The sequence below is a fragment of the Bradyrhizobium arachidis genome, assembly GCF_015291705.1.
GTDB lineage: Bacteria > Pseudomonadota > Alphaproteobacteria > Rhizobiales > Xanthobacteraceae > Bradyrhizobium > Bradyrhizobium arachidis.
The window spans coordinates 3868318-3982896 of the sequence record NZ_CP030050.1 but is presented as its reverse complement, the minus strand read 5'-3'; the positions used below and the strand labels follow the sequence as shown (position 1 = coordinate 3982896).

The 114579-nt window shown below is 64.0% G+C and carries 101 protein-coding genes and 3 pseudogenes (2 of these 104 cut by a window edge); 46 read left to right on the top strand and 58 right to left on the bottom strand.

Annotation, left to right across the window (positions count from 1 at the left end; translation table 11 throughout):
- On the bottom strand, nt 1-935 hold the 5' portion of the coding sequence (locus WN72_RS18335; protein WP_092217414.1) for a TAXI family TRAP transporter solute-binding subunit. The gene continues 112 nt to the left of window position 1, outside the view; the window shows 935 of its 1047 coding nt (coding positions 1-935); the start codon lies at nt 933-935; the stop codon falls past the left edge of the window.
- 801 nt (nt 936-1736) lie between these two features.
- Nucleotides 1737-4424, bottom strand: coding sequence for an AMP-binding protein (locus WN72_RS18330; RefSeq protein ID WP_244553817.1), 2688 nt, complete (start codon nt 4422-4424; stop codon nt 1737-1739).
- 94 nt (nt 4425-4518) lie between these two features.
- On the opposite strand from WN72_RS18330, the gene WN72_RS18325 reads away from it, so the two are divergent.
- The 3 genes and pseudogenes from WN72_RS18325 (at nt 4519) to WN72_RS47850 (ending at nt 7152) form a co-directional block, all read left to right on the top strand.
- Complete coding sequence (locus tag WN72_RS18325) at nt 4519-4947, top strand: Rid family hydrolase (protein WP_347337486.1); 429 nt, start codon at nt 4519-4521, stop codon at nt 4945-4947.
- A gap of 262 nt (nt 4948-5209) precedes the next feature.
- Nucleotides 5210-5405 (top strand): annotated as a pseudogene (locus tag WN72_RS47855) (hypothetical protein); the annotation flags it as partial.
- Between the two features lie 1204 nt (nt 5406-6609).
- Nucleotides 6610-7152: a hypothetical protein gene (locus WN72_RS47850; protein ID WP_244553818.1), complete on the top strand. Its 543-nt coding sequence runs from the start codon at nt 6610-6612 to the stop codon at nt 7150-7152.
- Between the two features lie 723 nt (nt 7153-7875).
- Here WN72_RS47850 and WN72_RS18320 read toward each other — a convergent pair.
- Nucleotides 7876-8199: a hypothetical protein gene (locus WN72_RS18320; RefSeq protein ID WP_244553819.1), complete on the bottom strand. Its 324-nt coding sequence runs from the start codon at nt 8197-8199 to the stop codon at nt 7876-7878.
- The gene (locus tag WN72_RS18315) at nt 8196-9050 is read right to left on the bottom strand and encodes a helix-turn-helix domain-containing protein (protein WP_027559143.1); all 855 of its coding nucleotides are present in this window, start codon (nt 9048-9050) and stop codon (nt 8196-8198) included. The genes WN72_RS18320 and WN72_RS18315 overlap by 4 nt, the downstream gene beginning before the upstream one ends.
- A gap of 430 nt (nt 9051-9480) precedes the next feature.
- Here WN72_RS18315 and WN72_RS18310 point away from each other — a divergent pair, with 430 nt between their 5' ends.
- From WN72_RS18310 to WN72_RS18280, 7 genes are all read left to right on the top strand, one after another.
- The gene (locus WN72_RS18310; RefSeq protein ID WP_027559142.1) at nt 9481-11358 is read left to right on the top strand and encodes a PAS domain-containing sensor histidine kinase; all 1878 of its coding nucleotides are present in this window, start codon (nt 9481-9483) and stop codon (nt 11356-11358) included.
- Nucleotides 11355-12026, top strand: a complete 672-nt coding sequence (locus WN72_RS18305) for a response regulator transcription factor (RefSeq protein WP_027559141.1) — start codon at nt 11355-11357, stop codon at nt 12024-12026. Before WN72_RS18310 ends, WN72_RS18305 begins: the two co-directional genes overlap by 4 nt.
- A 105-nt stretch (nt 12027-12131) precedes the next feature.
- Complete coding sequence (locus WN72_RS18300) at nt 12132-12515, top strand: response regulator transcription factor (protein ID WP_027559140.1); 384 nt, start codon at nt 12132-12134, stop codon at nt 12513-12515.
- 167 nt (nt 12516-12682) lie between these two features.
- A complete protein-coding gene (locus WN72_RS18295) occupies nt 12683-14524 on the top strand; it encodes an FUSC family protein (RefSeq protein WP_092217416.1) in 1842 nt (613 codons plus the stop codon).
- Between the two features lie 11 nt (nt 14525-14535).
- On the top strand, nt 14536-14739 hold the full coding sequence (locus WN72_RS18290; protein ID WP_092217417.1) for a DUF1656 domain-containing protein: 204 nt from the start codon (nt 14536-14538) through the stop codon (nt 14737-14739).
- 12 nt (nt 14740-14751) lie between these two features.
- A complete protein-coding gene (locus WN72_RS18285; protein ID WP_092217418.1) occupies nt 14752-16047 on the top strand; it encodes an HlyD family secretion protein in 1296 nt (431 codons plus the stop codon).
- A 248-nt stretch (nt 16048-16295) separates the two neighbouring features.
- Complete coding sequence (locus tag WN72_RS18280) at nt 16296-17312, top strand: helix-turn-helix domain-containing protein (RefSeq protein WP_092217419.1); 1017 nt, start codon at nt 16296-16298, stop codon at nt 17310-17312.
- Nucleotides 17313-17532: 220 nt separating this feature from the next.
- Here WN72_RS18280 and WN72_RS18275 read toward each other — a convergent pair whose 3' ends face one another.
- From WN72_RS18275 to WN72_RS18230, 10 genes are all read right to left on the bottom strand, one after another.
- Nucleotides 17533-18471, bottom strand: coding sequence for an acyltransferase domain-containing protein (locus WN72_RS18275; protein ID WP_092217420.1), 939 nt, complete (start codon nt 18469-18471; stop codon nt 17533-17535).
- 9 nt (nt 18472-18480) lie between these two features.
- A complete protein-coding gene (locus tag WN72_RS18270; RefSeq protein WP_092217421.1) occupies nt 18481-19431 on the bottom strand; it encodes an AEC family transporter in 951 nt (316 codons plus the stop codon).
- Nucleotides 19428-20309: a triphosphoribosyl-dephospho-CoA synthase MdcB gene (gene mdcB / locus WN72_RS18265; protein ID WP_092217422.1), complete on the bottom strand. Its 882-nt coding sequence runs from the start codon at nt 20307-20309 to the stop codon at nt 19428-19430. Before mdcB ends, WN72_RS18270 begins: the two co-directional genes overlap by 4 nt.
- On the bottom strand, nt 20306-20986 hold the full coding sequence (gene mdcG / locus WN72_RS18260; protein ID WP_092217488.1) for a malonate decarboxylase holo-[acyl-carrier-protein] synthase: 681 nt from the start codon (nt 20984-20986) through the stop codon (nt 20306-20308). The genes mdcB and mdcG overlap by 4 nt, the downstream gene beginning before the upstream one ends.
- Complete coding sequence (gene mdcE, locus WN72_RS18255; protein WP_092217423.1) at nt 20961-21683, bottom strand: biotin-independent malonate decarboxylase subunit gamma; 723 nt, start codon at nt 21681-21683, stop codon at nt 20961-20963. Before mdcE ends, mdcG begins: the two co-directional genes overlap by 26 nt.
- A complete protein-coding gene (locus WN72_RS18250) occupies nt 21670-22608 on the bottom strand; it encodes a biotin-independent malonate decarboxylase subunit beta (protein ID WP_167380954.1) in 939 nt (312 codons plus the stop codon). The genes mdcE and WN72_RS18250 overlap by 14 nt, the downstream gene beginning before the upstream one ends.
- Nucleotides 22605-22922: a malonate decarboxylase acyl carrier protein gene (gene mdcC, locus WN72_RS18245; RefSeq protein WP_027559129.1), complete on the bottom strand. Its 318-nt coding sequence runs from the start codon at nt 22920-22922 to the stop codon at nt 22605-22607. Before mdcC ends, WN72_RS18250 begins: the two co-directional genes overlap by 4 nt.
- 9 nt (nt 22923-22931) lie before the next feature.
- Nucleotides 22932-24578, bottom strand: a complete 1647-nt coding sequence (gene mdcA / locus WN72_RS18240; RefSeq protein WP_092217424.1) for a malonate decarboxylase subunit alpha — start codon at nt 24576-24578, stop codon at nt 22932-22934.
- A complete protein-coding gene (locus WN72_RS46955) occupies nt 24575-24817 on the bottom strand; it encodes a hypothetical protein (protein ID WP_244553820.1) in 243 nt (80 codons plus the stop codon). The genes mdcA and WN72_RS46955 overlap by 4 nt, the downstream gene beginning before the upstream one ends.
- 98 nt (nt 24818-24915) lie before the next feature.
- On the bottom strand, nt 24916-25701 hold the full coding sequence (locus WN72_RS18230; RefSeq protein ID WP_027559126.1) for an alpha/beta hydrolase: 786 nt from the start codon (nt 25699-25701) through the stop codon (nt 24916-24918).
- 251 nt (nt 25702-25952) lie between these two features.
- Here WN72_RS18230 and WN72_RS18225 point away from each other — a divergent pair, with 251 nt between their 5' ends.
- The 6 genes from WN72_RS18225 to WN72_RS18200 all read left to right on the top strand — a co-directional run bounded on the left by WN72_RS18225 (nt 25953) and on the right by WN72_RS18200 (nt 33276).
- Nucleotides 25953-26312 (top strand): hypothetical protein, encoded by a 360-nt coding sequence (locus WN72_RS18225; RefSeq protein ID WP_167380955.1) that lies wholly within the window; start codon nt 25953-25955, stop codon nt 26310-26312.
- A 228-nt stretch (nt 26313-26540) separates the two neighbouring features.
- The gene (locus tag WN72_RS18220) at nt 26541-26951 is read left to right on the top strand and encodes a hypothetical protein (protein WP_156950869.1); all 411 of its coding nucleotides are present in this window, start codon (nt 26541-26543) and stop codon (nt 26949-26951) included.
- Between the two features lie 20 nt (nt 26952-26971).
- Complete coding sequence (locus WN72_RS18215) at nt 26972-28144, top strand: efflux RND transporter periplasmic adaptor subunit (RefSeq protein WP_092217425.1); 1173 nt, start codon at nt 26972-26974, stop codon at nt 28142-28144.
- Entirely contained in the window at nt 28141-31284 is a 3144-nt protein-coding gene (locus WN72_RS18210; RefSeq protein WP_092217426.1) for an efflux RND transporter permease subunit, read from the top strand. Before WN72_RS18215 ends, WN72_RS18210 begins: the two co-directional genes overlap by 4 nt.
- Entirely contained in the window at nt 31271-31687 is a 417-nt protein-coding gene (locus tag WN72_RS18205) for a thioesterase family protein (RefSeq protein WP_027559121.1), read from the top strand. Before WN72_RS18210 ends, WN72_RS18205 begins: the two co-directional genes overlap by 14 nt.
- Nucleotides 31688-31902: 215 nt before the next feature.
- Entirely contained in the window at nt 31903-33276 is a 1374-nt protein-coding gene (locus WN72_RS18200; RefSeq protein WP_244553821.1) for a sensor histidine kinase, read from the top strand.
- Nucleotides 33277-33293: 17 nt separating this feature from the next.
- On the opposite strand, the gene WN72_RS18195 is transcribed toward WN72_RS18200, so the two are convergent.
- Nucleotides 33294-35591, bottom strand: coding sequence for an FdhF/YdeP family oxidoreductase (locus WN72_RS18195; RefSeq protein ID WP_092217428.1), 2298 nt, complete (start codon nt 35589-35591; stop codon nt 33294-33296).
- A gap of 246 nt (nt 35592-35837) precedes the next feature.
- On the opposite strand from WN72_RS18195, the gene WN72_RS18190 reads away from it, so the two are divergent.
- A complete protein-coding gene (locus WN72_RS18190; protein ID WP_092217429.1) occupies nt 35838-37085 on the top strand; it encodes an oxalate decarboxylase family bicupin in 1248 nt (415 codons plus the stop codon).
- Nucleotides 37086-37170: 85 nt separating this feature from the next.
- Here the strand turns inward: WN72_RS18190 and cydB are convergent, their stop codons facing one another.
- The 11 genes from cydB to WN72_RS18135 all read right to left on the bottom strand — a co-directional run bounded on the left by cydB (nt 37171) and on the right by WN72_RS18135 (nt 47760).
- Nucleotides 37171-38157 (bottom strand): cytochrome d ubiquinol oxidase subunit II, encoded by a 987-nt coding sequence (cydB, locus tag WN72_RS18185; RefSeq protein WP_092217430.1) that lies wholly within the window; start codon nt 38155-38157, stop codon nt 37171-37173.
- Between the two features lie 2 nt (nt 38158-38159).
- Nucleotides 38160-39560, bottom strand: coding sequence for a cytochrome ubiquinol oxidase subunit I (locus WN72_RS18180; RefSeq protein WP_092217431.1), 1401 nt, complete (start codon nt 39558-39560; stop codon nt 38160-38162).
- A gap of 18 nt (nt 39561-39578) precedes the next feature.
- Nucleotides 39579-41117, bottom strand: coding sequence for a malate dehydrogenase (quinone) (mqo, locus tag WN72_RS18175; protein ID WP_092217432.1), 1539 nt, complete (start codon nt 41115-41117; stop codon nt 39579-39581).
- A 42-nt stretch (nt 41118-41159) separates the two neighbouring features.
- Nucleotides 41160-41564: a cupin domain-containing protein gene (locus tag WN72_RS18170; RefSeq protein WP_092217433.1), complete on the bottom strand. Its 405-nt coding sequence runs from the start codon at nt 41562-41564 to the stop codon at nt 41160-41162.
- A gap of 70 nt (nt 41565-41634) precedes the next feature.
- The gene (gene fumC, locus WN72_RS18165; protein WP_092217434.1) at nt 41635-43071 is read right to left on the bottom strand and encodes a class II fumarate hydratase; all 1437 of its coding nucleotides are present in this window, start codon (nt 43069-43071) and stop codon (nt 41635-41637) included.
- A gap of 166 nt (nt 43072-43237) precedes the next feature.
- The gene (locus WN72_RS18160) at nt 43238-43900 is read right to left on the bottom strand and encodes a YoaK family protein (protein WP_244553822.1); all 663 of its coding nucleotides are present in this window, start codon (nt 43898-43900) and stop codon (nt 43238-43240) included.
- 14 nt (nt 43901-43914) lie between these two features.
- Entirely contained in the window at nt 43915-44751 is an 837-nt protein-coding gene (fdhD, locus tag WN72_RS18155) for a formate dehydrogenase accessory sulfurtransferase FdhD (protein WP_027559111.1), read from the bottom strand.
- A gap of 3 nt (nt 44752-44754) precedes the next feature.
- Nucleotides 44755-45354: an HdeD family acid-resistance protein gene (locus WN72_RS18150; RefSeq protein ID WP_092217436.1), complete on the bottom strand. Its 600-nt coding sequence runs from the start codon at nt 45352-45354 to the stop codon at nt 44755-44757.
- A gap of 227 nt (nt 45355-45581) precedes the next feature.
- The gene (locus WN72_RS18145; protein WP_027559109.1) at nt 45582-46082 is read right to left on the bottom strand and encodes a Dps family protein; all 501 of its coding nucleotides are present in this window, start codon (nt 46080-46082) and stop codon (nt 45582-45584) included.
- A gap of 62 nt (nt 46083-46144) precedes the next feature.
- Complete coding sequence (locus WN72_RS18140; RefSeq protein ID WP_092217438.1) at nt 46145-46708, bottom strand: cytochrome b; 564 nt, start codon at nt 46706-46708, stop codon at nt 46145-46147.
- Nucleotides 46705-47760 carry a catalase family peroxidase gene (locus tag WN72_RS18135; RefSeq protein WP_092217490.1) on the bottom strand — a complete coding sequence of 352 codons (1056 nt, stop codon included), beginning with the start codon at nt 47758-47760 and terminating at the stop codon, nt 46705-46707. The genes WN72_RS18140 and WN72_RS18135 overlap by 4 nt, the downstream gene beginning before the upstream one ends.
- Nucleotides 47761-48110: 350 nt before the next feature.
- Between WN72_RS18135 and WN72_RS18130 the strand changes: the two genes are divergently transcribed.
- Both WN72_RS18130 and WN72_RS18125 read left to right on the top strand, forming a co-directional pair.
- Nucleotides 48111-48989 (top strand): SDR family oxidoreductase, encoded by an 879-nt coding sequence (locus WN72_RS18130; protein ID WP_092217439.1) that lies wholly within the window; start codon nt 48111-48113, stop codon nt 48987-48989.
- 249 nt (nt 48990-49238) lie between these two features.
- Nucleotides 49239-52112, top strand: coding sequence for an ATP-binding protein (locus WN72_RS18125; RefSeq protein ID WP_244553823.1), 2874 nt, complete (start codon nt 49239-49241; stop codon nt 52110-52112).
- 221 nt (nt 52113-52333) lie between these two features.
- Here WN72_RS18125 and WN72_RS18120 read toward each other — a convergent pair whose 3' ends face one another.
- Complete coding sequence (locus WN72_RS18120; RefSeq protein WP_143130665.1) at nt 52334-55213, bottom strand: ATP-binding protein; 2880 nt, start codon at nt 55211-55213, stop codon at nt 52334-52336.
- An 88-nt stretch (nt 55214-55301) separates the two neighbouring features.
- Nucleotides 55302-55583 carry a hypothetical protein gene (locus WN72_RS18115; RefSeq protein ID WP_027559103.1) on the bottom strand — a complete coding sequence of 94 codons (282 nt, stop codon included), beginning with the start codon at nt 55581-55583 and terminating at the stop codon, nt 55302-55304.
- A 57-nt stretch (nt 55584-55640) separates the two neighbouring features.
- Between WN72_RS18115 and WN72_RS46950 the strand changes: the two genes are divergently transcribed.
- The 4 genes and pseudogenes from WN72_RS46950 to WN72_RS18095 all read left to right on the top strand — a co-directional run bounded on the left by WN72_RS46950 (nt 55641) and on the right by WN72_RS18095 (nt 60470).
- A complete protein-coding gene (locus WN72_RS46950; RefSeq protein WP_244553824.1) occupies nt 55641-56078 on the top strand; it encodes a hypothetical protein in 438 nt (145 codons plus the stop codon).
- Between the two features lie 160 nt (nt 56079-56238).
- The gene (locus tag WN72_RS18105; protein ID WP_084334274.1) at nt 56239-56466 is read left to right on the top strand and encodes a hypothetical protein; all 228 of its coding nucleotides are present in this window, start codon (nt 56239-56241) and stop codon (nt 56464-56466) included.
- 409 nt (nt 56467-56875) lie between these two features.
- Nucleotides 56876-58216: pseudogene (locus tag WN72_RS47845) on the top strand (ATP-binding protein); the annotation flags it as partial.
- A 1603-nt stretch (nt 58217-59819) separates the two neighbouring features.
- Nucleotides 59820-60470, top strand: coding sequence for a hypothetical protein (locus WN72_RS18095; RefSeq protein ID WP_244553825.1), 651 nt, complete (start codon nt 59820-59822; stop codon nt 60468-60470).
- Between the two features lie 67 nt (nt 60471-60537).
- Here the strand turns inward: WN72_RS18095 and WN72_RS18090 are convergent, their stop codons facing one another.
- From WN72_RS18090 to WN72_RS18065, 6 genes are all read right to left on the bottom strand, one after another.
- The gene (locus WN72_RS18090) at nt 60538-61809 is read right to left on the bottom strand and encodes an efflux RND transporter periplasmic adaptor subunit (RefSeq protein WP_092217442.1); all 1272 of its coding nucleotides are present in this window, start codon (nt 61807-61809) and stop codon (nt 60538-60540) included.
- Nucleotides 61806-64988 (bottom strand): efflux RND transporter permease subunit, encoded by a 3183-nt coding sequence (locus WN72_RS18085; RefSeq protein WP_092217443.1) that lies wholly within the window; start codon nt 64986-64988, stop codon nt 61806-61808. Before WN72_RS18085 ends, WN72_RS18090 begins: the two co-directional genes overlap by 4 nt.
- Before the next feature lie 79 nt (nt 64989-65067).
- Nucleotides 65068-65991 (bottom strand): RNA polymerase sigma factor RpoH, encoded by a 924-nt coding sequence (gene rpoH, locus WN72_RS18080; protein WP_092217444.1) that lies wholly within the window; start codon nt 65989-65991, stop codon nt 65068-65070.
- Nucleotides 65981-67477 carry a sensor histidine kinase gene (locus tag WN72_RS18075; protein ID WP_244553826.1) on the bottom strand — a complete coding sequence of 499 codons (1497 nt, stop codon included), beginning with the start codon at nt 67475-67477 and terminating at the stop codon, nt 65981-65983. Before WN72_RS18075 ends, rpoH begins: the two co-directional genes overlap by 11 nt.
- A 9-nt stretch (nt 67478-67486) precedes the next feature.
- Entirely contained in the window at nt 67487-68167 is a 681-nt protein-coding gene (locus WN72_RS18070; protein WP_027559096.1) for a response regulator transcription factor, read from the bottom strand.
- A 77-nt stretch (nt 68168-68244) separates the two neighbouring features.
- On the bottom strand, nt 68245-68424 hold the full coding sequence (locus WN72_RS18065) for a hypothetical protein (protein ID WP_092217445.1): 180 nt from the start codon (nt 68422-68424) through the stop codon (nt 68245-68247).
- Nucleotides 68425-68658: 234 nt separating this feature from the next.
- Between WN72_RS18065 and WN72_RS18060 the strand changes: the two genes are divergently transcribed.
- Both WN72_RS18060 and WN72_RS18055 read left to right on the top strand, forming a co-directional pair.
- Nucleotides 68659-68904, top strand: a complete 246-nt coding sequence (locus WN72_RS18060) for a hypothetical protein (protein WP_027559094.1) — start codon at nt 68659-68661, stop codon at nt 68902-68904.
- A gap of 288 nt (nt 68905-69192) precedes the next feature.
- A complete protein-coding gene (locus tag WN72_RS18055; RefSeq protein WP_027559093.1) occupies nt 69193-69561 on the top strand; it encodes a hypothetical protein in 369 nt (122 codons plus the stop codon).
- Nucleotides 69562-69654: 93 nt separating this feature from the next.
- On the opposite strand, the gene WN72_RS18050 is transcribed toward WN72_RS18055, so the two are convergent.
- From WN72_RS18050 to WN72_RS18015, 8 genes are all read right to left on the bottom strand, one after another.
- Nucleotides 69655-70779, bottom strand: coding sequence for a mandelate racemase/muconate lactonizing enzyme family protein (locus WN72_RS18050; RefSeq protein ID WP_092217446.1), 1125 nt, complete (start codon nt 70777-70779; stop codon nt 69655-69657).
- A 39-nt stretch (nt 70780-70818) separates the two neighbouring features.
- Complete coding sequence (locus tag WN72_RS18045) at nt 70819-71856, bottom strand: tagatose 1,6-diphosphate aldolase (RefSeq protein ID WP_092217447.1); 1038 nt, start codon at nt 71854-71856, stop codon at nt 70819-70821.
- A complete protein-coding gene (locus WN72_RS18040; RefSeq protein ID WP_027559090.1) occupies nt 71853-72812 on the bottom strand; it encodes a sugar kinase in 960 nt (319 codons plus the stop codon). The genes WN72_RS18045 and WN72_RS18040 overlap by 4 nt, the downstream gene beginning before the upstream one ends.
- Nucleotides 72809-73882, bottom strand: coding sequence for an ABC transporter ATP-binding protein (locus WN72_RS18035; RefSeq protein ID WP_092217448.1), 1074 nt, complete (start codon nt 73880-73882; stop codon nt 72809-72811). Before WN72_RS18035 ends, WN72_RS18040 begins: the two co-directional genes overlap by 4 nt.
- Nucleotides 73883-73888: 6 nt before the next feature.
- Nucleotides 73889-74893 carry a zinc-dependent alcohol dehydrogenase family protein gene (locus WN72_RS18030; protein ID WP_092217449.1) on the bottom strand — a complete coding sequence of 335 codons (1005 nt, stop codon included), beginning with the start codon at nt 74891-74893 and terminating at the stop codon, nt 73889-73891.
- 7 nt (nt 74894-74900) lie between these two features.
- On the bottom strand, nt 74901-75728 hold the full coding sequence (locus WN72_RS18025) for a carbohydrate ABC transporter permease (protein ID WP_092217450.1): 828 nt from the start codon (nt 75726-75728) through the stop codon (nt 74901-74903).
- Nucleotides 75729-75732: 4 nt separating this feature from the next.
- Nucleotides 75733-76620 carry a carbohydrate ABC transporter permease gene (locus tag WN72_RS18020; RefSeq protein ID WP_092217451.1) on the bottom strand — a complete coding sequence of 296 codons (888 nt, stop codon included), beginning with the start codon at nt 76618-76620 and terminating at the stop codon, nt 75733-75735.
- Nucleotides 76621-76681: 61 nt separating this feature from the next.
- On the bottom strand, nt 76682-77980 hold the full coding sequence (locus tag WN72_RS18015) for an ABC transporter substrate-binding protein (RefSeq protein WP_167380957.1): 1299 nt from the start codon (nt 77978-77980) through the stop codon (nt 76682-76684).
- Nucleotides 77981-78170: 190 nt separating this feature from the next.
- On the opposite strand from WN72_RS18015, the gene WN72_RS18010 reads away from it, so the two are divergent.
- Complete coding sequence (locus WN72_RS18010) at nt 78171-79211, top strand: LacI family DNA-binding transcriptional regulator (RefSeq protein ID WP_167380958.1); 1041 nt, start codon at nt 78171-78173, stop codon at nt 79209-79211.
- A 10-nt stretch (nt 79212-79221) separates the two neighbouring features.
- A complete protein-coding gene (locus WN72_RS18005) occupies nt 79222-79956 on the top strand; it encodes an SDR family NAD(P)-dependent oxidoreductase (protein ID WP_092217454.1) in 735 nt (244 codons plus the stop codon).
- Nucleotide 79957: 1 nt separating this feature from the next.
- Here WN72_RS18005 and WN72_RS18000 read toward each other — a convergent pair whose 3' ends face one another.
- The 9 genes and pseudogenes from WN72_RS18000 to WN72_RS17960 form a co-directional block, all read right to left on the bottom strand.
- On the bottom strand, nt 79958-81403 hold the full coding sequence (locus WN72_RS18000; RefSeq protein ID WP_027559082.1) for a GntP family permease: 1446 nt from the start codon (nt 81401-81403) through the stop codon (nt 79958-79960).
- 46 nt (nt 81404-81449) lie between these two features.
- A complete protein-coding gene (yut, locus tag WN72_RS17995) occupies nt 81450-82466 on the bottom strand; it encodes an urea transporter (RefSeq protein ID WP_092217455.1) in 1017 nt (338 codons plus the stop codon).
- A gap of 47 nt (nt 82467-82513) precedes the next feature.
- Nucleotides 82514-83464: an urease accessory protein UreD gene (locus tag WN72_RS17990; protein ID WP_092217456.1), complete on the bottom strand. Its 951-nt coding sequence runs from the start codon at nt 83462-83464 to the stop codon at nt 82514-82516.
- Nucleotides 83461-84105 (bottom strand): urease accessory protein UreG, encoded by a 645-nt coding sequence (gene ureG / locus WN72_RS17985; protein ID WP_092217457.1) that lies wholly within the window; start codon nt 84103-84105, stop codon nt 83461-83463. The genes WN72_RS17990 and ureG overlap by 4 nt, the downstream gene beginning before the upstream one ends.
- A 19-nt stretch (nt 84106-84124) precedes the next feature.
- Entirely contained in the window at nt 84125-84844 is a 720-nt protein-coding gene (locus tag WN72_RS17980) for an urease accessory protein UreF (protein ID WP_092217458.1), read from the bottom strand.
- Nucleotides 84845-84944: 100 nt separating this feature from the next.
- A pseudogene (locus WN72_RS17975) lies at nt 84945-85520 on the bottom strand (urease accessory protein UreE); the annotation flags it as partial.
- Nucleotides 85521-85529: 9 nt separating this feature from the next.
- Nucleotides 85530-87251 (bottom strand): urease subunit alpha, encoded by a 1722-nt coding sequence (locus WN72_RS17970; RefSeq protein WP_027559078.1) that lies wholly within the window; start codon nt 87249-87251, stop codon nt 85530-85532.
- Between the two features lie 28 nt (nt 87252-87279).
- Nucleotides 87280-87729: an urease subunit beta gene (locus WN72_RS17965; protein ID WP_051378492.1), complete on the bottom strand. Its 450-nt coding sequence runs from the start codon at nt 87727-87729 to the stop codon at nt 87280-87282.
- Nucleotides 87730-87748: 19 nt separating this feature from the next.
- Nucleotides 87749-88051: an urease subunit gamma gene (locus WN72_RS17960; protein WP_027559076.1), complete on the bottom strand. Its 303-nt coding sequence runs from the start codon at nt 88049-88051 to the stop codon at nt 87749-87751.
- A 183-nt stretch (nt 88052-88234) separates the two neighbouring features.
- Between WN72_RS17960 and WN72_RS17955 the strand changes: the two genes are divergently transcribed.
- The gene (locus WN72_RS17955) at nt 88235-89326 is read left to right on the top strand and encodes a HoxN/HupN/NixA family nickel/cobalt transporter (protein ID WP_092217459.1); all 1092 of its coding nucleotides are present in this window, start codon (nt 88235-88237) and stop codon (nt 89324-89326) included.
- Between the two features lie 9 nt (nt 89327-89335).
- On the opposite strand, the gene WN72_RS17950 is transcribed toward WN72_RS17955, so the two are convergent.
- From WN72_RS17950 to WN72_RS17940, 3 genes are all read right to left on the bottom strand, one after another.
- A complete protein-coding gene (locus WN72_RS17950; RefSeq protein ID WP_092217460.1) occupies nt 89336-89971 on the bottom strand; it encodes a response regulator transcription factor in 636 nt (211 codons plus the stop codon).
- Nucleotides 89972-90121: 150 nt separating this feature from the next.
- Nucleotides 90122-90751, bottom strand: a complete 630-nt coding sequence (locus tag WN72_RS17945) for a response regulator (RefSeq protein WP_092217461.1) — start codon at nt 90749-90751, stop codon at nt 90122-90124.
- A gap of 66 nt (nt 90752-90817) precedes the next feature.
- Entirely contained in the window at nt 90818-92035 is a 1218-nt protein-coding gene (locus tag WN72_RS17940) for a sensor histidine kinase (RefSeq protein ID WP_244553828.1), read from the bottom strand.
- A gap of 438 nt (nt 92036-92473) precedes the next feature.
- Between WN72_RS17940 and WN72_RS17935 the strand changes: the two genes are divergently transcribed.
- On the top strand, nt 92474-92977 hold the full coding sequence (locus WN72_RS17935; RefSeq protein WP_027559071.1) for a DUF1269 domain-containing protein: 504 nt from the start codon (nt 92474-92476) through the stop codon (nt 92975-92977).
- A 20-nt stretch (nt 92978-92997) separates the two neighbouring features.
- Here the strand turns inward: WN72_RS17935 and WN72_RS17930 are convergent, their stop codons facing one another.
- Nucleotides 92998-93708, bottom strand: a complete 711-nt coding sequence (locus tag WN72_RS17930; RefSeq protein WP_092217462.1) for a Bax inhibitor-1/YccA family protein — start codon at nt 93706-93708, stop codon at nt 92998-93000.
- A 256-nt stretch (nt 93709-93964) separates the two neighbouring features.
- Here WN72_RS17930 and WN72_RS47840 point away from each other — a divergent pair, with 256 nt between their 5' ends.
- From WN72_RS47840 to WN72_RS17870, 12 genes are all read left to right on the top strand, one after another.
- Nucleotides 93965-94156, top strand: a complete 192-nt coding sequence (locus tag WN72_RS47840; protein WP_092217463.1) for a DUF6894 family protein — start codon at nt 93965-93967, stop codon at nt 94154-94156.
- A 189-nt stretch (nt 94157-94345) separates the two neighbouring features.
- Complete coding sequence (locus WN72_RS17920) at nt 94346-94582, top strand: hypothetical protein (RefSeq protein WP_027559068.1); 237 nt, start codon at nt 94346-94348, stop codon at nt 94580-94582.
- A gap of 69 nt (nt 94583-94651) precedes the next feature.
- Nucleotides 94652-95776 carry an AI-2E family transporter gene (locus WN72_RS17915; RefSeq protein WP_167380960.1) on the top strand — a complete coding sequence of 375 codons (1125 nt, stop codon included), beginning with the start codon at nt 94652-94654 and terminating at the stop codon, nt 95774-95776.
- Nucleotides 95773-96372, top strand: coding sequence for a hypothetical protein (locus WN72_RS17910; protein ID WP_092217465.1), 600 nt, complete (start codon nt 95773-95775; stop codon nt 96370-96372). The genes WN72_RS17915 and WN72_RS17910 overlap by 4 nt, the downstream gene beginning before the upstream one ends.
- Nucleotides 96373-96858, top strand: coding sequence for a DUF992 domain-containing protein (locus WN72_RS17905; protein ID WP_092217466.1), 486 nt, complete (start codon nt 96373-96375; stop codon nt 96856-96858).
- 81 nt (nt 96859-96939) lie between these two features.
- Nucleotides 96940-98010, top strand: coding sequence for an HlyD family secretion protein (locus WN72_RS17900; RefSeq protein ID WP_027559064.1), 1071 nt, complete (start codon nt 96940-96942; stop codon nt 98008-98010).
- Entirely contained in the window at nt 98007-100757 is a 2751-nt protein-coding gene (rbbA, locus tag WN72_RS17895; RefSeq protein WP_092217467.1) for a ribosome-associated ATPase/putative transporter RbbA, read from the top strand. Before WN72_RS17900 ends, rbbA begins: the two co-directional genes overlap by 4 nt.
- The gene (locus tag WN72_RS17890; RefSeq protein WP_092217468.1) at nt 100758-101870 is read left to right on the top strand and encodes an ABC transporter permease; all 1113 of its coding nucleotides are present in this window, start codon (nt 100758-100760) and stop codon (nt 101868-101870) included. It abuts the gene before it with no gap.
- Nucleotides 101871-102005: 135 nt separating this feature from the next.
- Nucleotides 102006-102563, top strand: a complete 558-nt coding sequence (locus WN72_RS17885) for an HdeD family acid-resistance protein (protein WP_167380961.1) — start codon at nt 102006-102008, stop codon at nt 102561-102563.
- 349 nt (nt 102564-102912) lie between these two features.
- Complete coding sequence (locus WN72_RS17880; RefSeq protein WP_244553829.1) at nt 102913-103170, top strand: hypothetical protein; 258 nt, start codon at nt 102913-102915, stop codon at nt 103168-103170.
- A 59-nt stretch (nt 103171-103229) separates the two neighbouring features.
- Nucleotides 103230-104468: an efflux RND transporter periplasmic adaptor subunit gene (locus WN72_RS17875; RefSeq protein ID WP_092217471.1), complete on the top strand. Its 1239-nt coding sequence runs from the start codon at nt 103230-103232 to the stop codon at nt 104466-104468.
- Nucleotides 104465-107653 carry an efflux RND transporter permease subunit gene (locus WN72_RS17870; protein WP_092217472.1) on the top strand — a complete coding sequence of 1063 codons (3189 nt, stop codon included), beginning with the start codon at nt 104465-104467 and terminating at the stop codon, nt 107651-107653. Before WN72_RS17875 ends, WN72_RS17870 begins: the two co-directional genes overlap by 4 nt.
- A 46-nt stretch (nt 107654-107699) precedes the next feature.
- Here WN72_RS17870 and WN72_RS17865 read toward each other — a convergent pair whose 3' ends face one another.
- From WN72_RS17865 to WN72_RS17855, 3 genes are read right to left on the bottom strand one after another with little or no spacing between them, the layout of a single operon-like run.
- Nucleotides 107700-108050, bottom strand: a complete 351-nt coding sequence (locus tag WN72_RS17865; RefSeq protein ID WP_027559058.1) for a phasin — start codon at nt 108048-108050, stop codon at nt 107700-107702.
- A gap of 28 nt (nt 108051-108078) precedes the next feature.
- A complete protein-coding gene (locus WN72_RS17860; protein ID WP_092217473.1) occupies nt 108079-108942 on the bottom strand; it encodes an alpha/beta fold hydrolase in 864 nt (287 codons plus the stop codon).
- 9 nt (nt 108943-108951) lie between these two features.
- Nucleotides 108952-111459 (bottom strand): alpha/beta hydrolase, encoded by a 2508-nt coding sequence (locus tag WN72_RS17855; protein ID WP_092217474.1) that lies wholly within the window; start codon nt 111457-111459, stop codon nt 108952-108954.
- 130 nt (nt 111460-111589) lie between these two features.
- Here WN72_RS17855 and WN72_RS17850 point away from each other — a divergent pair, with 130 nt between their 5' ends.
- The 5 genes from WN72_RS17850 to WN72_RS17830 all read left to right on the top strand — a co-directional run.
- Nucleotides 111590-112516 carry an alpha/beta fold hydrolase gene (locus WN72_RS17850; protein WP_092217475.1) on the top strand — a complete coding sequence of 309 codons (927 nt, stop codon included), beginning with the start codon at nt 111590-111592 and terminating at the stop codon, nt 112514-112516.
- The gene (locus WN72_RS17845) at nt 112513-113115 is read left to right on the top strand and encodes a hypothetical protein (protein WP_092217476.1); all 603 of its coding nucleotides are present in this window, start codon (nt 112513-112515) and stop codon (nt 113113-113115) included. Before WN72_RS17850 ends, WN72_RS17845 begins: the two co-directional genes overlap by 4 nt.
- Nucleotides 113116-113213: 98 nt before the next feature.
- A complete protein-coding gene (locus WN72_RS17840; protein ID WP_027559053.1) occupies nt 113214-113861 on the top strand; it encodes a CoA transferase subunit A in 648 nt (215 codons plus the stop codon).
- Between the two features lie 3 nt (nt 113862-113864).
- A complete protein-coding gene (locus WN72_RS17835) occupies nt 113865-114515 on the top strand; it encodes a 3-oxoacid CoA-transferase subunit B (RefSeq protein WP_092217477.1) in 651 nt (216 codons plus the stop codon).
- Nucleotides 114516-114526: 11 nt separating this feature from the next.
- On the top strand, nt 114527-114579 hold the 5' portion of the coding sequence (locus tag WN72_RS17830; protein WP_092217478.1) for a MaoC family dehydratase. The gene runs 406 nt beyond the window's last position; the window shows 53 of its 459 coding nt (coding positions 1-53); the start codon lies at nt 114527-114529; the stop codon falls past the right edge of the window.

Below are 114579 nucleotides of genomic sequence, written 5' to 3'. Positions count from 1 at the left end.
TCAAAGCCCGGTCCCTGCAACTTGTCGATCCGCGAGAACAGATAATCGACGAAACGTTCAACGCGCTGGAACCGGTTGGAGTTGGCCGGCCAATTGAATGCAACGAGCGCGGTGGGTACAGCGATCGTGGCCACGCGTTCACCCTGCTTGATCAGATTTGGGTAATCGGCGGCGTCGAGGGTCGCGGGAAGATAATAATCCTCGAACTTGCTCTCATACGGGACGGAGAGAAACTTGAAGCCCGGCTCAAATCGGCCTTTCACAAATGCGTCGACCGGCTTCGATGTAATGAAAACTACGGCGGCGAACTCGCCTTTGCGCATCTGCTCAAGGGCGATTTGATGCGGAATGAAGGTCTTCTCTACCTCGATGCCGAGGCGACTGAAGATCAGCGGTCCGGAATAGGCCGCAGCGGTCCCCTGGCTGTTGAAATTCACCTTCTTGCCAGCGAGGTCGCTCAGATTTTGAATCTCCGGTCGAACGAAGATCTGCAGTTCAGACGGGAACAGGCGCAAGACGTAGGCAATTCGTCGCTGGATGTCCGGCACCTGGCTCTTGTATTCCTCAAGCGCGTCGGAATTGATGATCGCTGCGTCAATCCCCCGTAGGTACAGCAGCGAATTAAGGTTTTCCGTGGCGCCACGTGTCACCACAGGCAGAACGTGCAGATTGTCGCCATCATCGACAACACGGGCCATCTCGGCGGCCAAGCGGATCGGCGCCCCCTCGAGAAGTCCACCGGCGAGGCCGACCGTCCAGGCGTTCATTGCCAGAACTTCTGGCTTGAGCGGAGATGCTGCTGTCCGGGCCGGGCTCGCGCTGTGAGACCGTGCACGCTGCTGGCGCGCATCCGACGGAGAGGGCCCGAGGGCCAGGAGCACCGGCACGAGTGCAACAAGCAAGAAACGCGCGCGCAATTTGATAGACCTATTCATCAACCAACTCCCTTGTACAATACGACCCTCCTAGCGATTTCGTTCGTGTCACGGAGACCGCTCTAGCGACGCTAGCGCTTCGAATCGCGCTTCGCCCGTATGGAGGGAATTATTCGCAGTATTATTGGCTGCCTGTGCGCTTCGTCACGAGAGACCGGCGCATCGGAAGGAAAAATCGCTACGAGAGCAGTCGCAAACCGCAACGGAGCCACCAGATGTCTCGTCATCCGGTGAGGAAATGACACTCGATCCGAGCGAAGGCGCGAGTAGGCTACCCCACGAGAGCTGTCGTCGTTGCGAGTGACGATGCTTTCATGCCTCGGCGCGTCCATTATCACCTGTCGCATGGTGATACCGCCCATCGTGATGCGGCATACTAGGCGACCCCGCTAGCGGATGCTATGCCTCGCATGGGTGACCCTCACCTACCCCCTTTGGGTTGCTGAAGGTGCCGCTCGACCCAGCATTTGGCGAAGCGCGCCCGCGCGGCCGATCATCGCAAGCAAGCCTTGGCGGAATGGCTGGAAGCCCAGGACGTGCGTGACGGCAATGGTGGCGAGATGGCGTAGCGGCAGAAGCCGTGCCCCCGCTAATGTTCATGAACGGCGCCGGCGACCTGGACCAGAAGCGCCACCAAGACCTGTACGATACTCTGCAATATCCGCCGTGAGTCATCTGCGGAGATGGCTACGACGATCATGAGGTCAGCTCGGGTCAATACCGGAAGTCCCCAAGAAATCTGATTGAGCGATGCGGCGGTGAATCGATCGTGATGAGATCGTCCGACTCAAGTTTCGAGTCTCACGGTGTGTCACCGATTTTCTCCCCGTGAGAAAACATTGGCGACGCGTGCTGTTCAATGGCAGAGGGTGCACCATCAACCAGAGCATCGATCCTTTGCCGCAGATGATCAACCAGCCGTGCCGCACCGACGCTCAGGCAGCCCTGATGTCCCCAAGGCACCTGGACGACTTCCAATCGAGAACTGAGACGCCGCCATCCCTGACCATCGTGTTCGGCGGCGTAGAAAACCACGGGGACGTCGAGCGGGGCCGGAAGATATCGCGCCATCGCGAAGGAATAGGCGTCCCACAGCGGCCGTGGAACTTCGGAGTTGGCGATTACAATCGGCTTGCTCGCCGAACGCTTGGCGTACCGCTCCAACTGTGCCATTAGCTCAAAGATTTGGCGCAAGACGCGACTTGGAACCAGGGGCTTCATCAGCGCGACGATCGCTCGCGTCAGCGCACGGGCATTAACGGTCGGTGGGTCGACCATCGCAACCATTTGAACCTTGTGTCCAGCAGCCATCAGCTGGCGCGCTGTTTCGAACGCCACCATTGCGCCGTTACATTTTCCGCCCAGGAAGAAAGGGCCATGAGCTTGCTGTTTCAGGATAAGCGGCAGGTGGTCGGCGGCCATCTGCTCGATCGAGGGCGGGACAGACTCTCCACGAAGACCTTGCGGATTGATGGAGATGATCGGATGATCGGGACCGAGCAGCTCAACCATCCGCCGCACGCTCGCGTGTCCTCTTACGAGGTCTCCATTGAAGAAGTGCAAGGGGTGTCGATTCCCGCCGGCGTGAAAGTGGATGAACGACGTCGCTTGGGTGTCGATTTGCGTGTCAATCTTTCGGACGAGTTGCCGGACGGTTTCCGCGCCGAACAGGATCTTTTCCGGTACGGCTTGGCCGATCAGCTGTTCGAGCTGAATCAGCATCTCCATTGCGAGCAGTGAGTCACCTCCGCTTGCGAAGAAATCATCGTCGAGTGTAACGGCATCGGACTTGAGCAACTTCCGCCATAGCGTTAGCAATTCGCCTTCCAGGTCCAGCGCCCCCTGGCGCACAACAGGCGCAGGCATTGTCCCCTGATGATCTGGCAGGTCGCGGAGCGACTGACGCAGCTGTCCGCGCAGCACTTTTCCCGTCGGGCCCCTTGGCAGCTGGTCGAGGATCACAATGCGCCGCGGAACCTTGAAAGATGCCAACTCACGTTGCAAGAACTCGCGAAGCTCCGCAGGTGTCGTAAGCGTCCCATGTCGAGCAATGATCGCGGCCGCGACGTCCTCGCCAAGACGTGGATGAGGAATGGCAAAGGCGGCAGCCTCGGCTACCGCCGGATGGCGCAGCAACGCAGATTCGATCTCCGCAGGGGCAATCTTCTCACCGCCGCGATTGATCATCTCGCTTAGGCGGCCATGCAAGGAAAGAAAGCCGTCTTCGTCAAGGCTGCCAATATCGCCCGTGCGAAACCAACCATCTACGAAAGCAGCTTGATTGAGTGCCGGCAGATCGAAATAGCCGGAGAACACCGTCGGGCCACGAACCCAGATCTCGCCGCGCTCGCCCGCTGTTAGGAAATGTCCATCCTCGTTAACGACGGCCAGAGTATCAGGCCAAGGTTGGCCGCAAGTTCCTGGCCTATTCGCGCCAGGCGGCGGCAGATTGGCTGCGATCTGCGCTGCCTCGCTGGAGCCGTAATGCTCCAGCACAGGCACGCCCAAGATCCGCTGCAGGCCATCTTGTACGTCTGTCGGCAGCGGCGCGCCGCCCGATACGACGAACCGTAAGGTGTGCGCCGCCTGCACATCCTCGATACTTCTTGCTTTGTCCAGAACTGCAGCGTGAAGCGTGGGCCCTGCCGAGTACCAGGTCGCCCGAAGGGCATCGAACCACTCATCGAGCGCCACGATGGCGTAGTTCGCCGGGACCGCAATGCTGCCGCCGGTCAGGAGCGGTGTGAAGACAGTTACTTTAAGCCCATGAGAATAGAAAGGGGGCGACACGCTCAGGCAACGGTCCTGGGGCGTGAGGCCGAACCAGGCCTGAAGACGGGTGGCCGCCGCCAGCATATTGCTGTGGCTGAACGGAATGAGCTTTGGCTGCGCGGTCGTGCCTGACGTCTGCAGGATGAAGGCGGGCGAGCGTGGACTAGGTTCAGCGTCGATCGCAGGGGAGTCGGCTGCCCGCACGGCGACATGGAATCCAAGCTGGCGGTGTCCGACCGGGACGGCTTCGATGATGGCAATCCCGCTCCGATCAGCGGCTTGCCGAGCTTCAGAACTACAGTCCTGCGGCACCAGAAGAGCGCTCAGGCGCAGCATGTCGATGCGCTGGTCGATCTCTGCAGGGGACAGCCGCGGATCAAGAGGAACTGCGATGCTGCAGCAGGCGACTGCCACGATGGCAAGAACCGCCTCCGGACCGCTCGGCATGAGCACCCCGATCCGGGCGCTGCAATCGAACCCACCCAAACGCAACTGCCCGCGGATATCGTTCAACCGGCGCTGAAGATCGCCGTACGTCAGCGGTGCAAACGTGGTGGAGACGATCGCAGGTCGGTGGGGGTACCGGCTGGCAGTCCGACCAATGGCTTGGCCCAGAGTGTTTTGCGCTTCGGCTTCTGTGCCATCAGAGGAGAACGAGATTCTCTTGGAGCAATTCACACGAGGCGACTTCGCGGTCTCTCGGAGCAAGTCTTTCACAGAAGCCTCTACCACCTCAGGCGGCCAGATAAGGCCACCGCAATTGCCCGTCGCAAAGATTACGCTCGCTCTCCCCCAGATCAGACAACTGGCAATGATGAGTACCCCGGAAAGACAAGCGAATTTCGCCTATGTTATTTCCTTTTTTGACAGATCGCCTTTTGGGTCACTAGCGGACCTCGGCTTCACTCGCGCTGCGTGTGAGGAATTGCTCCACGAAGTTGTCGAGCACAATGGCGGCCGGATCGTCCCCGAGAACACGAGCCTTGATATGGCTGGCCAAGCGAGCGATGTGCTTGGCCAATTGTCGCGTTTATTGGAAACTCGGGAGTCTGGCCGATCCCATGTCCTTCAGACCACTATCTTCGTCACGAAGCTTAGTGAGAAGGCCGCATTGAATGCGGCTTGGAAGCATTCTTCGCTGAGGCTGCTCTTCCTGCACGGGCGGTCGTCGGAGTCGCTGACCAGCCCCGGCGTCAAACTCGAGATGACCGCAATCGCGACCTGCCGAGCTTCGGCCTAGAGGCACGCTTCGGAAGACCGTCGAGATCTTCCAAGCCCCTTACTCTTAAGTCGGGGCGGGAACGTCGCCTTCCGCAAGCATGCGTCTGCCGTGGCCGAGATCAGTGTTCCTTTTGTCGAGCCGCAAGCGAGGCGTGCCGGGGGCGCTCGCACCAGTTGAAAATTGCACAGAATATCAACCATTAGGCGACCAGACGATCCAAACTCGAACTGCTCATTAAGATCGGATCTCAAGGTCCTTGAATGGAGCATTCCCGGCAGCTCATGCCGACATCGCTGACATCGAGGTGACCTCGTCGAGGAAAAAGACGATAAGGTCAGCCGCTTGGCGTTAAAGGCCTGGGCGAGATCGGGATCGTGGGTACGGCGGCAGCCGTCGCCAATGCAATTTTCAATGCGACGGGACGGTGTGTGCGCGACTTTCTGATCACGCCGGACAGGCTGATCGCCGACGCCTGAGGCCTAACAATGTGCCGGCCTTGATGGAGCGGCATCGGGCGTGCCATCGGGATGGAGCCCCCGCGAGCCCCAGCGTTAAGCCGGGTCGCTCTTCGTTCCGTTCGGGCTTGGGCCTTGTCACTTGGACCCCCGGATGCTGCCCGTATTTAAGCCCAGTGTCCTAAGTTGAATCCGGCAGTGTCCAAATTTGCTTTCGGGACTTCCCCGGAAATCTCTGGTTCTAACCCCAATGACTTATGGAACTAACCGGCCCGGCAAGGCATCTATTCGGTGCCTCCAGCCGAAAGGTTACCCCCCCAACTGCTGGTGGAAAACTCGCGTCGGGCGAGTTGGCGGCCCCCACTTGGGGCCGTTTAAAATTCTAGCGCATGCAATTGCGGTGCTGCCGATCTGCGGACCATTGGGACGGAGAAGTGCACCGAAAATCTGGCACCACGCCGACTCAATTGCTTCGATGCCAAGGGCGGACAGCAAGCAAACCGGACGAATTGTTTGCCGGCGGATTACTCCCAAGGACGGAGGTTCTCATCGGCGCCTTTCCGTTGTTCAGTACCAAGTAGTGCCGTTGGGCGATTGAATTCATTGCAGGCCGGCTTCGGCCATGAATTGGTATTGTGGCACCGAAAATCGATTTTGTTGCTGAGCGAGCTGCGAAATTGCGGAGGAAAAGGTCTTAGACGCCGGGCTCCATTGGTTCTTCAGTACCGTCGGTCGAAGAAGTCTTCGTGCCGAGCGAACAGTCGAATATGCCCGTCCAATGCGCCCGTCCGTCTAGCGCCACGCTGTTGCGATCGTTCGAGCAGAATTGGGCACGCGCCGCCGAGGATTCCATGTCGCGATCGGCCGAAATCCAGCTCAAGTTTCCACCGGGCTCACGAATTCAGGTAAGGCCGGCCGCCGGTCCTCGCTTAGCTGGAAGGACCGGGACTGTGATTGGGGCCGGATACTATCCCAAGAGCCTTCGCTTGATCTTGGACGGATCGAAGGGACCAATCACCCTTCATATGAACTTCGTGGCAATGGTCGACACATGAAGCGACCGCGGCTGGGGCGGTGGCGCTCTTCGACGAGTGGCACGTTTGGAGTTACCCCAGAAGTATAGTTGGCCTCTCATCCAGAGAGAGGCCGCTTTTTTGGCGGATTTCAGCCAATCTGTTGATGGTTGTTCCTTGCTTGGGGCGGGTCCTTTAATTTGGAGCCTGCGATGTTCAAGCAAGTAGTTTCCGCGTGCTGCTTCGTTGCAATCACCTCCCTCAATTCGGACGCGCGACCATATCAAGTAGATCGCGCCTCCGAATGCAATATCACCATGCCTTGTGATTTCACATACTACTCGCAAACCTTGACCCAGCGAACGGTGTTACGGCGCTCATCGCGGACACACCGGTTGGATCAACTCGCCGCGCTCAATACCCCCACCAGCAGTACTCCCTCCAGCAATCGAATTGTTGGCGGCCGCCCCGCGGGTTGCCCCTCTGCGTTCTGCGGTTGTGGCGCCGCGCTACGGGTGTTTGGCCGCATCGTGCCGGAATTGAACCTCGCGGCAAACTGGCTGCGGTTTCCGCGCACATCACCGGCTCCCGGCATGGTCGCCGCAAGGCGCGGGCACGTTTTCGTCCTCGAGCAACATGTCGGGGGCGACGTTTGGATGGCATACGACGCCAACTCAGGCGGACACACAACGCGAATACACGCGCGTTCATTGAGAGGGTACACCGTTGTGAACCCGCGCGGCGCGGAGATATGAATAGAGCCTTCATCGGCAACTCAGACGAAGAATACTTCCGCCGGGAGTGAACAAAGGCATGCTTTCGTCAGACTGATCCTGCCCAATACTTCTGTTAGCTCAGTGCATTCACATTTTTCGCGAAGAAATTGGCTAAAGCTGCTGGCGGCGCCGACAGGTTTGCCGCCAGCAGGCCCACGGCAGACCGAAATTTTCCGAATAGATCTCATTCGTTGGCCTTGCCAAGGCATTGATGGAAATTGCGCCAGCTAGGGTTCCCGATCGGCCCCTTCGGTTTGCCGAGCACCCTCGGGATAGTCCAATCACACCTTTTCTTGTGCTCGCCCGGTAGTGGGCTGCGAATCCATCTGGAACGCGGCTTGGGTTCCAAAATGCCGAAAAACGTCACTTTATTTTGTGTTTGATGCACCTTCGATGGGGTTGCCAAGTTTCCCCGATTCAATTCGCATAGGCAAAGGCTATGCTTGGAGCTTGATTGGTCAGAATAACCCAAGATTTTGGAGCCATTTTTGGTGAATGACCGAACGTCGTCGCAGAACAGATTTTTTGTTCGAATGGGTGGCAAGGGCTGGATGGTATACGATCGAGAAAGGAAAGGCCCGGCGGTGATTGGGACCGATCTGGCCGAAAATCTGACGAGAGAGCACGCAGACCGCGTCCACCGTTTGCTGGTTTCGGGAGCGGGCGGCGCCAATGCGCCGACGCGCTAGTCGTCGCCGAGACTTACGATGCCGAGTGTGAACAGCACGGTCGCCACCGGATGGAATGGCCGAACGCGAAATCGAGTCCACCGCTACGTTTGGTGACCGTTTCGTCGGTCGACCGTTCCATCGACGCATAATGCGTGACGCCTCCGGCAACGATCCTGCAGAAGTTCAGCGTGAATCGACCGTAAAGGACACCTTCCCCGGGCTCCGAGGATGCGAAGCGATAGGAGGTGCCGAGACCGCGTGTGATCTCGAACAATCCCATGAGCTCCTGGTGCGTCAGCGCCGAGTGAATGCCGAGCAGCGGTAGCAACAGGGCTTGAATGCCGATACCGCTCATGATGGCCTCGCCTCGATGCGCGGCAGCGGCAGAAATTGCGCGAGATGCGCGCTCCTCCATTGATATGGCGTATTGCCGGCGAAGCGCTTGAACACCGTCGTGAAATGAGCCTGCGTCTGGAACCCGACGGTCAGGGCGATATCGACAAGGGAGGTGTCGGCCCGCTGCAGCAATTCCTGGGCACGCTCGATCCGCCGCTTTAGCAGATAATCGTGCGGCCGCATGCCGACGGCCGCCCGGAATTGCGCGGCAAAATGCATCCGGCTGAGGCCGGCAACAGCAGCCAGATGCTGCAGGGTGACCTTCGCGTCCAGATTGTCGTCGATATACTGCATGACGCGCTTGAGGCGCCATTTCTGCAGCGACCGCACTGTCCGGCACGCTTGCCCCTCGCGGTCGCTCTCGGCCAGCTCGGACTGGCCTTGTCCGAGCAGCGTCCGCCCGCTGGCCTTGCGCGTCAGCATGGCCAAACGCAACGCATCGACGAGGATAGCGGAATGGGGATTGTGCATGGCTCTGGTGGCCGCGAGTGCATCCGAGAGGCGCTGCATCACCGGATCCGTGACCTCCTCGGCACCCATCTCCGGATCAGCCTCAGCGGACGCGCGCGCAAGACGCTTGGCGGACACCTTGAAGCTCGGCTCGCCGTCGGCAGATCCTCGTACGTTCGGCGCAGGCGGCTCGATGGCGAGCGCAACATCCAGATGCACGAGGGAGAGCGTCATTGCCTCCTCGGCGGAGCGCGGCGATCGTCTCGATGACGGCAACTGCCGGCCGTCGATCGACGAGACGTCGATTGCGGCGGCAACATGATCCTTGGCGTTTTGCGGGTATGACATCTGCAGCGACATCGTCGAGCCTCCTTGTCCCAGTTCGCAGCGGCAGTGCCTGGCAGGCTTGCCCGAATGCGATGGGAGCAGATTAGTTCGGCGATCCGCGCGCTCCATTCTACGCGCGGGTGCATGGCTAAGGTCTCGGGTTAACCGCGTCATACCTAGGTATGACCGCAGCGCAGCGACCGAGTGAGAGCGAGGGCCCGGCGCGCCTGCGATAGTTTGACGCGCCAGCGATCGACGAAATCACCGAAGAGCCTTGTTCTGCCCGGGAATCTGCCTGTCGGACCTCGCGCGGGATTCAACTTCCCACGGGGTCTTCCACGAGAGCACGAAATTCATCCGGCCGGATATTGTGGACGCAGTGAAATCGCGGCATCAACGCCGCTGCGATGAGAAGAAACACCGCCTGCGACGATGACGCCTTGATCGGCCCACGGGTTCATCCATGAGCCGCGCCGGCTTGCGGTTCTGGTCCGCCGTCCTCGCCTTCGCGGTCTTCATGGTCGACGTGCTGACGCCACTCGAGGGCGCGGTCGCGGTTCTCTATGTCGTCGCGATCCTGCTTGCGGCGAGGACGAACCGGCGCAACGACATTATCATCGCCGCAGCCGGTTGCATCGTCCTGACCGTCAGCGCCTATCTGACGTCGCATGATCTGCACGAGATCGCCTCACCTGCCCTGCGCGCGTTGGTGAGCCTAGCGGCAATCGGGGTCACGACCCTGCTGGTGTTGCAGAATCACGCGGCGACAACGCGTCTTGCGGCGCAGGCGCGCCTCCTCAATCTCTCGCATGACATGATCTTCGTCAGGGATCGCGGCGGCGTGATCACGTTCTGGAACAAGACTGCGGAACAGACCTATGGCTGGTCGACTGAGGAGGCGCTCGGGCAACTCGCCGACAAGCTGCTGCGAACCAGCTATCCCGACCGGCGCGAAGCCATCGAGGCCAGCCTGCTCGATAGCGGGCGATGGGAAGGCAGGGTGGAGCAACGGACGAAGGCCGGCGCCGTGCTCACCGTCGATGCCCGATGGGCCCTGCAGCACGACCACCTCGGTAAACCCGTCGGGGTGCTTGAGACGCATACCGACGTCACGGACCGCGTGGCGGCGCACAACGCGCTGGTGCAGAGCGAGCAGCGATACCGCCGGATGTTCGACGCAAGCCGGATCGGCGTCGTCGAGGAAGACTGGAGCGGACTGCGGACTGCGCTGGATGCGCTACCGAGCCGCGGGGCGGACCTGCGCGATTATCTGGCGCGACACCCCGATTTCGTGCGTCATGCCCGCGGGCTTGCCAGAATCATCGACGTCAATCCGGCCCTGCAGAAGATGGCAGGCGCAAGCAGCTCTGCGGCCTTCATCGAGAACGTGGACAAGCTGCTGGGCGAGAACGATCGCAGCTTCCTCGATGCGCTGGTCGCATTCGCGCAAGGCGAGCGGTTCCACGAAGGCGAGACCGAGCTCGTGCGCCTCGATGGAGGCAAGGTCCCCGTGCTGTTCACGATCACCTTTTCGCCTCGATCCGACGACGATCATGACGTGCTCGTCTTCGTCGTCGACATCACCGAGCGCAAGCAGGCGCATGACGCCCTGCTCGCGGCGCAGGCTGAGCTCGCCCATGCCGCGCGCGTCGCCACCCTCGGTGAGCTCAGCGCGTCCATTGCGCACGAGGTAAACCAGCCGCTGGCGGCGATCGTCACTAGCGGCGAGGCCGGTCTGCGCTGGCTGCGGCGCGACGTCCCCGATCTCAAGGAGGTTGCGACGACGATCGGCCATGTCGTTGCCCAGGGCCGTCGCGCTAGCGAGATCGTAACCCGCATCCGGACCTTCCTGAAGAAGGCCCCGGCTCAGCAGGACGTGCTGCAGATCGGCGAGATCATCGCGGAGGCGACGGCGCTGGTCGCGCGCGAGCTCGCCAAGGATGATGTCGCCCTTATCGTCGAAACGGCGCGTGACTTGCCGCCGGTTCGCGGCGACCGGATTCAGCTGCAGCAGGTCCTGGTCAACCTTCTGGTCAATGCCGGCCAGGCCATGTCGGGCCGGCCCGGTTCCCGCACCATCACCCTGCGCGCCGGCACCGTGGATGGCGAAACGCTCGCGATCACGGTGCAGGACAGCGGCCCGGGCATCCAGCCTGATGACCTGCCGCGCCTGTTCGATCCGTTCTTTACGACGAAGGATGGTGGAATGGGCATGGGACTTGCGATCTGCCGAACGACGGTGGAAGCTCACGGCGGCCGGTTGTCGGTGGCGAGCACCCCGGGCTCGGGAGCGACATTCCACCTGACACTGCCATATAGCCAAGAACACGCCCTGCCATGACACGACCAAACCAGGCCCAACCGCCGGCGCAATCCTCCAACGCGACTGTCATCATCGTCGACGACGATGCCGGCATCCGCGCCTCGCTCGATAGCCTGTTCCGATCCGTCGGTCTCGAGACGCGGCTGTTCGGCTCGCCGGCCGAACTGCTCGGCAGCTCGCTGCCCGACGGCCCTGGCTGCATCGTACTGGACGTCCGCCTTCCGGGCGTCAGCGGGCTCGATCTGCAAGGCCAGCTCGTTCGGCATGGCATCAGCTATCCGATCATCTTCATGACCGGCCATGGCGACATTCCCATGTCGGTGCGCGCCATGAAGGCCGGCGCGGTCGACTTCCTGTCCAAGCCGTTCCGCGACCAGGACATGCTCGATGCGGTGACGGCGGCGCTGGAGCGCGATGCACAGCACCGCGCCGAAGCCGCGACCAAGGACGACATCCGCGCCCAGTACGAGACCCTGACGGCGCGCGAGCGCGAGGTGATGGGCCACGTCACCGCCGGCCTGATGAACAAGCAGGTCGCCGCCCTGATCGGCCTCAGCGAGATCACAGTCAAGATCCACCGCGGGAACGTGATGCGCAAGATGGGGGTCAGGTCGCTGGCCGACCTCGTCCGCAAGGCCGAGGCGCTCGGGATTTCCCAAACCCGAAGGACTACGGACCAAACCTGAGTATAATTTCGGCGGACCTGCCCCCGGGGCATAAGGCGTCATCGGCCGCGCAACGGGAGATATCCTCCCGGCCTTGCGGAATACCGCGGTCAGGATTGTGCGCGAATGGCCAAAAACCCCGTGATTGCGATTGTGGACGACGATGAAGGCGTTCGCACGTCGCTCGCGAGCCTGGTTCGCTCGCTCGGCTACGAGGCCCACGCCTACGAGTCCGGCGTCGACTTCCTGCAGCATGCGCCGGGAGACGATCCAGCATGCATGATCGCCGACATCCAGATGCCGGTGATCACCGGCGACGAATTGCAGGCACAGTTGATTGCGTCCGGCCGCCGCTTCCCGATCATCTTCATGACCGCATTTCCAAGCGAAAACGTGCGTCAGCGCGTGATGGCGGCCGGCGCGCATTGCTATCTCGGCAAGCCTTCCAGCGGTGACGAGATCATCCGCTGTCTCGAGGACGCGTTGGCAGGCCACGACGCACAACCGTAATCCATCCGCCCGTCTAGCGCGCGACAATCTCGTCCCCAACCAGCCGTGCATTTCGGCAACCGGGTTGTTGGACCGGAAATACCGTCAAGCCCGGCAAACCTCATAGTCAGCGTCGATTTTGTCGAGATCGGCAGGGCGGCACGCTCTGGCGAAATGGATGAGGCACGATGCCAGTAAACGCCGCCAGTGCTGCCGTGCCGCGTCCACTGGTTTTCGCCGGGTTTCCCGCGAGCTCCTGGGCCTTCGCGTTGCGCGTATGGCTGGCGATGACGCTCGCCCTCTATGTCAGCTTCTGGCTCGAGCTGGACTCGCCGTCGTCGTCCGCCCTCACCGTCGCCGTCCTGGCCCTGCCGACACGCGGCCAGGGCATGGAGAAGGCCGGCTACCGGCTGGTCGCAACCGTCATCGGCGTCGTGGCGTCCATCGCGATCGCGGGCCTGTTTTCCCAGACCGACGGTCTCCTGCTCGCGGTGCTCGGCATGTGGGTCGGGCTCTGCGTCTATGTCGCGGGGATGCTGGACGGCAATCGCGCTTATGCGGCGGCGCTGTGCTGCATCACCGTCGCCCTCGTCGCCGTCCAGCAGATCGACACGCCGCTGCAGGTGTTCCCGACCGGCGTCGCACGCGGCGCCGCCATCGGCATCGGCGTTCTCGCGGTGGCGCTCGTGAACGAGGTTCTGGCCGCACCGAACTATCATCCGGTGCTGGCAAGCCGCATCGAGGGGTTGCACGGCCGGGTCACGGGTCTCGCGCAAGCGGCCGGGCATCCCTCCGCAACGGCTGCCGCGAGCCTGCTGCACGACATCGCGGCACTGCGTCCGGAGATCGCCAGCCTCGTAACGGAGTCGAGCACCGGCACGCCGAGAACCGAAGCCGCGCGCTCCGCGCTGGTCGACCTCGTCAGCGCGCTCTCGCTCGGCCGCATGCTCGCAGCGCTCCCCACCGCTTCCCCGGATAAAGTCGGGCTGATAGCGATGTCCCGATCCTGGCTCCAGGCCGAGATCAGCCGAAAGAACGCGCAGGTGTGCAGCAGCCTCGAAGCGCTGCGTGAAGGGACGCACCCACATCATGCATGGCGCGCGCCGCTCTACCGCTCGCGCCGCATCGCGGCGGAAACCGCCGCACGGGCCGCGATCTCGTTCATGCTGATCGCGCTCTTCTTCGTGCTGACGGGCTGGCCGAGCACCGAGCTCTGCCTCACGCTCGTCGCAGCGATCATCGGCCTCAGCTCAATCTCGCCCGCGCCACGAATCTTTGCGCAGGTAACGGTGACGGCGATGCCGATCGCCTGCGCGCTGGCGGGCATCCTGAAATACCTCGTCTTCAACGGCGTCTCCGAGTTTCAGCTGCTGGCGATCGGTCTTGCGCCTGTCGTCATCGGCCTCGCGCTGCTGATGTCATTGCCGAACCCGATGTTGTCGTCCCTCGGCCGGCTCGTCCTGGTGTTCATGATCGCCGTCCTCGCACCGACCAATCCGCAGAGCTACGACCCCGAGGTGTTCCTGGTGACGAGCCTCTTCGCCTGCATGTCGGCGGTGCTCGTCTTCGCGGCACAGATGCTGCTGCCGCCCCTATCCGGCGACCGGAGGGTGCGGCTGCTGCTGGGAGAGGCCGGGCGCGAGCTGGATCACCTCGGCCGCGGACGAACCCGACACCTCGCGCCGGAAGAAGCCGCGTTTCGCGACGCAGCACGGATCGAACAGATCCTGACCGCAAACGGTGCCTTGCCCCTGGATCGTCAGATCACGGCCAAAGCGATGCGTTGTTTCGACCAGGCCGAGACCTTGCGGCGTTGCTGCGCCGAACTGGACCGACTGCGACAGGGTCCGCTCGCCGGAGCGGCGCGGGACGCGCGCGAGGCTCTCGCCCGGCGCAGCGGCCGCGCCATCCTCGCTTCTGCCGAGGCGCTGCGCAAGGCGGCAGCGCGAAGCAAATTGTCCGCCAATTCGGCCATCGCCATGCTGATTGCAGCGCGCGGCGCATTAGCGCCCTCACAATCTCCAAGCTAGGGCGCACGGCCATGACGAACACCTATCGGGAGCTGGTCGTCGGCGGCGTGCTCATCGCCCCCATTGTTTCCTATGCGGTAATCGCGCTGCTCGCGTTCCTGCTGCTCCGCCCGCTGCTGCGCTTCGTCGGATTCGCAAGCTGGTTCAGCAACCCCTCGCTGGCGGAGCTCAGTCTCTACGTCGCGATGTTCGGCTTGCTCGCACTGTTCTTCTAGGGAGAAAGAGTCATGGACGCCGCCCTGCCCCGGGACGCCGCCGCGCGCCGCGGCGAGCCGTCAGTCGAAGTCCAGGCCGATGCCGCCGACAACGTGAACGATTCGGGCGTGCCGGAGACCGTGGCGCACGACACTGGTGATCGCGCGATGGAGAACGGCAGGCCTCAGGAACAGACCACGTCCCCCTCGACGCCGCAGCGCAAAGCGGCGGTCCGCTTCATCCGCGCTTCCGGCAAGCATCTAGCGACCCTGGGGATTGCACTGACCGCAATCGTGATTGCGGCTGCGACCTGGCAGCACTACGTCACGGCGCCCTGGACGCGGAACGGCAGTGTGCGTGTCCAGGTCGCCAACGTCGCGCCGCAGGTTGCCGGCAAGATCGTGGAGCTGCGTGTGGCCGACAACCAGTTCGTCCACAAGGGCGACGTCCTCTACGTCATCGACCCCTTCGACTTCGAGGTGGCTGTCCGCGTCGGCAAGGCCCTGGTCGACCAGCGGGCCGCGGATCTCGTGGTGAAGAAGGCCGAGTTCGACCGGCGCCAGCATCTGTCCGATCTTGCGACGACGCCCGAAGAGCAGCAGATCTATGCAGGCAATGCGGCGCAGGCGAAGGCTGCCTACGAGGCAGCAACGCACCAACTCGCGCAGGCGGAGTTGAACCTGAAGCGCACCAGCGTGGTCAGTCCGGTCGACGGCTATGTCACCAACCTCCTGCTGCGTGCGGGCGATTATGCCGTCACCGGCGTCAGCAACGTTTCCGTCATCGACTCCAACAGCTTCTGGATCGACGGCTATTTCGAGGAGACCAAGATGGCGCGGGTGTGCGTCGGCGATCGCGCCGAAGCGCAACTGGTCGGTTATCCCAGCCCGATACTCGGACATGTGAAGACCGTAACGCGGGGCATCAGCGCGTCGAACGCCGCCACAGGCACGCAAGGCCTGCCCAACGTCGATCCGATCTACACCTGGGTGCGGCTGGCGCAGCGCGTACCGGTCCGCCTCGCCATTGATACGGTTCCGCCGGATGTCCCGCTCGTCTCCGGCATGACAGCGACGGTGACGATCCGGCAGCCGTCCGCGGGCGGTGGCCAAAGCTGGTTCGACCGGTTCCGCGCGAGCTTCGTCGATCCCGTCGTCGATCTGGTCGGCGCGGGACGTCCGCCCCGTCCGGACTGCCTGCAAGCGGCATCGCAGCAGCGCCCCGAGGTGGAAGCGCTTCCCTACACACGCGAGCCCGCGGTTCCGCCGGCAGAGAAGATCGCACCCGGCCTCACGCCCGGTATCGATGCCTCGCCACGCCAACCCTGAATCAGGCGTGTACCCATCGCCGGACACCGTCCGCGGCAACATCCGACCTCACAACGCAACCATCTGATCCCTTTGGTTCAATTGACCTTTTTGCGACATGCGGTCGCACCTATCGCATTTGCAAAATCTAATACCGCTTAAGCTTCCTTAACGAGCCTCGCGGTGAAATCGCACCTATCGTTGAGCATGGACCATTTGCATTTGGCCGCCGCCAAGACGGCAGCCGAATCCAAGAGACGGGACAAACAATGCTCACCGATATGCAAGCGGCCGGTGCCTGGTCGACGTATCAACCCAACCGTCGCAACTCCGATTCCCCGCGGGAGACCCGCGCGTTTCCCCTCGAACGAAGGTGGCGGCAGCCCGGCCAACGGACCGGCACTGCATCAGACGACATCGCGATCTCGCGCTGGACCTGTGCTCAAACAGGCATAACGCACGAAGAGGCCACGACGCCCATCGACCGCTATTTCTTCGCGATCGCCTTGAAGACGACCCGCGTCAAGCTGACCAGAGGCCGTCACACCATCTTCGACGGTGTCATGCCGGCCGGCTCGTTGTATATCGGCGCGCCATCGCAGCAGCTCAGTGCGCAGTTCCACGCACCGTGCGATTTCCTGCACTTCCATGTCTCGGCCAGCAGTTATTTTCCGCCTCTTCGACCCGGAGCAGGATCTGCCTCGCATGAGGGCCTCAACGACCTGATCCTGCTTCGTGATCCCTTCGCCGAGCAGCTTGCGAAAGCGCTGACCGAACGCGGTCATTCGGCCGACCGCGAATTCGCGCGCTGCATCGGGAAGACGCTGGCCATGCACCTTGCCCGGCGCGAGCTGCCACACGCGAGAGTCAATGCCTTGCCGAAATGGCGGCTGCGGCGCGTCGAGGAATATGTCGGGACACATTTCGACCACTGCATCAGCCTCTCCGAGCTTGCCAAGGTCGCGGGACTGTCCCGGATGCATTTCGCGGCCCAGTTCCGCGCCGCGACCGGATATCGGCCGCGCGAGTATCTGCTGCATCAGCGCATCGAGCGCGCGAAATCGCTGCTATCGAACACCGACACGGCGTTGGCCGAGGTGGCACTCATCGTCGGCTTCTGCACGCAGGCTCATTTCTCGACCGTCTTCAAGCGGATCACGGGTGACACTCCCGCGCGGTGGCGGTGCACCAGCCGGAATGCGTCGGCTTCGTCCAGGCTCACCGGCGCTGATCCGGCTTCGACATCGAAGACGATGTCGCGCGTGTTGCCCGTGGACTTCGCGTGAATCATGCGAAATGGGAAATAGCCGGGGTTCGTGAAATACTTCTGCTGCGGGATCGGCGATAGTGTGCATGTTAGGTGACTGAGACCCCCAAGTCACCGCTCGAGCCTCTCTCCTCCCTGGGCATCCGAGCATTTTGGGGCCGTCCTCCCCCAAAGGACGGCCCCTTTTTTTCGACAACGTAGCGCGATCGACGGCATCACCTGTCCGGAACCGGCCAGCTCTAGGCGCCGAGGTGGTGCGCGATCCAGCCGCGCACGCCCTGCATACTTCTGAAATCATCCAGCGAGCGCGCCGACAGTCCGGTGTCGATGCCCGCAACCATCGCGCTCAGCGCGTGCCCCGGACCGAGCTCGAGAAATCCTGTCGCGCCGGCTTCGACGCACGCTTGCAGGCAATCGGCCCATTGCACGGTGTGCGAGATCTGCGCGGCAAGCTTGTCGAGGCCGCTCTCGAGCGAGACGACCGGAGCGGCATCGATCCCGCTCAGAATGCGCCCGCCGGTCCTGGGCGGGAACACCACCGGCACGCTACCCAGGACTTCACGAAATACGGCGGAGGCTCCGGCGAGCCGCCTGGTGTGCGAGGCGACCTCGACCGGCAACACGACGATCCTTGCAGCGTGCATCGCCCGCGCTTCTGCGGCAATCCCGTCCAGCGCCTCACGCCCACCGCCGATGACAAAGGCATCGCCCGGATTAACAATGGCGATCGCGGCATCGTAGCGCTCGCAAAGGCGATCGAGCTCTTCTCGCCGAAGACCGCGGACGAAGATCAGCCCGTCGCCGGCACGCGTGGCTGCATCCATGGCCTCCGCACGGCGTACCACGAGATCGAGCGCGACGGTCGCATCGAACAGGCCGCCGATGCTCCAGGCCGCGATCTCGCCGACGCTGTAACCGGCAATGATCACACCGCATGGGATGGCATCGCCGAGCGCGGCTGCAGCGGCCAGCGCCTGCACGGTACACAGAATCTGACCGGCGCGGTTGCGATGCAGTGCCTCGTCGGGCTCTGTGCCGACGAAATCGCGCGGATCCTTGCCGCCCAGCAATGTCGCGGCGTGCGCAAACAGGTGCGCGGCTTCCGGCGCATCGCCTGTGAGGGCGAACATCTCCCGGTGCTGCCTGCCCTGTCCCGAGCACAGAATCGCGAGCGTCATGGTCGCTGCCTAACGAGGAAAGAACAATGCAATCGCAATCGCCAGGGTCACGACGCTGAATCCGGTGCTGGCGATGACCATGGAGCCGACCGTCGCGGAGTCCAGCCGGTAATTGACGGCAAACAAAATGCCGAAGAAGCCCGAAGGCAATGCCGCGAGCAGAATTGCCGTCTTCGCGACATCGGGTGCGAGGTGAAAGCCGTAGACAATTGCGACGGCCAGCAATGGACGCATGACGTCCGCTGCTCCCGTTGCGGCAACCACTCTCCAATCGAGGCGAAGCGCCTGGGCCGACAGAACGAGACCGGTCAGGAACAGGGCAACGCCTGCGGCCGCGCTCCCGATCAGAGTGAGAGAGGCATGGACAAGTGGATCGAGAGTCATGCCGGACAACGAGAACACCACGCCGAGCGCGGGTGCCCACACCACCGGCTTGGCGAGCGCGCGCCGCACGGCCGTCAGAACCGGCTGCGATGGCGCATCGCCGCCGCGGGTCTTGGCGGTGCTCATCTCCACGATCACGAGCGTCAGGGGGCTGACCAGGATCGAGCCGGTTGCGAGCGCAACGGCGACCGGGACGACACCGGCCGGCCCGAGCACGGTCGACAGGATCGGCAGACCGACGCCGGCAAGATTTGGGAAACCGACCGTCAGAGCCTGCACCGACGCGTCTGACCTCGTCACTGCAAAGAAGCTGCGCTCGAACCAGTACCAGGCGAGATAGATGACCACCATCGTCACGCCGAACACGAGAAAGACCGGAGCTTGCCCGGTGATCCCAGCCCGTGGGGCCGATGCGGTCGCGGCGAACAGCGAGGCCGGCAGGGCGAAATCCATCACCAGCGCATTGAGCCCTTCGACGTGACCGTTGTCGACGATGCGAGCCTTGCCTGCAACGAACCCCAGTAGCAGGACGAAAAACACCGGCACCAGCGCCATCAAGATGACGTTCGACGTCATGGGTTCAGCCCCTCATGGGCGTCGACGAAGAGCGTCATTGCGAGCAGGTCGGCCGATCCACCAGGGCTGAGACGGCGGGCGACGAAGCTGTCGTGGATCGATTGTGCGCGGGCGCGCCAGCCGGTCATACGAACGCCGCCTGACGCGATGAAGCGACGCGCCGCATCACGCGCAAAGCTAAGGCCATCGAGCCCGCCGCGATGCAGGAGGTTGGTGTCCTCGACGGATGCGATCAGGGCGAAGCACGCCTCGACCCGCGGGGCTTCCGTATCTTCCGCCACGACAGGCGCCGCTCTTCGCAGGGCCGGCAAACCGATCCGGTAGACACTGGGAAATCCGCTCGCGGCCTCGAGGCGCGCGCCGCCGGCGCGAAAGCGGCGGCGAGCCGCGCTGCCATGGCTGTGCAGCAGCACCGGACCGTCGAGAATGCTGTCGCCCCACAGGCGCGTCACGACATCGCCGAGCGCAAGCCCGGGATCGACCACACCGCCGGCCTTCGCGCCGGCTGCCGCGCAGAGCAGACCGAGCCCGAAGATCGCGCCGCGGTGCGTGTTGACCCCCGAGGTCGCCGCGAACATCGTGCGCTCCGCCTCCAGGCCGATGATCCGCAGCCGCCCCATACCGCAGCCGAGCGCGCCCGCATCGGCAAGGCGCTGCAGATAAGGTCGGATCGCCGCGGCGCTGCGACGGAACGTGCCGGCATCCATGTCGTCGTGACTGCCATTGTCGACGTGGCTCACAAGACCCGGCTTCGGCCAGGTTTCTAGCTCCTTGACGAGGCAATCGGCCGCGAGGTCGCCGATTGCGGAGACATCGAACCCAATTCGCGACTGGCGCGGGGTAAGCGGTTCAGCGCCTCGCAAGGCTGCGGTGATCATGATCCCGTCGCTCCCGAAATGAACCGGTCCCTGCCGAGCAGGGTCACGCCCTCGATGCTCTTGACCAGAAGCTCGCGCGCACCGGCATGGAATTCGCGCCAGTTCACCGCGGCGCCATCGGCGCGCATCAGCTCGCCATCGAGCCGCATCGGTGCTTCGATCTCGATCGCAGCCAGATCGGCGACGAGACGACCAAGATCGGTTTCGGGGCGAATCTCGAACAGGAGGTCGAGATCCGAACGGGCGGTTAGGTAGTCAAGCCCAGTCAGCGCCTCCCATGCGAGGCTGCCGAACACGCGCGCGTGCACCGAATGGCGAAGCGCGAGGTCGTCGAGCCGATCGAGCGTAGGCCGCCAGCATTGCGGAGCGGATGCACGCGCTTCCCGCAGCGAGGGCGGCCTCGCGATCGCGACGATGTCGCCGAGGCCGGCGAGAAGGGAGAGCCGCTTCTTACCGGCAGAGGGAGGCAAAGGCAGACCCAAAGCGAGGCCGGTCGTCTCGCAGGGCAGCGCGCGCCGCCTGATTGTCGGCCATCCCAGCTCCGCCCAGTGCAAAACGAGGGGATCGCACGCGAGATCGCCATGCGGAATGAGCAGCGCGCGCCATCCTTCCGGGCGGACAAAGACGAGGTCGTGACGACCTGCGGGCCGGTCAACGTGCTTGCAGGGCGAGGTCACGAACACGCTCCGCGATATCGGCGGCCTTCAGCCGGCCACCACGCGCCTTGCCGAGCGCATCCCGCCCGTCCCGCGCGGCCGGCATGTCGGCCAGCAACGCCTCCAGCTGATCGGCGAGCGAGGCGGCATGGCTCCACGTCATGTGGACGGCGCCCATCTGCGCGAGATTGGACAGGCCCGGAGCGAACACCGGTGTCGATCTCGCCTTCTCCTCCAGCGCTTCCATCGACAGTTTGGTGACCTTCGCCATCGACGGCAGGTCCATCACCGCAGGATCGGCGCCGGGCAACCCCACCAGCACGCGGGTCGCAAGTCCGGTCGCAAGCAGCGCGCCTGCCGCCGAGTGACCGTAGAGAAGGCCGATGGTCGGGCGGCCGTTCATGTCCGCGTGGATCAACACCTTCGCCAGATGCGCGAGAAATTCGTTCAGGCCGAGCAGCTCGTCGCGCTTGCTCATGCGCTGGCTGTCGCTGTCGACGAGCACCAGGATCGGACCGCTGTCCCGGTCGATCGACTTGAGCACATGGCCGGACAGTCTGATCGCCTCGTCAACGCCGAGCGCGGTCCGGTCAGCGACGCCGAGGACGAGCATATTTGCGCCGGATCGTAGCGTCGCCGAACCGAGCAGCACGCCCTTGTCGTTCCTGACCTCATGTCCGTCGGGGAAGAGCGCAGTGATGATGTCATCGAGCGTCACGGCTGGTCCTCCCGATCCTGTCGGCGAGCGCAATGAACTGATCGGCCGGCAGTTCCGGAACCGTTTCGGCATGCGCGATGCCTTCCGCCGTCCAGATATCGACGGCATCGGCGCAGGCACCGAAGCGGCGCAACCGGTCGGCAAGCCGCCCCTGCTCCGCCTTCAGGCTGTCGAGACCGAACGGACCGACCAGGCTCAGCAGCTCCAGCGCGGCCTCGCGGAAATCCTGCACATTGTCGTCGGCAAAGACGTCGGCGGCGCCGAGCAGCCGGCGATGCTTGCCGCCCATGGTGCGCCAGACCAGCGCACGGTCGCGGGAATCGAACTCCTCGACGCCGCGATTGGTCTCGATCACTTCGGGGCCCGACACCGCGATGCGCCCGGACTCCGAGACGGCGAGCGCCGAGCAGCAGCCTGCGATCAAGCCGCCGCCACCATAGCATCCGGACCTGCCGCCGATCAGGCCGATGACCGTCACGCCGGCGCTGCGCGCCTCCATCACCGCGCGCATGATCTCGGCGATCGCGAGCTCGCCGGCATTGGCTTCCTGCAACCGCACGCCGCCGGTATCGAACAGGATCAGGACGGGGATCGAGCCGATCTGGTGCGCCGCGCGGAGCAATCCCGTCAGCTTGGCGCCGTGCACCTCGCCGAAGGCACCACCCATAAAGCGGCCCTCCTGTGCGGCGACGAACACGAGCGATCCGTCAAGCCGGCCGTGGCCGACGACGATGCCGTCGTCGAACTGCTCGGGAAGATCGAATATCTTCAAGTGCGGACTGACCTCGCGCTGCTCCGGCCCGATGAATTCGACGAAGCTGCCGGCATCGAGCAGCAGCTCCAGCCGGGTGCGGGCCGACGCTTCATAGAAGCTGGTGCTGCGGGCGCGTTCGGCCGGGGTGATGCCCTTGAGCGGTGCAGTCATCGGCCGTCCTCCGCGATCAATCGCACCGCCTGCGCCAGCCGTAGCGAGACCGTGTCGGGCCGCGCGCCGCCGTCGTTGATCGAGAATCTCAGCCCGCCAGGCGAATAGCGCTCGACGAAATCGCCGATCACGGCGGTCCACACCTCACCGAAGCCCGTAGCCGCGGTCTTGATGTCGAGGGCGCACTCCACATCCGACAGGACACGCTCCACCAGCACTTCCAGATTGCCCGAGGCGACCACGCCGACGATCGCACTCTTCCTGGTGCCGCCGGCCGGTGCGCGAACCCTGTGCTGAAACCTGAGATCTTCCATAGACCGTCCTCACCAATTCCTGAATTTCGAGGGCGGCGCGTAGAGGCCGCCGGACCAGCGCACGAGATCCTTGATCGACCGCGCCGCCAGCATGCTGCGATCCGCATCGAGCGGGTTGATCCCGAGATCCTCCGGGCGGCGGATCACCCCGCGCTCGCGCAGCCGTGCAATCACGCCGTGGTCCCGCCGACGGCCGACATCGGTGTAGCCCGCAACACCACGGATGGCCTGCTCGCGCTCCTGCGCGGTGCGGCACAGCAGGAGGTTGGCCACGCCCTCCTCGGTGACGATATGCGTGACGTCGTCGCCGTAGATCATGATCGGCGCGAGCTCGAGGTTCAGCTTCTCCGCGAGCTCGATGGCGTCGAGCTTCTCGACGAACAGCGGCACGTTCTTGTCGCCGAACGTCTCGCCGATCTGCACGACCAGCTTGCGGCCGCGGCGCATCAATGCGGAGCCGTCAGGATCGGCCTCGGCTCCCGCTTTCAGCCAGGGCTCGCTCGGATGACGCCGCCCGCGGGCATCCGCTCCCATGTTCGGCGCACCGCCGAACCCGGCAATGCGCGAGGCGGTGACGGTCGATGAATTTCCCTGCAGATCGATCTGCAAGGTGGAGCCGATGAACATGTCGCAGGCATAGAGACCGGCGGTCTGGCAGAAGGCGCGATTGGAGCGCAGCGAGCCGTCGGGGCCGGTGAAGTACACGTCAGATCGCGCGCGGATGTAGTCATCCATGCCGACCTCCGAGCCGAACGAATGGATCTGCCGCACCCAGCCGGACTCGATCGCTGGAATCAGCGCGGGATGCGGGTTCAGAGCGAAATGGGTTGCAATCCTGCCCTTTAGCCCAAGCCGCTCGCCAAAAGTCGGCAGCAGAAGCTCGATCGCGGCCGTGCTGAAGCCGATGCCGTGATTGAGCCGCTGCACGCCATAGGGCGCATAGATGCCCTTGATCGCGAGCATCGCGGTCAGGATCTGCCCTTCCGTGATCGCGGCCGGATCGCGCGTGAATAGCGGCTCGACGAAGAACGGCTTGTCGGACTTGACGATGAAGTGGACGCGATCCGCCGGGATGTCGACCCGCGGCACCGTCTCGACGATCTCGTTGACCTGCGCGATCACGATGCCGTCCTTGAAGGCGGTGGCCTCCACCACGGTCGGCGTGTCCTCGGTGTTCGGACCGGTGTAGAGATTGCCCTCGCGGTCGGCGCTGACGGCGGCGATCAAGGCGACGTGCGGCGTCAGGTCGATGAAGTAGCGGGCGAAAAGTTCGAGATAGGTGTGGACCGCGCCGAGCTCGATCTTGCCGCCGAACAGCATGCGGGCGATGCGCGCCGATTGTGGCCCGGAATAAGCATAATCGAGGCGCTTGGCGACGCCGCGGTCGAACAGGTCCAGATGCTCGGCAAGAACGACGCCGGACTGCACCATGTGCAGATCGTTGACCTTCGCGAGATCGACGGCGAGCAGCGCGCGGCTGAGCAGATCGGCCTGCTTCTGGTTGTCACCCTCGAGGCAAACCCGGTCGCCCGGCCTGATCACCGCCTCCAGCAGCCGCGTGGCATCGTGCGCCGCCACGACCTTGCCGCGCGCGAGCCCGGCGCCGGCTCCGATGCGCGCATCGCGCGCGGCACGGTTGTTCTGCCAGCTCGTCATGACTTCTGTTCCTTCGCGGCATTGGCTCCGCTCCAGAGCGACCCGGGATTGGCGCGATCGGGATAGAGCTCCAGCATCGCCTCATAGAGCTCGCGCGGCGATGCCGTTGCCTCGGTCGAGGAATTCGCGACCCACATCAGGTCCGGATTGCCGGACGGCAAGTCGCGGCTCAAACCGGGGCGCTTCACCGTCATCACGCTCCAGTTCAGGACGGTGCTGCTCTTCTCGATCACGGTCATGGAATTCTCCGGAGTGGACAGTCGGACCGGCGGGAGTGCTGTCGCTCCCGCCGTCCTTCCTTCTGCCGGCCGTGCGTCAGAACCGGCAAAATACGTCGTCAGCGCGTGGCCGGCTGCTGAACACTGCGCGCAGCGCGGGCGATGACAGCCGCCACTTCCTTCGGATGCGACTCGTAGACGGAGTGGCTGGCACCCGGGATCACGGTAGTCTGGCTTTTGGCGCGCTCGTAGTACCAGCGCTCGAGATCGGGATTGATGATCTGGTCGCCGCCGGCAACGATGCCCCAGCTCGGCTTGGTCTTCCACGCGGCCGCGGTCAGCGGCGTGCTGAACACCTGAGTCGCGGCCAGAACCTGGGAGCGCGCAACGAACTCGGCGCGCTCGCGCGGCAGATCGGGCGCGAACAGTTTCGGGAATTGCACGGGATCGAGATAGGTGAACTTGTCTGGCGTGACCTTGATGACGCCTTCGGTCTTGCCGAGCACGCTCGGTGTCTTCTTGCCCAGCGCCGATTCATCCTCGCCAACGTCGGGAGCGTGTGCGGCGACGTAGACGAGGCCGACGACGTTGGGATGGACGCCGGCTTCGGTGATGATCGAACCGCCATAGCTATGACCGACGAGGAGCGTCGGGCCGTCCTGCAGATCAAGAATGCGCTTCGCCGCCGTGACGTCGTCGGCAAACGAGGTTTCGGGCTCCTGCACCATCGTCACGCGGAAGCCTTCCTTGGTCAGGATCTCGTAGACGGGCTTCCAGCCCGACGCATCGACCCAGGCGCCGTGCACCAGGACGATGTTCTTCAGGGATTCCGCGCGCGCCGGGGTGACGGTCGCGAACAGGGAAAGAGCGGCGGCGATGGCGAGGCCAGCGTTGAGGTGTTTCATGTCGGGATCACTCCGGGTTGGAATGACGCGACACTAGGTTCGACGCCCGCTCGCGTATTTCGGCAAACAACGGCCGTTGCCACTTCGCACGCCGGCACGTGTCCCGCCGCAGCTCTGATCCCGCTCACGTCCGGCTTTCTCTGACGGCACGACCTCCTGCGCATGTGGAGCGGCAGGCGTTCGTACGCGAAAGACGGCGTGTATCGGTTCTGTCATTCGAGACAGGTGTTCGAGCACCGAGAGGATCGACAATGACATCGAATTCACTCATCCGGATTGCAGCTATCATTATAATCCTCCTGGAAGCGGCAGCCCCGGTTCATGCGGCGTCCTGCAAGGACTCGATCTGGCGTGTCCAGGCGCAGCTGGACGCGGCCATCGAGAAGAATGCCGGCGCACATGGCTGGGGCCCGGAAAGTCTCGATGCGCTGCGCAGTTATCAGCCCACACCACGATCGCTGGCGGAGGCCGAAGGCCCGAGCGGAGCGCATCTTCGGCTCGCGCTCGATGCCCTCGATCGCGCGCGCGCCGCGGACCGTTCCAAGGACATTGCGAGGTGCCGCCGGGAGCTGTCCGAGGCAACGCTGCTGCTTCAGAAGCAGCCACAATGAGGGAGATCCCTCCCGACCGTGCGGGCAGACAGCCAGACGTGCGTTCAGGGAATACCAGTGCGCCGGTCGCTTCCTATCGTCCCGCGCAAGTGAAAGACTCCGGAGCAGCCCATGCGAGAACAGCTCTCATCGAACAGATCCAGATACCGCCCGTCTGCATCGATGCACCCGCGCGTGGCGCTCGCGGCTAGCTGGATATGGCTGATCCCGGCTGCGGCAAATGCGCAAATGACGCTGCCGACGACGCAGCCCCCCGTCGGCATGTCCGCGACCTCGCCGCTCAACCTCGGCTCGACGCGGCCTGAGGGCATTCCGTTAGGCTCGACCGAAATCGCAACGCCAGGCGTATCCCCGATCAATCCTTCGCTGGGCATGACGAACTGCCCCGTCTCGGGCAATACCGGATCATCGGGAGCCCTGTTCGATGGCGGCGGCCTCTCCGGAAGCCCGTCGCTCGCCTGCCAGAGCGGCACCACGACGCCATCGGCATTGCCTCCCCCGACATCCACGGTCGGTCGTGTCGGGATTCCGCTCGGATCCACCGAGCTCGGCGGCGCCGGAACAAGTCCGTTTGTGCCGGTGCCCGGCCCCACGTCCATGAGCAGCACGCCCCCAATCGACGGCTCCGGCAATCCCTGAGATCACCAAGGAGCATCACCGTGAAGCGGACCCTCACCATCGCATGCTTTGCTCTCGCCGCGATCCTGATCGGCGGAGCCCTCTGGTTCTTCAGTAACGATCAGAAGCCGGCCGTCGCGGCCGCGCCGGTACCCGTCGCCGTGCCGGTGGTCGCGGCCACCGTCACCGGCAAGGACGTCCCGATCTATCTGCGTGGCATCGGCACGGTGATTGCCTACAACACCGACGTCGTGCGCAGCCAGATTCAGGGGCAGATCGTCAAGATCGCCTTCACCGAGGGACAGACCGTCAAGACCGGCGATCTGCTCGCCCAGATCGATCCACGGCCTTATGAAGCACAGATCGAGCAGCTGACGGCCAATCGCGACAGAGACCAGGCGCAGCTCGCGAACGCCGAGGCCAATCTTTCACGCTACAATCAGCTTGGCGACAAGGGTTATGCGACCCCGCAACTGATCGAGACGCAGACGGCGCAGGTGGCGCAGCTCAAGGCCGCCGTGAAGGCGGATCAGGCCCAGATCGACGAGGCCAATGTCCAGCTCAGCTACACGCGCCTGACGTCGGCGATTCCCGGCATCACCGGCGTTCGCCAGATCGATGTCGGCAACGTGATCCATCCGACAGACCCGAACGGTCTCGTCGTCGTCACACAGATCGAGCCGATCTCGCTGCTGTTCACCCTGCCGCAGACCGACCTGCCCGTCATCCAGCAGCACGCAGCACAGGGAGAGCTGAAGGTCATCGCCTACAGCCAGGACAACAAGGTGAAGCTCGACGAAGGCACGCTGCTGCTGGTCAACAACGAGATCGCGGGAACGACCGGCACCGTCCAGCTCAAGGCGGTGTTTCCGAACCATGAGCATCGGCTGTGGCCGGGCCAGTTGGTGAACGCGCGCCTGCTGCTCGAGATTCAGAAGAACGCGCTCACTGTCGCTGGCTCGGCCGTACAGCAGGGGCCGAACGGCAGCTATGTCTATGTCGTATCTCCCGACCACACCGCGGCCTTGCGTTCCGTTCACGTCGCACAAATCAGCGATGGCCAGGCCCTGATCGACCATGGGCTGAAATCCGGCGAGGTCGTCGTGGTCGACGGCCAGTATCGGTTGACTGAAGGCAGCCGCGTTCGCGAGCTGCACGGCAAGGCCGCGCAGGAAGCCGACCTGCAGAGCGCCGTGCAGGATGCGATTCCATGAACCTCTCCGCGCCCTTCATCCTGCGGCCGATCGCAACCGCCCTGCTGATGGCCGGCCTGTTGCTGCTTGGCCTTGCGGCCTATCCGCTGCTGCCGGTCGGAGCACTACCGAACGTCAATTACCCGACGATCCAGATCTCGGCGCAATTGCCCGGCGCCGATCCGGGCACCATCGCCTCGTCGCTCGCAACCCCGCTCGAGCAGCAGCTCAGCCAGATCCCCGGCATTACGCAGCTCACCTCCTCCAGTGCGCTCGGCGTTGCCCAGCTTACGGTGCAATTCGAGCTGTCGCGCACGGTGGACAGCGCGGCGGTGGACGTGCTAGCCGCAATCAACGCCGCCAGCCCCTTCCTGCCGCCGAACATCCCCTACCCGCCGACGATCAGGAAGGTGAATCCGGCGGAGACGCCGATCATGCTGATCGCGCTGACGTCGGACTCGCTGCCGCTGACGACGGTGGACGCCTATGCCGAAAATATCCTGCTGCCGAAGATCTCGCAGGTGCCCGGCGTCGGCCTCGTCGGCATCGGCGGACAGCAGAAGCCGGCCATCCGCATCCGCGTCAATCCGCAGGCGCTCGCCGCCCGCGGCATCGGCCTCGAAGATGTCCGCAACGTCATCGCTGGCGCCAATGTCGACCTGCCCAAGGGCACGCTCAACAGCCCACGCGTCACCTACACGCTGAACACCAACGACCAGCTGCTGAAACCCTCCGCCTACGAAGACCTTATCATTGCCTATCGCAACGGCTCGCCGGTGCGCCTGCGCGATATCGGCTCGGCGATCGAGGCGCCCGAAAACGACCTCCTGGCCGGCTGGTACGGCAAAGATCCCGCCATCATCCTCGCCGTTCAGCGCGTTCCCGGCGCCAACGTCATCGACACGGTCGACCGCATCAAGAAGCTGCTGCCGCAGCTCCAGGCCTCGGTTCCACCGGCAATCAAGGTAACGATTGCCGCGGATCGCACAGCCACCATCCGCGCCGCCGTCTCCGACGTGCAATTCACGCTGATGCTGACGGTCGCCCTGGTGGTGATGGTCATCTTCCTGTTCCTGCGGAATTTCTGGGCCACGGTGATCCCGGCGATCACGGTTCCGCTGGCGCTGATCGGGACGTTCGCGGTCCTCTATGTGCTCGGCTACAGTCTCGACAATCTCTCGCTGATGGCCTTGTCGATCGCGGTCGGCTTCGTGGTCGACGATGCCGTCGTCGTCATCGAGAACATCGTGCGCCATCTCGAGCAAGGCATGACGCCGCTGGAGGCAGCCCTCAAGGGCTCCGCCGAGATCGGCTTCACGATCGTCTCCATTACCCTGTCGCTGATCGCGGTCTTCATCCCGCTGTTCCTGATGGGCGGCTATGTCGGCAAGCTGTTCCAGGAATTCGCCGTCACGATCACCGCCTCGCTGCTGCTGTCGCTGGTCATCTCGCTGACCCTGACGCCGATGATGTGCGCGCGCCTGCTGAAAGATGATTCACGAAGGAAACACGGCCGGGTCTACCTCCTGTTCGAGCGCGGCTTCGATGCCCTGCTTGCGCTCTACGCGCGGGGCTTGCGCGTGGTGCTGCGGCATCGCTTCGTGACGCTGCTCGTGATGCTCTCAACCATCGCGTTGACCGGCTACCTCTACGTGATCATCCCCAAGGGTTTCTTTCCGCAACAGGACACCGGGCAGATCGTCGGCATCACCGAAGCCGCCCAGGACATCTCCTTCCCCGCAATGTCGGAACGCCAGCAGGCGATCGTCGACATCCTGTCGAAGGATCCCGCGATCCAGTCAGTGGCAAGCTATATCGGCCCGGGAGGCCCGACCGCGACGCTCAACCAGGGCCGCATCTTCATCGTGCTGAAGCCGAAGCCCGAGCGCAAGGCGAGCGCCGACCAGATCATCAACCGGCTGCGCCCGCGTCTCGCCCACATCCAGGGCATCACGCTGTACATGCAGGCGGCGCAGGACATCACGATCGGCGCACGCCTGTCGAAGACGCAGTATCAATTCACTCTGACGGACGCCGATTCCAACGAGCTCAACCACTGGTCGGCGATATTCCTGGAGAAGCTCCGCGCGCTGGACCTCATCAGCGACGTCGCGAGCGACCAGGCCAATGCCGGGCCACGGCTGGAAGTCACCGTCAATCGTGAGGTCGCCTCCAGCTTCGGCATCCTGCCGACGACGATCGACAACACGCTCGACGACGCCTTCGGCCAGCGCATCGTCTCCACCATGTTCACCTCGCTGAACCAGTACCATGTCGTGATGGAGGTCGATCCGCGCTTCCAGTACGGGCCCGAAGCGCTCAAGGATATCTACCTGAACTCGGCCAGCGGCCAGCAGGTCCCGCTCAGCACGCTGGTTCACAGCGTCATCAAACCCGCGCCGATCCTGATCAATCACCAGAGCCTGTTTCCCTCGGTGACGATCTCGTTCAACCTGAAGCCCGGCGTCGCGCTGGGTGATGCGGTTACGGCGATCCAGAAGATCGAGAAGGACACCGGCAAGCCCGCCTCGCTGTCGACCTCGTTCCAGGGCAACGCCCAGGCCTTCCAGTCCTCCCTGCGTGGCACGCCGCTCTTGATCGGTGCGGCGCTGATCGTGATCTACATCATCCTCGGCGTTCTCTATGAGAGCCTGATCCACCCCATTACGATCCTGTCGACGCTACCCTCGGCCGGCATCGGCGCACTATTGCTGCTGCTCGCGGTCCACATGGATCTGAGCGTCATCGCCATCATCGGCATCATCCTCTTGATCGGCATCGTCAAGAAGAACGGCATCATGCTGGTCGACTTCGCGCTCGAGGTGGAGCGGCAGCACGGGCTCAGCCCGGAAGAGGCGATCTACCAGGCCTGCACGCTGCGCTTCCGCCCGATCCTGATGACGACGATGGCCGCGCTGCTCGGCGGCGTGCCGCTGATGATCGGCTCGGGCACCGGCGCGGAGCTGCGCCAGCCGCTCGGCTATACCATCGTCGGCGGCCTGATGCTGTCGCAGGTCCTGACGCTCTACACCACGCCCGTGGTCTATCTCTATCTCGACCGGCTCGGCAATTGGCTCACCGGCCGCAAGCCGCACGCAGCCGAGACATCCGCTCCATCCGCGACCGAAGCGAAGACGGGATTGAGCCATGAATCCGCTTGAGAAGGTAAAGACCGGCATGACGGCGGAAAAGCTGGTGACCGTCACACCGGAGATGACGGTCGGCCATGTGGTGCCGGGCATGCCCGCCGTCTACGGCACACCCATGATGATCCTGCACATGGAGATGGCCGCGGGATCGGCGGTTCAGCCGCTGCTGCCCGCGGGTCATGTCAGCGTCGGCATGATGGTCAATATCCGCCATCTGGCGGCAACGCCGGTCGGCCGCACGGTGCGCGCGGTCGCGCGGGTCGTCGCGATCGAGGCCAGGAGCATTCTGTTCGAGGTCGAGGCCTGGGATGGCGACCGCAAGATCGGCGACGGCACCCACCGCCGTGGGGTCGTTGATGTCGCCGAGTTTGAGCGGCGCTTCGGCGTGACAGTATCCGTGGCCGAGATAGCCTAAAGTCGCACACGGCCCGGTGGTAGCTTCGTGCGTTTTGGCAAAGTGCCTCCGAAAACGCAAAAGACCGCCCCTCTACGGCAGGGTAGACCGTCCGCATGACGCTCGAACGCCTGGATGGCTCTAACCCCGTACAGCCCCAGCGATGGTGGCAGCGTGTGCTGCCGATCCAGACAATACAGGATCGGATTCTGCTGTGGGCTTGGGGTAGCCTTGTTTTGACCCTGCTGTCCTTCGCCTGTTCACTGCTTGGCGACAATTTCACGGCGATCGCTTTCGCCGCTTTTCTGGCCGCTTCGCTGACGCTCGTCGGCGCCATCATGGATATCACGGCCCTGAAGAAGGCTCACGCTGAGCTGGAGCGGAGCGAGCTGCGCTACCGCCATCTGTTCAGCCGGATGCCGATCGCATTCCGGCAGCTCGACGCCAGCAGGCTGGTCGCGCTGTTTCGAAAGCTGCGCGCCGAGGGCGTCAAGGATCTCGGCGCCTATTTCGACAGCCATCCCGAGTTTCTGCGGACCTGCATGGACGCGCTCTCGTTTCAGGAGGCCAACGAACGGGCCATCCAGATGTTCGGGGGAGGCGCGGAAGGCTATGTCGGACGTTCCCTGGCCGACAGCTGGAAGGAACGCCCCGACACGTTCCGGCGCGCGATGGAATCCCGCTATCGCGGCGAGACGAACTTCGAGGAAGAGACCAGGATGGTCACATGGGACGGCCGCGTCGTCGACGTTCTCTTCACGACCGCCCGCGTCGGCCCCATCAACGATCTCGAGGTCAGCCTGGTCGGCACCATCGACATCTCGCAACGCGTTCGCGCCCAGCAGAAGCTCCAGCAGGTACAGGCCGAGTTTGCGCATGCAGCGCGGGTCTCGATGCTTGGCGAGCTCACTGCCTCGATCGCGCACGAAGTCAATCAGCCCCTCGCCGCCATCGCCACCAACGGCGCCGCCGGGCTGCGGTGGCTGAACAGGCCGGTGCCCGATATCGGCGAGATCCGCAAGACCATCGAAAACATCGTCGTGGATACTCAACGCGCCGCCAAGATCGTGGCACGCGTTCACGGCATGGCCTCCCGGAAAGCCCCCGAGCAGGCATTCCTGCCATTCGACGAGATCATTCGCGAAGCGCTTCTGTTCCTGGGGCACGAGCTCGAATCCCGCAGCGTCGCGATCCTGCACCGGCCTGAGCCGGCCGCGCCGCAGGTGTTCGGCGACCGCACCCAGCTGCAGCAGGTGATCGTCAATCTGGCCATCAACGCGGTGCAGGCGATGACACAAGCCGGATATGACGATCGCAGGATCGTCATCAGCACGGTCGCGCAGGATGCATCCACGCTGTGCTGCTCCGTGGAGGACAACGGCCCCGGCATCGCCAGCGAACATCTCGGACGGCTCTTTGAAAGCTTCTTCACGACCAAGGAGAGCGGCATGGGCATGGGACTGCCGATCTGCCGGTCGATCGTCGAAGCACATGGCGGCCGGATCGGCGCAGAGGCAAGCGCCGCGGAGGGCGGCGCCCGTTTCTGGTTCACCCTGCCGATCTCCATCGCGGCGGATCCGCCGCGGTCCGATCTCGGTGTGGATGCCTGACCGCGACTGTTCCGCGATTACCCCTGTTGCTCCAGGCCGGTCGAACGCACCAGACGGATCGGAATGCCCTTGTATGACGGCGTGAAGCTGAGGGGATCGCGGGCATAGAGCGGGACCAGCGGATTGGTCTCCGGGTAGTACGCCGCACAGCAGCCGGTCGGGAAGGAATAGGCCACGACGCGAAAGTTGCGCACGATACGATTGGCGCCATCGGTCGAGGCGGTGATCAGATCGACGCGATCGCCGTCAGCCAACCCCCTCCTCTTCAACTCGTATTCGTTGAGGAACACGACGTCGCGCTGGCCGAACACGCCGCGATAGCGGTCCGACATCGAGTAGAGCGTGGTGTTGTACTGGTCGTGGCTGCGTATGGTGGTGAGCCACAGGAAATCGTCATCACTCTGCGGCGGATCCTCGCCGCAGCCCGGAAAGACCAGGAAGTTGGCCTTGCCCGACGGCGTCGCCCAGATGCGCTCGCGCGCCGTCGAGGTGAGATGGAAGCCGCCGGGGACGCGGATGCGGGCATTGTAGCCCTGGAAGATCGGCAACACCGCCTCGATCGCATCGCGAATGCGGTCGTAGTCGGCAACGAAGCCATCCCAGTCGACCACCGTGCGCTCGCCCAGCGTCGCCTTGGCGACACCGGCGATGATCGCGACCTCGCTGCGCAGATGCTCCGACGCTGGCTTGTTGCGTCCGCCGGACGCATGCACCATCGACATCGAGTCCTCCACCGTGATCGACTGCGGCCCCGTCGCCTGGATATCGATCTCCGTGCGGCCGAGGCACGGCAGGATCAGGGCGGCGCGGCCGTGGATCAGGTGGCTGCGGTTGAGCTTGGTCGAGACGTGGACGGTCAGATCGAGCTTGCCGAGCGCCGCCTGCGTCGCCTGCCAATCCGGAATGGCCGCGGCGAAATTGCCGCCCATCGCGAAGAAGGCCTTCACCTCGCCGCGGATCATGGCTTCCAGCGCGGTCACCACGTTGTGTCCCGGCGCGGACGGAGGCTTGAAGCCGAAGCGTTGCTCCAGACGCTCGAGGAAGTCGGTCTTGGGGACCTCCGTGATCCCCACGGTCCGATCCCCCTGCACGTTGGAATGGCCGCGAACCGGGCAGACGCCGGCGCCTTCGCGCCCGACATTGCCGCGCAGCAGCGCGAGATTGGCGATCTGCTGGACGTTGTTTGCACCACGCCAATGCTGCGTAATGCCCATGCCGTAGACGAGAATGGCGCGCTCCGCCTTCATATAGGCGCCGGCCGCATATTCCATGTCCTCGCGCGTCAGGCCGGACTGGCGTTCGATGTCGGGCCATTGCGTGCGCTTGAGATCGTCGATCAGCGCTTCAACTCCGACGGTGTGACCGCGAATGAAATCCCAATCGAGGATCTCCGGCTGCTCAGCAGCGCGGGCGGCTTCATCCACCTCCACCAGGATCTTCATGATCCCCTTGAGGACGGCGACGTCGCCGCCGACCCGCACCTGGAACAGCTTCGAGCTGATCGTCGTCGACGACAGCGTAATCATCTCGACGGGGCTCTGCGGCGCCTGGAAACGCTCGAGCGCCCGCTCGCGGAACGGATTGAATGAGATAATGGAGGCGCCGCGGCGGGCCGCATTGCGCAGGCTGGTCATCATCCGCGGACTGTTGGTGCCAGGATTCTGGCCGAAGATGAAGATGCAATCGGCCTTGTCGAAATCCTCCAGCAGCACGGTGCCCTTGCCGACCCCAAGCGAGTGCGGCAGGCCGACGCTGGTCGCCTCATGGCACATGTTCGAGCAGTCGGGGAAATTGTTGGTGCCGTATTCGCGCACGAACAGCTGATAGAGGAACGCCGCCTCGTTCGAGGTCCGCCCGGACGTATAGAACTCTGCCATGTTCGGATCCGGCAATGCCTTAAGCTCACGCCCGATCATGTCGAACGCGTCGTTCCACTCCACGGGAAGATAGCGGTCGGATGCGGCATCATAGGCCATAGGATGCGTGAGCCGCCCGACCATTTCGAGATCGTAGTCGCTCCAGCTCGCGAGCTCGGTGACGGTGTGCTCGGCGAAGAATTCGGGGGTGCAGCGCTTCGACGTCGCTTCCCAGGCGATCGCCTTGCCGCCATTCTCGCAGAATTCGAATGACGACGTGTGCTTCGGATCTGGCCAGGCGCAGCCGGGGCAATCAAAACCTTCCGGCTGGTTCATCCGTCGGAGCGTCGCTGCACCCTTCAGCGGCACCCGTTGCACCAGAAGCGCCTCGCTGAGTGCCTTGAGTGCACCCCAGCCGCCGGCGGGTTCACGGTAGGGACGAACCGATTTCGTGGTCATCTGGACATCTCTCGGTATGGCAATTCTCCCGGCCAGTTAAGGATCGTGTAGGCAGAGCCGTCTTTTCAAAACGAAGCACAATTTCGCAATTGCCACGTTCGGCCCCGGCCTGCTGGCAGCAGCAGCCAGTGCATTCCAGCAAAAAGAGCGCCGTTCACGGAAGCTGAAACGGGAAGCGGAAACTAGGTTTGGAGGTTGGAGCCCCATTGCGATGGAGGCCTTTCGTCTTTTCAGGAGCGACCCAAGATGTTTTCAAGACGTGATCTGTTGGCCATGTCCGCGGCGGGCGCCGCCATAGTCGGCTCCAGTGCGCAGGCCGCAACCTTCGGCAATCCGGACGAGCCGCCGCAAGGCGCCGTGAATGCCAAGAGCCCCGGCAGCCTGACCGATCCCGGTCCGCAGAACCCCGTGCTGGCCAAGCAATTCCCCTCCGCGCAGACCCCGCCCGCGACCGACGTCGGCGGCCTGCCGATGGATTGGGCCTCGTTCAACAACGCGCCAAGACGCATCCAGGATGGCGGCTGGGCCCGTCAGGTCACCGTCGAGGACTTCGCCATCTCCAAAGAAATCTCCGGCGTCAACATGCGCCTGTCCGCCGGCGGCATCCGTGAGCTGCACTGGCACCAGGCCGCCGAATGGGCGATCATGACCTACGGCAGCTGCCGTATCACCGTGCTCGACGCGCAGGGGCGCCCCTATGTCGGCGACCTCAAGGCCGGCGACCTCTGGTATTTTCCCGCGGGCGCACCGCATTCGCTGCAGGGCTTGGGCCCCGACGGCTGCGAATTCGTGATCTGCTTTGATGACGGCCACGCCAATGAGTTCAACACGCTGCTGGTGACGGATTGGTTCGCCCATACCCCGCCCGAGGTGCTGGCGAAGAACTTTGGTGTGCCGGTGGATGCCTTCGCGAAGATCCCGCTGCACAATCGCTGGATATTCCAGGGCACCGTACCCGGCGATCTCGCCGCCGATCGCGCTGCGGTCGCCAAACACGCCGAAGCGCCACCCTACCCCTTCATCCATTCGCTTGGCAGCTCGACCCCGGTCAAGGAGAGCTCGGCCGGCAGCATCCGCGTCGCCGACAGCAGCAACTTCAAAGTCGCCACCACCGTCGCAGCGGCGCTGGTGACGATGCCGCCAGGCGCGGTGCGGGAGATGCACTGGCATCCGAACGCCGACGAATGGCAGTACTACATCAAGGGCAGGGCGCGGATGACGGTGTTCGACACCGGCCCCAATGCGCTGACGACGGACTTCTCGGCCGGCGATATCGGCTATGTCCGGCGCAATCTCGGCCATTACGTCGAGAATGTCGGCGACACCGAGCTGCAGTTCATCGGCGTGTTCCGTGCGCCGCGCTACGAGGAGGTCTCGCTCTCCAACTGGTTGACGCACACGCCGCCCAGCCTGGTCGCCCAGCATTTCAACATCGACGAGAAGCTGATCGCGCAATGGCCGGACAACGGCCCGGGCGTCATGCCCAAGTCCTGAAAGACTTCGGGTCCTCAATGAGAAAGGCGCCGAAACCGGCGCCTTTCTTTTTATGCAACCCACAGCAAGTTCGAGCGCACGGCGGTCAGTAGTGATCAGCGGCCGGGGCCGCCTTGCCGCGGAACACGCGATAACCGACCGCGACATAGAGCAGCATCAGCGGAAACACGAACAGGCCGGCACCCCAAAACATGAATGCGAGACTCGAATGAGGCGCCGCGGCCTCGTCGATCGTGATGACGAACGGGATCATGTAGGGCCAAAACGATAGAGCGAGCGTGCCGAACGCCGCGGCAAAGATCAGTGAAACCATGTGGAATGGCCAATAATCGTCGTGGCGCACGATGCTCGTGGCGAGAACCGAGGCGGCGCCCGCGCCGATGAGGGGGAACACGAACAGATAGGGCCGTTCGATCCATCGGCGCAGAATGGGCAGATGTTCGATCAGGGCATGTGTGAAGACGACAACGAGGAAAGCCAGCACGGCGACCGCAAGCAACGGAACCAGATGCCGCGTCGCGTCTCGGACGGGACCATCGCACTTCCTCACGAGCCAGCACGCACCGAGCAACGCGTAACCGAAGCACAGGCCGATCCCGCACAAGACCGAAAAGGTCGTCAGCCAGCCGAAGGTGCCTCCGGCATATTCGCCGTTCGAGAATTCTAGTCCCTCGACCAGCGCTCCGACCATCGCGCCCTGCATGAAGCTCGCGGCAAACGATCCCGCGATGAAGCTGACGTCCCAGATCCAGCGCGAGCGCGATGCCTTGCCGCGAAACTCGAATGCCACCCCACGCAGGATCAGTCCCAGAAGCATGACCAGCACCGGGATATAGAGCGCGGACAGCAGCATGGAATAGACCACGGGAAACGCGCCCCACATGATCACGCCGGTGACGATCAGCCAGGTTTCGTTCCCGTCCCAGACGGGAGCGATCGTGCGCAGCATCGCCTCACGATTCGCCTCGTTGCCGGCAAAGCCAAACAGCATCCCGACGCCGAGGTCGAATCCGTCCAGAAGGAGATAGATCAGGGTACTGATGGCAAGAAGTGCAACCCAGAACGTCACCATGGCTATTCTCCCGCTTCGGCGATTGCCGGCATCTTGTCGGCGAGCGACATCGGCCGGTTGGGCACCGGAACATGCAATGGCTTGCCGCCAAGCCCCGCCGGCCCGGCGCGCAGCAGCCGATAGATGTAGTAGGTCCCGAACGAGAAGATGAAGGCGTAGACCGCGACGAACAGGATCAGCGAGGTCATAGCGGCGGACGCCGTCAGGAACGGCGTCACGGCGTCAGCGGTCCGCAACACGCCGTAGATGGTCCACGGCTGGCGGCCAACCTCCGCGGTGTACCATCCGGTCAGGATCCCGATCCAGGGCAATGGAAAGCTGAGGAAGATGCCCCACAGCAGCACGCGGCTGCGCTCGAGCCGGTGCTTGAGCCCGAGCCAGGTCCCGAGCCAGGCCAGTCCCAGCATCACGAAGCCGCAGCCGACCATGATACGGAAGGCAAAGAACGGGATCGCCACCGGCGGCCGGTCCTGCGGCGCGAAGCTGGTCAGGCCGACCTCCTTCGAGCTCAGACTCATGCTTGCGATGATGCTGCCGAGCACCGGAATCGAAATCGCGTATCTGTTCGATTCGGTGCTCGAATCCGGGATCGCGATCAGCACCTCGGAGGCCGGCTGCTCGTCATGCCAGCGCGCCTCGATCGCGGCGAACTTCGCCGGCTGATAGTCGTGCACGTAGTCCCCGACGAGATGCCCGATGAAGAGCTGCACCGGAAGCAGCACCGCCGCGAGCGCAAGACCCATGCGCAGCATCACATGCGCCTCGGCGCGATAGGTCCGCCGCAGCAGGTACCACGCCCCGGTCGCCGCCACGCAGAAGGCGCCGGTGAGATAAGAAGCGAGCAGCATGTGCGGGAAGCGGACCCAGACCACCCGATTGAAGATGATCTGTACCCAGTCGTTCGGAACGAACTGGCCGTTCTGAAGGACATAGCCGGTCGGCACTTGCATCCAGCTGTTGTTGACCATGATCCAGAATGCCGACAGCGTGGTGCCGACCGCGACCATTGCGGTGGAGAACAGGTAGAACCAGGGCGGCACCCGCGGCCGGCCGAAGATGAGGATGCCGAAGAAGCCGGCCTCCAGCATGAAGGCGGTGAACGTCTCGTAGGATAGCAACGGCCCCTGGATCGGCCCCGACATCTTCGAGAGCACGCTCCAGTTCGTTCCGAACTGGAACGCCATCACCACGCCCGATACCACGCCCATGCCGAAGGCGACGCCGAAGATCTTGAGCCAGAACTCGAACAGGGTCCGATAAACGGGCCTGCCGCTGTACTGGTGCATCGCTTCGAGCACGGTGAGCCAGGCGGCGAGCCCGATCGTGAACGCCGGGAAGATGATGTGGAACGAGATCGTGAAGGCGAACTGCAGCCGCGAGAGGAGAAGCGCCGTCGGGTCCATGGCAAGCCCCCTCTTTACTCACGCCCGCTTCGCGACCGCCGGCGCGCGTGCGGCCGGCTGCGGGATGTTGTCGACCTTGAGCACCTCTGCCGTCGCGGCGCGGATCTGGCGGCAGAGATCCGCATCCTGGATCAGCGAGACGCCATAGGACGGAATGATCTGCTTCAGCCTCGGCAGCCAGGCGCTTGCCGTCAGCTCGCCGGCGAAGCACTTTTCGAGCACGCTGATGGCGATGAACGCCGCGGTGGAGGCGCCCGGCGAGGCGCCAAGAAGGGCGACCAGCGAATGATCGTCGGCGCCGACGAGCTCGGTGCCGAACTCGAGCAATCCGCCGCGCTTGACGTCGGGCTTGATGATCTGGACGCGCTGGCCGGCCACCTGCAGCCTCCAGTCCTTCGGATCGGCCTTCGGGAAGTATTCGTCGAGCGCTGCCAGACGATGGCCCTCGGACTGGAGCACCTGCCCGACCAGATATTCGGTGAGGTCAAAATTGTCGCGCGCCACGGACAGCAGCGGCTTGACGTTCGCTGGACGAATGGACTCAAACAGGTCCAGCAGCGAGCCGTGCTTGAGGAACTTGCTTGAGAAGCCGGCATAAGGCCCGAACAACAACGAGTGCTGGCCGCCGATCACGCGCGTGTCGAGATGCGGAACCGACATCGGCGGCGAGCCGACCGCGGCCTTGCCGTAGACCTTGGCATGGTGGCGCCGGTTGATCTCCGGATCGTCGCAGCGCAGCCAGATCCCGCTGACCGGGAAGCCGCCATAGCCGCGCCCCTCCGGAATCCCGGACTTCTCGAGCAACGGCAGCGCACCGCCGCCGGCGCCGATGAAGACGAACTTCGCGCGAACCGATCGCGTCTCGCCGCTGGCGGTGTCACGGACCTCGATCCGCCACCGACCGCCCTGCTCCCGGTCAAGTCCGGTGACGCAGCTGCTGTAGCGGACCGCGCAGCCCGGCTGGCTGACGAGATGACTAACCAACAGATGCGTCAACGCGCCATAATCGACGTCGGTACCGGTGATGATCCGCGTTGCTGCAACCGGCTCATCCCCAGTCCTTCCATCCATGACCAGCGGCGCCCATTCGGCAATCTTCTTGGGATCCTCGGTATGCTCCATGCCCTCATAGCAATGATGGGCCGACATCGCCTTGAACCGCTTCCGCAGGAATTCAACGTTCTCCGCGCCGTGCACGAAGCTCATATGCGGGACCGGGTGGATGAAGGACCGCGGGTCGGCTATCGCACCCTGCCCGACGAGGTAAGACCAGAACTGCCGGGATAGATCGAACTCGACATTGACCTGGAGCGCCTTGGAGATGTCGATGCTGCCGTCCGGCCGCTGCGGCGTGTAGTTCATCTCGCAGTTTGCCGCGTGGCCGGTCCCGGCATTGTTCCAGGAATCGGAGCTTTCCTGCGCGCAATCTCCGAGAACCTCGAACATCTGGATCGACAACGACGGCTCGAGCTCCTTAAGAAAGACGCCGAGGGTCGCGCTCATGATGCCTGCGCCGATAAGGACAACGTCGATCTCGCGGTCGGAAGCTCCTGACATGGCTTTTTCCTTCGTTGGGTGTTGTTAGTTCGGATGGCTCGATCAAGCCCGCACGGATTGCCGCGCTTTGGCGCGGAACGGCACCTCTGCTCCGGGCTGCAGGATCACGTAGGCACGCCGCCAGGAGGAATCGTCGGTCAGTTTCCAGCTGTGGCCTGAACCCGCGGTGTCCTCGGCCAGCAAGACGTTGCCGGGGTGAATCAGGAAGTGGTGACCGTCACGCGTCTGGAAATCGAGTGTTCCGCTCAGCGTGAGCACGAGCTGGCGGACCGGCGCGGTGTGCCAGGCGAAAGCGCCACCCGATTCCGTCTCCTGGAAGGAAACACTGAGGGCATCGATCTTGCCGGTCAGAAAATCGCCACGCTGGCCCGGTTCGAACTCAAGGTACCCTTCCTCGAAATGCGAGTTGTTGTCCTCTCCCGTCCACAGGCGCACACAGCGGATCATGGTATCTCTCCTTGCATTGTCGTTGCTTTGATGCGCGGTGCTGTACGGGCCCGATCGCAGCCTTGCTCCCTCAACCGGCCTTCGCACCGATTGCGAGCGGCACCTTGACCTCAGCAACGTAAGGCTTGACCATCTTGGCGGGATCCACGATGCGGTCGAACTCGGGCTCGGTCACAAAGCCGAGCTTCAGCGCGGCCGATTTCAACGTGAGATCGTTGTCCATCGCGTAGTGCGCGATGCGCGACGCCTTGTCGTAGCCGATCACCGGCGCCAGCGCCGTCACGAGCATCAGCGACCTCTCGACATACTCCTGGATCTTCCTGCGGTTCGGCTCGGTACCCTCGACGAGGAAGGTACGGAAATTAGTGCAGCCGTCGGTGAGGATGGTGACGGACTGGGCGATGTTGTGGATGATCAGAGGCTTGTAGACGTTCATCTCCAGGTAGCCGCCGGCGCCCCCGAACCCGACGGCAACGTCGTTCGCCATCACCTGCACCGCGATCATCGTCAACGCTTCCGCCTGGGTCGGATTGACCTTGCCCGGCATGATCGATGAGCCCGGCTCGTTCTCGGGAATGTGCAGCTCGGCAAAGCCCGCGCGCGGACCGCAGGACAAAAGGCGGATGTCGTTTGCGATCTTGTAGAGCGAGCCGGCAAGCGTACGCAGTGTACCCGAGAGTTGCACCAGCGCGTCGTGCGCGCCTTGCACGGCGAATTTGTTCGGTGCGCTGACGAAGGGCAAGCCGGTCAACCGCGCGATCTCGGCGGCGACTGCTTCTGCAAAACCCGGTGCTGCGTTGATGCCGGTGCCGACGGCCGTGCCGCCCAGCGCGAGCCGGTAAACGCCCTTGAGCGCGTCGTTGATGCGGACCAGATTGTCGGCGAGCATGACGGCGTAGCCGGACCACTCCTGCCCGAGCGTCAGCGGGGTGGCATCCTGCATGTGGGTTCGACCGATCTTGACAATGTCGTCCCACTGGCTCGACTTCGCCGCGATCGCGTCATGCAAGGCCGCGACCGCAGGAATGAGGCGTTCCGTCACGTTCAGCGCGGCCGCGACATACATGGCCGAGGGGAAGCTGTCGTTCGACGATTGCGACATGTTGACATGATCGTTCGGATGGACCGGCATCTTGCTGCCGAGAGCGGTGCCAGCGAGCTGGCAGCACCGGTTCGAAATCACCTCGTTCACGTTCATGTTGAATTGCGTTCCGCTCCCCGTCATCCAGACGTGAAGGGGGAACATATCGTGATGCTGCCCCGCGAGAATCTCGTCACAGACGTGGACGATCAGCTTGTGGATCTTGCCGCCGAGACGGCCGCCGGCGTAATTGGCGTTCGCAGCCGCCTTCTTCAGGATCGCATAGGCCTGGATCATCTCGCGCGGCATCAGGTCCCTGCCGATGCTGAAATGCTCGAGTGAACGTTGCGTCTGCGCGCCCCAGAGCTTGTCCGCGGGAACGTTCACCTCGCCCAGGCTGTCTGTCTCTTTGCGGAAGTCGTTCATTCTTGCCTCTCGTGGCACTTGTGCGGCGCTGATCGAAGTGTACGAACCGCACCGCGCGCGCGCTTCCGCGAACGAACGTCCTTTTGCCGAATGGCATGGCGCGCGCCTCGACCTGCGACGGACAGACGCATTGCGAATACGAAAGGTTCGAAGCGTTGACGCAGCTTCAGTGCCGATGGCTCGGATGCCGGCACAGCCAGAGAACGCATGCCGACAATGCGATCGGCAGAGCGAGGCTCCATGCTCCGAGCCACCTCGTCACGCACCCCCCGACGACGGCGCCCATCAAGAACATCAGGCAAAGCGCGAGCATGGTTGCGGTGCCGCGCGCAGCATCGCGATCGGACGCTCCAAAGCTCTGATCGATGGCGCGAAGCATGTTTCCGGTCACCGCGACCGAGAGAAAGTTCCAATCCCCGACCCGTCTGAAGCTCGCCGACTGCAGTGCCACGCCAAAGGAGATGACGAGGATCACGATCTGATCGGGAGCGCGATGAAGCAACAGCATTGCCGCTGTCAGGCAGGCGATCTCTCCGGCGAGACAGCGTAGCGGCGCCCGGGAGCGGACCGCGACGACCGCGCCGAGGACGAAGGCCGCAAGCGGAAGGATATGGTGAAGCGCCCGGTGCCATTGCCCTAAGTCGGCATGGATCCCGAGGAAGACGACATTTCCGGTCTGCGAGCTCGCGAAGACGCCAAGCGACAGCCACGTAAAGGCGTCGAGAAAACCACCCGACATGCTGAGCAGGGATGCGACCAGCAGCGATCGTTCCGGAGCGAAGACCTCGACGCGCGTCTCGGCCAGCGGTTCGGTTGATGCGGCCTGCATCGTCATATCGGAGGTCAACAGCCGGCGCGCAGCGCGGCCTCTTCAGGCAGCAGGACGCGGCGCGGATGCGTGAATACGCCGTATCCGTCGTCGCGGGCGACGGCGAGAAGTGTGATTCCCGCCTCATTCGCAGTCTGGATGGCGAGCGCGGTCGGCGCGGAGACGGCCACGACGACCGGCGCGCCGATCATTGCCGCTTTCTGCACCATCTCAACCGAAACGCGGCTCGTCAAGAGAACGGCGCCGCCGCTGGCCGAGCTACCGTCGCGGACGATTGCACCAGCGAGCTTGTCGAGCGCGTTGTGCCGGCCAACATCCTCCCTGACCAGCGTGATGCCGCTGCGGGGGTGCCAGAAGGCCGCCGCATGAACGGACCTCGTCTGTTGATTCAACGTCTGCAGAGGAGACAGCGCCTGCATGGCGTTCAGCAGGTCCCCGGCGTGGAAGGCAATGCCGCGCCCCTCAACCCGCGAGGGCGTGCGACGCGCCTGTTCGAGGCTTTCGATGCCGCACAGCCCGCACCCGACCGGTCCGCTGATGGTACGGCGGCGCGCGGCCAGGGATGCGGCGCGATCACCGTCGAGCCACATCCGCACTTCCATGCCGAGCTCATTCGAGATCAGCTCGATGCTCCTGATCTCGTTCGCGCGGTCGACGATGGCTTCGGTGAGGCTGAAGCCGACACCGAAATCCTCCAGATCGGCCGGCGTTCCCATCATCACTGCATGGGTCGAGCCATTGTAGGTGAGCGCGATGGCGCTCTCTTCGGCAACCAGTCGCGACGTCGAGATCGTGCGGCCGCCGCGCCAGGCGATCTCCCGGTGCCGGGTGAATGTCGAACCCGTCGTCATGGCTCACACAGTCGCCGGCTCGGTCGAATACCGGGACGCGCGGCTTCTGAGCGCCAGCCCGAACGCAATGAAGCCCCATCCCTGGAAAACCAGATCAACGACCAGCATTGCACCGAGCAGCCACAGGCCGATGGCGGGCCAGGCCGAGAGCAGAAAAACGCCGACGCAGAATGTCACGACGCCGGCAGCCACGATCCAGCGCCAGCCCGCGGCCGGCCGCATATGGAAACCAGCCCAGATCCGCGTCGCCCCGGCGACGACCAGGAAGGCGCACACCACGATCGACAGTGTGAACGAAGCAAGTAGCGGATCGTAAAGGATAACGGCGCCGGCAGCGCCATAGACGATCCCGGCGAGCAGCCAGAACAGGAAGCCCCGGAGGCCGTGCGCCGAGAATGCATGCACGATCTGGAAGACCCCGGCGACTGCCATGGTCGCACCGATCACGAGCACGGAGGCAAGACTCGCCGCCATCAGATTGGCCGAGGCAATGCCGCCAAGGATCAGCTCACCGATCCCCAGCGCAACGAACCAGCCCCATTTTCCGGTGATCGCGTGAATGGCCCTTCCGAGCGACGCCTTCGAGTTCGACAGATCCGTCATGGCTTGACCCTTGTACGTATGGATGCGGTCAAGCCTACAGATATCTGCTCGGAGTCATCTTTCGAGGATGCCGCGATATTGTTTTGTCCGCACGATACGGACGCGCGCGCAGCTTGATCGATCAATGACGATCAGCAAACAACAGACGGAGGCGAGGGCCGCCCTCGCCTCCGTGTCGTCGCGGCAATCGGCCGGGCTCGCATTCCGGCCGCGTGACATGCCAGTGCCTAGGATTCCGGGCCGCTTCGGCCGGTCTCGTAAAGGAACCAGATCCGACGCTCGGTCTCATCGATCCAATTTTCTAGGAGACTGGCGGTCGCGACATCGCCGTACTCGTCGCAGAGCTCATGGACCCGGCGCATCTCCCGCGTCAGCTGCTGGTTGTCGCTGCGCAGTTCAGCCAGCATATCCTGCGGATCGACATAGTCGGCGTCGTTGTCGAGAATGCGCTGCTCGCGCGAGATCTGGCCGATCGACCGGAGTGTCGTTCCGCCGATCTTGCGTGCCCGCTCGGCAATGGCGTCGGTCATGGCAAAGATCTGCTCAGCCTGCTCGTCGAGCAGGAGGTGATAGTCGCGGAAGTGCCGGCCCGATACGTGCCAGTGGAAGTTCTTGGTCTTCAGGTAAAGCGCGAAAACGTCAGCCAGCAGCGCCCTCAGCGCAGCTGGAACATCCCGGTTCGCATTGGCCCCGAGGTCCGTCGGGCTTTGGAGGTCTGCCTTGGTCATTGTCGTCATCCTTGCTGGGGTTGAAAAGCTTTAACCGCGCGTTTTGCCGGCGCACGATGCGCTCAATCGGCCGGTGTCGTCCTGTTGCGCCATGGAACGAGCGCGATCGTCCCGAACACGCCGTCGCGGCGGATCAACGCGTGGAACAGCGCTGCTGCCATATGCAACAGCACGAGCGCAAAGAACGCGAAAGCCAGATAGTAGTGAGCGCCCCAGAGAAGCGTGTGTGCGCGGTCACTCTGCGGCAGCAACGCCGGAATTTGAATTCCGCCATACAGGACGACCGGATAGGCCGCAGCCCAAAGCATGCCGAGACCCAGCAACGGCATGACGATCATGAAGCCATAGAGGGCCAGGTGCGACAATCTCGCTCCCAACCTCATCGCCGGCGGAAGATCCGCCGGCAATGGCGGTGCGCCATAATGGAGCCGGAGTGCCAGCCTGATCACGACGAGGACCAGGAGCGTGAAACCGAGTGTCTTATGGATCAGGATAAGCGGCAGATATGTCGGCGCCACGCTGGACACCATGCCGACGCCGATGAACAACATGGCGGTGATGCAAGCGGCCATCAGCCAGTGCAGGATCCGCTGGATGGGCGCGAAACGCCGGGGCGCGTTGTTCATGGCTTGGCCGCCTCGGTTCGCGGATAGTCGCCGGCTTCGGCCGCGCGCAAATCGTAGGACTTGCGGTAGACCGACGAGCGAGCGGCCGGGAATGGATCGTCCGACACCCGGATTCCGCGCGGCAGCACGGTCGGATCGAAGTTGATGTCGCGGCAGGGCCCATCCCGCTCCGGTTCGATCCGCTGCACGACGAGCGTTCCGACCTGCACTGTGCGGCGGTCCGCGGGCCAGGCCTTGCTTGGATCCGCAGTCGGATCGCCGGGATCAGCGACAGTCGTGACCATGGTCCAGCGTTGCGGTCCGGCAACCCGGACTCGCTCCGTTATCTCCCGCTCGAGAAAATCCGGGCCGCGCTTTTCCAGCTCGGATTGCGATATCGGAACGACCGCCGTTGCCGGCAGCAACGACCATCGGACCGCGTGCTCGGCACCGTTCGCATCCGTGAAGATGAAGCTGTTGAGCCCGTGGTAGGGCTCCTCCGCATAGCTGGCGGTCCACGGTGCCGTCTTGGCCCAGGACGCGAAGGTCGCGAATTCCGGATTTGCCCCAATGAACGTTTTCATTGCCTCCGGATCCTTCTTGCCGGATGCAATCAGCAGGTCGTGAAACGCCTGCGGCGTGGACACCGCAAAGAACGGCGGATTGATCAACGCCATGCGCCACTCTTCGCCGTCCGGCGCTGCGATCCGCAATCCCATGCCGCGCACACGCACGGTCGCGTCCACGGCATTCGGGTCAGCCGTGCCGAGATTGAAGCGGCCCAGCGCCGGATAGCTGCCTCGCTCGAACACCCTGGCGCGGGACAGTTCGGAGCCGTTTCCGTTCGCCTCGAAAACGCCAGTGAAGCAGATTCCCTTGGCATGATTTCGCCGGTGTCCGAGCGGCGCGCCACCTGGAGGCGTCAGCGCCGCGATCATCCGCTCCGGCGTCAGGCGCCCCGGCGAAAACCAACCTGCCGTGTAGGCGAACGCGGCAGCGCCGCCTCCGAGGACGGCCGCAATCAACACGAGCGAGCCGAACCCCGAACGCGGCAGGTTACTTGACGAATTCATCATTTCTCCTTGCAACGCGCGAACCGGTCCACCACCGGCCACACGACCGTCCTGAAACGGCGCGGGTTTCTTGTAGCCGGCGGCCACAGCCGCGATCTTCTGAAATCCGCCGCCATTTTCGAGAAGGCACGCCCGGACTGGTCCAGTCCGCAACGGGGCGCGTCCGCAGCCCCCTTCGGGCCATCTCGAAATAATTCGTGCGAATTGAAAATCACCCACCGGGCTCGAAAGACCCGACTTGTGCCGGCGCCTATGTCAGATGCTCTTCGCGCAAGGACAGCGGTTGATCGGGGATGATGAACGTGTCGCGCTGACGCCCTCGCGGAAGCTGGAATGCGATTGGGAACCGAATGAGCAAAGTGATCGTCATCACGGGAGCTTCAAACAGCATCGGACGAAACACCTGCAAGAAGCTGGCACAGGCTGGCCACACCGTCTACGTTTCCATGCGGGACACGGATCGCCGCGAGGAGCACGGCAGCGAGGAGGCCAGCCAACAGGGCATGGATATCCGAACCATTGCGCTCGACGTTGCTTCTGAAGCTTCCGTGAACTCGGCCATCGATGCCATCGTCGCCGAGAACAGCCGGCTCGACGTGATCGTGCACAATGCCCGGCAGGTCGTCTACGGACCGGCGGAGGCCTTTACGCCGGAACAGCTCGCCGAGCTCTACGACACCAACGTGCTGGGTGCGCAACGGCTCAATCGGGCCGCATTGCCACAATTGCGCAAGCAGGGCCATGGCCTGCTGATATGGGTTTCGTCGAGCAGCGCGCGGGGCGGCTCTGTTCCATTCCTGGGGGCCTATGCTTCGTCAAAGGCTGCCCTGGATGCGCTGGCGCTCGGCTATGCCGGCGAGCTCGCGCGTTGGGGCATTGAGACGACGATCATCGTTCCGAGCGCACTCGGGCCCGGTCACTACATCCGTTCCGGCAGGCCGCTGGACACCATGCGGGCCGAAGAATACGCGGATGGACCGACGGCCGACGTGAGCGAAATCGCGCTATCGGGCCTTGCGGAACTTCCGGCGAAAGATCAAACGCCGCAGGACGTTGCCGCCGCCATCGCCGATATTGTCGATATGCCGTTTGGTCAGCGACCGCTGCGCGTCCATGTCGGCCCCGACGACGGAGCCGCAGCCGTCGACGCCGTCGCTGAGAGCGTCCGTGCGGAACTGCTCCGGCGGATCGGACTGGAAGACATCCTCAAGCCCGCATCCCTCGGATAGGAGGGCTACCTCACAAATCAGGGATATCCGCGCACGAATGAGCGAGCAGCGCGGAGCCTCAAGGGCACGCGGCTCCTCGGAGCCCCGGACGAAAGTGATACGGCCCAATCCTTTACCCTGATATGGCCGGATGATACTTTTGAAGCGCCACTACGTTCACGCGTCTTGGTGTGCTTCCAAGTCATAGAACGTAACGATTCGTGCGCTGGGTTGATATCTCGAATGGCCCCTCGCTGGCAAAGCAACGACATGACCGCCGCAGCTTGCCACTCCGCGCAAGACGAGTCCGTCCGAGAGATCTTCCTCTTCGGGCCGTTTCGGCTCGACCCTTCACAGCGGCGGATTGAAAGAGACGGAAGCGCGCTCCAACTGTCCGGCCGGGCATTCGACATCCTGCTCGCGCTGGTGCGACAGGCCGGCAACGTCGTCAGCAAGGCGGATCTGATAGCCAAGACGTGGCCGGGTGCCGATGTCGAGGAAAACAGCTTGCGCGTCCATATCGCCGCACTGCGCAAGGCGCTCGGAGACGGCAACGGCGGCGTCAGATATTTGAGCACCGTCTCCGGACAGGGTTACTGCTTCGTCGCGGCAGTCTCACGCCCGGATCAGAGGCCGTCTGCACCAGCGAGTCCCGCTTACGTCCACAACCTGCCAGCGCATCCCAGACAGATGGTAGGACGCGAGCAAGCAATCAGGGACATCTCGGAAAAGCTGAGGGCCCAGCGCTTCGTCACGGTCGTCGGCCCGGGCGGCATCGGCAAGACCACGATCGTCGTTTCCGCGAGCCATGCGCTGCTCGCCGAATTCAACGGTCATGTCCACTTTGTCGGCCTCGGCGAGACGGAGGACGCCGCTCTGGTGCCCGCGATCGTCGCATCTTCATTCGGGCTGCATGCGCGATCGAATGACCCCACCTACAGCCTCGCGACATTCCTGCGCGACAGGCGCATGCTGCTCATTCTGGATTGCTGCGAGCATGTCATCGAAGCCGCCGCGGCGCTGGCCGAACGGCTCTACCAGGCCGCACCGGACCTGCACATCCTGGCAACGAGCCGGGAGTTGCTGCGCGTCGAGGGCGAGTTCACATACCGTCTCCCCCCGCTGCCGAGCCCGCCGGAGAGGGCCGTTCTGACGGCCGCGAACGCCCTCGCCTATCCTTCCGTGAAACTCTTCGTGGAGCGTGCGACCGCGGGAGGCGGCGAGTTCGCGCTGACGGATACAAACGCCTCCGATGTCGGCAACCTCTGCCGTCGACTCGACGGCATTCCGCTTGCCATCGAGCTCACCGCCGGTCATGCAAGCACATATGGCGCGAGAGCGATGGCGCAACTCCTCGACCAGCACCTCAATTTGCTGTGGGAGGGGCGACGCACCGCACTGCCCCGGCACCGGACTCTGCGCGCCACCATCGAATGGAGCTACAATCTTCTATCCGAACCGGAACGTGCGGTTCTCGGCCGGCTCTCGGTTTTCGTCGGCAGCACGACGCTGGACGCCGCGCGGTCGATTGCCGCCGTCACGGAAGACGACGATACGATCCTGGCCATCATCGACAGCCTCGTTGCCAAGTCGATGCTTGCACTGAATACCGGCTCGCAACCGCCCCGCTACCGCCTTGCCGACTCGACCCGGGCATACGCGCAAGAGAAACTTGCCGCCAGCGGAGACGCCGGCGCGATCGCGCGACGTCACGCATGCTATTTTCTCGGTCTCCTCGAGAAAATCGGCGACAAATCGGACCGGGACCTTACGGTGGCGGTCGAGGAATTCGGCAACATACGTGCCGCATTGACGTGGTGCTTCTCGGATCAGGGCGACCGCAGGGTCGGCGTAGCCCTCGCTGCAGCATCGATACCGCTGTTCTTCAAGCTGTCGCTTCTGGCGGAGTGCGAACTCTGGGTGACCCGCGCGATCGATGCGTTCGACCAGACGAATGGAAGCATCAGGCACGGTCTCGCACTTCATACGGCGCTGGGGGCCGCCCGCGTGCTCACAGGGCAGCTGGACGAGCTCGCTGCAAATCACCTCAACCGGGCACTCAAGCTGACAGAGGAGTTCGGCGACATAGCTGGGCAAATCCGTTTGATCGACCAGTTGCACCTGCTGCAATTATTCGCCGGCAAATACGATGACGCATTGGGCACCGCCCAGCGCGGCGAAGCGATTGCTCTCGCCAGCAACGATTCCATTGCGGTGGCGCGCATGCGCCTGTTGCTCGGCGTCTCCTGCCAGTATCTGGGCAAGTTTGGCGCCTCCCGCTCATACCTCGAAGCGGCGCTGCTGCAGCCGGGCTTGGAGGAGCAGTACCATGGCCGCCTCACGCTGGAGTATCCCAAACGCGCTCAGATCAGCCTTGCCCGCGTCCTTTGGCTGCAGGGCTATCCCGATCAGGCGGCGCAAGTGGTGCGCCGAGCCATCTCGGACGTCATCGCAGCAAATCACCCGATCATGTTCTGCCGCGCCCTGCCATGGGCATTCGGCGTCTTCTTCTGGAATGGCGACTTGGAGGATTGCGAAGACCATGTCGACAGGTTCATCGCGGAGGCTCGAAGGTACAACCTCGCCATCCTCCAGATGGTCGGCGAGGCCATGAAGGGAATTACGCTGCTGGCGCGGAACGAGACCGGTACCGGGCTCGCCATGCTGAGAGGCGCGATCGAGCAGCTGCAGAGCAAGAGCTTCGGTGCGGTGGTGGGGCTTCGCATGCCCCTTGCCGAGGGCCTGGCCGCGGCAGGTCAGAGTGAGCAAGCGCTCGACACCATCGACCAGGCGATTGCCCAGGCCCGCCACCGCAACTTCATGATGGACATGCCGGACATGTTGCGCACAAGAGCCGAAGTGCTGATGCAGCTGGGCGATCCGGATCTTGCGCAAGCGGAGCTGAGCCTCGTGCAGGCGCTCGACCTCGCCCGCGATCAGGAGGCACCGGGCTATGAGCTTCGCGCGGCGATCGCGCTTGCAAGGCTGTGGCAAGGACACCGTCGCGACCAGGAGGCGCACGACATGCTTGCGCCCGTCTATCGGCGATTTACCGAGGGCTTCCACACGCGTAGCCTCGTGACGGCAAGGGGCTTGCTTGCCGAGCTGAGCCCTGCGCGCTCGTGCTCGTTTGCGGCCAAATGACCGCCTCCGCCGTGCAATCGCGATAGAGAGGGGCCGTCTCGAACGACGCGTGCGAACCGCCGATCCATGCTGCGCTGGCAATGAGACGTCGGCGCGCGGCACAGGCGGCGTCACGGGCGAAATTGCGGAACGTTCCAGAGCACGGGGATGCGGCGCTTATGGAGGCCGCACAGGCACCCGATTGATGAAATCGGATGCCGCTCCCCGGGGGCATCCGCCGCCTACGATCCGACCTTGGTTATCATGGCGCGCGCGTCGCGCAGGTCCGCCGTCTCGAAACCTTCGGTGAACTTGCCGTAGGCTGCGGCGAGAACATGGCGCGCCTCGACCGCATGTCCTTCGCTCATCCTCAATCGTGCCACACTGATCGCAATCCTCAGCTCCCAGAACAAGGCGCCCTGGCTCCGTGCCACCTCGAACGCCCTGTCGAAGGCCTGCCCTGCGGCGATCGTCGAGCGATGCTCGCCGGGGAGCAGGAGCAATTCGCCCTTGATGCGCCAGAGCTCGGCGACATACCACCCCTCGTCCCTCGCCTCGCAACGCGCGAGCATCTCGTCGGCGACCGCAAGCCCTTGCAACACCTCGCCGGCCCCTCCGAGACATGCCGCAAGCTCGCCGAGAGGAAGCAGAAAGCGCGGCAGGAAGCGCGCCTCGCCCGCGAGTTCGAGCGCTTTGCGTAGCAGCGGCAACCCGGTCGCAAGGTCACCCCGGCGCGCGATCAGCAGGCCCCTGAAGGCGCGCGCCCATACGTTCCACAGGCGGATCGGATGCCGCTCGGTATGCTCGAGCAGCATCGCGCAATAGCGTTCGGCCGCATCGAGATCACCCGCCAGGAACGTGATCGGGCAGGCCCCCTGCCCGAGGACGCTGCAAAAAGTGAGGGCGTGACCACTGGCCCGGCCTTCCTCCACGTTGTGCTCAACGACGCTCAAGGCCTGGTCCGCAAGGCCGAGCAACCACAGGATCCGAGCCTGAAAGTAGCGCGACGAGACCCGCAGGTCGAAGCGGAAACGAATGACCTGGGGCCTTGCTGCGAGGTCCCCAAGGCGCGACAGGGTTCGTCCGATGTGGTGATACGCCAGCCGCTGGTCGCCGAGAAAGTGCAGCGTGGTCGCAAGAAGCCGATCAGCCATCATCCGGTCGACGGGATTGCCGGAATCGGCAACGAGATCCGCGAAACGATGCGCGAATTCGAGCGCCCTGCGGAATTCGCCGTTGTTGAACTGATCGATGCAGAGTCCCCAAAGCGCGCGCAGTCGGTAATCCCTGTCACCGAGCTGCTCGGCAAGCTGAAGGGTTGCGGCCCAGGCCGGGCCGGCCTCCCTCGCCCTGCCTACACCGTACATCAGCGACCAACCGCGTGCGGCCGACAGTTGCATCCGAAGCCGCGGCGAGTCCGCGGCCGCCGGATCGAGCCGCGCGAGGGCAAGTTCGGTCCGTTCGCGACATTCAGCAAGGAGCGACAATTGTACCCATAGCGGAACCGCGGCGGCCGTCAGAGCCGCCCCGACCTGCGAGTCTCCGTCGGGCGAGAAGGCCCAATCGAGGCTCGTTCGCACGTTGTCGGTGTGTCGGCCATAGATGGTGAGCCACTCCGCCTGCGGCCTCACTTCGCTGTCGGCTTCGGCGCCGGCAAAGACTCCGGAATAGTAGTTCGCCTGGCGGCCCGCCGCGCCGGGATATTCTCCGGCGGCGCGCAGCTTCTCCAAGGCATAGGCGCGCGTAGTATCCAGCAGGCGATAGTGTGGGCTGTTACCGCGAATATCCGCGAGAACGAGCGACTTTGCCACCAGCCTGGCGAGCTGTCCGGTCACGTCGCCGATGCCCTCGCCGGCGACGGCGATGACTGCGTCGAGCTGGAATTCGCCGGCGAATATGCCGAGCTGCCGGAGCAGCCACGCCTCGTCTTCCGGCAAGAGGTCGTAGCTCCAGTCGAGCGTTGCACGAAGGGTTTGCTGCCTCGGCAATGCCGTGCGCCGGCCGGTGGTCAGAAATTTGAACCTGTCATCGAGGAGCGCCGCGATCTTCGGCGGGCTGAGCATGACTGCACGCGCCGCCGCAAACTCGATCGCAAGCGGAATGCCATCAAGCCGCCGGCAGATCGCGGCGATGGCGCCGATGTTCTTCTCGTCAGGTGCAAAGCTCGAGCCCAGCGCCTTCGCTCTGCTCGTAAATAATTCCACCGCGCTGTACGCGGATGCGCCAGCGGGCTCTTGCCATGCTTCAGGCGGCACGCCCAAAGGAGGCACGCGATAGACATACTCGCCCTCGATGCGCAGCGCCTCCCGGCTCGTCGCGAGGATGATCGTCCCCGAACAGCGGCTGACAACCAGCTCGGCCACCTGCGCCACGGCGTCGATGACATGTTCGCAATTGTCGAGGATGAGCAACAAGGGCCGAGAGCCGATCGCACGCGCGATCGCATCCGGCGAAATCTCCTCGCCCTCGAGCTTGGTGCCAAGCACGCCGGCGACGGCCGAACAGACGAGCCTGGGGTCCGACAGCGAAGCCAGTTCGACCAGTAGTCGGTCAGCCGCGAAACCGGGCGGCGGCGTTCTGGCGGCCTCCAGCGCCAGTGCCGTCTTTCCGATTCCGCCGGGGCCGACCAGGCTCACCACACGGTAGGCCGACAGCAGCCGCCACAAATGCGCGATCGCGGCGGTCCGGCCGATCAGATCGAATGATGGGCTGGGGATGTTGATCGATGGCGGCAGCCCGGTTGCGGCAGAATGTAGCGGCATATCCAAATGCCGGATCCGCCACGCGCCGAGCAAACGATACCCGCGGCCAACAGTGGTTGACAGCATGTCGCGGTCAGCACCGAGGGCCTTTCGGATCGCGGCGATATGCACACGAAGTGCACTCTCCTCGACAAAGACGCCCCGCCAGACCCGCTCTGTCAGATCGTTCTTGGTGACGAGCTGGCCCTGTGCCTGAACCAATTCCGCAAGAATCTCAAAGGCGCGCCCCCCCAAAGGAATGAGTTCTCCGGCCGAGCGCAATTCGCGTCTGGCAAGATCGATTTCCCATTCCGCGCAAATATAGACGGGACGCTGGCCTGGCTCAGCCATGATTTGGACAGCCCCAAGCGGTTGCATCATTTTCTATCCAGCTTACCACCAACCCTTTCGAAAGACAGAGGTCGCCGTGCGGCGTAGCCGCCGGCCCCTGTCCTGCAATGCGCGCTGTTCAGCAGCCGCGGCAGATTGATCCTTCCAGCATTTTTTCGAGCCGGGCGTCATCCTTGTCGATGGTCGGGTCTGTGCCGAGCATCGGCCCCTTCATCGCGTGACCGCCAGTCTCCGACGAGGGAAGTGCGGTGCCCAGGGAGTTCGTTCCTGGCGTGGCGGCACTCGTACCGAGCGCACCGCCGCTCTCCATCGACATATGCGATCCCATGCCGCCGCGAGCAAACGCGGCGCCCGACAGTGCAACGCTGGCAAGGATACAAATTGCAGCAAATGATCTCATTGCTCACACTCCAGATGTTCAAACGATCCGCCTCCCAGAAACGGATAGCGAGAGCATTTGGCCACGCACAATCGCGCGAGAATTCTGACAACGCTGACAGACTCATCCCGCAAGAGTGATGCCGATTCGCCGGGACTTTCCGCACCGACGACCTACATGACTCTCATCAAAACAATCTTCGGAAACGCCACCAGCCGAGCAGCGATCATAGCCAAGCGTCTCCCTGCACACGACAAGCAATGGAGATTCGCTATGAGTACATTCAAGATCCTGATCGCCGCCGCGCTGATCTCAACAGCAACGATTTCGTCCGCGTCCGCGTCCTGGTCCTTCGCCGATCAGGAGCCGGCCGCCTTTGCATCAATGTATCCCGATCGCGACGTGCTGAACGGTGGCGCGCTGACGCCCGCCGGGCGAATGGGCCTCGAGCGGCCGGGCGGTGCCGCGCCCGTATTCGGCGCGGGTCACTTTCACAGCCGCGACTGGCATCGATGACGAAACAACGTGCTTGATCGCGTCGTGCCAACCATCGCGACGATTTCGTGCAAAGACGAAAATGTTCGTTCGATCAACACTGCGGGTCCGACAAACGCATGCACATGTCCCGTGAGCGGGCCGAGGCGTTCCCGGCATCGCTTTCTCAAGGAGATGTTCGATGACTACACTGAAGCTCTTGTCAGCCGGATTCGTGGTCGCAGCCATGATTGCCTCCCCCGCGATGGCTCGCGAAGGTAACGCGAAGCGTACCAATGCCGACGCCTATGCGTCGGCTCAGCGCGTCCCGGTTTCCTCCAAGCGCGGCTGCGTCCGTGCTCCCGACGTCGGCGCGTACGCAAGCGCCCCCTGGCGCCGGCCGCCGTGCGAGCCCACGTCGGGCTACTGAGCTCGCAGACCGGAGCAAATTCGGTCAAGGAAAGACGGCGGCTCTCGATCGAGTCGCCGTTCTTGCGAAGCGTGCGTTCTCTCGAAGTATTCGTGCTCCGGAGGTCTTGCACGAACAATTCCGAGCGATGTGCGTAAATGATGTTCCATTGATAGTATCGGGGTTCTTCCGATCCACTCTCATCGTGATACACGCCGCGCCGCGGTCACGAATTCGTGTATCGAACGCGCGCGCATCGGGTGCGAGCATCGACGATGAACGAGGTGCCGGCGACTGAGCGGGCCTTCTTGACACGCCGGCGACCTCCCCTGTACGACGCTTTAAGCGCATTCACGCTTTCAAATTCTTGCCAAGGGTCGGTGATCTCAAGGGCGGGCTCGTGACCTCCCGGATCACAGCGGTGAAGTTGATGCACGGACCCCTTATGTCTTCGCCGGTTGATCGCATCTACTCCTTCGGACGTTGGCTGATCGATTGTCAGCGAAGAGAGCTGCGATACAACGACGTCACGGTACCGATCGGAAGCCGCGCATTCGAAATTCTCGAGAAGCTGGTCGGCTCAGCCGGTCTCCTGGTCACCAAGGACGATTTGATCGGGAGCATCTGGTCGGGCCTGACCGTCGAAGACAACACGCTTCAGGTTCATATTTCGGCGGTTCGCAAGGCGCTCGGCGAGGATCGCAATCTCCTCAAGACGGTTTCGGGACGCGGTTATACGCTCGCGGGAGCTTGGCGAAGCGGGCCTTTGGATCACCCTGCAGCCGCACCTGTCACGGTGCCGGCCGACGCGACCTTTTCCAACAACTTGCCTAGCATCCGCGCGCCTCTGATCGGTCGTGAGGGCTCTCTGAGCCAATTGGCCGAATTGTTGTCCGCGTATCGGGCCGTGACCCTCGTCGGCCCCGGCGGCATCGGAAAGACCAAGTTGGCAATCGAGCTCGCGCGCAGCGTCGCGGCCTCTTTCCACGATTCTGTGACTCTGGTCGAGCTCGCGACCCTACAGGATGCGTCCCTTGTCGCATCGGCGACCGCCCGCGCACTCAAGCTGGCCTCGAATGACAAGGACGTTTCGGCCACAAGCATAGCGCAGGCCATCGGGACGCGCCGGCTGCTTCTCGTCCTGGACAATTGCGAGCATGTGATCGAAACCGCCGCGCAGATCGCGAGTGCCGTGCTTCGTTATTGTCCGAACGTCACCGTGCTTGCAACCAGCCGCGAAGGTCTCCGCATCGACGGCGAATATGTTGCGGCCGTTCCACCGCTGTCGGTCCCCGATCCCGAGCTGCACGATGCAGATCTGCTGCTCCAGGAAAGCGCCGTGGAGCTGTTCGTCACGCGAATGCGGGCGCTACGTGCCAGCTTCGTTGCGAGTGCGCAGGAGCTTCAGAAAATAGCCGCCATCTGTCGTCGGCTTGACGGCATTCCGCTCGCATTGGAGTTTGCCGCAGCCCGGGCCGCTAATCTCGGCGTGGACACCGTGTTGCTCCGGCTGGACAAGCGCTTCGAGCTCCTGAACGGCGGCCGCCGCGACCAATTGCCGCGACACCAGACCCTGCGCGCGACATTGGACTGGAGCTATGACCTGTTGTCGCCGGCAGAGCAGAACCTGCTTTGCAGGCTCGCCGTGTTTCCGGCCGGATTCACGCTCGATGCGGCCATCGCGATGATGGACGGCTCGTTGTCGCGCTCGGACGTCATCGAGACCCTGTTCAATCTGGTTGGGAAATCGCTTGTGTCGCTGGACCCCTCCTTCGAGGGTCGATGGCGTTTGCTGGAGAGCACTCGTGCCTATGCACTGGAGAAGCTGGCGGACGCCGGCCTCGTCGAGCAGGCTGCCCGACGGCATGCAGCCTTTCTCAGGCAGATCATCGCGCCACTCGGCGACACCTCTCCCGCTCCCGACGACATCTCCCGTTTTGCCCAGGAAATCGGAAACGTGCATGCGGCGCTCGATTGGGCGTTCTCGCCCGATGGGGATGCCGCGCTCGGCATCGAGCTGACCGCCGGCTTCGTCCCGGTATGGATGCAATTGCTGTCCTTCGTGGAATGCTCGACACGGATCGAGCGCGCCCTTGCGAATTTCAGTCCCGAGTTCGCCTGCGTTCCGAAGCTCAAGGCGCAGCTCTATGTCGCCCTCGGATTCGCACTTCTGAACACGACGGGATCGGCAGATCGCATGAAGGCGGCGCTGAGCATCGGCCTTGGGCTCGCCGAGGAATTGTCCGACCTCGAGCTTCAGCTCAAGGCGGTCTGGACGTTGTGGAGCTACAATCTCAATTCGGGCCAATATGCCGCGGCCAAGGAGGTCGGCGAACGCTACCTCGAGATCGCACTGCGCACTGGAAATCCTGCCAACGAGACGGTCGGCCGCCGCCTGATCGGTGCCGCCACGCATTTCTTCGGCGCGCAGGAGGATGCACGGCGCGAGCTGACCCTGTCGCTGGACCATGCGGCTCACGGATTGGACGGCGGCGCAAACCAGATGTGGTTTCTGCTGAACCAGAGCGTTCTGGCCAAGGCCATGCTCGCCCGGGTGCTGCTGTTGCAGGGAAAGATCGCCCAGAGCAGATCCCTTGCCGCCGAGTGCCTCCAGGACGCCGAGCGCGAGAAGGACAAGCTTTCGATCGCCTACGCGCTTCGGAATGCCGTCTGCCCGATCGCACTGATGACGCATGACCTCGCTGCTGCCGATCAGGCGATATCCTCCCTCCTCGAGCTCGTCACGCGCGAGGGAATAGCTTTCTGGACCAGCTGGACGTCCTGCCTGAAAGGACAATTGCTGGTTCTGCAGGGCAAGCATGACGACGGAATAGCGCTGCTGCGCAATGGTCTGAAAGCGCGCACCGAGAACGGATGGTTGATGCGCAACCCCGAGTTTCTCGGATCGCTCGCCGAAGGCCTGCTCGCGAGCGGCACGCCTGCGCAGGCCTTGGCCGCGGTGGAAGAGGCCTTGTCCATGTCGCGGCAAGGCCGGCAATTGTGGTGCCTTGCGGACCTGTTGCGGATCAAGGGTGAGGTTCTCCTGGCCAATGACCCATCCGATCTGTCTCGATCGGAACTGCTGTTCGCCGAGGGACTATCCGTCGCCAGAGAGCAGCAATGCCGCTTCTACGAGCTGAAGGTTGCGGCGGCATGGGCAAGGATCATGGCGGGATCGAACCGTCAGCGGACCGCACTTGATCTTGTCGGACCGCTCAGCGCTCTGTTCGATCACGAAATCGATCTTCCCGCACTCGCCTTCGCCCGCGCTCTGGCTGAGATACCTGGCATCTCGCCTTCGACATGCGACGGCGACAGGCCGGCGTCTTGCACCTGCCACTAGGGTGACGCAATGAGACGAAGGTCCGGCGGCTTTGCCTCAGCATCCCGGCGGCAGGATCGGCGACACGCCGGGTGTCGGCGCCGCGCCTGAAGCGTTGGCCGGCAACACCGTCGCGGGCGACGCCAGATTCATCGAGACGCCTTCCATGCAAGCCGAGCTGTTCGGGCTGGGCACGACAGCAGCATTCGGGTCTATGCCTGTGCCACCGGCGCTGCTGGTGTCCGCCACGATCGTGCCGGGCGCGGGGCTAGCCAGCACCTGCGGAATCGAAAGCGGCAGAGACGAAGCGCTTGCCACCTGCCCTCCCGGCGTTGAACTGCATGCCACCGTCGCACCTGTTCCCGCCGGCGCAGTCGCGGAGATTGTCCCAATTGAGCTGCTGTTCTGTCCTATGACCGGCAGGATCGGGGCCGCGATGCCTGATGTCGGAAGTCCTGTGGACGATACAGTCGGGGTCGCCGGCACCGGCGCCGGCGATGTCGACAACGGCGCGCACGTGACCACCGTCCCCGGCGTCGTCGGATCCGAGGCGAGCGGGACGGGCGCCAGCGTCGTATCCGGATCGCCCGGCACGGTGCTCGCGGAAAACGGCCCTGGACTGTTGAGCGGCGAGATCACGACCGCGCCCGGCACCGTCGGCAGATCCATTGCCGTAGTGCCGGTCGTTGCGACCTGTGCCTGAGCGGGAGAACCGCCGAGCAGGAGAGCCATCGCCATCGCGAACACGATACGCATCATCTTTCCTGTCCCTAACTCGTTTCGGTCTTGCGAACGCTCACTTTGCTGCCCTCCGCCAGATTGACCGCAGGATTGAGCACGACCTGATCGCCGGGCTGCACGCCGTCGCGCACTTCCACCGTGGTGCCGAAATCCCTGGAGATCGAGACCTGTTGAAAATGAACCGTGCCGTTCCGCACGACCACGACATGAAGACCATTCTGGTCGAAGACGAGCGCGTCGGACGGGATCGTCATCGACGGCGTCCTGCGCGGAATAGACAGCTCGACCGTGCAGTAGATGCCCGGACTAAGCAAACCATCGGGATTGGGGACGTCGATCTCGGTCAGCAGTGTCCGGCTTCCCGGCTGCAGCGCGGTTGCGATCCGCGTGACCTTGCCTGCAAACGTCCGCCCCGGAATCTCGGGCACGCGAATGTCCGCATCGACGCCCGGGCCGACTCCGAAAGCCTCGTCCTGCGGCACGAAGACCTGGGTTCGGATCACGTTGGAATGCATCAGCGTGAACATGAACGTCGATCCGGCCTGCACCAGGCTGCCATTGTCCACGTTGCGCTGGGTGACGACGCCGTCGAACGGCGCCACCACACGCTGATAAGCCTTCTCCTGCTCCAGGACACGGATCTGCGCTTGCTGCGCCGTGATGTTCGACTGGGCGACACCCACCGCACCCTGCTGCGCGCGCAGGGTGAGACGATCATTGTCGCCCTGTTGTGCCGTCAGCCAGCCCTGCTTGACGAGATTGCTGTCGCGCGAATTGGTGACATCGGCGAGCTCCCGGCTCGCCTGCGCCTGCTGAAGTGCGGCCTGGTCCTGGGCAAGCGTCGCCTGCGCCTGCGCGATCTGCTGGTCGAGCTCGGGCGCGGTGGTTTCCGCGAGGAGATCGCCCTTTTTGACCCGGTCGCCAATATCGACATAGCGCTTCTCGATATAGCCGCTGGTCCGCGCGAAGATATTGGCCGCCTCGAACGCCGTCGTCGTCGCCGGCAAGGTGACCTTCATGAGGTCGCCGCTGGGCCGGACCGTCGCTACCCGAACCTCGGGAACGTTGGTTCGAGCTTGCTCGGCCATCGCGGCAACGTCACGCGCGGCCTCATAATGCCGCCAGCCGCCAATGCCGAGACCGCCCGCAAGCAGCAGGAGTGCGCTGCCTCCAAGCAGCGCGCCGCCGTAACGGCGTCCGGATCGTTCGCCCTTGCCAGGCAGCTCCACGATCCGCAGGCTTTCCGCCCCGGGGCGATCTTTCGCCTCCTCGTCATTAGTCCTTGCGCGAACATCGCTCATTCCGGTTGCTCCTCGAATACGCCGTGGTGAGGCTTGCCGTCGTTGCCTTTGCGCAGCATCGCAAAGAGATAGGGCACGATCAGCAAGGTGGTCGGGGTCGCAAACAGCAATCCCCCGATGACCGCCCGCGCAAGTGCGGCATTCTGCTCTTCGCCCGGCCCACCAATCGCCATCGGGATCATGCCCACGATCATCGCCGCCGCGGTCATCAGCACGGGCCGGATCCTCGTCCGGCCAGCGCTCAGCGCCGCCTGGAACGCGGAGTGTCCCTTCAACTGCTCGTCCCGCGCGAAGGTCACGAGCAGGATGGAATTTGCGGAAGCAACGCCGATCGCCATGATGGCTCCCATCAGCGATGGCACGTTCAGCGTCGTCCCGGTGATGAACAGCATCGTCACGATGCCGCAGAACGTCGCCGGCAGCGCCAGGATGACGACGAAGGGATCGCCGAAATTCTGGTAGTTCACGACCATCAGCAGGTAGACCAGGATGGCCGCGAACAACAGTCCGATCCCGAGATCCCGGAACGACTGATGCATGCTCTGGATCTGGCCCAGAACCTGGATCGAATTGCCCGGCTGCAACTGCTTCTGCAGGGTGGACGTCACCTTCTCGATGTCAGCCGCAACGCTGCCGAGATCGCGACCCTGCACGCTCGCATAGACGTCATACACCGGCTGGACGTTGGCCTGGTTCGAATTGGTGGGAACGGTCCCGCGCTTGAACGTCGCGACATTGCTGAGGAGGCCGGGCACCGTCTGCCCGCTTGCGGCAAGCGAGGCCGACACCGGCGTGTTGCCCAGGGCGTTCAGCGAGTTGGCCCTGTATTCGGGTGTCTGCACCGCCAGGTAGTATGGAATTCCCGACGTCGGATCCGTCCAGAAATTAGGTGACACCTGCGCGGACGAACTGAGGCTGACATTGATATTGGTCGCCACCGTGCTGGCATTGAGGCCAAGCTGCGCGGCGCGGGTGCGGTCGATGTCGGCATAGAACGCGGGAGCATCGACCTCCTGCTGCAGATGCGCATCGACGACACCGGGAATCGCCGCGAGACTCTTCTGCAGCTCCTTGGCCACCGCCAGGTTGTTGCTACCATAACCGACGGTGCGGACATCGATCTGCGCCGGAAGGCCGAAATTCAGGATTTGCGTCACGATGTCCGCGGCCTGGAAATAGAAGGTGTCCTCCGGAAACGCCGATGGCAGCACCTGCCGCAGCTTCCTGATGTAGTCCGCTGTCGGCTGGTGACCGTCCTTCAGCGACACGAGGATGGTACCGTCGTTCACCCCGATCGTCGATCCGTCAGTGAATGCGAGATTGTAGGCGCGCGCCGGGAGGCCGATATTGTCCACGATCAGCGCCCGGTCCTTGTCCGGAATGACTTCGCGGATCTTGTCCTCGACCGCCTGGAAAATCGCTTCCGTCCGCTCGATGCGGGTGCCAGCGGGCGCGCGAACGTGGAGCTGGATCTGGCCGCCGTCGATCAGGGGATAAAAGTCCCGCCCGACATAGACGAACATGGTCGCTCCGAGCGCCAACACCGCTACGGCGACGACGGGGACGATGACCCGATACCGCAGCAGCGCCAGCAGGAGATTGGAATAGCCATTGCGTAGGCGTTCGAACCCGCGCTCGAACGCGGCAGAGGCGCGCGCAAAGATACTCGACGGGCGATCGCCCTCGCCGTGACGCCGCTCGCCCTTCAGCAGCAGGCCGATCGTGATCGGCGTGAGCGTCCGCGACAGTCCGTATGACGCCAGCATCGCGAACACGACCGCGAGGCCCAGCGGCGTGAATAGATATTTGGCCGGCCCTTCCAGAAACACGACCGAGGTGAACACGCAACTGATCGCGAGCGTCGAGACCAGCGTCGGCACCGCGATTTCAGCAGCGCCGTGCAGGGTCGCATCCGGCAGCGGCATGCCTTCCTCGGTCCAGAGCCGGTGGGTGTTCTCGATCGTCACCGTCGAATCGTCGACGAGGATGCCGACCGCGAGGGCAAGCCCGCCGAGCGTCATCGTGTTGAGGGTCTCGCCGAGAAAATACAGAACGATCAGCGAGGACAGCATCGCCAGCGGGATCGAGATCAGGACGACCAGCGTCGATCGCCACGACCCCAGGAACACCAGGATCATCAGCGCCGTGAGGCCCGCCGCAATCGCCCCTTCGCGCAGAACACCATTGACCGAATGGGTGACGAATATCGACTGGTCGAATAGCTCGTTGATCTTCATCCCCGCCGGAGCCGCCGCGCGGATCGACGCCAGCGCCGCCTTCACGCCATTGACGACGGCAAGCGTGGAGGCATTTCCGTTCTTGATGACGCTGAGCAGGACGGCGCGATGGCCGTCCTCGCGGACGATGTTCTGCTGGACCTGGGCGCCGTCGCGGACCTGGGCGACGTCCTTCAGGAAGATCGTCGCGCCGTTCGCGAACTTGACCGGAATCATGTTGAGATCGTGGATCGTGGCCGGCGTCGCGTTGGTGCGAACGGTGTACTGGGTGTCGCCGATCTTGGTCGTGCCGGTCGGCAGCGTCAGGTTCTGGGTGTTCACCGCGTTGACGATGTCGAGCGGCGTCAGTCCCCGCGACAAGAGCTTGTTCGGATCGATGTCGACCATGATCTGGCGGTATTTGCCGCCGGCCGGCGTGGGCAAGGTCACGCCCGGCACGGGCGCCAGTTGCTGGCGGACCCGGTAAATGCCGAAATCGTAGAGCTGCTGCTCGTTCAGGCTGTTCGACTCGAGGCTGAGCTGGAGCACCGGCACGCTCGAGGCATTGAACTGCACGATGATCGGCGGCTGGATGCCGGGTGGCATCAGGGCGCGGATGGCGTTCGTCGCGGAGACGATCTGCGAGATCGCGAGATCGAGATTGACGTCCGGCTGGAAATAGATTCTCTGAACCGACAGACCGTTGAGGGTCTGCGCCTCGATATTCTTGATCCCGCTGACATTGGCACTGATCGAATATTGGCTGTAGGTGCTGACGCGCTGCTCCATCTCCGGGGTCGAAAGCCCAGTATAGCTCCAGATCACCGTGACGACCGGGATCTGGATCTCCGGGAAAACATCGGTTGGCATCGACCGGATCGCGATGCCGCCGAGAAACAGGATCAGGGCCGCAAGCACATAGAATGTGTGCGGAAGCCGCAGCGCGAAACGAACAATTCCCATGGTGGTCTGCCTGAAGCAAATGACGCGAGATCGTCGGACAGGTGAGGACGGTCGGACCTCCGTTCAAATGAAAAGCAATTCAGACGCTGCATACGGCAGCGCGTGATGCCTCCTGCGCGGCGAGCACGACGGCGCGCTTGACCTTGGCGAACGCGCGATTTTCGATCTGTCGAACGCGTTCACTGGAGATGGACAATTCGCGGGCGAGCTGATCGCGCGTGACAGGAGATTCCGTCAACCGCCGCGCTTCGAAGACACGGCGTTCCCGCGCAGCAAGCCCGCCCAGCGCGGCGCGCAAGGCCCTGGTGCGCCGCTCCGTCTGCTCGTGATCGACGAGCACCGTCTCGGCGTCGACCGCCTCATCGACCAGAAGGGCCTCCAACTCGGTTCCATTGTCCTCGCTGCCGACGCGCGCGTTCAGCGACATGTCGCCATTGAGCCGCACGTCCATCTCGAGCACCTCTCGCGCCGTCACCTCCAGCTTCCCGGCGATCAACTCGGCGACGTCAGGCGTAAGCCCAGTCATTGCACTGCCGGTGGCCTTCCTGATCTCGCTGCGGAGTTTGAAGAACAGCTTCTTCTGCGCGGCCGTCGTTCCGATCTTCACCAGGGACCATGACCGCAGGATATATTCGTGAATGGCGGCCTTGATCCACCAGATCGCATAGGTCGAAAAGCGGGCGCCGCGGCCGGGTTCGAAGCGAGACGCTGCGATCACGAGACCCAAATTCGCTTCCGCGATCAGATCGACCAACGGCAGGCCATATCCCTGATAGCCGCGCGCCAGCTTGGCGGCGAGCCGAAGATGGCTGGTGACGAGTGCATCCGCTGCGCCGCGGTCCCGCGTTTCCTGCCAGCTACGCGCCAGCTGCTGCTCCTGCCCCGGCTCAAGCAGGTCGAAGCGCCTGATGGCCGCAGAATAGGCGCTGAGGAACGGCGTCAACATCGATGCGCCCGGCACGGTGACCGGATCGCGCCTTGCAATTTCGTGGCTAGTCTGCATTCGTCACTCCCACACTCAAATCCGGCTGACCATTCGCGAAAGCATCGCGCTTCATTTGGCTCATCCCATCTGGCTGGCGCCTGCATGCAGCGCCGTCCGCGACCCGGCGGGTTGCGGATTTGGCCGCTCCTCGGGTCCAGGCAAGGATCTCGACACGCCCTCCTGGCGCCGGTCCGATGATCAGCCGGAAGCCATGCAGCTTGACGATGGCGGCCACCAGGCTCAGCCCTAATCCGACGCCCGGTGTATTGCGCATCCTGTCGGAGCGGTAGAAGCGCCGCAGCACCGCCTCGCGCTCCTGCTCGCTGATGCCGGGCCCGGTATCGCTCACGCTTACGAGCGCGGTGTCATCCTCCGCTTCCAGGGCGAGCTCCACCCGTCCGCCTGACGGCGTGAACTTGATGGCATTGTCGACGAGGTTAGCGACCGCCTCGAACAGCAGGTCGCGGTCTCCCCACACCCGCACATTGCGCTCGACGACGACACCGAGCCCAATGCGTTTGTCCTCGGCGATGGGCTCATAGACGTCGAGGACCTCGCGCAGTATCTCGTCGAGCGCCACGTCGCCGAAGCCGGCCGTGCGACGGTTGTTCTCGATCTCGGTCAGGCGCAGCAAGGCCGTCACGATCGCCAGCGACTGGTCGATGCCGGCGATGGCATTATCCGTAACCTCCTGGAGCTCCTCCAGCGTTGCCGCATGCGTTCGCCCGCGCTCCAGCGCCAGGCGGACGCGCGTGAGCGGAGTTCGGAGATCATGGGCGATATCGTTGCCGACGCTGGCAAGCGCACTGATCATCGTCTCCATCTCGTCGAGCATGCCGTTGACGATCCCAGCCAGCCGCGCAAAGGAATCGTCGGTATCGCCCTCCGGAAGCCGCTCGCGCAGCTCGCCAGCCACAATGCGCTGGACCCGCTGGTTGACCTCCTCGACGCGCCTCTGAGCGCGAAGGCTCAGCCACGCACCGGCGAGCAGGCAGAGGCTGAAGGCCGGCAGCAGGCCCAAGGCCAGGGCCTCGCCCACCACGCTCGATATCTCGCGCGTTTCATCGACGTTCCGGCCCATCACCACGACATCGCCGCCCTCAAGACGCGTGCCGACCGCCCTGACGACTGGAACGTGCAGCACCGGCTTTTCGAACAGATCGAGCCGCACGCCCTGTACCGCTCCGTCTAGCTGGAGCCCGCGCGGCACACGTTCGATGTTGCCGGCAAGGCGGACGCCGGCAGCGTCGAACAGTCCAGCATACTGCACGCCCCTGGAATCCTGCGCGAGATGATCCGCGATGGCGTTGACGCGGCGCGCCGGCGGCAGGTCGGCCATGAAGTGGATCTGCCTGGTGATCATGCGATCGGATCGCGCGACCAGATAATCGTCGAGCTTGAAGTAGACAAATGCAAACAGGGCGACCACGAACAACCCGAAGGCGGCCGCCACAGCCAGAGCCCAAAGGAACGTGGCGGAGCGGATCAACTGAATCTGGTGCATCGCCCGCCCCTATTGCCGCGAGCGCAGGACGAAGCCGGAGCCGCGCACATTGTGGATGAGCTGTACCTCTCCGGGGCCATCGACCTTGTGGCGAAGGCGGCCCATATGCACGTCGATCAGGTTCGTGGTCGCCGGCACGAACTTGTAGTTCCAGACTTCCTCGAGCAGCATCGCGCGCGTCAGCAATTGGTCGTTCCGGCGCATCATGTATTCGAGCAAGCGGAATTCGCGGGGTAGCAGGTCGAGCTCGCGCCCGCCGCGTCGTGCGGTGCGCTCGATCAGATCGAGCTCGAGCGGTCCGACATGCAAAATGGTTTCACGGCAGTCGGTCGGACGGCGCAGCAATGCCTCGATCCGCGCGACCAGCTCGACCAGCGCGAACGGCTTTGTGAGATAATCGTCTCCGCCCATGCGCAGTCCGCGCACCCGATCGTCCACCGCGCCGAGCGCGCTCAGCACCAGCACGGGCGTTCTGACCTGATCCTTGCGCAGCGTTTCGATAACGGAGAGCCCGTCCATCCCCGGCAGCATCCGATCGACGATCATGGCGTCGGGGCTCGATGCGCGCGCCCGGTTGAGACCGTCAACGCCGTCGCCGGCCCATTGCACCTCGAAGCCGCGATCGGCGAGCTCGGCAACGATCGCCTCGGCGGTCTCGGCGTCGTCCTCGATCAGGAGAATCCGGTTCATGAGCTTCGTCCCATGGTCCGCCCAGCGCTTTGGCGCACGGCGGGACAGCACGGGTTCGGCGTCGCGCAATGTCATGCTCAGTGCCCGCGCTCGTCGGACGCGCGGCGCTGATGCCGCCTGATGCGGGCCGCCCCCTGCAGCATGAGGTAATGCTGCGGCGCGCGCGGTGCCATTAAATTGCGGTTCATGTTGTCAGCTGCGCGCGTCGCCAACAGCACGAGCGCGTGAATTATGCGTGTTACAAACGTAATGATCATCTTGCGGGCTCCGCTCTGAACTGCGCTACGTCAAGCATATGTTGTCAACGCGCCATCGGTCGTCCGGGGGGCCACGGATGTTATGGATTCGCACGATCGTGCTCGCGACGCCGCATCGGCTCACACGCGGTTGAAATGCGGTGAGCAATTCGTGCATTTGAATCGCGGCCCATCGTTCACATCTGGATAGCGAGCCGGCTTGGTTCGGCCTGACGTCATCAATGGAGAGAGCGAATGACCACGTCCAAACTGTTGTCGATGGGATTGATTGCCGCCGCCATGCTGGGCGGACCCGTCATGGCGCGCGAGCACCATCGCGTCGTGCGGCAGCCTGCGGTCGAAGCCGATACGGTCGCGAGCAACGCTCAGTTCTATTATCCGGGCGAGCGCGCCTGCGTCCCCGCGCCGCGCGTCGGAGCCTTCGCGACCGCGCCGTGGACCGGCAACAACGTGCCTTGCGAGCCGGGCACGGGCTACTGATCGCGCCAATGCGACCGGCCGCGTAACTCCGCCGGACGCTGCTGATGGAACGACAGGGAGCGGGCTGCTCGGTTCAGCCCGCTCCCTTCCGCGCGTCGCGGGCACGCGTAGCGCGATCACCTGCGCGAGCGTCGCGCCTCATGTCTGACGCCGAATTCAGTTGGATTGCCGCGCCCCGCGCCTACCTCTCTTTCATCACTCGCTCGACCATCAGCAGCCTCGCGCAAGGCGCGACGCGGCAGCGGGCATCACGGATGGCCGGGCAGCTCAACACGAGAGGAGTTTTCCATGACACGCACGATCATGATTCTGGCGACGGCAGCGCTCGCCTCGACCCTCGCCATCGGCGCAGCCAACGCGCACGGCGGCGGCGGTGGCCACGGCGGCTTTGGCGGCGGCGGCTTCGGCGGCGGACATGCGGGCTTCGGCGGTGGCGCGCATTTCGGCGGCATGGGCCATGAGGGAGGCTTTGGCGGGGGCGCCCGGTTCGGCGGCGAGCACCTCGGCTTCGGCGGACATGCCGGCGGCCTCCGCCAGCACGCGTTTCACCACTACGGCCGCTTCCGTTCCGGATATGGACTCTACGGCGCCTATCCGGATTGCTATGACTGGTACGAGTTTCATCCGTACCAGCCGTTACCGTTGAGCTGCAGCTAATCTACACGCTCAACTCCCATCGCTCCGGACCAACGGCCGTCGGCGCCAGGCGTTTGCTGCTGCCATGCAGCAGCCCTGGCGCTGCCGAGGCTTTCACAAACTGCGGTGACGTGCAATCGAGGCGAGATCCGGTGCAAAGCCAAGCCCCGGCTCTTCGCCCAGGCTGACCGTACCGTCCGTCACATCGGCAACGGGACCGCAGAAGAGGTCGCGCAGCGGATTGTCGTTGATGTCGACCTCGAGCCAGCCGTCGCCCCCGACGCTCGCCAAAAGGTGCGCCGAGGCAAGCAGCCCAATGCCGCCACCGAGATAATGCGGGCAGAACGTCTTGCCCGATTTCAGGACGTCACGCGCGACGCCGGCGCAGGCGCTGAGCCCGCCCCATTTCGCGATGTCGGGCTGAACCACGCCGAGCACGTCTTCGGCGAGAACTTCCTTGAATCCCTCGACGCTGGAGATGTTCTCGCCCGCGGCGATCGGCATCTTCGCGGCCATCCGCAGCCTGCGCCACTCCTCGCGCGGCCGGTCGGCGCGGATGGGTTCCTCCAGCCAGCGTAGATCGAATGCGGCCAATCGCGGCAGCATTTCCAAGGCCTGGGCAACGGACCATCCCTGATTGGCATCGGTAGCGAGCATGCCCGTGCCGATGATGGCGCGCAGTGCGACGAGATTGGCGAGGTCGGTCTCGGCACCGAAGCCGACTTTCAGCTTCAGCGCACGATGACCGCGCTTGAGCGCAACTTCGGCCGTCTGCGCGGCGCCGCCGGGATTGATGCCGCTGGCGTACACCTTGATCTTGCGCGATTGTCCGCCGAGCAGCCGCCACAGCGGCAAGTTCCGGCGTCGCGCGAAAAGATCCCATAGCGCGAGATCGATGCCCGAGATCGCCTGCGCGAACGGACCAGGCTCGCCGCATTGGAGCGCCAGCACTTCGGTGCCCCCGGTCAGGGCCCCGAAAGCCCGACCAGGACCGTCGAATTTGCGCCCGACGAGGCCCGGCGCAAGCACCTCGTTGATGAGCCGGGCGCGATGCTCCGAGCCTGGCGCTGGAAAGTTGGACCAGGCTTCACCCCATCCCTCGACGCCGTCCTCGTCGACAGCGCGAACGAAGACGGCGGGACGGTTGAGCATCTTGCCGAACGACGTCACCACCGGCGTTGCCAGCGGGTAGCGGTAGCAGAACGCCTCGATCGAACGGATGGTGAAGCTGTCAGTCATACTGCAGATCCTGCGAGACCACGCCGAACCGCTACCATCTTAGTAGGCGCGCGCGAAGTCACCTTCCTGCTTGATATCGCTGAATACCGGAAAGCGCGCCTTCCAGGGCGTGCCCTTGGCCGTGGTCAGCTGGTTGAGCCGCTCCAGCACGCCGAGGCCATCCTTGCGCAGGCTTGCGGAGACCGCCGCGCGGTCTGGAAAATTCTTCAGGACGGCATCGAGCCAGATGGTGCGGCCTGCCAGGAATCCGCTTGCCCCCGCGGCATAGGAGTAGTCGAGCACACGCTCAAACTTTTCGGGCGCTGCACCGCCCGACAGCAGCACCCAGGGGATGCTCCGCTCGCGGCAGATATCGCCGATCGCATCGAACTCCTTTTGCGCGGCCTTGGCCTCCGCGCTGCCGTCGCGGGCCGGCAGGCCGTTGGCTGCCAGCGGGCTCTCCAGCTTGAGAAGATCGACGTTGTATTCGGGTTTGGCGAACTCGCGCACACTGTCGATGACGAGCTGAGGAAGCTTGCCGGGCGATTCCACGTAATCGGCCGTGTGATTGGCACTGCCGAGGAACGGATAGACCAGCAACTCGAGCACGTAGGGAATGTCGTGGCGGGCGCAGTCATCGCCGATCTCCCGCACGAACTTCTTCTGATGCTCGTTCACCGCGGCATCGGCGTCCGGCCGGTACCAGGCCAGCACCTTGACAGCGTCACCGCCCATGGCTCGGATCTTTTCCACGCTCCAATTGGTGATGGCGCGCGACTTGCGGCCACCCGCGGTCTCCTCGACGCGATGCTCTTCCAGAGTCATGATCAGGCCGCAGCGCGGCGGCAACAGATCGATCGCAGCAGGCACGGCAAAGTTCGGGTCGAACAGCATCGAGCTGCAATGCGGCGCGAGGTTCTCGACGAGAAGGCGCTTGGCCGCCGTGACGTCGGAATATTCGACCTGATCCCGCGTGATGCCCTTTGCTTTCGCGATGGCGTCGAACAGTGGCGGCCGCTGATCCAGCGCGACCATGCGAAAGTGGCCATCCGCGTCAGCAAGCCGTGCCAGGCCGCGGTTCTTTCCAATCGTTCTCATGGCTTCGTCCTCATGAATACAAGACACTCGTTGATGGCAGGGATTCCATTGCGGCCGCCGGCGTGGCGGCATTTCATGGCGGCCGTGGCCGCCGAAAAAGTCATGGCAGCGCGTATGTCGAGACCGGCGCCGATCGCCAGCGCATAGGCGCCATGGAAGACGTCGCCCGCGCCAGTAGTGTCGACGACGTCGACGGCATAGGCGGCCTGCCGGTGCAGCTGGCCGTTCTCATACCAGCTGACACCGCCCTCGCCGCGCGTGACCGCGATGACCCGGCAACCGAAGCGCGCAAGCGCTGCAAGAGATTCATCTTTGGCCGAGCCGGCAAAGGCGGCGAGCGCGGGCTCGGAGAAGATCGCGTGGTCGGTCGACGGCAGCAGCCGCTCGAACACCTCGGCATCGGCCATGTCGCCGTCAAGCACCGTCGGGATGCCACGCGCTCGCGCCTCACGGAACAGCGTCGCCGCGCCTTCGACCCAGCGCGGATCCGCCAGCACGGACGATGCGCGCGCAACGGCTTCGAGTGGAAGCCAGTCTGCGGCCTCCGGAAAGAGGCCACGGAAATTGACGATCTGCCGCTCGCCGCTGCTGTCGACGATGATCCCGGAGACCGACGAACGACCATCGGGAAACAGCCGGAAATTCTCGACATCGACGCCTTCAGCGATGAAAGCCGACTTCATTTCTTTGCCGGCGGCATCATTCCCTGCCCGCCCCCAGAACGCGACAGACGCGCCGAGCTTTGCCACTGCCACACTCGCATTGGCGGCCATGCCGCCGCCAAGCGTGCCGTATTCGAGGGCCTTGATCTTCTCGCTTCCACCCGCGAACGGCCGATCGACGCGCCAGACCTGGTCGAGCGCGGACAGGCCGAGGCAGATCACGTGCACGGGCCTCGCCCTGGACGCGACGTCCGCCAGCGCGGAGAGATCACCAATGTTGGCCGACGCGCTCACCGCAGGACCAGTCCCTTGGCAGAGTCAAACAGATGCGTCTTGCCCGGCTGCGGACGCAGATTGATGCGATCGCCGACCTTCGGCCGCAGCGCCGGATCGACCCGCGCAATGGCGGAGCCGCCGGCGAGATCGAAATGGATCAGCGTATCCGAGCCGAGCGGCTCGACCAGCTTGACGTTGATGGCGATACCATCGGCAGCATCGGTAGCGACGGCAAAATGTTCGGGGCGAATGCCCAGCACGGCGTTGCCGGCCTTACTCAGGTTGCTCGCGGTCTCGCCGTCCAGCGGCACCACCGTTCCACCTTGCGAAAGGATCGCACGCTCCTGACGCCACTCGACCGGGAAGAAGTTCATCGCGGGCGAGCCGATGAAGCCGGCGACGAACTGGTTAGCCGGCCGCTCATAGACCGCCTCGGGCGTATCGTATTGCTGGATCGTGCCGCTCTGGAGCACCACGATCCGGTCGGCCATCGTCATGGCTTCGATCTGATCATGGGTGACGAAGACCATGGTGGTCTTCAGCTCCTGCGACAGCGCCTTGATCTCGGCGCGCACCTGCCCGCGCAGCTTGGCGTCGAGATTGGACAGCGGCTCGTCGAACAGGAAGGCCTTGGGGTTACGCACGATGGCGCGCCCCATGGCGACGCGCTGGCGCTGGCCGCCGGAGAGCTCCTTCGGCTTACGGTCGAGATAAGGCTCGATGTGCAGCAACGCGGCGGCACGTTTCACCCGGGCGTCGATCTCCGCTTTCGGCGTGCCGCGCAGCTCCAGCGCAAACGACATGTTGTCGTAGACTTTCATGTGCGGATAGAGCGCGTAGTCCTGGAACACCATGGCGATATCGCGCTGCGCGGCCTGCACGCCGTTGACGCGCTTGTCGCCGATATAGAGGTCGCCTGACGAGATCGGCTCCAGGCCGGCGATGATACGCAGCAAGGTCGATTTGCCGCAGCCAGACGGGCCGACGAACACGACGAACTCGTGGTCCGCGATCTCCAGATTGAGATCGGGGATCACAGTGAAATTGCCGTAGCGTTTGGTGAGATTTCGGATCGAGATCGAGGCCATGATCGCTCAGTCCAGCGCCAGCACGGGCTTGATCAGCTCGCCCTTGGCGAACCGGGCGAAATTCTCGGGCAGAGCCGACAGGCCGAACTCGCCATCGACCAGGACGCGGTATTCATCCTTGTACTTGCGCAGCAGCTCGACATTCGGCTCGAAATCCGAGACCGGGAAATAGAAGGTCCGGATCATATAGAAATCCTTGCGACGGAAGACCTTGCCTTCCTCGATGGTCCAGGGCGCGGCGTTCTCGCCGACCAGCACCAGCGCGCCGCGCGGCAGAACCAGCTCGATGCCGAGATTGCGCGCCGCATGGGCGCCGGAGCATTCCATAATGAGGGCGAAGCGCTTGGAGGTATCGCCGACCGGGTGCGCCTTCGCGCCGAAGGACTGCGCGATCTTCAACCGCGCCGCGTTGGGATCGGCGACGTAGATATCGCCATAGCCGAGCGCGCGGAGCGCCAGCACCACGCCGAGGCCGACCGGCCCCGCCCCCATGACGAGGACCGGACCTGCCTCACTCGCTGGCACCACGCGACTGACGAAGCGCACGGCGTGCCCCGACGTGCCGATGGTGTCGAGCAGCAGCGGCGCGAGGCTGTCCTCGATATCGTCAGGCACCGGCAGCAGGCAGTTTTCGGGCACCGGAACGTATTCGGCATAGCCGCCTGGCCTGTTCCAGCCGATCAGGCTCGAGACTTCCAGGCACATCTGGGTGTCCCCGCGCTTGCAGGCCGCGCAGTGGTCGCAATGAAGCGGGATATAAACGGCGCAGCGGCGGCCATGCAGCCGGTGACCAGGCTGCTCGACGACGCCAAAGATCTCGTGACCGGCGGTGAACTCGGCGCCCTTGTGCCAGAGCTTGAAGTCCGAGCCGCACAGCGCGGTGCGCGAGACGCGCACCAGCACCTCGCCGGCGCCGACTTCGGGCATCGCAACACGCTCGATGGTGATGCGGTCGTTGCCGTGGAAGACCGCGGCCTGCATGATCGAATTCGGATGGGGCGATACGTTCATCAGATACCTAGCCTTTCACCGCGCCGAGCGTCAGTCCGGACACCAGCCAGCGCTGAACCAGGGCGGCGAGCACAAGCGGCGGCAATGCGATCAGCGTCGCCGCGGCCATGAGGGCGCCCCATTGCGTCGAGCCTTCGCCGATGAAGTTGAAGGCCGCCGCGATCAGCGTCTTGGTGTCGCCATTGGAGAGCACCAGCGCAAACAGGAAGTAGTTCCAAGAGAAGACGAAGGCGAGGATCGCGGAGACAGCCACGCCGGACGCCACCAGCGGCAGCGCGATGCGCCAGAGGATGCGCGTGACGCTGCATCCGTCGACCTGCGCCGCCTCGAACACGCTGCGTGGTATGCCGTCGAACGACGGCAGCAAGACCCAGATCACGATCGGCAGCGTGATCACGGCATGGCTGAGGATCAGCGCGGTGTACGAGCCGATCATGCCGATTTGCCGGAACATGACGTACCACGGCAGCAGAAACAGAGTGCCCGGCGCCATGCGCGCTGCGAGCGTCAGGATCGCCGGCCATGAGATGCGCGTCCAGGAGACGGCGAAAGCGGCGGGAATTCCAAACAGCAGGCCGAGCGCGGTCGAGCCGACCGTGACGATCAGGCTGTTGAGCGCGTAGCTGAGGAACGGCGTGGTCTTGGTCAGCTCGACATAGTTCTCCAGCGTCGGCGTGAAGATCAGCGTCGGCGGATAGGCGGTGACCTCGAACGACGGCTTGAACGAGGACAGCACCATCCAGACCGTCGGCGCCATGATGAGCACGCCGGCGAGCACGAGCTGCAGCGTGTTGAGCCAGCGGATCCAGCGATCGGTGGTGGCTGCGTCGGTCATGAGGTCACCACGCCACCGCGCCGCGCAGGCGGTTGAAGGCGAGCAAGGCGCCGAACACGATCGCCGTCAGCGTCAGCATCAGGGCGCTGGCATAGCCGATGTTGAAGAATTCGAAGCCGACCCGGAAGCCGTAGATGTTGAGCGTGTTGGAAGCGTTGCCCGGGCCGCCCTGAGTGGTGATGTAGATGATGTCGAAGAAGCGCAGGAGATCGACGCTGCGCAGGATCGCCGCGGTGACGATGGTCGGCAGCAGCAGCGGCAGCGTGATGCGCTGGAACGTCTTGAACGGCGATGCGCCGTCGATCTGCGCGGCCTCGTAGACGCTCGGCGGCAGCGACTGCAGCCCGCCCAGTACGATCAGCGCGACGTAAGGCGTCCACTGCCAGCTGTCGATCAGCGCCACGGTCGGAATGACCCATGTCGGCGAGGCCAGCCAGTCCGAGGGCGGCAGGCCGAGCGATTGCAGGATATAGTTGGCGGCGCCCAGCGACGGATCGAGGATGACCAGCCACATCATGCCCGCCACCACCGGCGGCATCATGAAGGGCGAGATGAACAGCGAGCGCACGATGCCCGGCAGGCGCTTGGCGTGGAACAGCACCAGCGCCAGCCAGACGCCGAAGACGAGCTGGAGCACCAGCGACAGCACATAAAGCGCGATGGTGACCCACAGTCCGTGCCAGAACTCGTAGTCCGAAATCAACTTCGAATAATTGGCGAGGCCCGCGAACGACTGCTTGCCGGTCGAGGAGAACGTCTGGAAGCCGAGCCAGATCGTATAGAGGACCGGAAACGCGATCATCGCGACCGTGAAGATCACGGCCGGTGCCGAAAGCGCCGCCATCTCCAGCTTCTGCCGGTCCTGCGTCAGTGTCGCAGCCGTGTCCGACATGCGTTGGTGTCCTCGATCGAATTAGGTGCCGGCAGGCAGCTTGCCTACCGGCAAGAGGCCGTTAATTCAGTGCGATCAGCGCATCGAGCGCCTTGTCGGCATCCGCGCAGGCTTGGTCGATCGGCTTCTGCTTCAGGATCAGGTCCTGCACCGCCTGCCCGATGAACTCGCGCGATTGCGGATTGGCGACGATGGGATAGCCGACTTCGGACGAACCCTTGGTGGCGAGCACGTCGAGCGCGGCCTGCCATTCCTTCCGCACCGGCTCCTCGTCGATCCACTTGCGATATTCGGGATCGTTGGCGACGGACGGGCGCGGCGGCGCGATGCCCTGGAGCGCCATCTTCTTCTGCACCTCGGGGCTGGTCGCCCATTGCACGAAGTACCAGGCCGCATCCGGCTGCTTGCTGTGCGAGGACACTGCCATGCCCCAGCCGATCGTGGTCGGCACCTGGCCGGCATCGCCCGCCGGGAACGGCAGCAGGCCGGTGTCCTTCAGGCGCGCACCGCCTTCCATCACCGTGCGCAGCTCATTCGAGGATTCGAACGCCATTGCGGCGCGGCCGCCGCGATAGAGCGCCGAAATCTGCTGGAAGCTGTAGTTGACGACGCCGGGCGGTCCGAAGTCGCGCAGCAGCCGGCTATAGGTGTCAAGCGCCTCCTTGCCCTTGGCCGAACAGAGGTTCGACTTGCCGTTGGCGATGTATGTGCCGCCGATATTGTGCAGCAGGTTGCTGAAGGTGTAGGCGACCGCCGGCTTGAGGCCGCGCGAGACGAACGGCGTCACCGTGCCATCGCAGGTCTTGATCTTCTCGGCCGCAGCCTCGACGTCCTTGATCGTCTTCGGCGCATCGAGGCCGCACTTCTTGAAGATGTCGGTGCGATAATAGAAGATCGGCCCTTCGAGATTCATGGGCATGCTGGTGAGCTTACCGTTGAAGGTCGCGGCCTTGAGCAGGGCCTGGCTCACCCCGCTCGGATCATAGTCCTTGGCGACCTCGTTCTTGGCCATTGTCGTGAGATCAGCGTACCATCCGGCCGCCGCGAACTGCTCGCCCTCGCGCGAAGGCAGCGTCATGAACACGTCGACCTCGTCGCTGTTCGCATTCATGACGGTGACCAGACGCTGGCGCATCTGCTGTTCCTGATAACCGTCGACCTTCAGGGTCATGCCGGTCAGCTTCTCGAAATCAGCTTTGTAGGTCAGCAGCGCCTGCGAGACCGGATTATTGTTGGCGAGAAAGGTGACGGTCTTGCCCTTGAACTTCATCCAGTCGAAATCGGCGGCGCGCGCCTGCGCGCTGACGGCAATCGCGAGAACGGGCAACGCGACATGCGTCGCGAGCATCCTGGCCTTCATCGAACTCTCCTCCCGGCTGGCCGCCTTAAGCTGGCGGACCATTTTGAACACGTTTGAGCACCACTGAAAACGGTTACAAAATAAACCTCACATCCGCCCTGTCAAGCATGGACAAGCTGCACAATCCACGGCAGATTTGCGACATTATCGCTACCGAGCGGCTCCCTACGCAAGATGTAACGTTACATTCATGAGACTGACCAACGCCAAGTCTGTGAAGCAGGGCATCCGCGCCGTGGCGGCCCGCGCCGGCGTCTCGACGGCATCGGTCTCGCGCGCCCTCAACAATCCCAACGCGGTGAGCCCGTCCTTACGCGCGCGCATCGAGCAGGCCATCGACGCGCTCGGCTACATCCCGCATGCGCCGGCACGGATCCTCTCATCGCGCCGCTCGCGCACGCTCGGCGCGATCGTGCCGACCATCGACAACACGATGTTCGCGCGCGGCATTGCCTCGCTGCAGCAGTATCTGTCCTCGGTCGGATACATGCTGTTCCTCACCACCAGCGGCTACGACCTCGACGTCGAATTGCAGCAGGCGCGCAATCTGATCAGCCGCGGTGTCGACGGCCTCGTGCTGCGCGGCGATTGCCATCACGACGGATTGCGAAAACTGCTCGCCGACAATGCGGTGCCCTTCATCAATGTCGGCATCTATCAGCCTGACCGCCCCTACCCTTGCGTCGGCACCGACAATGAGGCCGCAGCCCATCGCGCCGCCGCACATGTCATCGAGCTCGGCCATCGCCGGATCGGGATCGTCTCTGCGCTCCAGCGCAACAATGACCGCGCCAGCGCCCGCGTCGCCGGCTTCCGCCGCGCGCTCGCCGAGAACGGCCTCGAGCTTCCCCCGCAATGGCATGTCGAGGTGCCCTATACGCTCGACGACGCCCGCGAGGCGGCCCGCTATCTCCTCAACCTCAAGGACCGCCCGACGGCCGTAGTCTGCGGCAACGACGTCATCGCCTATGGCGTGCTGCTCGAGGCGGAGCGCGACGGATTCTCGGTGCCGCGCGATCTGTCGGTCGTCGGCTTCGACGATCTCGACTGGAGCCGCCATTTGCGGCCGAGCCTGACCACGATCCACGTCCCGACCGGAGAAACCTGGCAGCGTGCGGGCGAATATCTGGTCCGAAGCCTCGCCGGCGAGCAGACCATCATGCACCGCGAGATCGACTTCTCGCTGGTGGTCCGTGAATCGACTGCTCCTCCTCCGAAATCCCTGAAGTGAGACACGCGCGATGAATTCCAACTTTTCTCTCGCACCCGGCTTTCATGCCGTCGTGATCGGCGGCGCCGGCGACATCGGCGCTGCGATCAGCAACCAGTTTTGCGACCTCGGCGCGACTGTCACGGCAACCGGTGCCAACGATACCGATCTTGCCCGCACCCTGCTCAAGCCACGCGCGGGCCTCACGCTCGCGACGCTGGATGTCACCGATGATGCGGCTGTCATGTCATTCGCCCGCCAGCACAAGCGCGTCGACGCGCTGGTCAATTGCGCCGGCATTCTTGCACGCGACAAGGAATTCGAGATCGAGACTTTCATGAAGGTGCTCGACGTCAATCTCACCGGCACGTTCCGGACCTGCATGGCATTCCGTCCGCTGCTCGCGCAGAGCAAGGGTTCGATCGTCAACATCGCCTCGATGAATGCGACGCTGGCGCTGCCGCGCATCCCTGCCTATTGCGCCAGCAAGGGCGGCGTCGTGATGTTGACCAAGGCACTCGCCCTCAAATGGGCCGAGGAAGGTATCCGCGTCAATGCGGTGGCACCCGGCTACATCGAAACCGCGATCAACGCCGCCGGCCGCACCGATCGCGCACATTATCAACGCATCGCCGACCGCACTGCCTTCAAGCGCTGGGGACAACCAGAGGACATTGCCGGCGCAGTCGCATTCCTCTGCATGCCGGCGTCGCAATATGCGACGGGTACGGTGGTCGCGGTGGACGGCGGATTCCTTGCGGGATGAGTTAGAACGATCCGAACATCGACCCCAGGATCAGGACGGCAACGAGCGCGATGATGCAGCTGACGATCACGGTCATCACCATGTCGAGATAGCTTTCACGGTGGGTGAGACCACTGATCTGCAACAGCAGGAGCACGGTGCCGTTGTGGGGAAGCGCGTCCAGTGTACCGGCGCTCATCGTCGTGATGCGATGCATCAATTCCGGAGCGAGGTGGTGCTCGGCCGCGAGGCGCATGAAGTCGTCGCCGAACGCGTTGAGGACGATGGCCATGCCGCCGGACGCGGTCCCGGTCAACCCCGCCAGGACATTCATCGAGACGGCCAGCGAGACGAGCGGTCCGCCCTGAATCGAGAAGACCGCGTCGCGAACCGTCGCAAATGCCGGTAGTGCGGCCACGACTGCGCCGAAGCCGACAAGACTCGCGATCATCAGCATCGGCAACGCGGCGGAATTCGCTCCGGCGTCGAGACTTTCGCGCACGGAGGGCAAGCGTCGCAGGTTGACGAGAAGGACGGTCAGGTTTGCTGCAACGAGCGCTACGATGACTGACCAGACGCCGGACACGGCCCCGATGGTCGTGCCGCCCCACTGCTCCTCCGATAGAAACGAAAAATCGAGTCGCGGGAACACCACAAGCGACATCAGGAAGTTCGTGCCAATGACAACGACCAGGGGCAGCACGGCGAGCGCGAAGCTAGGCCCACTTTCGGCTGGCTTGCCATGCGGCAGCTCGGCCGGATCGAAGTCGCCTGCGGGGGCCGCCTGCTCGCGAACCATCTCGCTGACGACCGGCGCGACATCGACCCCGCCGCCGTACCCCTCGCCGGCCTTGAGTGCAGCCGCCTCGGCCCGACGTAGCCACCACATTCCGAAGACGAAAATGATAATCGACGCGATAATACTGAGGCCGGGAGCCGCGAAGGTGGTGGTGCCGAAGTACGGCATCGGAATGGCGTTGTTGACTGAGGGCGTTCCGGGCATCACCGACATCGTGAACGTGAATGCACCGAGCCCGATCGTTGCCGGCAACAGACGGCGCGGCAGGTCCGCGGCCCGGAACATCTCGTGCGCCATCGGCACCAGCACGAAGAATGCGACGAACACGCTCACGCCGCCGTAGGTCACGATCGCCGAGGCGATCACCACCGCCAATATCGTGCGGCTGGTTCCCAGCCTTTTCGTCAGACCTCGCGCGATGGCGCTGATCGAGCCGCTGTCCCCCATCAGCTTGCCGAACAGGCCACCCAGCATGAACATGGGAAACCATTGCGCGACGAACCGCGCCGCCCCGCTCATGAATGTTTGCGTCCATTGCGCCAGCAACGGTTCGCCCGAGAATGCGGCCGCGATGAGCGCCGCCAGCGGAGAGACCAGCAGCACGCTGACGCCCCGGTACGCGAGCCACATCAGCAGCGCTAGTCCGACCAACACCCCAAGCAATCCCATGGTGCACCTTCCAGCAATTTCGGAGCGATGATCGCCGCGTTGCGGATCAAGCTCCTGCGACAGGCTTTTCGACGTCGTTGGCGGCAGGAGCGACCGTCTCCAACCGCTGTCGCGGCAGCAGGAACAGCCACGTCACCAGGACAAAGGGCGCCGTAAGCGCCGGGATGGCAAACGGGGTCAACGCCACGTTCAGGGCTGCCTGAGCGATCACCGTGAACACCGTCGCAAGGGCTGCGTAGGCCACGACGCGCCAGCTCGGCCGATAAAAGACGGTCCCAAGCGCGATCGCCGTCAGAACCGGACTGAACCCAAGCAGGCCACCGGTGATCAGGTCACTCTCGGCGCCGAAAAGATGGGCCGTCAGCACAGCCAAGACCGCTCCCCCGAGCGCGAAGGCGGCTGCTGCGAGGGAGCTCACAGCAAGCCCCGCAAGCAGGAGCAGCGCTGAGATGCCGCTGCCTTTCAGAAATACCTGGGAGATGCTCAGGATCACGCCATTGCCGAGGTCGATCAGCTGGAGCGGGTTCGCCTTGTAGGGTTGGAAGGCGGTCACGACTGCGCCGGACGGCAGCGCCGTTCCCGCAAGGCCGGAAAACCCATACGTAGCCAGCAAGAGCAGCCACGTCGTGAGCACGAACGGAAATGTGAGCGCGCCTCCCCAAGGCTTGACGACGTTCGTGGTGGCAAGCATCACGACCACGGAGACGGCCGCCCCCAAGATCACATACACCCAAAGCAGCGGTCCGGGCGCCAGGAACGTTGCCAGCGCAAGGCCGACGAGAATGCCGTTGAAGCCATAGAGACCGGAATGAAGCGGCTCGCTTTCGACGTGAAGCCATAGCGCCGTCAGGTTCGAGACGATAACCGCGAGCACGCCGGCGATCGCGACCTGGGGTGTGCCGGCAGCGTAGGAGCCCCAGGCGATCGCGGCGAGGAAGAGCGCCCCGCTCAGCGGATTATCCTGGAACATGACCTGTCCAATGCCGCGCAGATTGGTGTCCAGGAACCGCAACGCGCCTGACGACACCGAGAGGCTTTCCCAGTTGGCCAAGATCTTTTCCATTGCTGCCTCCTCGAACCCGTCGGCCGGCAAGCCGTCGGCAGCGCTTGCTACCGCCACAAATACGGCGGCGGCAGCGCGGCACCGACGACCTCTTCGCGGACTATCCCCCAGAATTCGCGTACCTTGGCCTTTACCTGCGCCGTTTCCCGGCCGAGCACCTTGAAGATCAGACCGGCCTCATTGGGCAGGCGACACGCGCCGAAGGCGATCCCGTCCGCGAGGTCGACCGCAGCCTGCATGCGTTCGTGGATGCGCTCCGCCCTCTCCATGGGCGTGCACAGGATCACGTTGGCGAGTACGTCGAAGGAGTTCATCACACCGGTCTGCCGCATCTGATAGCGCTGCGGCTCGATCACCAGCTTCTCCGCGAACAGGGATCGGCCATCGGGCCGCGCGGCCGAGGTCGATATCGACAACACGGTTGCGCCAAAGCACTCGTCGGGATGATGGTGCTTGCGGCCGGGCTGAATGATTTCCGAGAACAGCAAGGTCGCCGACGGCGCGACGCAGATCTGCGTATCGCTGAGAAACCGCGAGTGCCGGTGCGGAATCACGGGATCCGGGAGAAACTCCAGATAGGCACCGTCGGCGAGCGTGATCGTCTGGCTTTGCGCCGCGTAGTTGGCGTCCATCGCATGGATCTTGGTCGCCGACTGTGACGTCAGATGAACTTGCGCAGCCGGACCAAGGCTTACGTCGAGACCGAGCCGGTCGCCCTGCAACACGCAGCCGGTGGTGGTGATGAGGAACACGCTCGCCAAGCCTGGAATCGCTTCATCGCAGTACAGCGGCCGCTGCACCATATAGGGCGCGCGGCGTTGCAAATCGGTCAGGATGGTCTGGCCGGAACGCCGTTCGAAGCCCAGGCGCAGGAACCCCGTCTTTCCGACAGTGCCGCTGCGCATCTGCGGCGGCTCGTCCTGAAAGGACGCAAACTCGGGCATCGATGCGCCGAGCGCTTCGGCCCGGGACCAGGGATGGAACGCTGCCGGTATCATGCCGACCGCCGTTCGCGCGGATTGATGTCGAACAGGAACTCCCGCTCGATCAGCCCCACCAGCTCCGGAATGCCCTCGCCTGTCTTGCAGTTGGTGAACAGGAACGGCTTTGCGCCGCGCATCAGCTGCGAATCCCGTCTCATCACCTCGAGGCTGGCTCCGACATGAGGGGCAAGATCGGTCTTGTTGATGACCAGGATATCGGAATAAGTGATCCCGGGGCCGTTCTTGCGGGGGATCTTGTCGCCCGCGGCGACGTCGATCACATAGATGAAATAGTCCACCAAGGCGGGCGAGAACGTCAGGGTCAGATTGTCCCCTCCGCTCTCGATCAGCACGACGTCGCTGTCGGGGAAGCGCCGCTCCATATCCTCGACCGCGGCAAGATTCATGCTCGGATCTTCGCGCACGGCGGTGTGCGGACAGGCGCCCGTCTCCACGCCAATGATGCGCTCATGCAGCAGAATGCCCTTGAGCGTCCGCTGAACGTGCTTGGCGTCCTCGGTCGTCACCACGTCATTGGTGATGATGAGCACCTTGATGCCGAGATCGAGTAGCCGCGGCGTGATGGCTTCGACGATCGCGGTCTTTCCCGACCCCACCGGGCCGCCAATACCGATGCGCGTGATACTCTTCGACATGACGAGGCTCCATTCGACGTCAGTTCATGAACAGGCGCACATGCGCGCGGGTATGGACAGCGGCCAGAATTTCCGTGAGGGGCGCAAAGCCGGCCATATCCGACAGCCGGGCCGTCGCGGCGACCGCGTACATCGCTTCCGCCTGTCCGGTGAGCTCGTAGAGAATCCTCTGCGTTTCGATGTGGCTGATCTTCATCAGCCGCAGGGCCGCACCGAGGATCGTTGTCGCCACCCCATACTGGTGCACAACGAACGCCTGATAAGCGGGCAACTCCTGCACCGCGAAATTGATCGCCAACGCGATCGGGTAGCAGCCCGGAGTGACCGCTTTCGCAATGCATTCACGCCAGGTGCAAAGCAGCGGCGCGCCGACCACCTCGACACCCATGTCAGTGAACTTCCGGCCCATGCGAACCGACATCACCCGCGCTTCGCCCGAGAGCTTGCGCGCATAGACCTGCGCGTCGATGTGCGCGAGGGTCTCGATGTCTCCGGCGAGGGCCGCGCGATGCGCAGCGATCAGTGCGACGCAGTCACCGCGCGCCGCTTGCTCCAGTGCCGTCAGCGCAAAGGCTCGCAGAGTGGCCACGTCAGTGACGACGCCTTCCTGAACGGCGGATTCCAGTCCGGACGAAAACGAGAACGCGCCGACGGGAAACATCGAGTCGCCAAACTGGAGCAGCCGCGAGAGCCACGCGGAACTCCTCGTTGCGCCCGCATTATCATTTGCGGTGATCACGTGCGGAGCCGGCCGTTACCGGCGAGATTCGTTGATGTGGAGCTGGAGTCGGATGAGCGTGGACGTGCGCCGGCGAGTGTCCGTTGACCTGCCCCGCCTCTGCCGCGTCGTGGACGTGGCTCTCGTGCGCGTGAGAATGCACCGGCCCTTCGGCGCCCCCGAACAGCCGGCGGGATTCATGCGGGGCGAGGTAAGGAACGACCTCGCGTCCGGAGACGAATTCGAAGCGGATGCCCTCAAAGCGGTGCGTCTTCATGACCGAGGCCATCACCTTGCGATCGACGGTCAGCGGGACATAGACGCAGGTGCCCTTGACCAGGGCCGGCCAGTGCTGGTTGCCCATGGCGTGGCCGAGCTCGACGCATGTCCGCATTGCGAGGTCGGGCGCCTCGGTCGTCAGCTCGTCCAGATGCACAACCATGACGTCCCGCAGCTCGATCCGCGCCACCAGCGCCGCCCGCGTCTGCTCATTCCAGAGCAGGATGTCCCCGTCGCAAAGATGCGTGTGGCGATCGAGAGAGACTGCCACCTGCGCGCCCTTGGCCGTGGTCTTCCGGAAGCGGCTCTTCTGCGCCTCCCACTGGTCGATCTCGACCAGATCTATCTCGGCGTCCGACAGCCGTCCGGCCCATACCGGATCGACGGAATTGCCCAGGACGCTCTCAATCATGATCATGGCCGATCCTCAGCTGAAGAAATATTTCTGGTTCAACGACACCGTCGTCAGTGGCGGAACGGTGGCGTGCTTGCCGTCCACGGTCACGGCGAAGGTCTCCGGACTGACCTCGATCTTCGGCGTGCCGGTATTGCGAACCATGTTCTGCTTTCCGATCTTGCGCACGTTCCTCACCGGCATCACCTGGCGGCGCAGGCCAAGCCGTTCCTTGACGCCGGCGGCATGCGCGGCGCCGGAGACGAAGGTGATGCAATTGGCGGCCAGCGCATCCCCGTAGGCGCCGAACATCGGCCGGTAATAGGTCGGTTGCGGCGTCGGCAGCGAGGCGTTCGGATCGCCCATCACCGCCCAACTGATGAAGCCGTTCTTAATCACGATCTTCGGCTTGGCGCCGAAGAATGCCGGCTCCCACAGCACGAGATCGGCGATCTTGCCGACCTCGACCGAGCCGAGCACGTCGGCGATGCCATGCGCGATAGCGGGATTGATCGTGATCTTCGCGACGTAGCGCAGCACCCGGAAATTATCGTTGCCAGGTGCGTCCTCCGGCAGCTTGCCGCGTCCCGTCTTCATCGCATCGGCGGTCTGGATGCAGCGGAGCCAGCATTCCCCGATCCGCCCCATCGCCTGCGAGTCGCTCGAGAACATCGAGATGACGCCGAGGTCCTGAAGGACGTTCTCCGCGGCGATGGTTTCGGCGCGGATCCGGCTCTCGGTGAATGCGACATCCGAGGGAATATCGGGGCTGAGATGGTGACACACCATGATCATGTCGTAGAGCTCCGCCTGCGAATTGATGCCGTAGGGGAGCGTGGGGTTGGTCGACGACGGCAGGACGTTGGGGAGCCCGGCGATCTTGATGATGTCGGGCGCGTGGCCGCCGCCGGATCCTTCGGTATGGAACGAATGGACCGTTCGTCCTTCGAACGCCGCAATCGAATCGTCGATGAAGCCGGACTCGTTCAGCGTGTCGGTATGGATGCAGACCTGGGTATCGGTCTCATCAGCGACCGTGAGCGCGGAGCGAAGCACAGCCGGCGTGGTGCCCCAGTCTTCGTGGCATTTCACGCCGACCGCCCCCGCCTCGATCTGTTCGACCAAGGCGGCTTTGCCGTGGCCGTGTCCTTTGCCGAGAATGCCGACGTTGAGCGGCCAGTTTTCGAACGCGCGCAGCATCATGCTGATGTTGCCGGGGCCCGACGTGACCGTTGTCGCGTTGGATCCGTCCGAAGGACCGGTCCCGCCGCCGATCAAAGTGGTCGTGCCATTTGAGAGCGCAGCCTCGGCCTGCTGCGGCGAGATGAAATGGATGTGCGTGTCGATCCCGGCAGCCGTTAGGATGAGATGTGAGCCCGAGATGGCGTCCGTCGCCAGGCCCAGCTCCAGGCCGGGCGTGATGCGATCCATTGTCTGCGGATTGCCGGACTTTCCGATCGCACAGATGCGCCCATCCTTGATGCCGACATCGGCCTTCACGATGCCCAGCATCGCGTCGATGACGGTCACGTTGGTGATCACGAGGTCGGGTGCGCCGCCCGCCCGCGTCACCTGATTGTCCATTCCCATGCCTTCGCGCATGCTCTTGCCGCCGCCGAAGACGATTTCGTCGCCGTAGCCGCCGCGCAGGTCGCGCTCGATTTCAACGAACAGACCGGTATCGCCCAAGCGGATCCGGTCGCCTGTCGTCGGCCCGAACAGGCCGACATATTCCTGCCGGGAGATGGTCGCCATCACGGCCCTCGTTCAAGAAATGGACGCGTCACGCCTTGGTCTGCGAGGAACGAAAGCCCCGTTCCGCCGCCAGCGCCACCGCCCTGGATTTCATCTTGGCGGCGTTCTTGTCGGCGGTCGGACCATCGACAAGATTATTGAAGCCATAGACGGCGCGCTTGCCGCCATAGGGAACGAGCTGAACCTCGCGCTCGTCGCCGGGCTCGAACCGCGTTGCGGTCGAGGACGGGATGTTCAGATGCAGGCCGAACGCCGCGGCGCGATCGAATTCCAGCGCGGGATTGACCTCGAAGAAGTGGAAGTGCGAGCCGACCTGAATGGGGCGGTCTCCGGCATTGCGCACCTTGAGCGCGGTCACCGGCCGATCGGCATCGAAGGTGATCGCTGCCGGGCTGCACACATAGCCACCGACCGGTACGCTCGACGTGGCCGGATCGACATCGGCGGCAATCTTGGGGCCTAGTTTTGGTCCGGCCATGTCGACCTCCTCCAAACGTTTACTGGATCGGCGTATGCACCGTGACCAGGCGGCTGCCATCGCTGAACACGGCCTCGACCTGCACCATCGGAATGAGATCGGCAACGCCATCCATGACGTCGGCCTTGGTGAGAACGGTGCGCGCCTCGTTGGTGACGTCCTCGATCGTCTTGCCCGCGCGTGCGCCATCGAGGGCCGCCGCCGAGATCACGGCGACCGCTTCCGGATAGTTGAGCTTGAGGCCTTTGGCCCGTCGTTTCAGCGCCACGTCGGCCAACATGTGGACGAGCAGCTTGTCGAACTCTCGCGGGGTTAGCTGCATGGGATTCTCCCGGAGCCCGGCTCCCAAGGACCGCAGCCACGTTGGAACAAGTCTCCGGCAAGAATCATCCGGTGTTCTACTCAGTCGGAGATCGGGAAATACCAATGAGCCGGCGTCGTCATGCTCGGCTCTTGCCTTCGTCAGTATGATGGACTTTGATGAAGCTCACACCGAGGTGCGGCCATGGGCCAAGCGACGTACCAGGCGACGAAGCGGTCTTTGCGAGGTATCGAGCTCGGCACCGCCCTGCTGTTCGGCGGGCTCATCTTCGCCAATGTCGCGGCATGGCTCTGGGCATTCGCCCTGTTCGCCGACCGTCCAGTGGTCATGGCGACCGCCCTGCTCGCCTGGGTGTTCGGCCTGCGTCACGCCGTCGATGCCGATCATATCGCCGCGATCGACAACGCGGTGCGCAAGTTGATCCAGGCAGGCGGTGCGCCGAAAAGCGCCGGACTTTATTTCGCGCTCGGGCACTCCAGCGTGGTCGTGGCGGCGACCATGCTGCTGTCGGAAACCGCAATCGGATTTTGGGGTGATGACAGCCCGGGCAGGCGCATCGGCGGCCTGATCGGCACTTCGGTTTCGGCCGCGTTCCTGCTGCTGATCGCGCTGATCAATCTTGCCATCTTCATCGGCCTGTGGCGCACCTTCCGATCTGAAACCCGGAAGGCAAGCCACCATATGGAACATCTCGACGCTGCTCCCGGAGTGGGCGTATTTGCGCGCCTGCTCAGCCCGGCGTTCCGCATCGTGACGAAGACCTGGCACATGTATCCGCTCGGCTTCCTGTTCGGCCTCGGCTTCGACACCGCAACTGCAATCGGCCTGATGAGCATCTCGGCAGCGGAGGCGGTTCGCGGCGGGTCAGCCGGGAGCGTCCTGGTGTTTCCGGCATTGTTTGCCGCCGGCATGGCACTGGTCGACACTGCCGACAGTGTGTTGATGGTGAACGCCTATCGCTGGGCCTTCGTCGATCCGCTACGCAAGCTCTGGTACAACCTCACGATCACGGGGGCGTCGGTCGTCATCGCACTCTTCATCGGCGGGGTGGAGGCGCTCGGCCTGCTCGGCAGGCAGTTCGAGCTATCAGGCCATTTGTGGTCGACCATTGCCGGCCTCAACGAGAGCCTTGCGGATCTCGGCTTCGTGGTGATCGGCTTGTTCGGGTTTGCCTGGCTCGTATCCGTCGCGCTGTATCGCGCATTCGTTGCAGATCGCGGACCTCACCGGAATACGGGACGTCTCGCCTGTGCCGAGGCGCGCGACGTGGCGTAACAGCGGTCTTCAGGGCGCGACCAGCCTCTTGCGAATGGCGTAACGGACCAGCTCGGCGGTGGAGGACATCCTGAGCTTGCGCATAGCTGAGGCGCGGTGGGTCTCGACCGTCTTCACGCTCAGCTTCAGGATCGTGCTGATCGACTTGTTGGTATGCCCTTCCGCGATCAGCTGCACGACGCTCTGCTCGCGCGAGGTCAGCAGCATGTCGGCCCGGTTCTGCTTGTTCACCTGGTAATCATGAAGCAGCTTCTCCAGCAGGATGCTGGTGAAATAGGGCCTGCCGTCGAGCAGGGCCTCGATCGCGAAGATCAGGTGCTTGCGGGCGTCCGACTTGAACAGGAAGCCGCGTACCCCCGCCAGGATGGCCTCGGTCAGAAGCTCCTCGCTCTCGTGCATCGTCAGGATCAGGACTTCGGCGCGAAGATGGAGCGCCTTGAGGCGGCGACTGACCTCCAGGCCGTTCATGATCGGCATGGAATAGTCCACGATCAGGATATCCGGCCTGGTTTCGAGCGTCAGCGCAACCGCTTGCTCGCCGTTGGTCGCTTCTCCGCTCACGATCCAGTTGGAATGCGTTTCGACGATCGCGCGCAAACCGGATCGCACGACTTCATGATCGTCCGCAATCAAGATGCGTTTCACGGCATCGTTCCCGTTTTCCCCGCTTTGCCCGCGAGGCCGTCAACGACGCTGGCGATCATATGGGCCGCGGCTGCGGGCGTTATCCAGCAAAACCCTGAGATCTCTCGGCGGAGGTCCTGACCTCCGGAACGCCGCGTCGGTGTTCCCGCCTCAAGCCTCGACAAGTCCGGCCCGGACGGCGTAGCGAACCAGCCCTGCCGTCGAGTTCACCTCGAGCTTACGCATCGCGGCCGCCCGGTGGGCCTCGGTCGTTTTGACCCTGAGGTTGAGGATCGCGCTGATTCCCTTGTTGCTGTAGCCCTCGGCAACCAGCTTGACCACCAGTTGCTCCCGCGCCGTGAGATCGTCGTGGCGCTTGCCATCGCCCGCAGGCCCGCGATCGAGTTCCGTAGAGCAGCTTCTGTTGCAGAACGGCCTGTGCAGCAGCAGCGATTCGACTGCGGCAAGCAGCAGCTTGTTGGCATCGGACTTCACCAGGAATGCGCGCGCCCCGGCCTCGAACGCCTGCTGCGCCAGCAGGCCAGAATTGTGCACGGTGAAGATCAGCACCTCGGTCTGCAGCGGATAATCCCTGATCCGCCGCGCCACCTCGACGCCCGTCATGCGCGGCATGGAGAAGTCGACGATGGCGACATGGGGCCGGCTCTCGATCGCGGCGGCCACCGCCTTGCCGCCATCGTTCACCTCAGCCACTACCTCCCAATCCGCCCGTTGCTCGATCACCGCCCGTAATCCCGACCGTACCGCCTCATGATCGTCGGCAATGAGAATTCGCTTCATGGCAGAGCGCTCCAGTATCCGTTCACAGCGTTTCGGTCCGGACCCTGGACCTGGCACCGCGGGGGGCTAGTGTTCTTTCTTTGACCGTCTGCCTGCGCGGGCCCGCGTCGTTGTCGTGTCTCTTCGCCGATTGTCTCGCATTGCCGCCAGGGCATACGGAAACGCTGCGTACAAGACCGTGCCGGATTGCGGCGCTGCCCGATTGGGATGGATGTCGAGCGTGCCGCCAATCTCGTGCAGCCGTGCTCGCATCGCCGGAATTCCGACCCCGATCGATGCTGTCCTGGTGCCGCGCCGGCCGGGCTCTACCGGGAGGCCGCGTCCGTTGTCGCGGACCGTCAAGTGGAACCAATCATTGGTCGCGTCGATGACAATCGCCACCTCCGTCGCCTTCGCGTGACGGAAAACGTTGGTCAGGGCCTCCTGGACGACGCGCAGCAACGAGCGCTTGGTTTCGTAGAGCAACCGATCGACCTCCGGCACGATGTCGACCGTCACCCGCAACGACGTGCGCGCCGCAAATCCTTCCGCGTATCGTTCAATGGTGGCCTTCAGGCCCTCTCCCGCCAGATTCCGGGGATGCAGCAGATAGGCAAAGGCGCGGATCTCGCGGAGAGCTTCGTCAATCGACGTATCGATGTCGTCGCAAAGCTGCCCTGCCGAGGCCGTCTCGCCGAGATGGCTCCGGACCCGCATCAAGCCAAGGCTGGCGGCAATCAAATGCTGACAGGTCGAATCGTGGAGGTCTGACGCGATCCGTTGCTGGATGCCTTCCTGGATGGACAACAGGCCGACGTCCATGGCGAGGCCGTCGTCGCGTTCGATGACGCTCTCGCGGGGGCCGTTGCGTATGGAACGATGGCTGCCGATCAGTCCGACCACGCCGCCGACCGATGGATCGACGACCGGCACCACGGTCGTTTCCATGTTCCGGGGCGAGCCGCCGAGCGCGAGACGCTGCCGGATCCGTATCTCGGCACCTTCGGCGAGACACGCCCGAAGCGTCTCGCAGACGGCTCTGGCATCGTCTCCGCTCATGCAATCGAAGACATCCATGTCGCGGACGTCCTTTGACGAGAGGCCGAGATGAGATTCGAACTCGGGATTGATCGCCTCATAGGCGAACCGCCCCTCAAAGATCGGGCGAACGACGAAGAGAAGATCCCTCGAAAACTTCCAATGGAGCGCCTCGATCGAATCGTCCGAACCTATTCGCAGCCAGCTCCCGAGGCTGGTACGATGCAACTCCGTGGGGGGACGGCCATGTAGTTTCACGGTACGCACTCACTCTATTCAGGCGCCTTTTCGGCACCGAAAGCAGTCGTGGGCCCCCGCCCGCCAAACATCCACAATCCGGCTCCGGAAGGTCCGCCGCCCTGGAGCCAACCGACTATACACCCCGAACAGCGCTCACACCATCAAGTAGCATTGCAATGGGAATAAAATCTCGAATTCGTGACGCCCGCTCTGCAACGCACGAATATGCAACTTGTGCCACGTCGATCGTAGGCGGCGCCGCGGGTCCGGTCAGGAACGAGTAAATAGCAGCATATGCGGATTTTTCGAACCGAGGTTCCGCGTGCGAAATTCGCGCCGAGTGCGAGCTTGCCCATCGGGACATTCATCCACGGTGTCGAGGGTTTCGTCCGATCCCGAAAGCGACGCTTGCGCGATAAGGTCGGACGTTCCGGTGCCTGTCTTTCGACCTAACGGGAGGTCTCCATGTCGGATCTTGTCGCGATCGTGTATCCGTCCGAAGCGAAAGCCGAGGAAGTGCGTCAGCGACTGCTGAAGCTGCAAAAGGAATATCTGATCACCATCAGCGACGCCGTGATCGCGGTGAAGACGGATTCGGGCGGCATCAAGCTCAATCAGCTCGTCAACACGACCGCCATGGGCGCGATGACGGGAAGCTTCTGGGGTCTTCTCATCGGCGTCCTCTTCCTCAATCCGATCCTGGGGGTCGCGGTCGGCGCCGCTTCGGGCGCACTTGGCGGCGCGCTTTCCGACTTCGGCATCGACGATGCCTTCATGAAGAGCCTGTCCGCCAACCTTAAGTCCGGCAACGCGGCCCTATTCGTGCTGATCAAGCACATGACCGCCGACAAGGTGATCAAGGAGATCAAGGACGCCGGCGGCGTCGTGCTCAAGACCTCGCTCGACGAGACCAAGGAAAAGATCCTGCGCGATGCCCTCGAGAGCGCCGTGGAGCGGCCGGCGGCCTGAGCCGCCGTCCCTCCGCGTCTTTAGCGCCGGCCGCCGGCAAGACGCAGCAGCATCAGGAACAGGTTCAGGAAATTGAGGTAGAGCGACAGCGCTCCGATGACGGACTTGCGCCCCGCGGAGGTATGGTCATCGGCGCTGTCGTACATCGCCTTGATCCGCTGCGTATCGTAGGCCGTGAGGCCGGCAAACACGCCGACGCCGACGATCGAGATCAGCCAATCGAGCGTGCTCGACGACAGGAACAGGTTGACCAGGCTCGCAATGATGATTCCGATCAGCCCCATGAACAGGAAGGTGCCGAGGCCGGAGAGATCGCGCCGCGTCGTGTAGCCGAACATGCTGAGCGCGCCGAAACTCGCCGCCGCGACGAAAAAGACGCGGGCGATCGACGAGCTGGTATACATGTGCAGCAAGATCGAGAGCGATACGCCGATCAGGGCCGCATAGATGAAGAATAGTAACCGCGCCGTCGACACCGACAGCGTATTGATGCGCGAGCCGATGAAGAACACCAACGCGAGCGGCGCCAGGATGAACAGCCACATCAATGGACTCTGGAGCAGCGCGGGACCGGTGATCTCGTAGGTCAGCCAGGCGACGAGCGCGGTCAGACCGACACCTCCAGCCATATAGCCGTAAATCCGCAGCATGTAGTCGTGCAATCCGGCGTCCACCGCGCTCGCAGTGCCGCCCGTCTGCGCAGCGGTCAGGTTCTGGTCGAGATTAGACATGGTTGGCCTCCTCTGGATCTCACAGAGAACGGTGACGCTATCGTGCGTGCCGGCGGAGCGACATCCGCCAATCACCCGAATAGCGCCGGCGGCAACCACCTGCGCGCGATGCAACCGGCGAGCCGCCAAGCAGCCACCGCCGTGCTGACGTTACCTATCCGCAAGACCATGAACGCCGGGCGCCTAAGCCTTTCGGCGTAGGCGCCTTACGCCTTTGTCACTTGGAAGCCAGCGCCTCGTCTGCCCTAATCCGGGCATGCGCTTCTTCTTTCACATCGCCGACAAATACGGTGTCTGTCCCGATGGCATCGGACAGGACTGCATCGATCAGGATGCGGCCGTCCGGCATGCCAGGCATCTTGCCGTCGAACTCGCCAGGGCCGGCGAGTTCTTCCGCGGCAGCGTCGTGCTCGTTGCCGGGCGGCCAGCCCCAGCTTCCTGTTCGTGAGCGCCAGGGCAGCGCCTCTTTAGCCGCGGCGCTTTTACGGAGTTGCGCGTCCATCGCGCCTGCCGATTTCCTGCCCTCGCCGCCTACAGAGAATCCCCGATGTGCGCACACCACGCGCACTTCTAAGATTGCCTGCCCTCGGAGCCGTCTCGATCCGAGCCGTGGTCCCCTGAGCGCATGGAGGCGGGCATGAACATTCACGCCATTGGTCGCGGCCTGGTTCTGGCCGGATTGGTGGCCCTTGCCCTGCCATCCCTCTCGATCGCGCAACCGAAGGACACCGGCGCGGCGGCACCAGCGCAGACAGGTGCGGCTGCGCCGAAGGAGGCAGTCCCCAACACCAACACCAACCCGGTCAAGCACCGCTACTGGCGTCATCGCGGCGGCCGGCACCCGCATTATGGCAGCCGTCGCGTTCGTACCTGAGGCCACTGCGGAGGCGCCCCACGGCCGGCAGCGGCATTGCGCCGGAGATGCCTGGCGATGGATCGAGCGATGAGCGATTCCAGGATGGGACCAGATCGATTCCGCGAGGTCGTGCTGACCGCTGCCGAACGGCCGGACAGCGCCGAGCCGCCAAGAAGCATGCTCGCCGTCGGCCTCTCCCTGCTCGCCACTGGCGTTGCCCTGTTCCTGATATGGCAGACGGTCTCCAGCCTGCTCATCGTCTTCGCCGGCGTGCTGTTCGCGGCCTTGCTCGACGCCGCGGCGCGAGCTCTGGCTTCGATCGTTCCGATCAGCCGCGCCTGGCGTCTGACGCTCGTGCTTCTGCTGCTATCCGCGCTATCAGGCTTTGGAATGGCCTGGGGCGCGGGCAAGTTGCCCGAACAGACGCGGTTGCTGCTGAAAGTCATGGATACCCAGCTCGACGTGCTCCAGGAGCACTTGCTGTCATATGGCGTGGACCTGCTCGGCCCGGAATGGGGCCGCGACTTCGCTCAATGGCTGTTCGCCGATCAGGGCCGGTTCTTCAGCCACGCCCAGTTTCTGCTCGGCGGAGCATCGAGCTTCCTGTCCGCTGTGCTCGTGATCCTGTTCCTCGGCATCCTCTTCGCCTTCGATCCCACCGGCCATCGCGAAAGCGTGGTCATGCTGGTCAAGCACTCGTACCGCGCCCGTGCGCGGGCCGTGATGGATGAGATGGGCGGCATCATGCGGCTGTGGTTCGTCGGTCAACTGGTTCGCATCGTCCTGATGACGTTGTGCGTCTGGATCGCGCTCTATCTCATTGGGCTGCCCGGTCCCTTCGTGCTGGGGCTTCAGGCAGGCCTGTCGAACTTCATTCCCTATCTCGGGCCGATCGTTGCCGCGATCCCGATCGCGCTCGTGGCGATGCCGCTCGGCGCATCGCTGCTGATCTGGGCCGTCGTGATCTACACCATCATCCAGTCGATCGAAGGGTATGTGATCGGTCCCTTGATCCAGCGCCAGGCGGTCGAAATTCCGCCGGCCTGGACGCTGGTCGCGATCGTCCTCCTCGGCTCCCTGTTCGGCGTCCTCGGCATCGCACTTGCGATGCCTCTCGTCGCCATCGGCCGGGTCGCGATCATCAGGTTCTATGTCGAGGATTATCTTGGCGACGATCCGAGGCCGGCAACGATTGCGAGCGATCAGTCATGAGCGGAATTGACGCGCAGCAAAGCGACCTCCCCGAGACCGCCCCGACGCGATCGGGGACGGCTCAATTCATGTGGCAGCAGCTTCCCTATCTGGTCGCGCTGCTGCTCGCCATCGCGGGCGTCGCCTACACCAACGTCTCGCACCAGCCTTTGACCGGCTATTGGGAATTCCTGGCGCTCGCCATCGGCGTCGTCTGCGTCGTGACCAAATGGCCGGAAGTCGATGGCAGGGACAACCAGCTCCGCCTGGTCTGGACCCAGGCGCTGCACTGGATCGCAGTGCTGGTCACGATGAACATCATGCTGATTTCCGGCGTGCAGCAATTGCTGCCCACGCCGGCAACCGGCCTCGTCCTGCTGACCTTGCTTGCGCTCGGGACGTTCCTTGCGGGCGTGAGCCTGCTGTCGGTGCAGATCAGCTTTCTTGGCCTTGCGATGGGCGCGGCCGTGCCGGCGATCTCCTGGCTGAAGCAATCCATCTTCTTTTTCCTGCTGGGCGCCGTGCTGCTGATCGGGCTCGCCATCTCGTTCTGGCTGCGCCAGGACCGCAGGCCGCCGCACGTCGCCACGCGAATGAGCAACCAGGCGGAGGATTGAATGCGAAAGTTCTGGCATCTTGCAGCCATCACTGCGTTGACATGGTCTTGCGGTGTCGCACCACCTGCGCAAGCCGAAGCGTTTCGGGTCGGCAGGCTGTTGTGCTGGTCGACGCCACGTGTCGGACTGGTGCTCGGATCGGCGCAGTCGCTGCGCTGCACGTTCTACCGGCGGCATCCGCAGCGGACATATATCTACGAGGGACGGATCAGGCGCGTCGGCCTCGACATCGGCGTAACCAGCGCCGGCACCCTATCCTGGGTCGTGTTCGCCAGGAACTCGCGGATCGGTCCCGGTACCTTGCGCGGCCAATATGTCGGTGCAAGCGGCAATGTCGCGTTGGGTCCCGGCCTTGGCGCCAACGTTCTGATCGGCGGCTCTCGCCGGAGCGTCATGCTTCAGCCGTTGTCGATCGAACGGTCGATCGGGCTGAACCTTGCCGCCGGCGTGACCAATCTGACGCTTGGACCGCGGGGGCGAGGATGAATTGCGCCCGCGATCCCGCGCAGCATCGACGGAGCGGATGCGACCATTTCCACCCCGTTGCGCGACAAAGCAGCCCGGGTCATGACACCTAATCGAAAACGCTGGCTGATCGCGCTCGTTGCCGTCGCACTCTGCGTCGGCGGCTACTTCGCTTGGCAGGCGCTTGGGGGCGATGGTCTTCCAAGCGGATTCGCCAGTGGCAACGGCCGCATCGAGGCGGTCGAGATCGATATCGCCACCAAGACACCGGGGCGCATTCGCGACATCCTGGTGCGCGAAGGCGATCTGGTCTCGGCGGGACAGGCGCTGGCGCAGATGGATACGGTGCAGCTCGAGGCGCAGGCTCGCCAGGCACAGGCCCAGCTGCGACGTGCCACGATCGGAATCGAGACGGCCAAAAGCCTTGTCACCCAACGTGAGGCCGAGAAGAAAACGGCGACCGCGGTGATCGCGCAGCGCAGCGCGGAGTACGATGCAGCCGACCGGAGGCTCCAGCGCTCCGAACAGCTGATCAGGACCAGTGCCGTGTCCCAGCAGGTGCTCGACGACGACCGGGCGACCGCCAACGGCGCACGCGCAGCCGTCGCGGCGGCGGAGGCCCAGCTTGCAGGCTCGGAAGCCGCCATCGGTGCGGCCGAGGCGCAAGTGGTCGATGCGGAGGCTGCGGTCGAGGCGGCGAAAGCCTCCATCGAGAGCATCAAGGCCGATCTGAACGACTCGACGCTTCGCGCACCACGTGACGGACGCGTCCAGTTCCGCGTGGCCCAGCCCGGCGAGGTTCTCAGCGCCGGTGGACGCGTGCTCAATCTCGTCGATCTCGGCGACGTCTTCATGACCTTCTTCCTGCCGACGGCCCAGGCTGGCCGTGTCGCGATCGGTTCGGAGGTCCGGCTCGTCCTCGACGCCGCGCCGCAATGGGTCATTCCCGCCAGAGCGACGTTCGTCGCCAGCGTCGCTCAATTCACGCCGAAGACGGTCGAAACCGAGGTGGAACGTGAGAAGCTGATGTTCCGGGTCAGGGCGCACATTCCGCCGGATCTGCTGCGGAGGAACATCGAGCAGGTCAAGACCGGGCTTCCCGGCCGCGCCTTCGTTCGCCTTGATCAAAAGGCCGAATGGCCGGCGCAGCTTACGGAAAATCTGGTCAAATGAGCGACGCGCCCGATCCGCCTCCGGTGATACGCCTCGAAGCGGTCGGGCTGTCCTACGGTACGACGCGCGCGCTCGACGGCATCACGCTCGAGATTCCGCCGGCACGCATGGTCGGCCTGATCGGCCCCGACGGCGTCGGCAAGTCGAGCCTGCTGTCGCTCGTCGCAGGAGCGCGCGCGATCCAGCAAGGCCGTGTTCTCGTGCTTGACGGCGACATGGCCGATGCCGCTCACCGGCGGCAGACCTGCCCGCAAATCGCCTACATGCCGCAAGGTCTCGGCAAGAACCTCTACCCGACGCTCTCCGTGTTCGAGAATGTCGACTTCTTCGGGCGTCTGTTCGGTCACGATCGGCACGAGCGCGAGGAGCGAATAGGCCAGCTCCTGCGGGATACCGGCCTTGCGCCGTTCACCGACCGGCCGGCGGGGAAGCTGTCCGGCGGCATGAAGCAGAAGCTTGGCCTGTGCTGCGCGCTGATCCACGACCCAGACCTGCTGATCCTCGATGAGCCGACCACCGGTGTCGATCCACTCTCGCGGCGCCAGTTCTGGGAGCTGATCGAGGGCATTCGGAAAGATCGCCCCGGCATGAGCGTCATCGTCGCCACCGCCTATATGGAGGAAGCGGCGCGGTTCGACTGGCTTGTCGCGATGGACGACGGGCGGGTGCTCGCAACCGGCACGCCGTCCGAGCTGCTGCAACAGACAGATACCGACACTCTCGACGCCGCCTTCATCGCCCTGCTCCCGGAGGAGCAACGTCGGGCCCACAGAGAGGTGGTCATCCCGCCTCGCGCGAGCGACCAGGGCGAGGACATCGCGATCGAAGCCGAGCAGCTCACGGTCAGGTTCGGCGATTTCACTGCGGTCGATCATGTGAGCTTTCGTATCGCCCGCGGCGAGATCTTCGGCTTCCTCGGCTCCAACGGCTGCGGCAAGACCACGACCATGAAGGTGCTCACCGGGCTGCTGCCGGCAAGCGAGGGTGAAGCGCGGCTGTTCGGACACGAGGTCGACCCCAGGGACATGGATGTCCGGCGCCGCGTCGGCTACATGTCGCAGGCCTTCTCGCTCTATAGCGAGCTGACCGTCCGTCAGAACCTGGAGCTGCACGCGCGCCTGTTTCGGCTCGCGCCGGATACGATCGGCAACCGGGTCCGCGAGATGGTCGAGCGCTTCGATCTCACCGGGGTCATCGACGCCCTGCCCGACGCTCTGCCGCTCGGCGTCCGCCAGCGCCTGTCGCTTGCCGTCGCCATGATCCACGCGCCCGATATCCTGATCCTGGACGAGCCGACCTCCGGCGTCGATCCGATCGCACGCGATGGCTTCTGGCAAATCCTGTCCGATCTCTCGCGGCACGACAATGTCACGATTTTCGTCTCCACCCATTTCATGAACGAGGCGGAACGCTGCGATCGCATCTCGCTGATGCACGCCGGCAAAGTGATGATCAGCGACACGCCGGCGGGAATTGCCGCCCGGCGCGGCGGCGGCAATCTCGAACAGGCCTTCGTGGCCTATCTGGAGGACGCTATCGCGGCAACGAATCCGGCCGGGGCATCGCCGGCGCCGCAAATCACCGGCAAGACTGCCGCGAAGGCGCACGGCGCCTTGCACGTCTTCGATCCGCGCCGCATGTTCGCCTACACCCAGCGCGAGGCGCTCGAGCTCAGGCGCGATCCGATCCGCGCCACGCTTGCGATCCTCGGCAGCCTGATCCTGATGTTCGTGATGGGCTACGGCATCAACATGGACGTCGAGAACCTCTCTTTCGCCGTCATGGACCGCGACGACAGCACGACCAGCCGCGACTACGTGCTCCAGATCGCAGGTTCACGCTATTTCACCGAACTTGCGCCGATCACCGACTATGATGATCTCGATCGCCGCATGCGCAGCGGCGAGCTCAGTCTTGCGATCGAGATTCCGCCCGGATTCGGCCGCGACGTCGCCCGTGGCAGCAACGTCAAGATCGGCGCGTGGGTCGACGGCGCAATGCCGTCTCGTGCCGAGACGGTGCGCGGCTACGTGCAGGCGATGCACACGACCTGGCTGGCGCAGCGCGCCCAGCAGCTCCATGGCAGCGCCGGCACCACCGGCGATTTCCAGATCGAGGTTCGTTTCCTCTACAATCCCGACATCAGGAGCATCGTCGCGATGGCGCCGGCCGTGATCCCGATCCTGCTCCTGATCATTCCGGCCATCCTGGCTACGCTAAGCGTCGTGCGGGAGAAGGAGCTGGGATCGATCATCAACTTCTACGTCACCCCGGTGACGCGGCTGGAATTTCTCATCGGCAAGCAGCTTCCCTATGTGGCGCTCGCGATGCTGAATTTCCTGCTGTTGACCGCCTTCGCCGTGTTCATCTTTCGCGTCCCCTTCACGGGCAGCTTCGCCGCCTTCGCCTCGGCCGCGCTGCTATACGTCATCATCACGACTGCGATGGGCCTCGTGATCTCGTCGTTCATGGCAAGCCAGATTGCCGCGATTTTCGCGACCGCGCTGCTCACCATGATCCCGGCCACGCAATATTCGGGACTGGTCGATCCGGTCTCCTCGCTCCAGGGCGCGGGCGCCCTCGTCGGGCGAATCTATCCGACTGCCCACTTCGTCACCATTACACGCGGCACCTTCTCGAAGGGCCTCGACTTCGGCGATCTGTCCGAACCCTTCGTGGCTCTCGCCGTCACGGTCCCGGTGCTGCTCGCGCTCGGCGCTGTGCTTCTCAAGAAGCAGGCAAACTAGATGCAGATCGGCAATGTCATTCAGCTCGGTATCAAGGAGCTCCGCGGCCTGCTCCGTGATCCCATGATGCTCATACTGATCGTCTATGCCTTCACGATCTCGATCTATACCTCCTCCAGCGCACAACCGGAGACCCTCAACCAGGCCGCGATCGCCATCGTCGACGAGGACAGATCTCCCGCCGCAACGCGCATCATCACGGCCTTCAGCCCGCCCTATTTCACGATTCCCCGGCTGATCCCGCAATCCGAGATGATGGCCCGTATGGATTCGGGGCTCGATACCTTTGCGCTCAACATCCCGCCCAATTTCCAGCGCGACCTTCTGGCGCGGAGATCGCCCGCCATCCAGCTCAATGTCGACGCAACTCGGATGTCGCAGGCCTTCACCGGAAGCGGCTTCATCCAGTCCATCGTCACCGACGAGGTCAGCGAGTTCCTGTCCCGCTACCGCTCGGCCGCGCCGCTGCCGATCGATCTGGCGCTCCGCGCACGCTTCAATCCCGAGCTCAACAGGACCTGGTTCGGAGCTATCAACAACATCATTTCCTCGGTCACGATGCTGTCGATCATCCTGACCGGCGCGGCCCTGATCCGCGAGCGCGAGCACGGCACGATCGAACATCTCCTGGTCATGCCGGTGACCCCGTTCGAGGTCATGGCGAGCAAGATCTGGTCGATGGGGCTCGTCGTGTTCCTTGCAGCCAGCATATCGCTTGTCTTCATCGTTCAGGGCCTGCTGGCGGTCCGGATCGACGGCTCGATCCCGATGTTCCTGATCGGAACGGCGCTCTATCTCTTTGCGACCACCTGCATGGGCATCTTTCTCGCCACGTCCGCCGGCACGATGCCGCAGTTCGGTCTCCTGCTGATGCTGGTGCTGATGCCGCTTCAGATGCTGTCGGGGGCCACGACCCCGAGGGAGAGCATGCCCGAGATCATCCAGAACATCATGCTCGCTGCGCCGAACACCCATTTCGTGATCCTTGCCCAGGCCATCCTGTTTCGCGGCGCCGGTCTGACCGTGGTGTGGCCGCAATTCGCCGCGCTGCTGGCAATCGGCGGAGTATTGTTCGTCCTGTCCCTTCGTCGCTTCAGGCAATTCCTGCAATGAGGCCGGATGGCGCTGCCGTCTCCGAAGGTCAGCACATTCCCGGCTCATGGCTCAGGGTTTCGTCGGATGTCGACGGCGCGGGTTCACCACTACCATCCGAAGCGTGCCGATCATCTCGGATCTGGAGGGATGGCGATGACGGTGTTTGACAGCCGCTCCCGCATCGAAGCTCTGGGGCCTCCGCCATTCTGGGTTTGCGCGCTGCTCGGCATTGTCATGATCGCCGCCGGCGCTCTCGCGCTCGGTGACGTCGTGTTCGCGACCATCATCAGCGTCAAGCTGATTGGGCTGACCGCCATCGCCGCCGGCGCGTTCGAGATTGCGCACGCCTTCTGGACCAAGGGATGGGGCGGATTCCTCTGGCAGGTCCTGCTCGGCGCGCTCTATCTCGCCTTCGGTCTGCTGCTGCTCACCCAGCCCGCCTCCGGCGCGCTGATCCTGACCAATTTGCTCGGCGCGGTGCTGTTCGCATCGGGCGTCATCCGATTCGTGCTGAGCTTTGCCCATTGGCGGCAGAACGGCTGGACGATGCTGATCTCCGGCGCCTTCGCGATCGTCGCGGGCGTGCTCATCCTGTTCGGCTTCCCGACCATCAGCGCCTGGGCGCTCGGATTCCTGCTCGGCGTCGACCTGATCGCCCACGGCCTGGCATGGCTGGTCTACGCGCTGCAATCGGCACGGACGACCGCATAACAACGGAGAAAACGTAATGGACGCTTCCAGCCGCCGCGCCTTCCTCGGCTTCGCAACCAATGCCCTTGCCGCCGCTGCGATCGGCGCCGCCGGCGCTCGTCTCGTCAGCGTCGCGAACGCGATGCCGGTCGATCCCGCTCCCGGACGTGGCAGCGAGCCCTTGGATGACGTGACGCAGGCACAGTGGGGGCCAGGATGGGGGCCGGGTCCAGGCCCGGGATGGGGGCCGGGTCCGGGATGGGGTCGCCCGCCGCCACCGCGCCGGCGGCGCCGCTGGGTCTGCTGGTGGCATCGCGGCCGCCGTCACTGCGGATGGCGCTGGTAGGTGCCTCCCGAGGATCACACCAAGATGAGGGAGGACATGGTGCGCAACAAGAGCCAATGGGTCCTCGCCGCCGTGCTGGCAGCGCTGCTGGTGGCGGCGAGCTGGTTTTGTCTCTCGGTCTGGCGATCGACCCCGGCGATGCCGACCTACGGCAACGTCATCCTGGCCGTGGCGGCGATCCTCGTTCTGGTGTCCGGCTGCGGCCTGATCGCGCTGATGTTCTACAGTCAGCGCAAGGGCTACGACGACCCGGCGCGCAGCGACCGCACCGCGCGGGACTAACGCTGTCTTTCGGTCGATGATCGAGCCGTCAGGCCTCAAGCCTGGAGCAAGGAGCGAGCATGAACCTTGCTGACGTCCCGACCAGGCTGCTAGCGGCAAGCCTGCTGATGCTAGCAGCCACTGGGGCCGCGCGGGCCCAGTCTGCTCCGTCGGCACCTGTCGTCGGCGTCGTCGAAGCGACGCAGCGGCCGATCACCGAGACCGCCGAGTTTCTCGGCCGGATCGAGGCGGTCAATCGGGTCAACATTGCCGCCCGCGTCACCGCCTTCCTGGAGCAGCGGCTGTTCACCGAAGGGGCCGAGATCAAGAAGGGCGATGAGCTCTATCGCCTGGAGCGCGGGCCGTTCGAGGCTGACGTAGCGTCCAAGCAGGCGCAGGTCGCACAGCTCGAGGCAACGCTGGAGAATGCCAGGCTGACGACGGAGCGCGCACGCACCCTGCTGGGCGGGCCGGCCGGTCAGCAATCGACCTACGACGCAGCGATCGCGAACCAGCGCAGCCTGGAGGCCCAGGTCAAGGCTGCGCAGGCACAGGTCGAGGCTTCCCAGATCAACCTCGACTACACCGTGATCAGCGCGCCGATCGACGGCAAGATCGGACGCACGGCCGTGACGGAAGGCAACATCGTCAGTCCGAACTCGGGCGTGCTCACCACGATCGTCAGCCAGGATCCCATGTATGTCACCTTTCCGGTGCCGCTGCGTCAGGGCCTGGAGCTGCGCGAACGATACGGCCCGCAAGGCGGCCTCGAAGCGGTCACCATCAGGCTGCGGCTGCCCGACGGGCGCATGTACGGGCAATCGGGCAAGCTCAATTTCGTCGACAACAGCATCGCGCAAAACACCGATACGATCACCGTGCGCGGAGAGATCGCCAATCCGATCCTGCGCGCTCCATCAGCCGCAGGCGTGACGGTTCACGAGCTCACCGACGGCGAATTCGTCACCGTCGTGCTCGAAGGCGTCCAGCCGGTCGAGGTGCTGGCGATCCCACGCTCGGCTGTGCTGTCCGACCAGCGCGGCGATTACGTTCTCGTGGTCGGCGCCGACAACAAGGCCGAGCAGCGCCGCATCCAGCTCGGACAGTCGACGCCGACCATCGCTTCCGTTATCAACGGGCTTGCAGCCGGCGAGAAGGTGATCGCCGAGGGCCTGCAGCGGGTCCGTCCGGGTCAGGCCGTCGCTCCCGAGCCGGCGAGCGCGCTGATCCTGTCGAGCATGAAGGCTCCGGCGAGCGGCGCGGCTTCGCCGGGCGATCATGGCGCGTCCGCTCCGACGCGCCCCGGCAGCCGCCCATGATTTCGAGCGTCTTCATCGACCGCCCCCGGCTTTCGATGGTGATCGCCTTCGTCATCACCATCGCCGGCGCGCTGGCGCTCACGCAGATTCCGGTGGCGCAGTTTCCGGACATCGTGCCGCCGCAGGTCACCGTCGCCGCAACGTTCCCCGGCGCCTCCGCCGAGGTCGTGGAGAGCAGCGTCGCACAGCCGCTGGAAGCGCAGGTGATCGGCGTCGACCGCGCGCTCTACATGAAATCGACCAGCGGAAATGACGGCAGCTACACGCTCACGGTGTCCTTCGCGCTCGGCACCAATCCCGACATCAACACCGTCAACGTCAACAACCGCGTGCAGAGCGCCCAGTCGCAATTGCCGACGGAAGTGCAGCAGCAGGGCGTGACGGTGCAGAAGCGATCTTCGTCGATCCTGCAGTTCCTCGTGCTCTACAGCGCGAACGGCCAGCAGGACCCGCTCTTCATCACCAACTACGCCATCATCAACGTGCTCGACGCGATTGCGAGCACGCCCGGCGTCGGCCAGGCGAACCTGTTCGCCAAGATGAATTACTCGATGCGGATCTGGTTCGACACGCAGCGGCTGACCAGTCTCAACCTGACCCCGTCGGACGTGATCGCTGCGATCCGCGCGCAGAGCGTCCAGGCTCCCGTCGGCCGCATCGGCGCGCGGCCGATCAGCGACGACCAGCAATTCCAGTTCAACGTCCAGACCCAGGGCCGGCTGGCGACCGTCGACCAGTTCGCGAGCATCGTGCTGCGCGCCAATCCGGATGGATCCTCGCTGCTGGTGCGTGACGTTGCCCGGGTCGAGATGGGCGCGCAGAATCTCGACAGCGAAGCGCGGATCGACGGGCGCGCAGCCGTTCCGATCGCGATCTACCTCGCGCCGGGCGCCAACGCCGTCACCACGGCGCGCGCGGTCGCCGACACGATGCAGCGGCTGTCGACCCGGTTCCCTCCGGGCCTCAGCTATCTCGTGCAATACGACTCCACGACCTTCGTGCGGGATACCATCGCCGAGGTGCTGCGCACCCTGGGCGAAGCGTTCGTCCTCGTGGTGGTCGTGGTCTATCTGTTTCTCGGAAGCCTTCGCGCCACGGCGATTCCGGCCGTCGCCGTGCCGGTCAGCCTCATCGGCACCTTCGCCGTCCTGCTCGTGTTCGGCTATTCGGCCAATACTGTGTCCCTGCTCGCGATGGTGCTCGCCATCGGCATCGTAGTCGATGACGCCATCGTCGTAGTGGAAAATGTCGAGCGCGTCATGGCGGAAGAGCCTCAGCTGTCCCCGGCCGAAGCCAGCAAGAAGGCCATGAGCCAGATCACCGCGCCGATCATCGCGATCACGCTGGTGCTGCTCTCGGTGTTCGTGCCGATCGCATTCATTCCCGGCATCTCGGGCACGCTGTTCCGCCAATTCGCGGTGACGATCAGCGCCGCCATGATGATCTCGGCATTGAATGCGTTGACGCTGTCCCCGGCGCTCTGCGCGCTGCTGTTGCGGCACAGCGGTCCGCGCCGCGGCGTCATGGGCCGCGTGCTCGGCGGAATCGACTGGGTGCGCGACCGCTACAGCGGTGCCGTTGGCCGGCTGGTGCGCATGGCCGCCCTGTCGCTGCTGCTGGTGGCGGTCTTCGCTGGCGGGATCTTCGGCCTGTCGCTCGTGACCCCGACGGGGTTCCTGCCTGAGGAGGATCAGGGTGCCTTCTTCACCTCCGTACAGCTGCCGGACGGCGCCTCGGTGGCACGGACCAGCGAGGTCACACGGCAGGTCGAGGCCATCCTAAAACAGATGCCGGCGGTCGACCACGTCCTCGCGGTGATCGGGTTTTCCCTGCTCGACGGCGCCTCCGAGCCGAACAGCGCGCTGGTGGTGGCGCGGCTGAAGCCGTTCGCGGATCGCAACACGGCGGCGGATTCCGCACAGGCGCTCATCGCCAAGATGTTTGCAGCCGGAGCACAGATCCGGCAGGCCAACGTCCTGCCGTTCAACCTGCCGCCGATCATCGGGCTCTCCACCGGCGGCGGATTCGAATATCAGTTGCAAGCGCTGGAGGGACAGAGTCCGGCCGCGATCTCCAGCGTCACCAATGCGCTGATCGGCGCGGCCAATGCCGATCCCCGGCTCACACGTGTGTTCTCCACGTTCACCGCGACCAATCCATCACTCTATCTCGACATCGACCGCCGCAAGGCGCAGGCGCTGGGCGTCACGATCAGCGACATCTTCACCGCGCTCCAGGCCACGCTCGGCGGAATCTACGTGAACAACTTCAACCTGTTCGGCAGGACCTGGCAGGTCAACCTGCAAGGCGAGGCGTTCGACCGGGCTGACATCTCCGACATCTGGCGGATCTATGTGCGCAACAGCACGGGCCAGATGGTCCCGTTGAGATCGCTGGCCGGGCTCAAGATCGTGACGGGCCCGCAAGTCATCACCCGCTACAACAACTATCGCTCGGTGACCGTCAACGGCAGCCCCGCGCCGAACATCTCCTCGGGCACCGCGATCGCCGCGATGGCGCAGATCTCGGACAACGTGCTGCCGTCCGGCTACAGCTTCGCGTGGACCGGCACCGCCTATCAGGAGCAGCAGGCCGCCGGCCAGACCGGCATCGTGCTGATGCTCGCAGTGCTGTTCGCCTATCTGTTCCTGGTCGCGCTCTATGAGAGCACGGTGATCCCGATTCCCGTGCTGCTCTCGGTCGTCGTCGGCGTGCTCGGCTCCTATCTCGGCATCAAGCTCGCGGGCCTCAATCTCGACCTCTATGGCCAGATCGGCCTCGTGGTCCTGATCGCCCTCGCGGCCAAGAATGGCATCCTGATCGTCGAATTCGCCAAGGAGCAGCGCGAGGCTGGCGTCGCGCTTCACGAAGCCGCCATCCAGGGCGCTCATATGCGCTTTCGCGCCGTCATGATGACGTCGGCCGCCTTCATCCTTGGCCTGTTGCCGCTCGTGATCGCGACCGGCGCCGCCGCGCTCAGCCGGCGCGCCGTGGGCACGGCCGTGTTCGCCGGCATGCTGGCCGCAAGCACAGTCGGGATCTTCCTGGTGCCGATGCTATACGTGGTCTTTCAGCGCATGCGCGAACGCGCAAAGGCGGCACTCAAGCGCACGCCGCGACGACACGATCGCGACAGCAGAGCGACGACCGAGCCGCCGGACCTCGCGTCTGGCGGCTCTGAGTAGACTATCGCGGCCATGTCCTTCGACCCGCCCATGACCGTCCGGCGTGTCAACTCTTCGGGGTGAACAGGCCGCCGGCGGCTTTCATCGCCGATTCGCCCACGGTCCTCGCCTGGTCGGTCAAAGCCCGCATCTGGTCCTGGAAGAAATCGGCCTGGAGCTTGAGTGCGTCCTGCATGTCCTTGGCCTGGATCAGCTTATCGCCGAGGTCGAAGGTGGCGGTGACGTTGCGCTGCATGAAGCTGGAAAATTCCTTGGCCTGGTTCGCGATCGGCAGCGGGGAAGCGGCAAGTCCCTTCTCCAGCATCTCGAAATACTCCGCATTGGCCTTGCGCAGACGGCCGAGCGCTTCGGCCAAAGCCGTGCGGATACCTTCGACGGACGAATTGATTTCTGCCATGACGTCTCTCCCTTCGAGGAGTTGGGGGTTAAGCGGCTAGTCCTCCGAACCAGGCTCCGAAATAACCGGCATAGAGCGCCGGCCGTTCGAGGTTCATCGAATGGCCGATGCCGGGGACGACCACCAGGCGGCAGTCCGGCATCGCTTCGGCCATGGCGCGCAGATCAGCCGGCGCAATCCAGCCGTCCCACTCGCCCCACAAGACGAGGTGCGGATGCCGGATCTCCGGCATGCGCCGCTCCAGCTCGCGGCTCTCCTTCTCGCGCGTCAGGTTGACCGGCGTTCCGATCCAGACCCCCTCCGAGACGCCGAAGGTCTGCTCGATGATCCGGTCGAACAGCGCCTGGATCTCGCCGAGCCCCTCGCGAAAGCGCGGGACCATGTTCGGTGCCATGCTCTCCGGAACAAACAGCGACGAGGCGGCGGTCGCCATCACGGACCGCGTCAGCTCCTTGCTCGCCATCATCGCCCTGAACAACCCGATCTGCTCGGCATTGAAGGCCATGCCGAGCGGCGTCACCGGATCGAGCGCGAAGACGCGGCCGAAGCGCTGCGGCTGCATCAACAGCATCCGCGCGGCAATGATGCCGCCGGTCGAATGGGTCGCAAGGTGGCAGTATCCGACGTCGAGCGCGTCGAGCGCCGCCAGCATATCCTTGGCATGCTGTTGCATGGAGTAGTTGGCGTAATCCGCAGTCGGCTTCGGCCGGTCGCTGTCGCCGCAACCACGCCAGTCGATTGCGATGACGCGCAAGCCGGTTGGAAACAAGGGCGCGGCGAGCTCGATCCAGTCCTTGCTGGCGAGATTGCCGTGGATGAAGACAACCGTGACGTCGCCTCGCCCCCACTCCCGCCAGCCAAGCTGCACCTCGCCCGCCTGCACTCTCGGCATCGACAGGTCCTACTTGTTGAGGCCGGCCGTCGGCGCCGCGCCGGGCGGCGTCGGCGCCACCGGCAAGGCCGACACCACCGCGCCCTTGATCATGCGGTCGGTGCCTTGCGGCGACGAGGTATCGACCGTTCCCTTGGTCACGAAGTCCACCACATCGGCGGAATATTCCACGGGGTTGTCGGTGTGGATGAAGTGTCCGGTCTCCGGATAGATCTTGAGCATCGGCCGATTACCGGCATTCGTCATTCGCGTCATGAACGGCGTGATGACGTCGCGGCCGAGGTCGGTCAGCCCGTTGAACGCAGGTGTCGGAATGAACGGCTCCTTGTCACCGAACGCGAGGAAGATCGGCGCCTTGATCTGGGTGACCCGCTCATAGAGGTTCTTCGGGTCATCCTGCTGCAGCTCCGCGCCTATCGTGTAGATGTCGAAGATGAAGACGTTGCACCACTGCTCGAGCTCCTTGGGGTTGCCCTTGGTGAGCCCGACGCGCTGCTCGGTGTGAAGGCGGGCATATTCGCTGTCGCTGAAGAAGTAGCCGCTCTTCGCCGCCGACACCACGCCGGTGGCGGGGTCACGCTTCTTGAAATAGAAGAAGTCGCGGATGTTCTGCTCGTCGCGCGCCTTTTCCGCGGCGAGAATGCCGGTCTGGTCCCAGACCTGCTTCCACTTGTCGAAGTCGCGGCCGAGGCCGTCCTGGAACAGCGGCGCCTTCTTGTCCTTGGCGATGGTGATCTCGCGCGGATATTCCTCGAGGCCTGACGGCGCTTCCAGAGCGAGGGCCTGCACCGCATCCGGCCAGGTCAGGGCGTAGCCCACGACGAACTGACCGCCGAGCGAGTGACCGAGATAATAGGCCTTCTTGACGCCGAGCTGGTTGACGACGAGGTCGTAGATCACCTCGCGCATGTCCTGCATGGTGCGCGCCGGGCTCTTGTCGAGATTACCGGGCCCCGACATACCATAATGCGGCAGGTCAGGCACGATCACGCGCAGGCCGCTGCGCAGCGCGTATTGCATGATGTTGCCGTAGTGACCGCCGAACGCACCCTTGCCGTGGATGATGACGAGCACCTTCGGATCCTTGTCGGTGCCGGCATACTCGTCCATGTAGCCGATCTCCCAGGCGTTGCCGCTCTTGTCCTTGGCGTTGGCGAACTTGACCGGATAGGGATACGTCACATACGCCTTCCAGAACGACTTCTTGGGATCGATGTTCTGCGCGACGTCGGGCACGCGGTAATTCTTGTCGACGAATTTCTGGGCGCGGTCGAGCGCCGCCACGTCATCCATAAAGGCGACGAACTTCGGATCGTTCTTGCGCTGGTTGATGATCGGGAAGACGCCGTAATGCGCGACCGGGCTCTCCTGCGCGATCAGGTCCGCACCGGGCACGCGATCGACCGCCTTCTGCGCCAGCTTGAAGTTGAGCCAGAGATCGTTGGTGATGTGCATCACCAGCGTGCGGGCCTGGATGCGGCCGAGATACGGGTTGATGTTGTGCGTCTCGCCGACCCGGTTGCGCCAGACGAGGTCGACTGCGTCATAGAGCTTGGCGCGGTTGGTGACGTTCAAGCCGGCCTTCTCGTTCGGCGGATCCCAATAGAAGATCTCCGGCTGCACCGCTGGCCAGTTCTGGGTCGTGCGGAAAGCAAAGTCGTAACCGGTCATGCCGAGGATCGACCAGCCGAATGCAACGCCCGGGACCGGATGCTTTTCCTTGGGCAGCTTGTAGTAATCGCCGTTGGTGGACTGCCAGACGGGATCGGACTCGATCGCCGCCGTCATCATCTGGAACGTCCAGTTGCCGACGGGGTCCTCGCCATCCGACTGCGTGGTACCGCCGATCGGCATCAGGGCGTTGATGTATTCCGGATGCATCACGCCCCAGACGTAAGTCTGCGTGCCGCCCATGGAGACGCCGGTGACCAGCGCGACGCGCGCGACCTTCAGCTCGTCGCGCAGCAGACGGTAATTCGCCTGCACCATGTCGTAGTAGCTGTACTGCGGAAACTTGATGCCGAGTCCGTCCGACGGCTTGCTGGCGCCCCAGGTGCCGAGCGGATCGACCATGATGACGTAATAGCGATCGGTGTCGATCGGCCGGCCCGGCCCGATGATCGGCACGCCGCCCGACAATGCGGCGCCCTTGACCCACTGCTCGTACATGTCGGTGGAATCGCCGGAATAGTAGGAGTTGATCACAACAGCATTGGTGATTTCGCCGGCCGCGTTGCGCCGGGCGTTGCCGATGGCGATGTAGGCGGTGCGCAGCTTGCCGGCGCCGAGCGACTCCAGCGTGACGCCGCCTTCGCCGCCGTTCTCCCATTTCGAGGGATCCGACAGGTCATACTTGCCGCCAAGGCGAAAGTTGGCGATCTCGTAAGTTTTCTTCAAACCGTCATGCTGCACCTGCGACGAACGCCGCGTGAAGGGTTGTGCGACTGCGAGCGCCGTGCCGACCAGCAGCAGGACCAGGCTGACCAAGCAGCGCCTGACGATATCTCTCGCGATCATGACGGAATCCTCCCTCGCGCATTTTGGCGAGACGCTAGGCAGGACAGCCGGGCGAGCTTTGATCTAACTCAATGGAATGTGCTTGCCGACGTTGAGGATCGCACAATCGAAACCGCCGCCGGCCAGTGCAATGCCCTTCCTCAGTCATGGCTCATACCGGGTACGCTATGAGCTGGACGGGCCGGCGGATGCTCCAGCCTTTGTGCTCGTGAACGGGCTTACGCAATATGCCGAACTCTGGTCGGCCTATCGCGAGGCGTTGCTGGCGCGTGGCTTTCGCGTTGCGACCTTCGACCTGCTCGGCCAGGGCGCTTCCGACAAGCCGACGCTCTTCATCAGTCAGGACGACCAGGTCACGGCGCTACGCCTGCTGATCGACGAACTCGGCGACGGCCCGGTCTTCCTGAGCGGCATCAGTTTCGGCGGCCTGATCGCGCTCCGCTATGCCATCGCGCATGGCGCGCGGCTGTCCGGGCTCGTGCCGATGAGCTGCTTCGCCGAACTTACGCCGCAGCTTCTGCTGCTCGGCAATGCCTTGCGGACCGGGCTGATCCTCGGCGGCACAAGTTACCTCCAGGACCTCTTGCTGCCGATGAACCTGTCGGACCAATGGCTGGAGCCGCTGCTGGACAAGCTCGACGGCGTCAAGCGTCAGGGCTGGCTCGTCAACGACGTCTATGCGCTCCAGAACCTCATGGAATCCTTCCTCGACTTCCAGCCGCTGACGCCGCGCCTGTCAGCGATCACGGTTCCAACCATGATCCTCAACGGTGAGTTCGATTTCTTGACGCCGCGCAGCCTGCACGAGACGTTGCGCGTCGAGATTCCCAACAGCTCACTGGTGATCGTGCCGAAGGCCTATCACGCCTTCACGCTGGAGAAAGGCGCGCTGACCGCCGATCTGCTCGCGCGCTTTGCCGAGGACGTGCTGGCCGGGCGCTGGCAAGGCAATCAAGCGGTCTGGATCGCGCCGGACGAGCCCGGCGGCGAGCTCACGCCGTTTCCCGCCGGCTACGACCATCTGCGCGCCATCCCGGTCAAGCGAGCGCTGCCATGAGCGGCTTCCTTGGTCCTCTCGATTTCGACAGCCGCATTCCACGGCGGCAGCAGACGCGGGTCGCAACATTCCTGATCTCGGCGCATGGCGCCCTCGCCCGGCAATTCGCCTTCACCCTGCCCATGAGGCTCGATGCCGCCTGGCAGACCGAACTGAACGCGCAGTTCTATCGTGAGAGCGAGATCGTCTCGCTGCTGATGCGCGCCACCTCGTGGATTCCCGATCTTGCCCTGGGATACATGGCCGCATCCTGGGAGACCGCCTGGTTGCCGGCGCCCATCGACGGGATCGCAGATCCTCGCCTCGCCCAGGCGGTTCACCTCGCAACGCTTGCCCATGCCGTTCACGCCGGCATCCGACCGGCTGCGCTGCTCCCGGTCGAGGCCAATGCGCAGGATCCCTTTGTCATGGCTCTGCGCCGTATCGAGTTCGAGAGCAGCCGGCTGTTGCAGGCGCAGATCCTGTTCCTTAAGGGCGAAGACCTTGCGCCATATCGGGACGCCGTGAGCGCGGCGCTCGAGCAGCGCCACGACAGCGTTCGCAAGCTTTGGCGCGAGACGCTCGCGAGCATCGGCGTGGACGCACCCGGAACGGAATGACCGGGAGCCTTGATGCAGATCAAAGGAGGGCAACCGGCCGGCGCCAACATCGCACCGTCGCCATTCTGCGCATCGCCGGCCGACCGGGAGTTTCAATCATGAAGGCCGTCTCCGTCGAAGAAGCCGTTGCGATGATCCCGGCAGGCGCCAGCGTCATGGTTGGCGGCTTCATGGGCGTAGGAACTCCGGAGCGCCTGCTCGACGAGATCGTGCGGCAGAAGAAGACCGGGCTGACGCTGATTTGCAACGACGCAGCCACGCCCGGCAAGGGCGTCGGCAAGCTGTTCGATGCGGCGCTGGTCTCCCGCTTGACCGCCACACATATCGGTCTCAATCCGAAAGCCCAGCAGCAGATGCTGGCGAACCAGATCGCGGTCGATCTCATTCCGCAGGGCACCTTCGTCGAGCGCATTCGTGCAGGCGGATGCGGTCTCGGCGGCGTGCTCACGCCGACCGGCGTCGGCACGCTGGTTGCGGAAGGCAAGCGCCAGATCGAGGTCGATGGCAAACCCTTCCTGCTCGAGACCGCGCTGCGGGCGCAATTCGCGCTGGTGCACGCCTTCCTCGCCGACTATCTCGGCAACCTCGCCTACGCGCTGACGTCGCGCAACTTCAACCCAATCATGGCGATGGCCGCCGATACCGTCATCGTCACGACGGAGAACATCGTGCCGGTCGGCGTCATCGCGCCCGATCACGTCATGACACCGGCGCCGCTCGTCGACTATCTCATCACCAACGGGTGAGCCATGGATCCGCAGATCATCATCGCCCGGCGCGTCGCCCAGGAGCTCCGCAGCGGCAACCTCGTCAATCTCGGCATCGGCATCCCGACGCTGGTGGCCAATTACGTGCCGTCCGACCTCAAGGTCTTTTTCCAGTCGGAGAACGGCCTGATCGGCACCGGGCCGATCCCCGAGCAAGGCATGGCCCATCCCCTGCTCACGGACGCCGGCGGGCGGCCGATCAGCGCGCTGCCGGGCGCCGCCACCTTCGACAGCGCAATGTCGTTCGGACTGATCCGCGGCGGCCACGTCGATATCACCGTGCTCGGCGGCCTCCAGGTCGATGCGCACGGCCTTCTCGCCAACTGGATGATCCCCGGCAAGATGGTGCCGGGCATGGGCGGCGCCATGGACCTCGTCAGCGGCGCCAAGCGCGTCATCGTCGCCATGCAGCACGCCGCCAAGGGCAAGTCGAAGATCGTGGCGAAATGCTCGCTGCCGCTGACTTCGGCGCGGCCTGTCAACCTGGTCGTGACAGACATGGCCGTGATCGGCTTCCCCGACGGCAAGGCAACGCTCCTGGAAACCGCGCCCGGCGTCAGCGTCGGCGAGGTCCTGGCGCTGACGGAGGCGGAATTGACCATTCCCGATCACGTTCCGGAAATGAAGCTCTGAGCAGGCTGACCATGCGGATCTTCACGGACTTCGACGAGATCAAGTCAGCCGTGGGCACCGAGAT

What these genes read in the sequence shown, in the direction of transcription:
- WN72_RS18325 (WP_347337486.1), top strand. Translation starts at nt 4,519, where the DNA reads ATGATGAGTACCCCGGAAAGACAAGCGAATTTCGCCTATGTTATTTCC.
- WN72_RS47850 (WP_244553818.1), top strand. Translation starts at nt 6,610, where the DNA reads ATGTTCAAGCAAGTAGTTTCCGCGTGCTGCTTCGTTGCAATCACCTCC.
- WN72_RS18320 (WP_244553819.1), bottom strand. Translation starts at nt 8,199, where the DNA reads ATGAGCGGTATCGGCATTCAAGCCCTGTTGCTACCGCTGCTCGGCATT.
- WN72_RS18315 (WP_027559143.1), bottom strand. Translation starts at nt 9,050, where the DNA reads ATGTCGCTGCAGATGTCATACCCGCAAAACGCCAAGGATCATGTTGCC.
- WN72_RS18310 (WP_027559142.1), top strand. Translation starts at nt 9,481, where the DNA reads ATGAGCCGCGCCGGCTTGCGGTTCTGGTCCGCCGTCCTCGCCTTCGCG.
- WN72_RS18305 (WP_027559141.1), top strand. Translation starts at nt 11,355, where the DNA reads ATGACACGACCAAACCAGGCCCAACCGCCGGCGCAATCCTCCAACGCG.
- WN72_RS18300 (WP_027559140.1), top strand. Translation starts at nt 12,132, where the DNA reads ATGGCCAAAAACCCCGTGATTGCGATTGTGGACGACGATGAAGGCGTT.
- WN72_RS18295 (WP_092217416.1), top strand. Translation starts at nt 12,683, where the DNA reads ATGCCAGTAAACGCCGCCAGTGCTGCCGTGCCGCGTCCACTGGTTTTC.
- WN72_RS18290 (WP_092217417.1), top strand. Translation starts at nt 14,536, where the DNA reads ATGACGAACACCTATCGGGAGCTGGTCGTCGGCGGCGTGCTCATCGCC.
- WN72_RS18285 (WP_092217418.1), top strand. Translation starts at nt 14,752, where the DNA reads ATGGACGCCGCCCTGCCCCGGGACGCCGCCGCGCGCCGCGGCGAGCCG.
- WN72_RS18280 (WP_092217419.1), top strand. Translation starts at nt 16,296, where the DNA reads ATGCTCACCGATATGCAAGCGGCCGGTGCCTGGTCGACGTATCAACCC.
- WN72_RS18275 (WP_092217420.1), bottom strand. Translation starts at nt 18,471, where the DNA reads ATGACGCTCGCGATTCTGTGCTCGGGACAGGGCAGGCAGCACCGGGAG.
- WN72_RS18270 (WP_092217421.1), bottom strand. Translation starts at nt 19,431, where the DNA reads ATGACGTCGAACGTCATCTTGATGGCGCTGGTGCCGGTGTTTTTCGTC.
- mdcB (WP_092217422.1), bottom strand. Translation starts at nt 20,309, where the DNA reads ATGATCACCGCAGCCTTGCGAGGCGCTGAACCGCTTACCCCGCGCCAG.
- WN72_RS18250 (WP_167380954.1), bottom strand. Translation starts at nt 22,608, where the DNA reads ATGACTGCACCGCTCAAGGGCATCACCCCGGCCGAACGCGCCCGCAGC.
- mdcC (WP_027559129.1), bottom strand. Translation starts at nt 22,922, where the DNA reads ATGGAAGATCTCAGGTTTCAGCACAGGGTTCGCGCACCGGCCGGCGGC.
- mdcA (WP_092217424.1), bottom strand. Translation starts at nt 24,578, where the DNA reads ATGACGAGCTGGCAGAACAACCGTGCCGCGCGCGATGCGCGCATCGGA.
- WN72_RS46955 (WP_244553820.1), bottom strand. Translation starts at nt 24,817, where the DNA reads ATGACCGTGATCGAGAAGAGCAGCACCGTCCTGAACTGGAGCGTGATG.
- WN72_RS18230 (WP_027559126.1), bottom strand. Translation starts at nt 25,701, where the DNA reads ATGAAACACCTCAACGCTGGCCTCGCCATCGCCGCCGCTCTTTCCCTG.
- WN72_RS18225 (WP_167380955.1), top strand. Translation starts at nt 25,953, where the DNA reads ATGACATCGAATTCACTCATCCGGATTGCAGCTATCATTATAATCCTC.
- WN72_RS18220 (WP_156950869.1), top strand. Translation starts at nt 26,541, where the DNA reads ATGACGCTGCCGACGACGCAGCCCCCCGTCGGCATGTCCGCGACCTCG.
- WN72_RS18210 (WP_092217426.1), top strand. Translation starts at nt 28,141, where the DNA reads ATGAACCTCTCCGCGCCCTTCATCCTGCGGCCGATCGCAACCGCCCTG.
- WN72_RS18205 (WP_027559121.1), top strand. Translation starts at nt 31,271, where the DNA reads ATGAATCCGCTTGAGAAGGTAAAGACCGGCATGACGGCGGAAAAGCTG.
- WN72_RS18195 (WP_092217428.1), bottom strand. Translation starts at nt 35,591, where the DNA reads ATGACCACGAAATCGGTTCGTCCCTACCGTGAACCCGCCGGCGGCTGG.
- WN72_RS18190 (WP_092217429.1), top strand. Translation starts at nt 35,838, where the DNA reads ATGTTTTCAAGACGTGATCTGTTGGCCATGTCCGCGGCGGGCGCCGCC.
- cydB (WP_092217430.1), bottom strand. Translation starts at nt 38,157, where the DNA reads ATGGTGACGTTCTGGGTTGCACTTCTTGCCATCAGTACCCTGATCTAT.
- WN72_RS18180 (WP_092217431.1), bottom strand. Translation starts at nt 39,560, where the DNA reads ATGGACCCGACGGCGCTTCTCCTCTCGCGGCTGCAGTTCGCCTTCACG.
- mqo (WP_092217432.1), bottom strand. Translation starts at nt 41,117, where the DNA reads ATGTCAGGAGCTTCCGACCGCGAGATCGACGTTGTCCTTATCGGCGCA.
- WN72_RS18170 (WP_092217433.1), bottom strand. Translation starts at nt 41,564, where the DNA reads ATGATCCGCTGTGTGCGCCTGTGGACGGGAGAGGACAACAACTCGCAT.
- fumC (WP_092217434.1), bottom strand. Translation starts at nt 43,071, where the DNA reads ATGAACGACTTCCGCAAAGAGACAGACAGCCTGGGCGAGGTGAACGTT.
- WN72_RS18160 (WP_244553822.1), bottom strand. Translation starts at nt 43,900, where the DNA reads ATGCAGGCCGCATCAACCGAACCGCTGGCCGAGACGCGCGTCGAGGTC.
- fdhD (WP_027559111.1), bottom strand. Translation starts at nt 44,751, where the DNA reads ATGACGACGGGTTCGACATTCACCCGGCACCGGGAGATCGCCTGGCGC.
- WN72_RS18150 (WP_092217436.1), bottom strand. Translation starts at nt 45,354, where the DNA reads ATGACGGATCTGTCGAACTCGAAGGCGTCGCTCGGAAGGGCCATTCAC.
- WN72_RS18145 (WP_027559109.1), bottom strand. Translation starts at nt 46,082, where the DNA reads ATGACCAAGGCAGACCTCCAAAGCCCGACGGACCTCGGGGCCAATGCG.
- WN72_RS18140 (WP_092217438.1), bottom strand. Translation starts at nt 46,708, where the DNA reads ATGAACAACGCGCCCCGGCGTTTCGCGCCCATCCAGCGGATCCTGCAC.
- WN72_RS18135 (WP_092217490.1), bottom strand. Translation starts at nt 47,760, where the DNA reads ATGAATTCGTCAAGTAACCTGCCGCGTTCGGGGTTCGGCTCGCTCGTG.
- WN72_RS18130 (WP_092217439.1), top strand. Translation starts at nt 48,111, where the DNA reads ATGAGCAAAGTGATCGTCATCACGGGAGCTTCAAACAGCATCGGACGA.
- WN72_RS18125 (WP_244553823.1), top strand. Translation starts at nt 49,239, where the DNA reads ATGACCGCCGCAGCTTGCCACTCCGCGCAAGACGAGTCCGTCCGAGAG.
- WN72_RS18120 (WP_143130665.1), bottom strand. Translation starts at nt 55,213, where the DNA reads ATGATGCAACCGCTTGGGGCTGTCCAAATCATGGCTGAGCCAGGCCAG.
- WN72_RS18115 (WP_027559103.1), bottom strand. Translation starts at nt 55,583, where the DNA reads ATGAGATCATTTGCTGCAATTTGTATCCTTGCCAGCGTTGCACTGTCG.
- WN72_RS18105 (WP_084334274.1), top strand. Translation starts at nt 56,239, where the DNA reads ATGACTACACTGAAGCTCTTGTCAGCCGGATTCGTGGTCGCAGCCATG.
- WN72_RS18090 (WP_092217442.1), bottom strand. Translation starts at nt 61,809, where the DNA reads ATGAGCGATGTTCGCGCAAGGACTAATGACGAGGAGGCGAAAGATCGC.
- WN72_RS18085 (WP_092217443.1), bottom strand. Translation starts at nt 64,988, where the DNA reads ATGGGAATTGTTCGTTTCGCGCTGCGGCTTCCGCACACATTCTATGTG.
- rpoH (WP_092217444.1), bottom strand. Translation starts at nt 65,991, where the DNA reads ATGCAGACTAGCCACGAAATTGCAAGGCGCGATCCGGTCACCGTGCCG.
- WN72_RS18075 (WP_244553826.1), bottom strand. Translation starts at nt 67,477, where the DNA reads ATGCACCAGATTCAGTTGATCCGCTCCGCCACGTTCCTTTGGGCTCTG.
- WN72_RS18070 (WP_027559096.1), bottom strand. Translation starts at nt 68,167, where the DNA reads ATGAACCGGATTCTCCTGATCGAGGACGACGCCGAGACCGCCGAGGCG.
- WN72_RS18065 (WP_092217445.1), bottom strand. Translation starts at nt 68,424, where the DNA reads ATGATCATTACGTTTGTAACACGCATAATTCACGCGCTCGTGCTGTTG.
- WN72_RS18060 (WP_027559094.1), top strand. Translation starts at nt 68,659, where the DNA reads ATGACCACGTCCAAACTGTTGTCGATGGGATTGATTGCCGCCGCCATG.
- WN72_RS18055 (WP_027559093.1), top strand. Translation starts at nt 69,193, where the DNA reads ATGACACGCACGATCATGATTCTGGCGACGGCAGCGCTCGCCTCGACC.
- WN72_RS18050 (WP_092217446.1), bottom strand. Translation starts at nt 70,779, where the DNA reads ATGACTGACAGCTTCACCATCCGTTCGATCGAGGCGTTCTGCTACCGC.
- WN72_RS18045 (WP_092217447.1), bottom strand. Translation starts at nt 71,856, where the DNA reads ATGAGAACGATTGGAAAGAACCGCGGCCTGGCACGGCTTGCTGACGCG.
- WN72_RS18035 (WP_092217448.1), bottom strand. Translation starts at nt 73,882, where the DNA reads ATGGCCTCGATCTCGATCCGAAATCTCACCAAACGCTACGGCAATTTC.
- WN72_RS18030 (WP_092217449.1), bottom strand. Translation starts at nt 74,893, where the DNA reads ATGAACGTATCGCCCCATCCGAATTCGATCATGCAGGCCGCGGTCTTC.
- WN72_RS18025 (WP_092217450.1), bottom strand. Translation starts at nt 75,728, where the DNA reads ATGACCGACGCAGCCACCACCGATCGCTGGATCCGCTGGCTCAACACG.
- WN72_RS18020 (WP_092217451.1), bottom strand. Translation starts at nt 76,620, where the DNA reads ATGTCGGACACGGCTGCGACACTGACGCAGGACCGGCAGAAGCTGGAG.
- WN72_RS18015 (WP_167380957.1), bottom strand. Translation starts at nt 77,980, where the DNA reads ATGAAGGCCAGGATGCTCGCGACGCATGTCGCGTTGCCCGTTCTCGCG.
- WN72_RS18010 (WP_167380958.1), top strand. Translation starts at nt 78,171, where the DNA reads ATGAGACTGACCAACGCCAAGTCTGTGAAGCAGGGCATCCGCGCCGTG.
- WN72_RS18005 (WP_092217454.1), top strand. Translation starts at nt 79,222, where the DNA reads ATGAATTCCAACTTTTCTCTCGCACCCGGCTTTCATGCCGTCGTGATC.
- WN72_RS18000 (WP_027559082.1), bottom strand. Translation starts at nt 81,403, where the DNA reads ATGGGATTGCTTGGGGTGTTGGTCGGACTAGCGCTGCTGATGTGGCTC.
- yut (WP_092217455.1), bottom strand. Translation starts at nt 82,466, where the DNA reads ATGGAAAAGATCTTGGCCAACTGGGAAAGCCTCTCGGTGTCGTCAGGC.
- WN72_RS17990 (WP_092217456.1), bottom strand. Translation starts at nt 83,464, where the DNA reads ATGATACCGGCAGCGTTCCATCCCTGGTCCCGGGCCGAAGCGCTCGGC.
- ureG (WP_092217457.1), bottom strand. Translation starts at nt 84,105, where the DNA reads ATGTCGAAGAGTATCACGCGCATCGGTATTGGCGGCCCGGTGGGGTCG.
- WN72_RS17970 (WP_027559078.1), bottom strand. Translation starts at nt 87,251, where the DNA reads ATGGCGACCATCTCCCGGCAGGAATATGTCGGCCTGTTCGGGCCGACG.
- WN72_RS17965 (WP_051378492.1), bottom strand. Translation starts at nt 87,729, where the DNA reads ATGGCCGGACCAAAACTAGGCCCCAAGATTGCCGCCGATGTCGATCCG.
- WN72_RS17960 (WP_027559076.1), bottom strand. Translation starts at nt 88,051, where the DNA reads ATGCAGCTAACCCCGCGAGAGTTCGACAAGCTGCTCGTCCACATGTTG.
- WN72_RS17955 (WP_092217459.1), top strand. Translation starts at nt 88,235, where the DNA reads ATGGGCCAAGCGACGTACCAGGCGACGAAGCGGTCTTTGCGAGGTATC.
- WN72_RS17945 (WP_092217461.1), bottom strand. Translation starts at nt 90,751, where the DNA reads ATGAAGCGAATTCTCATTGCCGACGATCATGAGGCGGTACGGTCGGGA.
- WN72_RS17935 (WP_027559071.1), top strand. Translation starts at nt 92,474, where the DNA reads ATGTCGGATCTTGTCGCGATCGTGTATCCGTCCGAAGCGAAAGCCGAG.
- WN72_RS17930 (WP_092217462.1), bottom strand. Translation starts at nt 93,708, where the DNA reads ATGTCTAATCTCGACCAGAACCTGACCGCTGCGCAGACGGGCGGCACT.
- WN72_RS47840 (WP_092217463.1), top strand. Translation starts at nt 93,965, where the DNA reads ATGCGCTTCTTCTTTCACATCGCCGACAAATACGGTGTCTGTCCCGAT.
- WN72_RS17920 (WP_027559068.1), top strand. Translation starts at nt 94,346, where the DNA reads ATGAACATTCACGCCATTGGTCGCGGCCTGGTTCTGGCCGGATTGGTG.
- WN72_RS17915 (WP_167380960.1), top strand. Translation starts at nt 94,652, where the DNA reads ATGAGCGATTCCAGGATGGGACCAGATCGATTCCGCGAGGTCGTGCTG.
- WN72_RS17910 (WP_092217465.1), top strand. Translation starts at nt 95,773, where the DNA reads ATGAGCGGAATTGACGCGCAGCAAAGCGACCTCCCCGAGACCGCCCCG.
- WN72_RS17905 (WP_092217466.1), top strand. Translation starts at nt 96,373, where the DNA reads ATGCGAAAGTTCTGGCATCTTGCAGCCATCACTGCGTTGACATGGTCT.
- WN72_RS17900 (WP_027559064.1), top strand. Translation starts at nt 96,940, where the DNA reads ATGACACCTAATCGAAAACGCTGGCTGATCGCGCTCGTTGCCGTCGCA.
- rbbA (WP_092217467.1), top strand. Translation starts at nt 98,007, where the DNA reads ATGAGCGACGCGCCCGATCCGCCTCCGGTGATACGCCTCGAAGCGGTC.
- WN72_RS17890 (WP_092217468.1), top strand. Translation starts at nt 100,758, where the DNA reads ATGCAGATCGGCAATGTCATTCAGCTCGGTATCAAGGAGCTCCGCGGC.
- WN72_RS17885 (WP_167380961.1), top strand. Translation starts at nt 102,006, where the DNA reads ATGACGGTGTTTGACAGCCGCTCCCGCATCGAAGCTCTGGGGCCTCCG.
- WN72_RS17880 (WP_244553829.1), top strand. Translation starts at nt 102,913, where the DNA reads ATGAGGGAGGACATGGTGCGCAACAAGAGCCAATGGGTCCTCGCCGCC.
- WN72_RS17875 (WP_092217471.1), top strand. Translation starts at nt 103,230, where the DNA reads ATGAACCTTGCTGACGTCCCGACCAGGCTGCTAGCGGCAAGCCTGCTG.
- WN72_RS17870 (WP_092217472.1), top strand. Translation starts at nt 104,465, where the DNA reads ATGATTTCGAGCGTCTTCATCGACCGCCCCCGGCTTTCGATGGTGATC.
- WN72_RS17865 (WP_027559058.1), bottom strand. Translation starts at nt 108,050, where the DNA reads ATGGCAGAAATCAATTCGTCCGTCGAAGGTATCCGCACGGCTTTGGCC.
- WN72_RS17860 (WP_092217473.1), bottom strand. Translation starts at nt 108,942, where the DNA reads ATGCCGAGAGTGCAGGCGGGCGAGGTGCAGCTTGGCTGGCGGGAGTGG.
- WN72_RS17855 (WP_092217474.1), bottom strand. Translation starts at nt 111,459, where the DNA reads ATGATCGCGAGAGATATCGTCAGGCGCTGCTTGGTCAGCCTGGTCCTG.
- WN72_RS17850 (WP_092217475.1), top strand. Translation starts at nt 111,590, where the DNA reads ATGCCCTTCCTCAGTCATGGCTCATACCGGGTACGCTATGAGCTGGAC.
- WN72_RS17845 (WP_092217476.1), top strand. Translation starts at nt 112,513, where the DNA reads ATGAGCGGCTTCCTTGGTCCTCTCGATTTCGACAGCCGCATTCCACGG.
- WN72_RS17840 (WP_027559053.1), top strand. Translation starts at nt 113,214, where the DNA reads ATGAAGGCCGTCTCCGTCGAAGAAGCCGTTGCGATGATCCCGGCAGGC.
- WN72_RS17835 (WP_092217477.1), top strand. Translation starts at nt 113,865, where the DNA reads ATGGATCCGCAGATCATCATCGCCCGGCGCGTCGCCCAGGAGCTCCGC.